Raw genomic sequence first — 115,343 nt, 5'->3', positions numbered from 1 at the left:
CGGCCTTTCCAAGCTCTACAAAGCTTTCATTAGAAATCGTCACCACTCCGGTTTGCGGTGGCTTAATTCTTAAGTTCGTATTCGCTGGCAAATGCAGGTATTGTTTCCCCTGTTTCACATTTGCTTTATTTTTTAGAAAATCCTCAATTTTAGGATCAGCCGAAAAAATCTCCACGTGAACTTGATAACTTCTCGAAACCCCACCATCTGGACCTGCCAATGTTTCATTTAAACCAAGAAAACCGATTGTGTCGCCTGCCTTAATTGCCGTATCCATCGGCACAATCTTATCAAACTCAGTCGGAACCAAGCCTTGCAATTGAACATAAGGTTTTTCAACACAAGCCCAAAAAGTGGCGGGCACAGGAGTGGAATGGCTTTTCAAACCGGTTGCGGCACCGGAAGTACTCGGTACAAAGGAGCATTCCGCCATTTTGAAAAGCTTAGAGCCAATCTTCAGGCTAAAAACTTTCCCGCTATCAAATTCTATTATGCTATTTGTACAAAGAACTAAGTCTTCGTTCTGTCCTATACTATTTACCTGCCTAATTGCAGCCCCAGCTAAAGCACCGTGACTTTGCGTTGAGGGAGCCGCTCGCAAAGTAAGCCCCGTTCCGGAAACTACAGCTCTAACTTTTCCCTTCCAATAGTCTGGCTTCTTTCGCTCTGGTGCAGTTATTGCGTTCCAGCTCGCGCTTCCATCACCTCTTGGATAGGCGATGCCGTTTTGTTTATAAGCGAACCAAAAATCTTGCCCTGGAGTGCGCCCTCCAACAGTGCCTTTAATCAGCTTACCCTTGGCGTGGACGTGATCAGAATGCTCTTCTAGTATTTCAATTTCAGTTCCAGCAGAAATCGAACCATATTCGACGCAGCCGGTTGCACCAAGAATATCGCTTCGCGCTTTAAACCCACTTGCAATCATTTTTATTTTTGGAGCACCTGGTTGCTCTGGGTCATCCGCATACCTGTCATATGGTAGCAGATGCATATACAGGCTATAAAATACGAGCTCATTCTTAGTGCTAGGCGTCACTTCCTTATTCGAAGGTGACTTATAGTCATGCCTAACAAGACAAAATGAATTTGAGTATTTCAATGCTTCTGTAGAATTTGATGCCTCAAATGCAGTCGCTAGATAATCTTCATTCAAACGGTAGGCTACGACGACACCGTCTCCAATACAACGAATAGGCTCGTCTCGCATACATTGCGGGGCAATCCTATGTGATATATGAATTCCGCCATGCCAAAAACCATGATTACCTAATAAAAAATTTCCCGAAGTCTCACCCTCAAGGGCCTTAAAAACCTCTTCAGAATCTTTGAACTGTGTTCCATCAGCCTTTCTAAATGGAAATTGAAAATTCATTATAGGAGCAGCGGCTGGCGCAGTCGGCGTTGTGGGAGTCGGCGCAGGGGTAGATGCAGGTTGGGAACCTGTCTTAAAAATCTCCTTAACTCGTAAGAACTTTATCGGCATTCGCCAATAATTTGAACCGTTCCCAAATTTAGCGGAAGCAGGACCAGTCGAATTTTGTGAACCGAAAAAGTTTCCACTTCTGTTTTCGACATCGATATCTTCGACAAATCCCGTATGGGTTGGCCAAAGCGCGATATCCCCTGGCAACACATCTTTCCACTCAATAACATCGTAATTGTCGACGTTAGTTTTGAGCAAAGCAGTATTATTGTACGGAACGTTATAGCCAGCCGCCTTTAGCATTTCCCACACTAAAGTTGAGCAATCAATCTCTTTTTTGCCGTCGCCATCAGTATCTTTTCCCTTGCCGCCACCATAAACATAATCGCCTTTGGTATAGAGCGGTCGCTGCTCAAGAACTCCAGTAGTCATCAGTTAGCTTCCTGCTTCAAGCAATTTGAGGATTCAGTTTTTACATTCTTGGCAATCAATCTCGCTGCATTTTCCTTGGATAACTCAAAACCTTGAGCAGCCGCAGCTTGGAAACACGCCAGTGCACGATTGATGTTTTTAGTACCGAGGGTCCCCCTTTCATATGAGAGTCCCAATTGATTCAACGCTTCCATAGAGCCCAGTTTTGAACCTGCCTCAAGGGCGTTCAAAGACTTTTGGGGATCTGCGCAGGGACGGACTTGGTCATAACGGCCTTCGTCGCAATAGAAGTTCGCTAGTGCCAGATTTGCTGCTCCAGAAGTGCTGGCCGCGCTGAGCAAAAGCTCAAGAATCCTGGAGTCATCCAAGCGCGGCGCTTGGCCTGACAGGCTCAGCAAGACTGCCTGATACCCCGCTTCTATGGAGCCCTTATCTGCGCCGTTCATATAGCTATCAAGTGCAGAAATATAAAGCTGACTTGATGCTGGAAACTCTGCTTCCATCGCCAAATCAGCATAGCTTTTCCCTCTCATCAAGCTGCGCTCCCCAGGAGGGAGACTTGATGCATCAACCTGAGAGTCCAACACGGTTTCTAACGACCAATTTTCAAGGCTACTCAAAGACCAGCAATCGGCTTTTTGGAATGTAAGGATTTTCAGCAACTCTCCTGCCCGATCACGTACGAAGATCTTATTCGGAGGTTGAACCTTTACCTCCAAACTCGACATTTCGACTACTTCGGGAGAGACCGCGCTCAGCTCTCCCCCCCCTAGTACCTCAATTTCTCGCTCAACCACTTTAGGTTGACTACCCTCGGCAACAACCTCCAAAAAGTGGATAGGAGAAGCGGTAAACGCGCGTTGTACCTCTGGCTTCGCCAAAAACTCTTTCACAAAACCATGAAAATTATCAGAAGGGCACTGAATGGCGAATACGTCTGAACTCAGGCCCAGTACCAGCAACACGATCCATCTCAAGCCGAATTTCCCGGCGTTCTTTTTAATTTTCATAACTAACTCATTACTCAGAAAACACAAAAAAAGCCTTCGGCTTAACCTTCTCAGGCGGCGCATTCAACAACGCCTGATCCATCAAACTCCCCGCCTTGTCCTTATCCGCCGCCCCCGGCAGCACCGGCGGTTTGATCCCGATGCCAGTGCCCGCTCCCGGCGAGCCGCCGGCGTTGATCTTCACCACCGGCCCAACCACGGTCACTCCGCCGCCATCGAGCTTGATGAAACTGCCGCCGCCGAGAATCGTCAGTTCGGAGCCGGCCTCGATGACGATCTTGTCCCCCGCCTTGATGTGTATCTCTTTGCCGACGCTGGTCAGTTGCGCCGTCCCGAGCTTCACATGCTGGCTCTCACCGATGGTCAGGTGGTCGTCCAGCCGTGCTTCGATCTTGCGGTCGCTGATGGTGGTGCGGTGTTCTTCGGCCTTGAGTTCGGTGTAGGTGTTCTTCACCACCGTGTCGTGGCGTTCGTTGCCGACGCGGATCTTCTGGTCGTGTTCGATGTTTTCGTCCCAGTCGCGCTGGGCGTGGATGAAGATTTGTTCGGCGCCTTTTTTGTCTTCGATGCGCAGTTCGTTGTAGCCACCGCCGCCCGGGGAGCTGAGGGTTTTGAAGACGCTGCGGGTTTTGTTCGCCGGCAAGGCGTAGGGCACCGGGTTTTCCTTGTGGTACAGGCAGCCGGTGACCAGTGGCTGGTCGGGGTCGCCTTCGAGGAAGGTGACGAGGACTTCCATGCCGATGCGCGGGATGGAGATGGCGCCGTAACGGTCGCCGGCCCAGGAGCTGGAGACGCGCAGCCAGCAGCTGGTCTTGTCGTCGGCCAGGCCTTCGCGGTCCCAGTGGAATTGCACCTTGATGCGGCCGTACTGGTCGCAGTGGATTTCTTCGCCTTTGGGGCCGGTGACCATGGCGGTCTGGCTGCCGAGCACGCGGGGTTTCGGGTGTTCGAGGGCCGGGCGGTAGAACACGTCCCACGGGGTGGCGAGGAAGCGGTTGCGGTAGCCCTGGTGGAAGTCGTCCTTGTTGTCGGTGGTGTCGCTGGTTACCGATTCTTCGAGGACTTGCGGCTGTTTGCCTTCGTGGAATATTTCGGTGAGCAGCCACAGGTCGTTCCACTCGCTGCGCGGGTGGTCGGACATTTCCATGAAGTGGCCGCTGACCAGTTTGGTCTGGTCGCTGCGGCCTTCGGCCTGACGGTAGTCGGCTCGGTGGCGTTCGAGGGCGCGCTGGCTGAGGAACTTGCCTCGCGCACGGTCGATGAAGCGGCCGGGGTAGTCGTAGTCTTCCAGATCCGGTTCAGTGCTCTCGCCGTCGGGCTTGTAGGCCGCTTCCATTTGCAGACGCGGCTTTTCGAAGTCGTAGTCGCGGCGGGTGGTGCGGCTGGTGCGGGTTTCCAGGCGCAGCTTGAAGCCTTTGATCACCGGTTCTTCGGCGACCATGCCGCTACCCTGCACATACGCGGTCGGCTGGCCGAGGTTGGGGAACACGGTCTGGTCATCGCCGAACACCAGCAGGTGGCCTTTCTTGCTGTGCTGGAAGTGGTAGTGAATGCCTTCTTCTTCGCACAGGCGCTGCACGAAGTGCAGGTCGGTTTCGTCGTACTGCACGCAGTAATCGCGATCCGGGCACGGCTGGCTCAGCTGGAAGCTGTAGGCGTTGCCCTTGATGCCGTGCTCGTCGAGGATCAGCGCGATGATTTTCGGCGCCGACATCTGCTGGTAGATGCGCTGGTTGGTGCGGTGATGCAAGTATTGCAGCTGCGGCACCAGCGAAACCTTGTAGCGGGTCAGGCGCTTGCCGGCATCGCCCTGGGCAACGCGGTAGATCTGGCCGTGGATGCCCGAGCCTTGCGGGTCGAGCGCCAGGAACGCCTGTTTGTGCAGGAGTTTTTCCAGGTCCAGATCCGGGTTTTCGCTGACCAGTTCGAGGTCGAAGCGAAACGGCTGGCTGATGCCCTCGGTGCCGGTGAACGACAGGACTTGCAGGTCGCCTACGTAGTCTTCGACCGTGAGGCTGAAGTGCGTTTCGTTAGCTGGGTTGAACATAGTGTGCTCCCTGTTCGAATGTCATCCGTTACGCCCTCAGCCGCAAACGCTGCAACCAGGACGAAGTGGCGCCCAAGGCGTCACGCAATTGGTCGGCAGAAATGTTGCGCTCTGCCGCGTCAAAGGCCAGCGCGGTGCGCAGCGCCGGCCAACAGTGGGTCGGCAGATTTGCCGGGGCTTGCAGTTCGCGATCCAGGTGTTCGTCACGGGCTTGGGTCGAGGGCAAGCGGCGGAACGGGTGTTTGCCGCCCGCCAGTTCATAGATCACGCAGGCTACGCCGTACACGTCTGCGCTGGCCGACAACGGTTGGCCCTCAAGCAGTTCGGGGGCGGCGTAGCCCGGGGTCCAGGCGTTGAAGCGCTCGCGGCTCAGGTGCGGCAGGCCGGACAGGATGCCCTCCTCGGCCTGCCCGAGACCGAAGTCGAACAGGCGCACGCCGTCTTCGCTGAGCATGACGTTGCTCGGTTTCATGTCACCGTGCAGCACGCCGCGACGGTGGGCGTAGGCCAGCGCGTCGAGCAGCGGCAGCGCGATGTCGCGCAGTTCTTTCCACGGCAGGCCCAGTGGCCGCTCGCAGAGCAGTTTGTCCAGGGTCAGGCCACGCATGAGTTCCATGGTGATGAAGGCCCGCTGGCAATCGGTGTCGACTTCGAACGTGTGCGGTCGCAGCACGTTGTCGTGGCGCAGGCGTCGGGTCAGGGCGAACTCGCTGTAGAGCAAGGCACTGGCGTCCGGCGACTCGGCAAATTCTTCGCTGAGGATTTTCAGCGCAATGTAAGGATCGGGATCGCCGAACTGTTCGTGCAGCAGATCCCGGGCCCGGTAAACCGCCCCCATGCCGCCGGCCCCGAGCAGGCGCTCGAGGTGATAGCGGCCTGCCAGAACGTCCGGCAGTTCGCCGACGCTGGCCTTGGTCGGCGCCAGCGCGGGTTCGGCGTTGTGCTGCTTCGCGAAAGCGAAATAGGTCAGGTTGTTGGCCTGCTCTTCGCTCATCAGCAAGTCGTCGACTGAGGATTCGATTTCAGTCATTGGCGGATCACCACGGCAGTCAGGTTGTCGCGAGCGGCGCCACGCAGGGCGCCGTCGAACAGACGTTCCAGCGCCACATGCGGCGCCGCCAGACTGAGAGCGTTGCCGAGGGCATCACTGCTCAGGCCTTGATACAAACCATCGCTGCACAGCAGGAACACATCGCCCGGATAAACCTCGAGTTCCAGCACATCCAGGGTCAACTGTTCCGCCGCGCCCACGGCCCGGGTCAGGGCTTGGGCGGCCGGGTGCGCCGCCGCCTGCTCGACGCTCATCTGTTGCTCGTCGATCAGCTGCTGCTGCAGCGAATGATCCTTCGACAGCTGATACAGACGCTGCCCGCGCCACAGGTAGCAGCGGCTGTCACCGGCCCAGATGCAAGCCGCGCGATTACCTTCCACCAACAGCGCCACAACGGTGCTGCCCATGATGCTGTCGTGACGCCCGGCAGTGACGGTCAACTCTTGCCCCAGGCGCCGGTTCAGCCAGTGCAGGCACTGGCGGATGGCTTTGAGGCGTTCGTCGAAGTCCTCGTGCTGCGGCAGTTCAGCCAGGCTGGCGACGATCAGCTGGCTGGCGATATCGCCACCCTGATGACCGCCCATGCCGTCCGCGACCACCCACAGCCCATGCTGCGGGGTGTCGAGGAAGGCATCTTCGTTGCGCGACCGCACCTTGCCCGGGTCGGTTCGCGCCGCGCTGCGCCAGGGACTGGCCACCAGCATCAGAGCTGCACCGGCATACGGAAGGTACGCATCACGCCCATGTCGAACGGATTCGGCGTGCGCTGGCTGGTCAGCAGGTAGTTGGCGCGCAGGCCACCTACGTCGGCTTTCAGCACCAGCACGTCGCGACCGGTCAGGTACTCGGTCTGCATCAGGTCGAACAGACGGAACAGCGACCACGGGCCGGAGTTCTTCTCGATGCCGATCGGGCGCCCTGCCATCTTGTCCATGACCAGGCTGGTGCGACCGTCTTCAGCATCGGTCGGCCACTTGAAGCTCATGGGCAGAATCGGACCGTGGCGGTATTCCATGGTCTTGTCGCCAAATTTGAACTCCGAACGGCTGACCGCCGGATCGAGGGTGTACGGCTCAAGCTTGAACTGCACAGTCGGTTCGGCCGGGTTGATCGAGAAGAAGCTCTGGCGAATGTTCAGTGCAGCCGCCATCTGGTCGAGGAAGACCTTGGACACCGGCAGGCTGCGACCGTCGATGCTGCGCATCCGGTAGTTGCCCGGATCACCGCTGACGAACGGACGCATGTAGTTGTCGAAGAAGCGGTCGATGGTGCCTTGCGCCCGGAAGAACTCGCGGAAATCGCTGATCGCCACATCGCTGGTGCTTGAGGCGCTGAACGGATAGCGCTTGCTGATGGTTTTGCCATACACGCTGTACAGCTCGTTCTGATAGCGGCCGTTCAGGTATTGGTAGGCATCGTTGAGCACCAGACGCCACGAGTCTTCGGCCAGCACGTTGAACCACACACTCAGCGGACGCGGCAGACGGCCGGACGCATTGCGCAGGTTGGTCAGCGCATCACGCTGGCCGCTCATGCGGGTCTTGGCCAGTTCGAACGCGGCCTGCTCCGGCGTGCTGGAACGGGCCAGGCCCGCCAGTTGCAGTTGCAGGTCGTTGAGCGCGGTGAAGGCCGGGGTCAGGTCAGCGGCCGGGCCGTTGTTGTCGTCGAGCAGTTTATGCAGCGGCTCAAAGCGTCGTTGCAGCGACTTCTTGGCAGTGTCCGGCAGATTCTTCGCCACGTTCATGGCCGAAGCCTTGTCGGCGACAGCGGAAGCGAGCTTGCCGACCTTGCCCAGTTTGCCCTTCTGGCCTGCCAGTGCATCGGCGGCGTCACCGGCTTCATCCACCGGTTCAGGAGCAGCCGGGAAACGAGTGTTCTCACGCACTTCGGTCAGCAGCGCCAGCACCGGCGAGTTGGCCGAGGTCAGGCCCGCCAGTTGCTCGGCGCCTTCACCGGCATCGCTGATTGGCGGCAGTGCCACCTGGCCAACCGCTTCGCTCCAATAGTTGGCGTAGTCGCGGAAGTACAGTTGCTCCAGCTCGACCATCAGGCGACGCAAGTCCATGTCGCTGATGCCCGCGCCTTCGCCCAGCACCCAGTTGTCACGCAGGATGTCGGTGACCAGCGATGCGCCCTGCACCGAGAAATACTGCTGATAGCCGGTCTGGGTGTAGAAGCCCGGAATCACGTATTCGGTGCCGATGAACAGCGAGCCCTGCGGCCCGAGGTGTTGGCTGAAGCGATAGTCCGGCAGGTTGCGTGCCTGCTCGCGGAGCATGCGGTAAACCACGTTTGCCAGCGATTCACTGCGCAGGACCTGACGCGCCTGAGTCACCAGTTGCTCGTTGAGCGGATAGATAAACGGCTGCTGCAACAGACGCTCGAGGTGCGTGTTCAGACCGTTCTGCACTGCGGTGTTGCCGGTGTAACGCTGCGACCAGTCCGCCGCGATCCAGTCCTTGAGCCATGCCGCGTCGCGACGATCCTTCATGTTCAACATCAGGTACGCGCGCAGGCTGTTGATCAGCTTTTCGCGGTCCTTCATGTTGGCGCGGATCTGGCCTTCAAGCATCGTTGCAACGCGCGGCAGCAGTTGCTTTTCGAGCTCGTGCTCGTAAGCCTCCTTGACCACCGGATTGACGTCCTGGCCCTGATACAGCCCCATCCGCTCGTGGTACGCAGCGTCGCCTTTCTTCGGGAACACTTGAGTCGCGGCGTAGCTGGTGTCGAGGGTTTTCAGCGTGCCCATGGCGTCATCGCGCGGCGACAGTGCCGTGCGTTGCTGGGTCCAGTTCTGCGCCAGATTGCGCAGGTTTTCCAGACGCTCCCAGTTGGCCGAGAAACCACCGGCCCAGAGCATGCCGAACAGCACCAGCGCACCCAGTGCGCCGACGTACAAAGCACGCTGGCCCCAGTGGATGCGGCTGCGCTCGCGCTTGTCCAGACCGGCGAGGTCGGACTCGGGGAAAATCACGCGGCTGAGCAAATGGTGGATGAAACGCGAACGACCGCTGCGCAATGTCGGCAGCACGCCGGCCCTCATGCCCAGACTCGCGCCGATACCGGCAGTGGTCGAATCCATTTCCTGAGTCAGATGCGGAGCGCTGGTCAGGTAGAAACCACGCAGCAGCGTCGCACGCTGGTAGCGGTTGCCGGTGAAGGCCATGTCGACGAACAGGCACAGGCGCTCGCCGATCTGGCCCATCTGGTGCGGGAAGTCGAGGATGCGGCCACGGCGCTGGGTGTCGCGCTCGGAGTGCATGCGCATGATCACCTGGCTGTTGAGGCGACGCAGCAGCTCTTCGAACTCGTTGCGCAACACGGCCACATCGGTGCCGACCTGATCCTTGCGGAAACTGGTCCCCAGCACCTGATCGCTTTCTTCGCGGGTCAGTTGGTCGAAGAACTCGTCGAAGCCCAGCAGCTTGTCAGCCTTGCTCAGCACCAGATACACCGGCACATCGACGTGCAGCTTCTGATAGACGTCTTGCAGACGCGCGCGCACCTGGCGGGCCAGGGTGTCGATGTCCTGCTCACTGCCACTGGTGAGGGTTTCCACCGGAATGGTCACCAGCACGCCGTTCAGCGGACGACCGCGACGACGCTTGCGCAACAGTTCCAGCAGCGTGGTCCAGGCGCTGCCGTCGACTTCCGAATCCGGCTGGGTCAGGTAGCGGCCGGCGGTGTCGATCAGCACGCCGTGATCGGCGAAGTACCAGTCGCAATGACGGGTGCCGTGGGTGTCGCGGGTCAGCTTGCGGTCGATCTTGTTGATCGGGAATTCCAGCCCGGAGAAGTCCAGCAGGCTGGTCTTGCCGCTGGCCTGCGGGCCGATCAGCAAATACCACGGCAAGTCACTGCGCCAGCGCTCGCTGCGGCCGCGATACAGGCTCGAAGTCTTGAGGGTTTTCAGGGCGTCCTTGAAACGCTCCTTCAACTCTTTCTGCTCTTCTTCGATCAGTTCGTCACGGCGGATACGGTCCTGGCCGTCTTCGGTTTCTTCGACGGCTTTCTTGCGGATGCCGGCGCGCCAGCTGACGAAGACCATGGTCAGGCCCCAGATCAGGAACAGCACGGCGATGGTCAGCAAGCGCGAGGTGGAACTCTCCCAGAACTTGTAATCATCCACTGCCAACAACGGGCCGACGAACCACACCAACAGTGCCACGAACAGCACCAGCAACAGCGTCCAGACCCAGGTCTGGCGCAGGAAGGCGCCGATTTTCTTGAAAAACTTTTTCATCACACGTCCCTGTTTACGGCTGCGACTGCGGCTGGGCCGCGGCCGGATCAAGCGGCTGATAAGGTTGCAGAACGGTGTCGCGCTGCTCGCCCAAGACCCAGGCGAAGCCCGAATACATCATCACCAGACAGACGAAGGTGAACAGCACCACCATCCACGCCGGCACGATGCGCACCAGGTTGCGGCGCTGATCGTTGAGGCCTTCCCACTGCGGCGACAATTCACGCGGCACATCGCCACGCAACTGGCGGATCTGCCGGTACAGGGCGTCGCGGATGCCTTCGAGTTCCAGCATGCCGCGTGCCTGCACGCGGTACTTGCCCTCGAAACCGAGGGACAGGCACAGGTACATCAGCTCCAGCATCGGCAGGTGCTTGACCGGGTTTTTCGACAGCCGATCGAGCAGCTGGAAGAACTTCTCACCACCGAAGGTTTCGTTGTGGAAACTACTGAGCAGGCTCATCTGCGACCACTCGCTTTCGTTGCCCCACGGCGTGGTCACGACGGCTTCGTCGACCACGGTGCAGAGCACGTAACGGGCGGCCATCACCTGGCTGCTTTCGGCGCCGTTGTGCAGGGCACGCACTTCAAACAGCTTGAGCCCGGCGGTCAGGCGCTCGTTGAGCGCGTAGAGGTCTTCGCGGGTGTCGCTGTGTTTGAGGCGCACCACTTCCGACAGCAATTCGGAAGAGGCGGCCACCAGCGAATTGAGGCTGATATTGAAGGCTTCCGCCGGGCGCAGGCGCGCGGCGTAGATCATCCGTTCTTCCAGTTGTTCAAAGCGCGGTGGCGCAGCGAAGTCGGTCAGCGGACTCGCCGCCGGGCCATGGCCCTGACGGTCGAGCAGGACGGTTTTGTCGTCCTGGTTGTGTTCCATGTCCTTGATCATGTCGGTCAGTTCCTGATGGCCCAGAATTTCAGTTCAAGCTCGGCGAATTCGCCGGACACGTGGAACGCGAAGCCGCCGGAGCGCTCGAGTTGCGCCAGGTCTTCGGAACTGAGTTCGAGGATGAAATAGGTTTTGTTCGAATGGAACGCGATCTGCCGCGGGGCCACCGGCAACGGTTTGACCTTGATCCCCGGCAGGTGCAGGTTGACCAGTTGGCGGATGCGTTCCACCGGGCCGACCTTGAGGTGCGCAGGCAAGCGGTTGCGCAGTTCTTCGGAGTCGCAGTTGGCACTGGCTGCCAGCACGAACGACGCCGAGCCCAGCAGTTTGTGGTCGTGCAGCGGCGACACGATGATCCCGTACTGACGCGCTTGCAGGATCAGTTCGATAGCGTGCTGTTCCAGCACCATCGACAGTACCTGACGGATCGACTCCATCAGTTTGCGGAAGCTCGCACCCTGGTCGGCGTGGGAGTAACGGCTGTCCAGGCGCGGGCGTTTGCTGTCGCTGGAGAAGGTCGCCAGATCACCGAGCATGGTCAGCAGCGTGCGGTACAACTCTTCCGGATGAACCTGCTCCAGACCCAGGTAGTGGCGCAGCAGCAGTTCGGTGCGGTTGATCAGTTGCAGCATCATGAAGTCGCCGATTTCCGCGCCACCGACCTTGCCGTTGGAACGGATGCGCTCGGCAATGGTGTCGCCCCGGTGACCGAGCATGCTGATCACTTCTTTCAGGCACGACAGCAGGTAGCTGGAAGCGTGGGCCTGAATGTAGGTCGGCACGAAATCCGGATCGAGGCTGATCACGCCGTCCGGCGTGGTGTCGAGCACGTCGCAGATTTTCAGCTTCACGTAGGCCTGGTCGCTCTGCTGCTCGCCGAGCAACAATTTGAAGTCCGGGCGACCGCAGCTGACCTGGCTGGCGGAATCATCACCGGCGTTGGAGTCGGCCACTTCGGCGTCATACGCGGTGTAGCGCGCCAGCACGTCCGACTGCTCCGGGCGACGGGCCTCGATGTGGTTACCGGTGACCAGCGGCAGCGCCAGGTAAACCGGCATGTTGCCGGTGTTCGGCGGAATGTCCAGGGCCAGCGGTTCGGTGTTGCCGCCGAGTTCGAACAGGCTGCCGTCCGGCAGGATCCCCGAGGCTTCACTGATCACCAGTTTGCCCATGTTGAGGAACTGCAAGTCGATCTCCAGATTCAGGAAACCCCAGGTGTAGCCGCCCAGCAACTGGGTGCGGGTCTTCATCTGGTGATCGTAGTAGCGGTCGTTGTGCTGGAAGTGCTGCGGACGCAGCAGCATGCCTTCCTGCCAGATGACTTTATGGGTATTCATGGTCAGTCATCCGCCTTGGCGAGCACTTCGTTGGTCTTGCGGATACCGGCCTGATCCAGAGTCAGATCGGCTTCGGTGACTTCCAGCGGCGTGATCGGGAACGTGTGGCGCCACTTGGTTTCCGGCAGGTCACGGTACGCGGCGAGGATGCCGATGAAGCGACTGCCCTCCTCCACGCTGAGTTTCAGTTCCACGGTTTCACCCGGGCGCAGTTCGAGTTCTTCGCTGGCCACCAGGTCCGGGTTGAGGGATTCCTTGGCGCGCTCGTAGAGGCTGAAGAAATCGGCGTTCTCGAACGTCACCGGGTGCTTGAGTTCGAACAGGCGCACCACGATCGGCGACGGACGACCGTTGAGGTCCGGGTTCAGCTGGTCGCTGCCGGTCAGCTTCAGGTTGATCTTGGTCACTTTCGAATACGGCGACAGCGACGAGCAACCGGCGAGCAGCACCAACAGGGTGAGCGCGGTCAGCGTCTTGAAAAAAGCGGTCGAGCGGCGAGACATGCGCATCATCCTTGGTGGTCGGTGTGGAGGGTGGAGATCAGGCGGATCTGTTCTTCGTAGGCCTGGGCGAAGTCGCGGGCCAGCAGACGCTCGCTCCAGTCGTCGTCCTGACGCAGCGCATGGTGATAACGGTTGAACGCTCTCCAGCGCCCGCCGGCGGTGGCGAGCAACGGCTTGTTGTCACGCTCGAAACGCAAGGTCAGTTGCTCTGGCGAGAAGTGCTCCAAAGTGCCGCGCACCGCCGCGCGGCTGGCGGTCAGCAGCGCTACCTGATGCGCCTGCAAGTCGCGGAACGCACGGGAGATCGCCTGCTCGGCCGGCAAGTGACCCGGCTTGTGCGGCTGCAACAGGATGTCCAGCGCTTCGCTCGGATCGACGGCGAATTTCAGCGGGTTCTTGTTGGTACCTTGCACGGTGGTCTGGGCCAGACGCAGTTCGTTCTTCAGCTCCGAACGGGTGCGCAGGCTCTGTTGCAGACCGCCGATGCTCTGGCGTAGCAGACGTGCAGCGTTCAGCGCGAGGGCTTCACGCTCGTCGTGGCTGAGGTTCTTCACGTTCACGCCGAGGGCTGCGCCGAATTTATCCCAGAAGGTTTCGCTCTGACGCTCGACCGCTTTCGGCGCCGGCGCAGGTTCTGGCGTGGGCTCGACGATCAGTTCCGGCACCATCAGGCTTTCCATGTCGATACGCGCATAGTCGGCGCGCTGACGGGAGTCTTCTGGGTCGGTCACCGGTGCGAGCATTTCCTCGAACTCCGAGTACACGCGCTCTTGCTGCTCCATCGATTTCAACGGGTCGAGGTCGAGGAACGCGTCGTCCGGAATGATGCTGCCGGCGGCGCGGGGCAGGCCGACTTCACCGTCGAAGGTCGCCGGGTCGCGCACCAGGCGCGCACGAATCTCGAAGTCGCCCAGCACGTAGGTGCTGCCGTGCTCGATACGCACCGGTTCGCCCTTGTGCAGGCGTGCGCCGCTGTCGCCGTCCTGAACACCGTTGCTGCTGGTGTCGGTCAGGAAAAACGTGCCCTCGCGATAGCTGACGATCGCGTGATGATTGGACAAGTGACGCTTGCGGTCAGGGATGATCCAGTCGCAGTCCTCGCCCCGCCCGATCACGCCGCCGGCCTGTTTGAAGGTCCGCTGGCACAGCTCGGTGGGCACGAACTGCTTGGTGTTCAGCATTTCGAAAACCAATTCCATGTTTGATGCTCCTTGCGGTCACTTGCCGCGATTGACCGCCTGCGGATCACCCAACGGGCGGTAATCGTTATCGTTGAATTTGTAATTGCCGCTGCAACCGCCGAGGCCGCATAGAACGACGAGGGTCAGCAGGACAGCGTGCCAGTGACGAACAGACATCAGAGGGTCTCCAGGTGTAGACAAAGCACAAAGCGCCGACCCTCGCGGGCGGCGCTGAAACAGGTTTTCGAGGTGAATCCGACGGACTTTCGCCTACCCATCGAAATCACCCAGATTGATGTTCAAGCGGCCGAGCCGGTACAGCAGCGTGCGGCGTGGCAAGCCCAGTTCGCGTGCGGCGAGCGTCTGGTTGCCGTCGTTCTTGCGCAGGCAATCGAGCAGCAGATTGCGTTCGACCGCTTCCAGTCGTTCGCGCAGATTCAGGCCGCAGTGGTCTTCCGGCGCCGGCGTCAATTCCAGGCGCAGCGAGAAATGCTCGGCCAGCAACTCGCCGCCCTCGCACAACAACACCGCGCGCTCGACCAGGCCTTTGAGTTCACGCACGTTGCCGGGGAAGGTGTAACCGGACAAATGTTCCAGGGCCGCGTCCGACCAGCGCACCGGATCACGTTGCAGGAAGGTGCAAGCCTTGTCGGCGAAGTGTCTGGCCAGGTCGAGGATGTCGCCTTCGCGCTGACGCAGGGCCGGCAACTCGATCGGGAACTGCGCGAGGCGGTAGTAAAGGTCCTCACGGAATTTGCCTTCGCTGACCAGCACAGACAGATCGCGGTGCGTCGCGGCGATGATGCGCACGTCGATCTTGTGGGTGTCGTTGGAACCCAGCGGACGGATCTCGCCTTCCTGCAGAACACGCAACAACTTGGCTTGCAGCGACAGCGGCATGTCGCCGATTTCATCGAGCAACAGGGTGCCGCCGTTGGCCGCGTCGAACAGCCCGGCGCGGTCGCGATCGGCACCGGTGAACGCACCTTTGCGATAGCCGAACAGCTCGCTTTCCAGCAGGTTTTCCGGGAATGCCGCGCAGTTCTGCACGATGAACGCCTGGGATCGGCGCGGGCCGCAATCGTGGATCGCCCGCGCGACCACTTCCTTGCCGGTGCCGGTCTCGCCACGCAACAGCACGGTGTACGGGCTGTGCAGGACTTTGCTGATCAGCGAATAGGTCTGGCGCATCGCCGCGCTTTTGCCAATCAGGCCGTAACCGCTGGCGCTCGGCAAACTGCGCACGACCGGCGCGGCCGCATCCACTGGCTGGCGCAGGCGTTGCAGCAGATGCAGCTGACCCAGCACGAACGAGCCGAGCTGGCCGAGGGAATCGGCGAAGCCTTGCAGGTCGACATGCCGACGGCTGGCGCACAGCAACAGACCCTCGACGGCCTTCTGCTGATTGACCAGCGGCACGCACAACAGTGATTGCCAAGGCGTGGACGACGCCGGCAGAAAACTGGTTTCGTGCAGGCTGCCGCCCAGGTCGTCGAGGCACACCACGCGGTTCTGGCACAGGGCGAACTGCAACAGTTGCTCGCCGTTGTAGTCCGCCGGCAGGCTCGCCGCGCTGCGCGGTTGCAGCACGCCGTCGAGGCATTCGGCATTCATCCCCAGCGACGTGTGCGTGGCGTCCAACAGGTACAGCTGCGTCAGTTCGCAACCGCTCAGCCCGGCCAGACCGCGCACGAAGTCACCCAGCAGCGCAGCACCGTCCGCCGCGCGCGACAGGCTGGCGAACTGCGCCAGCAAGGCTTCGGCATAGACCAGTGGCTGCGGCACTTGAGTGAACATCACACTCACCTCAGGCGAACTCGCAGGTCACACCGGCTTCGCCGTCAAGCGTCGCATGCACGCGCTTGAGGCTTTCACCTGTGGCCATGGCATCGAGCAAGCGGTCGGCCACCAGCGGCAGCACGTGCTGGTCGAGCAAATGGTCGATCAGGCGCGCACCGCTTTCGCTCTGCGTGCAGCGCTCGGACAGGTGATCGACGAGGTTCTGGCACCAGCTGAAATCCAGTTGGCGACGGCTCAGACGCTCGCCCAGACGACCGAGCTTGATCTCGATCAGCTCGCGCAATACCGGGCCGCCGACCGGGTAGTACGGCACCACTTTCATCCGCGCCAGCAGCGCCGGTTTGAAGTGTTTGCTGAGCACCGGGCGAATGGTTTCTTCCAGCACTTCGGCGGTCGGACGCGCGCCGTCTTCGCAGAGGTCGCTGATCTTGTCGCTGCCCAGGTTCGAGGTCATCAGGATCAGCGTGTTGCGGAAATCGATCTCGCGCCCTTCGCCGTCGTTGGCCACGCCCTTGTCGAAGATTTGGTAGAACAGGTTGAGCACGTCCGGGTCGGCCTTCTCGACTTCATCGAGCAACACCACCGAGTACGGTTTCTGGCGCACGGCTTCGGTGAGCATGCCGCCCTCGCCGTAACCGACGTAGCCTGGCGGTGCACCGATCAGGCGGGAAACGGTGTGTTTCTCCTGGAACTCGGACATGTTGATGGTGGTGATGAAACGGTCGCCGCCGTACAGCAGGTCGGCGAGCGCCAGGGCGGTTTCGGTCTTGCCGACGCCACTCGGGCCCACCAGCAGGAACACGCCAACCGGTGCGTCAGGCTTGTTCAGGCCGGCAGCGGTGGCGCGCATCGAGCGATCCAGCGCGTGCACGGCTTGTTCCTGACCCCGGATGCGGGTGCGCAGGTCGGTGGCGAAGCTTGCGACTTTGGCGTTGTGTTCGCGGGCCAGTTGCGCCAATGGCACGCCGGTCCAGGCGCTGATCACTTCGGCCACCAGACGCGGGCAGACTTCGAAGCTGACCAGACGCTCTTTGACCTGCGCAGCCGTCAGCTCGCTGTGAGTCTTGTTCAGCTCGGCCTCCAGCGCTTCGACGCTCTGGCCTTGCGCGACTTCGGCAGCGCGAGTTTCGATCACGGTGCCTTCGGCGTCCTCTTCAACACTGACGGTCGGCTCGACGGCGGCGGCTTCGCGAGCCTTGGCCAGTTGCTGACGCAGCTCCAGCAGGCGCTCGGCCAGTTGCTTCTGTTCGGTCCACAGGGTTTCCAGCGCGACCATTTCGGCTTCGGCTTCGTCCAGACGCGCTTCCAGTGCCTCCAGCGCTTCGTGGTCGATCAGCAGACCGGCTTCGGCATCGCGGCGCAGGGCCTGACGCTGACGGCCACCTTCAGCCAGCTCGCCACGCAGGCGCTCCAGGCTTTCCGGGGCAGCAGCGAGGCTGATGCGAACGCGGGCACACGCGGTGTCGAGGACGTCGACAGCCTTGTCCGGCAGTTGCCGACCGGCAAGGTAACGGGCGGACAGTTCCGCTGCCGAGACCACCGCGTCATCGCGCAAGTAGATGCCGTGGCTCTTCTCGTAAACCTGCGCCAGGCCACGCAGGATGGTGACGGCTTCGCTCACGGTCGGTTCGTGCAGTTGAACCGGCTGGAAACGACGGGCCAGCGCCGGGTCTTTCTCGAAGTATTTCTTGTACTCGGCCCAAGTGGTGGCGGCGATGGTGCGCAGCTCACCGCGAGCCAGCGCCGGTTTTAGCAGGTTGGCCGCGTCGGAACCGCCGGCATTGCCGCCCGCGCCGATCAAGGTGTGGGCTTCGTCGATGAACAGGATGATCGGCTTCGGCGAGGCCTTGACCTCGTCGATCACGCCTTTGAGACGACGCTCGAATTCACCTTTGACGCTGGCGCCAGCCTGCAACAGGCCCATGTCCAGCGACAGCAGTTCAACGCCCTTGAGCACTTGCGGCACTTCACCGGCCGCGATGCGCGAGGCCAGTCCTTCGACGATGGCGGTTTTACCGACACCGGCTTCACCGACCACGATCGGGTTGTTCTTGCGGCGACGGGCGAGGATGTCGACCATCTGGCGGATCGCGCCATCGCGGCACAGCACCGGGTCAAGTTTGCCGTCGCGGGCCTGTTGGGTCAGGTTGTGGGTGAAGCGCTCCAAAAGGGATTCGCCCTGGGCGGCCGGTTTGCCGTTGGCCGCGGCCTGAGGCTGTTGCGACAGGGCGAATTCTTTCAGCCGATCGATGTTCAGTCTGGCGAGCAACGGCTGGTAGCGGCTGCCGGCGTAGCGCATCGGATTACGCAGCAGCGCGAGGATCAGCGCCGCGTCTTCGACCGAGGTCTGGCCCAGTTCAAGGTTGGCCACCAGCAGCGCGTCCTGCAGCCACTGCACCAGCTCCGGGGCGAACACCGGGTTGCGCGAAGCACTGTGCTCGACCCGCGATTGCAGCGCGGCGCTCAGTTCGCCGGCATCAACGTCGGCATCCTGCAGCGCGCGGGAGAGCAGACCGTTCGGGCGCTCCAGCAGGCCGAGCAGCAAGTCTTCGACCAGAATCTTGCTGCCGCCACGGGCGACACAGCGCTCGGCCGAACGCTCCAGATCGCGACGGGTTTCGGCGTCCAGCGCCTGGATGAGTTGTTGCAGGTCTACGTTGATCATGGCTCACGTCCTTAATGAATTTTGCTGCCCAGAGTCACCACGCCGTCTGCTTTCTCGCAGCCCAGCCAACTGGTCCACCCCAGGCGACAGTCGTTCTTCTCGCCAATGCGCAGTTCGCGGATTTCTTCCGGACGCAGCACCAGGCGAATGTCGTAATCGAGCGGGTCACGCAAGGTGAACCGAACCAGCGCGCAGAGCGGCTGGTAACCGAAACCGATGGGCAGGAATTCGTGGAATCGCTCCCAGTCGAGTTCGGTGATGTGAATGCGGAATTTGCCGCTGCGATCGCGCACCTGTTCGCCCAGCACCAGGTCTTCACCCAGCACGCTGTTGGCGAAGCCGAGGCGGTTGCGCTGTTCTTCGAGAATTTCCACGCGGCGCTCGATGCACTGCTCGATGACCAGGTCTTCGTGTTTGAAGTAGTAACGCAGCACCGCTTCGATCAGCGCCGCCGAGTGCGCCCGCAGACTGAGCAGGCCGAGGTACGGCAGCAGGCGTTTCCAGTTCAGCTCCTTGGCCTTGCGGATCTCGTCGCCACCTAGGCCGATCAGGGCAAACAGGTGCGAGGAGAACGGGTCGACCGCGCCGCTCTGGAAGCTCGCGCGATAGCGATACTTGCGCCAGATCGGCAGCATCAGTCGTTGCAGGCGATGGTGGAACAGGTCGAGGAAATTGCGCGTCGGGTTGCCGTCTTCGCTGTCGCCCAGGGCTTGCTCGCCATAGAACGCCGGCAGCGGCGAGCCGGAACCGACCAAACCGATCAGGTTGAAGCGCAGACGCGCGCGCATCTGCCCGTGCTCTTCGAAAAACTCCACGCGATCGACATCGCTGCGCGGAAACCCGAGGCTCGGGTTGGCCTGGAATTCCAGCTGGTCGTACAGGTCGTCTTCGCTCAGGTACGGGTGCGCATCGCGCAGCCGGTCGATCACCAGCAGCACGGCCTGAAACAGCGAGTACTCGCGTATTACCTTCGTCAGCCCGCTTAAAGCAGGGGCTGCAGGCCCATACGTGGTGTCCATTGGTACACCTCTCCCTGTGTGCTTTTTACCCGCAGCTCGTGGAATGAATTGAGACTGGCGTAAAGCGCGAAAAACTCGTTGAGAACCGAGGCGAAGACGAACAGGTCGCCCTCACCGATATACCCTTCCGGGTCGATGGTCAGTTCGGTGCGCAGACCGCGCACCGGCAGACCACGGTGCAACCGGTCCACGTGGTGATGCTTGATGTGCTTGAGGCCGCCGAGCAGGCGCTTGCTGACCTTCTCCGCGTGCTGGTCGTAGTAGCGCGGCAGGTCGTAGGTTTCGAGAATCACCTTCAGTGCATTGACGTCGGCCAGCGACAGATAGTTGAGCGACATGTTGCTGATCAGCTTCCACAGGAAGTCACGGTTCAGCGGCGGCGCGAAACTGGAAGTGGCCGGGGTGATGTTGCGGAAACTCAGAAACTCCGGGGTCTCTTCGCAGGCCATGCAGATCTGCCCGAGCTTGAGTTTGCGCGGCAGGTTCTGGTTGGTGCAGACCAGCTCGATCGACAGGGTTTCGTGGGCTTCGGTGTGGCGGATGCCGAAGCTCAGGTAGGTGTCGAGACCGTCGTGCAGCAACGACGAACGCTGGCGGATGCTGTAATGCGGACGGCTGTTGGGCACGTCGAAACTCGGGTCATGCTCGAAGGATTCGAACGGCACGTACTCCTGATATCCGAGGCCGCCGGGCTTCCAGCCGGTCACGGTTTCCACCGAGAACACGCCGCAGTTTTCCAGATCGTATTCGGCCGGCAGCAGCAGGTATTCGTCCTGTTTGCCGTCGAGGCGGATCGGCAGTGCGTCGTGCTTGAACAGGTTGACGATCGGCGTGCAGAACAGCTTTACGTTATCCGTCGTCGGACGCATGCGCATGATCCCGCTCTTGCGGATGTCGAAGCGCAATTCCAGGCCGCGCATTTGCTTGAGGGTGTCTTCCGGCAGCGCCTTGAGGATGTCCAGACCGTGGACATCGACGAACAGGAACTTGTCCTGGAAAGCGAAGTATTCCTGCAGGTAGCGATAGCCGCGGAAGGTGTTCAGCGGATACGGGATCAACGCTTCTTCTTCGGCAAAACCCACTGGCTTGACCCGGTCACCCGGAATCTTGAACGCCATCGGCTTGCCGCTCACGCCATCGATGGGCTTGCCGGCGCCGTCGAGGGGGATCAGTTCGATGCCGTCGAGGTTGCGCAGCAGGCTCAGGTAGAGCATCTGGCTGATGTAGCGCTCGCCGGCAAAGTGCAGACGCAGCTTGCTCAGCTCCAGCTCGCCGAGGTGGCCGTCGGCGCTCATCTCCAGGCGCAGGCTGAGCAGCGAACCGTCGCCCTTCACCGAGTAGTTGAGCGCAGCCAGATCCAGCGCCATGACTTCGGTCGGATAGCAGGTGCGGAAACGGCAACGCACGTCTTCGATCGGCACGCTTTCAATCGGCGTATCGCGCTCGACCTTCAGCGCCGGCCCGGAACGCTTGAGCGGATCGAACTGCAGAATGCTGAACGCCGGCAGCGGGCGCATGTAGTTCGGCCACAGCAACTGCATCAGGGAATGGCTGAGCTCCGGCAACTCGTCATCGAGCTTCTGGCGCAGCCGCCCGGTCAAAAACGCAAAGCCTTCCAGCAACCGCTCCACATCCGGATCCCGCCCGGCCTGCCCCAGGAACGGCGCCAGTGCCGGACTACGCTCGGCGAAACGGCGGCCCAGTTGGCGCAGTGCGGTGAGTTCGCTTTGGTAGTAGTGGTTAAAGGACACGGGTTACCTGCCTGGTAGTGGAACTCATGGAATAACTGTCCTGCGGATTACTCTCGATACCTGACCTGATCATTGGATGGCACTCTCAGGCTGGTTCGGCTGGATGCGTCCAGCGATGTTTTTTGATACCCAGCGCAACTCAATGACTTGAGAAGCGAGGATTGCAAGCAAGGTGACGCAACCTTGAGCCACGCCATAAAACAAGGCTCTCAATGGGTTGTCGGGGAGCATCCAAAGCAGGATGAAGCTCACCATAAGGCTCAGAATCACCAGCTTGGCAACGAGGCTTGGAATCAGCGCAGCAATAAAATTGACACCGAGAAAAATGTAAAACATCGCGTAGCTGGCAATACCGATGGCGACCCCACGGGTGGTGAACCCACCGTTCAGATGCTTGTAGGCGTGCACTACTGCATTATTCAAAAATACGTAGGCCACACATCCGAAGGCATGGACAAACAGGCACATGGCGATACGGTAGTAGTTGCTCATGCTGGTCTCAGATTTCCGTACCACGATCCAAGGCCATGGATAGCTACAACAGCAGCCAAAACCGAGAGCGTTAGTGCGCGGTGAAGACGTGAATTTCGAGCCGCCCGATGTGAGGCAGTCAGGAGCAATAACAAGCTCAACATGGCCAGGCAGCCAAACAGATCACTGTCAGCAACACCGGCCAGATACCCCTGCAAACTCATTGCGTTCATGAATACCGCTCTCCAACTTTCTCAGGTAGCGAGGCCGCTTTTAAATCAGGCATCAACGACACTCTGAAACTATCCAACTTTCCCAGCCTTCAGAGTCTGGATAAACAATCATCTCTCCGCGAAACTCGGGTGTGACATCGGGGACAGTCCCCATTCTCCGCACAGCCTCATATTTTTCGAGTCAGTAAATAACATTGAACACCCAATAGTTAAATTCATAGAGGGCGATCGCACCTGTAAAAGCCGTAGCCAAAGGCATGACCCCATTTCGCAGATTTCTTGTTCTAACGATCACAACCAACGACCTTGTAAAAAAAAATAAGGCAGCGACCATCAATGGAACATAAACAACAATACAAAAAACGAAAAAATACCCATACAACTCAACGCCACCCACCGACCATTTACTCTGAGGCTCGGTGAGCGACATCAGCAGCAACAGAGCTGATATCAAAAAATAGAAAATTCGAAACATTTAACGAAGACCCTTTGAGTAAAGGAGCTTCGCAAGCTCACGCCGTCTGGCCTTCCCGTCAGCCGTGTCTCCGGAGTAGTAAAAGTGCCCCTCCGCCGTAGGCATCTGCTTACCCAGTTCCAATGCAGAGTCCACCAACTCCTTGTCAGTCATGCCGGCGTAAATAGGATCGCCCTTGTCCTGCAGGTTTATGATTATTGCCTTACCTATATTTTCGTGACTGCTCACTGCATCCTTCAGGCTTTTATTAATCGGAGCACCGATGAGGACAACGTGATCAACCTTTACGCCCGAGCGCGCGTAATACATTGCCGTTCGCGCTGCGATTACGGACCCCCAAGAGTATCCGACTATATTGAACTGCCCGACCTTGGGTAATGGTTTTGTAATTTCCATTGATTCGAGAGGAAATTCCGTTGCCTTTATTTTCGAAACATCGCGACTAATTTTCACGGCTAGAATATCGCTGGTGGGCGTACACTCCACAACGCTATTACTTTTGATCGTAATCAAGCCATAGAGATATTTCTTCTCTATGTACTCACCACCATAAGTGCACTTCTGCAGCTCGCCATATTCAAATATGACCGGATCACTTTCATCTTGATTATATAAAACGACAGAGGCCGCATCGCTGAGCATGTCCACCATGTCTGGGACATGTTTATCCAGCCCTGCCGTGAGAGATGAGTAGTTACCAAATACAGCATTGGGAATGCCGGCTTCCTTGAGTGCTGCAACCATATCCGCGTTGTAAGCACCGATCATTCCAGCCCCACCCAGGAATACCGTCAGACCTTGTTCAACAACGATAGGCTTAGGCGTGAGGTCCTTGGTTGGGGTACTGCTCATCGTTGCAACTTTCGAAAAAGTACCACTTGAAGTATTGATGACGTCAGCGCCCATCTATCAATCTCCCTTTGCGACATAGATTTCAACTGTCTCTGCACTTTCGTGGCGAGATAGCCGATGAGTGAATCCTTTTGCGTTGGTAACACCCTCTTCCTGCGATCCATCTTGCCGAACGATGAGATATCGGCGGTCAGCCATCGGGGCGCCAGACTCGTCGGTAAGGGCGAACTGCTCATCAAAACCAGGAAGAATCAACGGCAATGGCGGCACAAACGGCGCCGGCGAATGCGAATTGCCGATAATCACCGTCCCGGAGCCGGCAGTGACCTTGTTGCCATGAGAACCAACCGAACCAACGGTGGCAGCCGGCTTGCCGTTGATCAGAACCGTGGTCGCAAGGTCGCCGACCAACGCACCACCACACGCCGAGGCATCGCCCTGGCGAGCGGCCGGGAGGCCGTCGAAGAACACGTCGCCAGAACCGGCGGCGATCGGGTTGGTGCCGTGGCCGGGGAGCGGGCAAGCAGTGGGGTCGGATACGCGTGCTGCAGGTTTGCCAGACATCGGGATTCTCCTTAGTTGACCTTCACTTGACCGCTGCCATCCAGGCGCGCGGCGAAACTCACCTGACGCTTGAAACCCTCGACTTCCAGCAGGCCTTCGATGCTGAAGGCCAGGCGAAGCTGGTCGTGGTCACGCGGCAGGGAAATGACACGCACGTTGCTCAGGCGCGGTTCGTAGGCTTCGATGAAGCTTTCGATGGCCAGGCGGGCCTGACTCAGGGAGTCGTGCAGGCTCAGGCGCATGTCATTGAGATCGGGCAACCCGTAGTCGGACAGCGTTTGCACGCTGCCGGCCCGGGTGCTGAGCATTTTGGCCAGATGGGCAGCCACCGACGCCATGGCAGAAGCCTCGAGGCTCTTGCCCTTGCGTAGTTCCGCGTCGCCGTTGAGGCGTTCGAAAAGGCTGCCGTATCCGTCCATGAGTCGCTCTTACTCTTTGTCCAGCTTGCCAACCAGCGACAGGGTGAAATCGGCACCCATGTACTTGAAGTGCGGGCGCACGTTCAGGCTGACGCGGTACCAGCCCGGCTCGCCTTCAACGTCGCTGACGATCACTTGCGCAGCGCGCAGCGGACGACGGCCACGCACTTCGGCGCTCGGGTTTTCCTGGTCGGCCACGTACTGGCGGATCCACTTGTTCAGTTCCAGCTCGAGGTCGGTACGCTCTTTCCACGAACCGAGTTGCTCGCGCTGCAGCACTTTCAGGTAGTGAGCCAGGCGGTTGACGATCATCATGTACGGCAGCTGGGTGCCGAGCTTGTAGTTCAGCTCTGCCGCCTTGCCTTCTGCGCTGATGCCGAAGAACTTCGGCTTCTGCACCGAGCTTGCGGAGAAGAACGCCGCGTTGTCGGAGCCTTTACGCATGGTCAGGGAGATGAAGCCTTCCTCGGCCAGTTCGTATTCACGACGGTCGGAAACCAGAACTTCGGTAGGAATCTTGGTTTCGATTTCGCCCATGCTTTCGAAGTGGTGCAGAGGCAGGTCTTCGACCGCGCCGCCGCTCTGTGGGCCGATGATGTTCGGGCACCAGCGGAATTTGGCGAAGCTGTCGGTCAGCTTGGTACCGAAGGCGAAAGCGGTGTTGCCCCACAGGTAATGCTCGTGGCTGTTGGCAACGTTTTCCTTGTACACGAACGACTTGACCGGGTTTTCTTCCGGGTCGTACGGGTTACGCAGCAGGAAACGCGGAACGGTCAGGCCAACGTAGCGGGAGTCTTCCGAGGTACGGAAGCTCTGCCATTTGGTGAATTGCGGGCCTTCGAAGTGATCTTTCAGATCCTTCAGGTCCGGCAGACCGGTGAAGCTTTCCAGACCGAAGAATTTCGGGCCGGCAGCAGCGATGAACGGCGCGTGGGACATGCAGGCTACGCTGGACACGTACTGCATCAGCTTCACGTCCGGCGAGCTTGGGGACAGGTAGTAGTTGGCGATGATCGCGCCAACCGGCTGACCACCGAACTGGCCGTATTCAGCGGTGTAGATGTGCTTGTACAGGCCCGACTGCATCACTTCCGGCGAATCTTCGAAGTCGTCCAGCAGGTCGTCCTTGGAGACGTTGAGGATTTCGATCTTGATGTTTTCACGGAAGTTGGTGCGGTCGACCAGCAGTTGCAGGCCACGCCACGACGATTCCAGCGCCTGGAAGTCCGGGTGGTGCAGGATTTCGTCCATCTGACGGCTGAGCTTGGCATCGATCTCGGCGATCATGCGGTCAACCATGGCTTTCTTGACCGGCTCACCGTTGTTCTGCGGCTTGAGCAGCTCTTCGATGAACGCCGACACACCGCGCTTGGCGATGTCGTAGGCTTCGTCGTCCGGCGTCAGGCGGGTTTCGGCGATGATGCTGTCGAGGATGCTGTATTCGCCGTTTTCTGCGGCGTTCTGTTGTGCTGCGCTAGTGCTCATTGTGTTGGCTTCCTTGGCTGCTGGAGTCTCAAGCGTCCGGGGCTGCGGCGTTCAGGCCCAGCTCACCGAGTACGCGACCGCGGGATTCATCGTCGGCGAGCACGCCTTCGATGGCTTTACGGAACGCAGGTGCGTTACCCAGCGGGCCTTTGAGGGCCACCAGCGCGTCACGCAGTTCCATCAGTTTTTTCAGCTCAGGCACTTGCTCGACCAGGCTGGCCGGGTTGAAGTCCTTCATGGAGTTGACGCGCAGTTGCACAGCCAGCTCGTCGGCCTCGCCATCTTCCTGCAGACGGTTCGGCACGCTCAGCGTCAGACCCAGCTCTTGCTTGGCCAGCACTTCGTCGAAGGTCATCTTGTCGATGCTGATCGGCTTGCGATCCTCGATCTTGCGATCGTCCTTGCGGTGGGTGTAGTCACCGATTGCCAGCAGCTTCAGCGGCAGTTCAATCTCTTCCTGAGCACCGCCGGTGGCGGGTTTGAAGGTGACGTTGATGCGTTCCTTGGGGGCTACCGAGCCTTCTTTGGCCATGGCTTTTCTCCTTGCGGTTGTGGCCCTGGGGCCTATTCGAGTACCACTTCGAGATCGAGGTGGCACAGCCTGCGATAAATCTCTTCCTTGCGTTCACGTACGGCATGGTTCTGCGGCAGCAACTCGCAGCAACTGTGCAGCAGGTGCAGCACTTCCAATGCAAGATCGGGCTCCCAGGCGTGCAGGCCTGAGTCCTGTAATGTCTGATCGAGGGTTTCGAGCTGGTTCTTGGCGAGTTCGTATTTCTTGGCCAGGAAGCACAGCCGCGCGAGAGCGAACTGCCAGAAGAAGCGTTCGCGGCCGCCGTGCGCCGATTGCAGGCCCTGCTTGAGGATCTGCACCGCTGGCTTGAGGCCTTCCTTGCGCAGGATCGGCTGGACTTCTTCCAGCGCTTTTTCCCAGGCAGGCTGGGTTTCGACGTTTTCGGTCTCGACCTTGCGCGGCGCGCTGGCGCTTTGCAGGTGCGGCATGACGTTGCCGGCGATCCACGCCCGGGTGGACGGATCGGCGAACGGCGCGCCGTCATGGAAACGCAGCTCGATGATGCCGGGCAGGCGCTGAATCAAAAGCGCGAAGTGGATTTCCACTTCGCGCATGGCCAGCTCGGCGTTGAGGTTCTGGAGACATTCCCAGACCATTCGCTGGCCATCGAACCAGAACGGCGCCTTCGCCAGGCTCGCCTCCAGCTCCACCAGCAGGTCGGCGTATTTGCCCTGGTCGAAACGGTCCTGATACTGCTTGAGCTTGTCGACCGGCAACCCGCGCAGCACGGTGATCTGCTCGGCGTTGCGCTCGGGCACCGCGTCGATCGTCATCCACAGCAAGGTACGGTTGAGGCGCAGGGCGCGCAGGTCGGTGGCTTTCTGCTTGAGCCACCAGGCGCACAACGGGCGGGCACTTTCCTGCTGGGCTCGCAGGGCCTTGTGGGCTTCTTTCTCGTTGTCGATCGGCGCGCCGGGCGCCAGCAACTGGCTGGCGGCCTGTTTGACCTGTGCCACCGCCGCGCCCACCACGCCGGGAGCCGGCTGATTGTCGGCGGCGCGCTGGATCATGGTTTTCAGGCGGCGGGAAAGCGGCAGCAGCAGCGGCGCATCATCGCCCAGATGCTCAGTGCAGGCGGCGTCGAGACCGGACAGATGCTCGGATAACTGCCGGAACATCGGCAGCTGTTCCTTGATCGCGATGTTCTCGGTGATCACCTGCTCCAGACGCGGCACCAGCCAGCCAATGGCGGCGGCCCGGGTGCGGGGTTTGAGCGGGTGAACTTCGGCCCAGTTGTTTTCCGACAAGTGGTGCAGCATTCCGAGGCCGGCCAGCAGACCGGGGAAGGATTCACGCTGGTACAGCGACCAGGTCAGCCAGGCGCCGACACGCAAATCCTTGGATTGGGTACGCAGGAGGTTTTCGCTGTTTTCGCGAATTTTCAGCCAGTCGATCTGTCCGCTTTCGTGCATCGACGAGGCTTTGGCCAGCTCGCTTTCCAGCGCCTCGAACTCGCTCGAGAAACGAACGTCTTCGCCCGCAAAATTCTCTTTGGAAACAGAGACTTTAGCGAGTTCGAGGTAATGGGCGGAAAGTTTGCTTGAGTAGGACATCCATGGCCTTTATTTGGATTACGGTCGTGCGCCTATTGGAATTGCAGCGGCGCGGGACAGTATCGAAGAGCAGAGGGAAGACTCATCCAATTGAGTACGTGCTCTTTCAAGTGGGCGCATCGTAATCACTATGATGGCCACTAGCAAGCATCTGATTAAACAACAAGACGAAGTGTTCATTGGGGTGTGTAGGAGATCCCCTATATGTCGCAGGGGTTTCCCTGATATCGGTTTATATTTCACATTTTCGACCTGCTGCCCCGTAAGCATTGATCTAGAGCGCCCAGTGAAAGCCAGCAACAGTAGTAGCACGCCCGTTCCATAAATACGGATGAAAGCATGACAAAAACGGAAAAAATTTGAAGTAGGACGATTCCGAAAATACACGCTCATCTATTAACAAATGACTGGCGACAGCAGCAAACAATAAAAGTGCCATCAAATTGATGGCAATTCATATGTTGAATATTGTTGGAATACCTGCACAGACAGGACTATCGCAGGGTTTCCTTATCACCTTGAATCACTTTCCCACAGGCATTTCCCACAACCCTGGCGCTGTTTTACAACGCGGAATGTTCCGACTTAAACCAGGGACTCTTCTTACATAAATTTGTTTCACGCCTTGTTAGCGTGCCGGGCAATGTTCGCGTGCGCTGACCAGGGAGGGTTTCGACATCACGCCAAATTTCCCTCTCTGCTTAAGGACAAGCGTATGTCTGGAGCTGTCAGTTCTGCGCGCTTTACGCTGCAGATTCCCACCGTTCGCAACGACTTCAAGGTGTTGGCTTTCGAGGGTTCCGAGGCCGTCAGCACGCTTTACGCCATCAAGGTAGAACTCGTCTGCGAGGTTCATGATTTCGACATGGAACCTTTGCTTGGTCAGCCGGCGTTCCTGCGCTTCGGACTGGATGGCGAAGGTATTAACGGGTGCATCGAGGATGTACAGGCAGGCGAGTCTGGAAAGCGCCTGTCGCACTATGGCCTGACGCTGGTTCCAGTCCTCCACTATTTGCAGTTCAGTCACGATCAACAGATTTTCCAGAACCAGACTGTCCCGCAAATCATCACCCAAGTGCTCAAACGTCACGGCATCCTTGCCGATGCGTTCAGGTTCCATGTCCAGACCTTGCCACCACGCGCGTACTGCAGCCAGTACGGTGAAAGCGATTTCGAGTTCATCCAGCGCCTGTGCGCCGAAGACGGCATCACATGGCATCACCAGCATTCTGTGGAGAGGCATTTGCTGGTGTTCACCGATGACACGGTGTTCCTGCCGACATTGCACGCAACAACCTACCGGCACGACAGCGCGATGGTGGCGGAGCACCCGATGGTCCACCGGTTTTCCTGGCACGCCCGAACACGTACCAGCCGCGTCACCCGTCGGGACTACGACCTGAAGCGCCCGCACCTGTTGCTTGAAACCCGCTTTGTCGCCGATTTCACCCCCGAACTTGAGGACTATCGCTACCCGCTGGCGATCGAGAACGAAAAGCGCGGCAAACAACTTGCCCGTCAGGCCCTGGAACGCCATCGCTCCGATTATGAAACGGCCGAGGGTCAGAGCAACCAGCCAACCCTGCGCTGTGGCCACCTGTTCGAATTGACTGAACATCCCCGCAAGCAATGCAACGGGATGTGGCAATTACTCGAAGTCACGCACACCGGGCGACAACCTCAAGTTCTGGAGGAACACGCCACAAACGAAACCACTACTGCAGACGGTTTTACCCAGGGGTATCGCAACAGCTTCCGCGCCATACCTGCCGAAGTGGTTTTTCGCCCGCCTCTCTCTGCGCGCCGTCCTCCGTTGGTGAGCCAGACGGCTCGGGTAACCGGGCCAAAAGGTGAAGAGATCTACTGCGATGAGTTCGGTCGCGTAAAGATCGAATTCCACTGGGACCGGGCCGAGCTGAACTGCGAACGCAGCAGTTGTTGGGTACGAGTGTCGTCGAACTGGGCCGGAAACGGTTTTGGCGCAATGACCCTTCCCCGTGTCGGAATGGAAGTCGTGGTGACCTTTCTGGAGGGCGACCCCGATCAGCCACTGATTACCGGTTGTGTGATCAACAAACTCACGCCCGCGCCTTACAGATTGCCCGAGCACAAGACCCGCACCGTGCTGCGCAGTCGCAGCTCACCCGATACCGGCGGCTACAACGAACTGACGCTAGAAGACCGTGCCGGCCAGGAACTGGTTTACCTGCGCGCCCAGCGCGACATGGAGCGGCAGATCCTCCATGACAGTCGACTGGAGGTCGGACGCGATCGACAAGAAAGCATCCAGGGCAGCAGCCAGACATCTGTCGGCAAGGTCATTGCCGTCGAGGCAGGACAGCACGTGCAGATCAAGGCCGGTGCCAATGTGGTGCTGGATGCGGGCGCCAGCATCACGCTGAAAGCGGGCGGTCATCACATCGTGATCGACGAGGGCGGGATTTTCAGCAGTACCGAGATTGTGACGGGCGGCGAGGTATCCAGGGATGAATCTGCCAAGCGTTTTGTATCGCAGGGCACGGGCAATCCGGCAACGAGACAGGCGAACACCTCGCAACCGTCACCAGACGAAAGTGAGCTCGAAGAGGAGGAAGAAGAGGTCGAGCTGGAGGATGAAACGCCTGCCGGGATTACGTTGAGGATTGGCGTGTTTTTCGATGGGACGGGAAACAACAAGGCCAACAGCGAAACGGTCGCGGCTTGCTATGCGCCCGATGCCAATCTGGCGGAGGCGGCCGAAGAGATTCAGAAGCACTGCGCCACTTATGGCTATGACGGAAATGGCAACTCGCCGGATAACAGTTATGGCAATGATGTGAGCAACATTGTGCGTTTGCATGAGCTGTATACAGACCATGCCTTCGAGGTATTGCCGGAGAAAACGAAACAGGCGTCCTTGCGCGTATACATCGAAGGCATTGGTACGACAGCTGATGGAGGCGATTCACTTTACGCCCAGGCAACCGGACGAGGCGAAACGGGTGTCCTGGCTCGTGTGGAGCAGAGCCCTGAAAAAATCATGGAGCAAATTCGATCACTGATTGATAGCAACCCCAACGCGCTAATAGAAAAAATCGAGTTCGATATTTTCGGTTTCAGTCGCGGCGCCGCCGCTGCACGGCACTTCGCAAACGAAGTGCTCAAAGGCAAACGCAGCATTCTCGCAAAGGCGTTGCCAGCGGGCTCTCCTTTCTTAGTCAGTAGCTTTGACTGGGATTCACAATCCAGTATCGGCATCAATTTCATTGGTCTGTTTGATACCGTCGCGGCAATCGCCAATCCATGGTTGCTCGATTTCACAGGTGCAAACAGCAGAAATCCGGGGCTGAACTTAAAGTTGCCGGATGGTTGCGCCAGCAAAGTGGTGCACCTGGTGGCCCGTGATGAACATCGCGAGAACTTTGCCCTTAACAGCCTGGGTGAGATTGATCTGGTTTTGCCCGGCGTCCATTCGGATCTGGGAGGTGGTTATCTGCCCAGAGCCAGGGAGAAGCTTCTGTTGAGCAGCCCGGTCACCAGCACCATCAGCCGAAGCCACGAAGCGACTCGTAGCGCAGCCTATGTCGCTGCCGAAAAGGAGGCGTTTGCCTGGTATACGAAAGGCGTCATCGAAGATGACGCTCCAGGCAATCAACTGCGGGTTGCACTCTGGGAAACCCCTGTAATTCAACGATTGGAAAGGGGCCGATCCACACCGGATCCCCAGAAGCGGGTTTATGCTGCGGCCATGATTGAGCGCCCGGTACACGGTGAGTTGTCGTTGGTGTATTTACGCATCATGCGTGAGCTTGCGATAAGAGCCGGGGTGCCGCTCAAGCTGATTTCCGACAGGCCAGCGCTAAATTTGCCCGCAGAGTTAGTACCCATCCACAAAAAACTTCAGGCTTACGCCTTGGGTGAGTCATCTGTTGAAGGACTGACTATCAAAGAGCGGGCTTTGTTACGCAGTCGCTATATCCACCTATCTGCGCACTGGAACGCAGCCAAAGATTTCAACAACAGCGACTGGAGCGTTGTTTTTATCAACCGCCCAACAAAGAACAAACAACGAGTGGTGCACCCCCATGAATAAATTCACTCGGCCCGTCAAAAAACACACGGGGTTCGTCTTCGGATTGTTATTGGTGCTTTGCACTCAAAGTCATGCACAACCGATCACCAAACGGCCCTGGTATCTCGGCTTCGGAGCACCCGCCTACATGGAGGTCTGGATTGAAACGGCCGACGTGGTGGATATCCGTGAACGTGTGTTCAAACGCGCCGGAGCCGGGATTGCCTCGGTGAACACACCCGCCGACAACAAGGGCAAGCCCGCAGGCTGGCCTGACAGCCCCGGTAGTGGCGGCGGACGTGACGTCACTGGTGCCGATCTTCCCCGCTTGATCTATGTGCGATGGCAATCACTGGCTGAGCCTCAAACCTATGAGGCCTACATTGTGATTCCCGAATCTGCGCGGGAAATCATGCACAAACCGGAAAAGGCGTACTGCAGACTGGATGGCAAATGGATCACGGATTACCGCGATCGCGTAACTATTGGCTTGGCGCCCGGCGGCATTGCCAAGGTGTGGCAGCGTGGGCCTTGTCTCAAGCCTGTCGAGATTGCTCGGGTTGAAGGGAGCATCGTCAAGCAGGGGCCGTATCAAGGGAAAAATGGAGGGCGCTACGCGCTACCTCTTTCACCGGAGTCCAAAACCTACATCGAAAAATACGGCATCCCCTTCGGGAGCTGGTAAGGCATCACAAACACCCTCCAGTCACTTGTCATGTGCAATCGCTGCACGAAGGATTCCGTAATCAATAAAGGGAGCGTTAAAAGCATCATGAGCGGTAGACACAATAAACAATCAATATCGGGGATTGGATGCGCTCTGGTTGTCATGCTGACGCTCACAACCAGCACCTCTGTTCGAGCGGAAGGCTGCGTTGGTATTGGATGCCTGGTGAACGGTGGCCCCCTGGAGTTCTCAATGCTGACGGGTATCGGCTTGCTTCTCACAGTGGCGGGACCGTTCATTTCAACTTCGGAGGCCAGTGCAAACAAATCCTCGAAACATTACACCCAGGCCCTGATAGACGATGCAGCCACACATCTGGCGACGGAGGGCGAATACGAAAGCCCCATACTCGAGTCCGAGTGGCGTAAATACCTGAAATCTTATGGACACCAGCCAAGCAAGAACGAGTTCGCCAGAATGGTGCTGGCCACCTACGGGTAACCGGCCAAGACAAATGCCATTACGATCTGCCAAGTCCGGTTCGGCTGGTCAACAGCCAACAAAAATGGGCATCCGACCGCAATCGAGATGCCCATTTTTTATTCCGCTCCCCCGCTACGCGGGCTGTGGATTACGGATTGACGCTGTCTTTCAACGATTTGCCTGGCTTGAACGCAACGGTGTTGCTGGCCTTGATCTTTACCGGTTCACCGGTTTGCGGGTTTTTGCCGGTGCGGGCACCGCGGTGGCGTTGCAGGAAGGTGCCGAAGCCCACCAGCGTGACGCTGTCCTTGCGGTGCAGGGCGCCGGTGATTTCTTCGAGAACGGCGTTGAGAACGCGGTTGGCCTGCTCTTTGGTCAGATCTGCTTTTTCAGCGATTGCAGCGGCGAGTTCTGGTTTACGCATTAGTGAAGCCCCTTTGACGGTTTTTTGTTGTTATGTCCGTGCTGTTCTCGTTGGAACAGCGCCCAAGGCGCCGCAGGCTCTACTCTGCGGCAGACGGGAGTGAGGATGGCACGCGGTTAAGGGCGGCGCCAGTCTCCACGCGACCTTTGTGGGGGCAAAAGCGGGGTGATTCCGACAGAACGACCGGTATTTACGCCAGCAAGGCCGGAAGCTGTTTGTTCAGCGCGAGTTTTTCCATCACTGCCGCACCGGTCAGGGCATAACCGAGCAATTGCCCTTCGGCGTCGTGGCACAGCACCTTGATGTCGGCGCCCTGCCCTTCGACCGTCCAGACACCCTCGCGGCCCCGTGGTGGCGGCGAAACCACCAGCGGGCAAACCGGCGTTTTCACGGTGATCGGCATCGGCCCGTAGTTCACCACGGTCGGGTTGCCGGCCAGAGTCTGTGCCAGCGCTCGCGCACAACTCATGAGGGGCATGACGTACAGAAGATTCAGCCCGTCGACCTCGGCGCAGTCGCCCAGGGCGTAAATATTGGCGTGAGAGGTCTGCAAATGACGGTCGACCACCACGCCGCGATTGGTCTGGATACCGGCAGCCGCCGCCAGATCGATCCGTGGACGCAGGCCGATGGCCGAGACCACCACATCGCAAGGGATGACCTGGCCGTCGGACAGGTGCGCTTCCAGCCCATCAGCCACTTTTTGCAGACGGGTCAACACCGGGCCGAGGTGAAAACGCGCACCGAGACTTTCCAGCCCGGCCTGCACCGCAGCCGCCGCAGTGGGGTGCAGCAGGGTCGGCATCACCTGTTCGCACGGTGCAACCAGTTGCACCTCGTAGCCGCCCAGAATCAGGTCATTGGCGAACTCGCAGCCGATCAGCCCGGCGCCGAGCAGCAACACCCGACGCTTGCCTGCCGCCGCCTCGCGAAAACGTGCGTAGTCTTCGAGATCGTTGATCGGGAACACCAGATCCCCGCCATCGCCTTCGATCGGCACCCGCACGGTTTCGGCGCCCCAGGCGAGGATCAGGTCGCGATAGCTCACCGCTTCCTCGCCGATCCACAGCCGCTTGTGGCCAGGGTCGATGCCGCTGATGCGGGTGTGGGTGCGGATTTCGGCCTTCAGTTGCTCGGCCATGGCGCCCGGTTCGGCCATGCTCAGGCCATCGGCGTCCTTGTTCTTGCCAAAGCCGGTGGACAGCATTGGCTTGGAGTAGGAACGACCGTCATCGGCAGTAATCAGCAGCAACGGGGTTTCGCCATCGAGTTTGCGAAACTCGCGGGCCAGGTTGTAACCCGCAAGCCCGGTGCCAACGATTACGACAGGTGCGCTCATGCCCTACTCCTCAATGTTTTCTCAGTTGATTTCGATCATTTCGAAGTCCATCTTGCCGACGCCGCAGTCCGGGCACAGCCAGTCTTCCGGCACGTCCTGCCACAGGGTGCCCGGCGCAATACCGTCATCCGGCCAGCCTTTGGCTTCGTCATAGATCAGGCCGCAGACCACACATTGCCACTTTTTCATTCAGGTACTTCCTCAGGGTTCAGGCTTTAGCCGGCGCGGACGGTCGATGGTGCCGCGCTGCCGTCCGGCTCAGGGCGTTTTGTACTGATCGGGCCGGGCAGATGCAAGCCTGTTCGGCGCAGCGGCGACCCGGATCACTCAAACTCGCGGCTCGCCATGGTAAGCTCGCCGCCTCATTTGCTGCCAATAATGACTCATTGTGCAACACACAAACGACCCGCTGTGGCGCCCGCAAAGCGAACTGACACCCCTCCCCGACACATCCACGCTCGACTGGCTGTTCGACGAAGGTTCCCTGACCCGCCGGCTGACGCGCCTGTCCGATGACGGCTTCAGCATAACGCCGCTGTTCGAGGGCTGGCAGACCCTGCGTGACGACGAATGCGCGGCGCTGGATCTGGCCGAAGGCAGTGAAGGCTGGGTGCGCGAGGTTTATCTGCGCGGGCATGGCGAGGCCTGGGTGTTCGCCCGCAGCGTGGCGTCACGCAGCGCCTTGCAGGGCGACGGCTTGCACATGGATGAACTGGGCAGCCGTTCACTGGGCGAACTGCTGTTCTGCGACCACGCCTTCCAGCGCCGCGCCATCGAAGTCTGCCATTACCCGGAACACTGGCTGCCCGAAGGTTCCCGGGCTGCCGGCCTGTGGGGCCGCCGTTCGCGCTTCGACCGTGGCGCCTTGAGCGTACTGGTGGCGGAGATTTTCCTGCCTGCGCTGTGGGAAGCCGTCCGCGCCCGTCCGGAGAACTGCTGATGTACCAAAGCCTGCTCAAATCCCTGAATCGCTTGAACCCGCGCGCCTGGGACTTCATCCAGCTGACCCGGATGGACAAGCCGATCGGCATTTATCTGCTGCTGTGGCCGACGCTCTGGGCCCTGTGGATTGCCGGTAAAGGCTCGCCATCGCTGGCCAATATCGTGATTTTCGCCCTCGGCGTGGTATTGACCCGCGCCGGTGGCTGCGTGATCAACGACTGGGCCGACCGCAAGGTCGACGGCCACGTCAAACGCACTGCGCAGCGACCTATCGCTGCCGGCAAGATCAGCTCGAAAGAAGCGCTGGTGTTCTTCGCGCTGCTGATGGGCGTGAGTTTCCTGCTGGTGCTGTGCACCAACGCCGCGACAATCTGGCTGTCGCTGGGTGGTCTGGCGTTGGCGTTCACTTATCCGTTCATGAAGCGCTACACCTATTACCCGCAGGTGGTGCTGGGCGCGGCGTTCTCCTGGGGGATGCCGATGGCGTTCACCGCCGAGACCGGTGAGCTGCCGGCCACAGCCTGGCTGCTATGGATTGCCAACCTGCTGTGGACGGTGGGCTATGACACTTATTACGCGATGACCGACCGCGACGATGACCTGAAAATCGGCGTGAAATCCACGGCGATCCTGTTCGGCGATGCCGACCGGGTGATCATCCTGACCTTGCAGGCATTGTCACTGGGCTGTCTGCTGCTGGCGGGGTCGAAGTTCGAGCTGGGGATCTGGTTCCACCTCGGCCTGCTGGTGGCTGCCGGGTGCTACGCCTGGGAGTTCTGGTACACCCGCGACCGGGACCGGATGCGTTGCTTCAAGGCGTTCCTGCACAACCACTGGGCCGGGCTGGCGATTTTCGTCGGGATCGTGCTGGATTACGCGTTGCGCTGATCCACAGAACCTGTGGGAGCAAGCCCGCTCCCACAGGGGAGTTGCGTTTATTTGTGCTCGTGCACCACGTGCCACACGTCCTTCATGCCATCGCCCTTCATTTCTCCAGGCTTCTCATCCTTCACGAACGTATACAGCGGCTTGCCGTCGTAGGCGTACTGCATCATGCCGTCATCGCGCTTGATCACCGTCCATTTGCCTTCGGCCTTGACGCCTGCGGGAGCCATCATCGGTGGCCAGTTCTTGGCGCAATCGCCGTTACACATCGACTTGCCGCCACTGTCCTTGTCGAACGTGTAAAGCGTCATGCCCTTGTGGTCGACCATCATTCCGTCCTTCATCATGGCCGGCTCGGCCGCCATCGCCAGTACAGGCAGAGTCAGGGCGGCAGCCATCAGCAAAGCCTTAAAGGAAGCAGTCAATTGAGTCATGGAAACCTTCTTTTGTGGTTGTCAGGATTCGGACTTAGAGCTTAGTTCAGGATTTGCACAATCGCCGCCGGACTAAAATACTGTCACACGACTGCAATAATTCCGTTATCTAATGCGGCGCAAGACAGTTAAATGACAAGAGGATTAAGGCATGGTTGGCAGGAGCATTCTGATCGTCGACGACGAAGCGCCCATTCGCGAAATGATCGCCGTTGCGTTGGAAATGGCCGGCTATGACTGCCTCGAGGCAGAGAACTCGCAGCAGGCGCACGCCATCATCGTCGATCGCAAGCCGGACCTGATTCTGCTCGACTGGATGCTGCCGGGCACCTCCGGCATCGAACTGGCCCGCCGCCTCAAGCGTGACGAGCTGACCGGTGACATTCCGATCATCATGCTCACCGCCAAAGGTGAAGAGGACAACAAGATCCAGGGTCTGGAAGTCGGCGCCGACGACTACATCACCAAACCTTTTTCCCCACGCGAACTGGTGGCGCGCCTGAAGGCCGTGCTGCGTCGCGCCGGCCCGACCGATGGCGAAGCGCCAATCGAGGTCGGCGGCCTGCTGCTCGATCCGATCAGCCACCGCGTGACCATCGACGGCCGTCCGGCCGAGATGGGCCCGACCGAATACCGTCTGCTGCAATTCTTCATGACCCACCAGGAACGCGCCTACACCCGCGGCCAGTTGCTGGACCAGGTCTGGGGCGGCAACGTCTATGTTGAAGAGCGCACCGTCGACGTGCACATCCGGCGCCTGCGCAAGGCCCTCGGCGACGCCTACGAAAACCTGGTACAAACCGTGCGCGGCACCGGCTACCGGTTCTCCACCAAAGCCTGAGCCGAGCGCCAGCCCCGCAGACAAGGACCGCATTTTCCGTGAACCAAAACTGGCATGGCACCCTGATTCGCCACATGCTGTTGCTGGTCACCGGCTGCCTGGTAATCGGCCTGATCACCGGCTACTACGGCTGGAGTCTGGCAGCGGGCCTGGGCCTGTACCTGGCCTGGACGCTCAAACAACTGCTGCGCCTGCACGAATGGCTGCGCCTGCACCAACCCGATGAAGCACCGCCCGACGGTTACGGCCTCTGGGGCGAGGTGTTCGACAGCATCTACCATCTGCAACGCCGCGACCAACGGGTACGCGGACGCCTGCAAGCGGTGATCGACCGCGTTCAGGAGTCCACCGCCGCGCTGAAAGACGCGGTGATCATGCTCGACAGCGACGGCAATCTGGAATGGTGGAACCGCGCCGCCGAGACCTTGCTTGGCCTCAAGACCCCACAAGACAGCGGTCAACCCGTGACCAACCTGGTTCGTCATCCGCGCTTCAAGGAATACTTCGAGCAGGAAAGCTACGCCGAGCCGCTGGAAATCCCCTCGCCGACCAATGATCGCGTGCGCATTCAGATGTACCTCACGCGCTACGGCAACAACGAACACCTGATGCTGGTGCGCGACGTCACACGCATCCATCAGCTGGAACAGATGCGCAAGGACTTCATCGCCAACGTCTCCCATGAGCTGCGCACGCCGCTGACGGTGATCTGCGGCTACCTGGAAACCCTGCTCGACAACGTCGAGGAAGTGAATCCGCGCTGGAGCCGCGCGCTGCAGCAGATGCAACAACAGGGCGGCCGCATGCAAACCCTGCTCAACGACCTGCTGCTGCTGGCCAAGCTGGAAGCCACCGATTACCCGTCGGACAATCAGCCGGTGCACATCGACACTTTGCTGCAGTCGATCAAGAGCGACGCGCAGCAGTTGTCCGGCTCAAAGAATCAGCACATCACCCTGGAAGCCGACACCCGCATTCTGCTCAAGGGCAGCGAGGCGGAACTGCGCAGTGCGTTCTCCAACCTGGTGTTCAACGCCGTCAAATACACGCCGGCCGAAGGCAATATCCGCATTCGCTGGTGGGGCGACGATCAAGGCGCACACCTCAGCGTGCAGGATTCCGGGATCGGCATCGACAGCAAACACCTGCCGCGCCTGACCGAACGCTTTTACCGCGTCGACTCCAGCCGCAACTCCAACACCGGCGGCACGGGCCTGGGTCTGGCCATCGTCAAACACGTACTGCTGCGCCATCGCGCACGGATGGAGATCAGCAGTGTGCCCGGTCACGGGAGCACGTTTACCTGCCATTTCGCTCCGGCCCAGATCGCTCAGGCACGGGTCATCAGCGCCGCTGAGTAATGCCGGACTAGGCAATCGCCAGGTCAGCCGCTACATTGGCTGACTTGCGCCTGCCTTTTCAGGTGCGGATTTTTCTTTCTTCGAATCACACGGAACCCGCAAAACTCCATCATGGACCCTTCCCCTGGCTTGTCCCTCGCAACAATATTCGCCGATTTCGGCATGATTCTTTTCGCTCTGATCCTGGTTCTGCTCAACGGCTTCTTCGTTGCGGCGGAATTCGCCATGGTCAAACTGCGCTCGACCCGGGTCGAAGCGATCGCTGAGCAGCACGGCTGGCGCGGGCACATCCTGCGCACGGTGCACAGTCAGCTCGATGCTTACCTCTCGGCGTGCCAGCTCGGTATCACCCTCGCCTCCCTCGGCCTTGGCTGGGTCGGCGAGCCGGCATTCGCGCACATCCTCGAACCGCTGCTGAGCGCAATCGGCGTGCAGTCGGCCGAAGTCGTCAAAGGCATCTCGTTCTTCACCGCGTTCTTCATCATTTCCTACCTGCACATCGTGGTCGGCGAGCTCGCACCCAAATCCTGGGCGATCCGCAAACCCGAGCTGCTGTCGCTGTGGACTGCGGTGCCGCTGTACCTGTTCTACTGGGCCATGTACCCGGCGATCTACCTGCTCAACGCCAGCGCCAACACCATCCTGCGCATCGCGGGGCAAGGTGAGCCCGGCCCGCACCACGAGCACCATTACAGCCGTGAAGAACTGAAACTGATCCTGCACTCCAGCCGTGGCCAGGACCCGAGCGACCAGGGCATGCGCGTACTGGCCTCGGCGGTGGAAATGGGCGAACTGGAAGTGGTCGACTGGGCCAACTCCCGGGAAGACCTGATTACGCTCGAATTCAACGCGCCGCTGAAAGAAATCCTGGCGATGTTCCGTCGCCATAAGTTCAGTCGTTACCCGGTGTACGACAGCGAGCGCAAGGAATTCGTCGGCCTGCTGCACATCAAGGACCTGCTGCTGGAACTGGCGGCGCTGGATCACATTCCCGAGTCGTTCAACCTCGCCGAGCTGACCCGCCCGCTGGAGCGCGTGTCGCGGCACATGCCGCTGTCGCAGCTGCTGGAGCAGTTCCGCAAGGGCGGCTCGCACTTCGCCGTGGTGGAAGAAGCCGACGGCAACATCATCGGCTACCTGACCATGGAAGACGTGCTGGAAGTGCTGGTCGGCGACATTCAGGACGAACACCGCAAGGCCGAGCGCGGCATCCTCGCCTACCAGCCGGGCAAGTTGCTGGTACGAGGCGATACGCCGTTGTTCAAGGTCGAGCGCCTGCTGGGGATCGACCTGGACCACATCGAAGCCGAAACCCTCGCCGGGCTGATCTACGAAACCCTGAAACGGGTGCCGGAAGAGGAAGAAGTGCTGGAAGTCGAAGGCCTGCGGATCATCATCAAGAAGATGAAAGGTCCGAAGATCATTCTGGCCAAGGTACTGATGCTCGACTGACGGGGTTTACTGCTTGCCCAACGCAAAGTTGGGCAACGCCCCCAGCGGCTGGTTGAACTGATACGGAATCGACACCAGCCCCATCCCGGTATTGCGCTGCACCACAAAGTGCAGGTGCGGACCGCTGCTGTTGCCGGTGTTGCCGGACAGCGCCAGCGGACTGCCCACCGTCACCCGCTGACCTTCCCGCACACTCACCGATCCTTGCTTGAGATGCAGGTACACGCCCATCGTGCCGTCGTCGTGCAATATCCGCACGAAGTTGCCGGACGGATCGGTGCCGCGCCCGTTCTGGGAATTCTCGGTCTTCACCACCACCCCGGCTCGCGCGGCGATGATCGGCGTGCCGACCGGCATGGCGATGTCCATCGCGTATTTGTTCTTCGGCCCGAAATGGCTGTAGTCGCCATTGGCGCCCTGACTCAGACGGAACGGCCCGCCCCGCCACGGAAACGGATAGCGATAGCCCTGAGCCGCGCCAGCCGGGTCACCGAGGGAATACTGGAACATCGGCGTGTACACCAGCGGCTTGCCGCCGGACACCGCCGTCAGCAGCGCCAGCCGCGTATTGCTGCGCGCCGGCAACACCCGGCGGATCGTTTGCGCCGGCGCGCCACGCACGTTGCTCAACCCGGTAAACGCCAGCGCAACCTCGACCGGCGCATACAGGTCGTTGCGCACGAACACCACGTCCGCGCCCTTCTGCTTCTTGATGTCGAGATAGACCTGGCGCTCAAGACGCTCGACCATCCGGTCCTGAAACACGAACACCTGGGAGCCTTTGCTCGGACGGTCGCTGTACGAAACCACTCCGTTGGCATCGGTGGACTTGTAGATCGTCATGGCCACAGTCGAGGTGGAGGCCATGAACAGACCACAGAAAAACAGCAGGCGCAGGGGCATGGGCAAAAGTTCTGTCGATAAAGGCCTGGGAATGAGCCTAGCAGCTGAAGCAGACCAGGCTAGTCGACAGATGTTTCAAATTGGCGTGAATGATCGTCCCCACGCTTTGCGTGGGGGGACGCGGAGCGTCCCTTGAGGCATTCCCACGCGGAGCGTGGGAACGATCAACGATCATGGAAGAAGATTACGCGCCCGGAACGAAGTGCTTCTGCGCCGTGCCGCGGGCGATCAGGCGGGAGATGTAGTCGAGCTTCTGCGCGTCCTGGTCGACGAAGCGGAAGGTCAGTTGCAGCCAGTCGCTGTCGGGTTTCGGCTCGTGGGCGACGACGGCGTGCAGGTAGCCGTTGAGGCGGGCGATTTCGGCGTTGTCGCCCTGCTCCAGGTCCAGCACGGCGCTGTCGAGGACCTGTGGCAGGGTGTCGGTGCGTTTCACCACCAGCAGCGCTTCCTTGATGCTCAGGGCCTTGATCACGCATTGCTGGGTGCCGCTCGGCAGGCGCAGTTGGCCCTGACCGCGACCGCCGGACGGAGCGCTGGAGGCTGCCGGGGCTTTCACGGGCGGGCTGTTGAGCAGGCCGCGCTGTGGCGTAGCGGCAGGGGCCGGGGCCGCAGCGGCAGGCTTGGCAAACGGGTTGGCCGCAGCAGTCGGTGCGGAACCGGCTACGGCAGCCTTGCCGCCGGTCAACGCGCTCAGGGAGTCGTTGCCGAATGCCGAGTTCATCTTGGTCGGAGCGCTGTTCATCAGGGTGTCGAGCTTGCCGACCTTGTTCAGGGCCTGCTTGACCTTGGTCAGCAGTTGCTCGTTGGTGAACGGCTTGCTGACGTATCCGGTGACGCCGGCCTGGATCGCCTGCACGACGTTTTCCTTGTCGCCCCGGCTGGTGACCATGATGAATGGCATGGTCTTGAGGTTGTCCTGCTCACGGCACCAGGTCAGCAGTTCGAGGCCGGACATTTCCGGCATTTCCCAGTCGCACAGCACCAGGTCGAAGGCTTCCTTGGCCAGCATGGCCTGAGCCTTCTTGCCGTTGATGGCATCCTCGGCGCGGATCCCCGGGAAGTAATTACGCAGGCACTTTTTCACCAGGTCACGAATGAACGATGCATCGTCCACGACCAACACACTGATCTTGCTCATCCAACACCCCTATTAAAATCCCGGCAAGCATAACGCTGGCTGATGGCACATTGCCAAAACTCTTCAGTCACGCCGGGACTTTTCGTTCGCGGGTGCTGCTTTTTAATTCGCTCTTCAACTCGGATCCGCTTTCTGAAAGCAGAAACAAAAACGCCCGGCCAAAGGGCCGGGCGCTTTTCTCAGGCAATCTTACTTATCGTCAGCATCGTCCGGAACATTAGCGGTTTCGCCACTTGTCCCTTCAACTTCTTCCTTCATGCGCTTGAGGCCCATGTGGCGCACGTCGGTGCCGCGCACCAGGTAAATCACCAGCTCCGAGATGTTGCGCGCATGGTCGCCGATCCGCTCCAGCGAACGCAGTACCCAGATAATGCTCAAGACCCGCGAGATAGAGCGCGGGTCTTCCATCATGTAGGTCGCCAGTTCGCGCAGGGCGGTCTTGTATTCGCGGTCGATGATCTTGTCGTACTGCGCCACCGACAACGCCAAGTCGGCGTCGAAACGGGCAAAGGCGTCCAGCGCATCACGCACCATGTTGCGCACCTGGTCGCCGATGTGGCGCACTTCGACGTAACCGCGTGGCGCTTCACCCTCTTCGCACAGCTGAATCGCGCGGCGGGCGATCTTGGTCGCTTCGTCGCCGATGCGCTCCAGGTCGATCACCGACTTGGAGATGCTGATGATCAGACGCAGGTCGGACGCCGCCGGCTGACGACGGGCCAGGATGCGCAGGCATTCTTCGTCGATGTTGCGTTCCATCTGGTTGATCTGGTCGTCGATCTCGCGCACTTGCTGGGCCAGGCCCGAGTCGGCCTCGATCAGCGCGGTGACCGCGTCGTTGACCTGCTTCTCGACCAGCCCGCCCATGGCCAGCAGGTGGCTGCGCACTTCTTCCAGTTCGGCGTTGAACTGCGCGGAAATGTGATGGGTAAGGCCTTCTTTACTAATCATGTTGGCGTCCTTGGAGCGTCCGGTAAGGTGCGAGCGTCAATTCAGTGAGCGACAACCAGTGTCTGCTAGCCGTAACGACCGGTGATGTAGTCTTCGGTCTGCTTCTTGGCCGGATTGGTGAACAGGGTATCGGTGTCGCCGAATTCCACCAGTTTGCCCATGTACATGAACGCCGTGTAGTCGGACACCCGCGCTGCCTGTTGCATGTTGTGGGTCACGATGACGATGGTGAACTTGGATTTGAGCTCGTAGATCAGCTCTTCGACTTTCAGGGTCGAGATCGGGTCGAGTGCCGAGCACGGTTCGTCGAGCAGCAGCACTTCCGGTTCCACCGCGATGGTACGGGCGATCACCAGACGCTGTTGCTGACCACCGGACAGGCCGAGGGCCGAGTCATGCAGACGGTCTTTCACTTCGTCCCACAGGGCCGCGCCCTTGAGTGCCCACTCGACGGCTTCATCGAGGATGCGCTTCTTGTTGATGCCCTGGATGCGCAGGCCGTAGACCACGTTTTCGTAGATGGTCTTGGGGAACGGGTTCGGCTTCTGGAACACCATGCCGACCCGGCGACGCAACTCGGCCACGTCTTCGCCCTTGCGGTAAATGTTGTTGCCGTACAGGTTGATCGCGCCTTCGACGCGGCAGCCGTCCACCAGGTCGTTCATGCGGTTGAAGGTACGCAGCAGCGTGGACTTGCCGCAGCCGGACGGGCCGATGAAGGCGGTCACGCGCTGTTTCGGAATGTTCATGCTGACGTCGTACAGCGCTTGTTTATCGCCGTAGAACAGGCTCAGGCCCGGCACTTCGATGGCCACGGTTTCCTGCTCGAGGTTCAGGCTCTGCTTGTCGCGGCCCAGGGCAGACATGTTGATGCCGTGGGTATGTGTTTCGTGCTGCATGGGAGATCCCCTGTGCTAACAAATTCGGTTCGTTTTTTGTGGGAGCCAGCCTGCTGGCGATTCAGGCAACGCGGTGTCTCTGTGAATCCGCGGTGATGCCTTCGCGAGCAAGCTCGCTCCCACATAGAAATCAGTGCTGCAAATCAGCTGTCCAGCGCCTTGTACTTCTCGCGCAGGTGGTTACGAATCCACACTGCCGACAGGTTGAGCACGGCAATCACCAGCACCAGCAGCAACGCGGTGGCGTACACCAGCGGTCGTGCGGCTTCGACGTTCGGGCTCTGGAAGCCGACGTCGTAGATGTGGAAGCCCAGGTGCATGATCTTCTGGTCCAGGTGCAGGTACGGGTAGTTGCCGTCCACCGGCAGCGACGGCGCCAGTTTCACCACACCCACCAGCATCAGCGGCGCCACTTCACCCGCGGCACGGGCCACGGCGAGGATCATGCCGGTCATCATGGCCGGGCTGGCCATTGGCAGAACGATCTTCCACAGGGTTTCAGCCTTGGTCGCGCCGAGAGCCAGCGAGCCCTCGCGCACGGTCCGCGGGATCCGCGCCAGACCTTCTTCAGTGGCCACGATCACCACCGGCACCGCCAGCAGTGCCAGGGTCAGCGACGCCCAGAGCAGGCCCGGCGTACCGAAGGTCGGTGCCGGCAGCGCTTCCGGGAAGAACAGACGGTCGAGCGAACCGCCCAGCACGTAGACGAAGAAGCCCAGACCGAACACGCCGTAAACAATCGCCGGAACGCCCGCCAGGTTGTTCACCGCAATCCGGATAACCCGGGTCAGGGTGTTCTGCTTGGCGTATTCACGCAGGTAAACCGCCGCCAGCACGCCGAACGGGGTCACGATCATCGCCATGATCAAAGTCATCATCACGGTGCCGAAGATCGCCGGGAAAATCCCGCCTTCGGTATTCGCTTCACGGGGGTCGTCGGAGAGGAATTCCCAGACCTTGTTGAAGTAGAAACCGATCTTGGTCATCGTGCCCATGGCGTTCGGCTGGTAGGCGTGAACCACTTTGCCCAGGCCGATTTCGACTTCCTTGCCGTTGGCATCGCGAGCGGTCAAAGCGTCGCGGTTGAACTGTGCGTGCAGATCGGTCAGACGGGCTTCGACGTCCTGATAGCGGGCGTTCAGCTCGGCACGTTCGGCGTCCATGTCCGCTTGCGCGGTGGCGTCGAGTTTGCCTTCCAGTTCCAGTTTGCGACCGTGCAGACGGATGCGCTCGAGGCCGGCGTTGATCGCGCCGATGTCGGTTTTTTCCAGCGACTTGAGCTGCGCGGCGAGGCCATTCACGCGGTTGATCCGCGCTTGCAGCTCAGGCCAGGCCGCTTCACCTTCGGCGATCACCTTGCCGTCCTGCTTGACGTTGACCAGGTAGCCGTAGAAGTTGCCCCACTCACGGCGCTCCAGCGCCATCAGCTCCGGCGGGTTCGTCTGGTTGGTCAGCCACTCGCCGACGATCCAGGTGAAGTCGTTGCCGTTCAGATCACGGTTGCCGACCTTGATCAGCTCGCGGGTCATGAATTCCGGACCTTCGTCAGGCACCGGCAGGCCGGCGCTCTTCAGACGGGCGCGCGGCACTTCTTCTTTCTGCACCACTTCGCCCACGACCAGATGCTGGCCCTGGCCGGGTACGTCATAGCTGGCGTGGATCAGATCCGCCGGCCAGAAGTGACCCAGACCGCGCACGGCGATCACCGCCAGCAGGCCAATGGTCATGATGACCGCGATGGACACCGCGCCACCGCTGATCCAGACGCCGGGGGCGCCGCTCTTGAACCATCCTTTCAGGGAGTTCTGTTTCACAGACTTCTACCTTTCTTAAAGCGACGAGTATTTCTTGCGCAGACGCTGACGAATCAGTTCCGCGAGGGTGTTCATGATGAAGGTGAACAGCAGCAGCACCAGCGCCGAGAGGAACAGCACGCGGTAATGGCTGCCGCCGACTTCCGACTCCGGCATTTCCACCGCGACGTTGGCGGCCAGGGTGCGCAGGCCTTCGAACAGGTTCATTTCCATGACCGGGGTGTTGCCGGTGGCCATCAGCACGATCATGGTTTCGCCGACCGCACGGCCCATGCCGATCATCAGCGCCGAGAAGATGCCCGGGCTGGCGGTCAGGATCACCACGCGAGTCATGGTCTGCCACGGCGTGGCACCGAGGGCGAGCGAGCCCAGGGTCAAGCCGCGCGGGACGCTGAACACGGCGTCTTCGGCGATCGAGTAGATGTTCGGGATCACCGCGAAACCCATGGCCAGACCGACCACCAGTGCGTTGCGCTGGTCGTAGGTGATGCCCAGGTCGTGGGAGATCCACAGGCGCATGTCACCGCCGAAGAACCAGTTCTCCATGAACGGGCTCATGTACAGCGACAGCCAGCCCACGAACAGGATCACCGGGATCAGCAGCGCACTTTCCCAGCCGTCCGGGACTTTCAGGCGGATCGATTCAGGCAGGCGGCTGAAGGTGAACCCGGCGAGCAGAATGCCGATCGGCAGCAGCATCAGCAGGCTGAAGATACCCGGCAGGTGCCCTTCCACATACGGTGCGAGGAACAGACCGGCGAAGAAGCCGAGGATCACCGTCGGCATCGCTTCCATCAGCTCGATCACCGGCTTGACCTTGCGGCGCATGCCCGGGGCCATGAAGTACGCGGTGTAGATCGCAGCGGCGACGGCCAGCGGAGCAGCCAGCAGCATCGCGTAGAACGCGGCTTTCAGGGTGCCGAAAGTCAGTGGCGACAGGCTCAGTTTCGGCTCGAAATCGGTGTTGGCCGCAGTCGATTGCCAGACGTATTTAGGCTCGTCGTAGTTCTCGTACCAGACCTTGCTCCACAGCGCGCTCCACGACACTTCCGGGTGCGGGTTGTCGAGCAGCAGCGGTTGCAGCTTGCCGCCGGCTTCGACGATCACGCGGTTGGCCCGTGGCGACAGACCGAACAGGCCCTGGCCTTCGACCACCTGATCGACCAGCAGGGTGCGATGCGCGGTGCTGTGGAACACGCCGAGCTTGCCGCTGGCGTCCAGGGCCAGGAAGCCTTTGCGACGCTCCTCAGCGGTAATTTCAACGATCGGCGTGGTGCCCATCTGGAAGGTGCGGATCTGCTTCAGGCGCAGCTCGCCATCGGTGTCGCGAGCCATGAACCACTGGGCCAGGCCACCCTTGGAATCGCCGACGATCAGCGAGATGCCACCCACCAGTTGGGTGGCGGCGGTGACTTCGGCTTCGCCGTTTTCCAGCAATTTGTAGCGACCGTTGAGGCTCTTGTCGCGCAGGCTGAACACGTCGGCCTGGGCACGCCCGTTGACCACGTACAGCCACTGCTGGCGCGGGTCGACGAAGATGTTTTTCACAGGCTCGGTCATCTGCGGCAGATCGATACGCTTCTGCTCGTTGGTGACTTCGCCGGTCATCATGTTTTCTTCGCTGGTCAGCGACAGCACATTGAGTTGCGAACCGGTGGAGCCGACCAGCATCAGGGTCGAGTCGGTGGCGTTGAGGCTGACGTGCTCCAGTGCACCGCCGCTCTCGTTCAGCGCAATCGGCGCTTCGCCGTACGGGAACTCGATCGCCGGGGTGATGGTTTTCTTGCCTTCCGGGTAGCTGACTTTATAGGTGTGACGGAACACCAGCGCCTGACCGTTGGACAGGCCCACGGCCACCAGCGGATGGCCCGGCTGGTCTTCGCCGATGGAGGTCACACTGGTGCCTGCCGGCAAAGGCAGATCGACGCGCTTCAATTCAGCGCCACTGTCGATGTCGAAGAACAGCGCCTGGCCCTTGTCGGAAACGCGCATGGCCACCTGATTCTGCTCTTCGAGCGAAATCATCAGCGGCTTGCCGGCGTCCTGCATCCAGGCCGGGGTGATTGCATCTTTCGCGGTCAGGTCAGCACCTTTGAACAACGGCGCAACCACATAGGCGAGGAAGAAGAAGATCAGGGTGATGGCTGCCAGCACCGCCAGGCCGCCGACGAGGACGTACCAGCGGGTGAAGCGATCCTTGAGCGCGCGAATGCGGCGCTTGCGTTGCAACTCAGGCGTATTGAAGTCAATGCGCTTGGGAGGGTTCGTAGTCATTTTGGAATTGGCCAGATCATTCATGCGCACACCCTAGCGATCCTGTATGACAGAAAGATGACAATGCAGTGACGCACCAAATCCGCCGCCAGCAGGGCACTGGCAGTGGATAGAAGAATTCGGGAAGTGTGGGGGCCGGGCCGCTTGCGGGCCGGGCCCCACACATGAGTCAGGCGGGGTTCACCCCTGACTCAGTTTGTTACTTTTTTGCGACTTCAGCGCCGCCTTCCTTCAGACCCAGGTCAGCCAGTGCTTTTGCAGCAACCTTGGCTGGCAGTGGGATGTAGCCGTCTTTCACGACCACTTCCTGACCCTGTTTCGACAGAACCAGTTTCACGAACTCGGCTTCCAGCGGGGCCAGAGGCTTGTTCGGGGCTTTGTTGACGTATACGTACAGGAAACGCGACAGCGGGTACTTGCCGTTCAGGGCGTTTTCTTCGCTGTCTTCGATGAAGTCAGTGCTGCCTTTCTTCGACAGAGCAACGGTTTTCACGCTGGCGGTCTTGTAGCCGATGCCCGAGTAACCGATGCCGTTCAGCGAGGAGCTGATCGACTGCACAACCGAAGCCGAGCCTGGCTGTTCGTTGACGTTAGGCTTGTAGTCGCCTTTGCACAGGGCTTCTTCCTTGAAGTAGCCGTAAGTGCCGGATACCGAGTTACGACCGAACAGTTGAACCGGCTTGTTGGCCAGGTCGCCGGTCACGCCCAGGTCACCCCAGGTTTTCACGTCGGTCTTGGCGCCGCACAGACGGGTGGACGAGAAGATCGCGTCAACCTGTTCCATGGTCAGGTGCTGGATCGGGTTGTCCTTGTGCACGAATACAGCCAGGGCGTCCACGGCAACCGGGATAGCGGTTGGCTTGTAGCCGTATTTCTGCTCGAAGGCCGCCAGTTCGGTGTCCTTCATCTTGCGGCTCATCGGGCCCAGGTTGGAGGTGCCTTCAGTCAGCGCAGGTGGCGCAGTGGCGGAGCCTGCAGCCTGAATCTGGATGTTTACGTTCGGGTATTCTTTTTTGTAGTTCTCAGCCCAGAGGGTCATGAGGTTGGCCAGGGTATCGGAGCCGACGCTGGACAGGTTGCCCGACACACCAGTGGTCTTGGTGTAGCTCGGGATAGCAGGGTCAACAGCGGCAACCGCGTTGGCAGTCGCAACGCCAGCAGCGACAAAAGTCATTGCCGCCATCAAACGCTTCAGTTTCATGCCTTACTCCTAGCAGATAGGGTGTGTTAAGTCGGAGCCAAGTATCAGCAGGCCGTGTGAACACTCTATGGCTGAAATATGACAATTGGATGAAAGGCCAGCATGTCGTGACAGATCGTTCCCACGCTCTGCGTGGGAACGCCGCCATGGACGCTCCGCGTCCGCTTCAAGACGTGACGCGGAGCGTCACGGGATGCATTCCCACGCAGAGCGTGGGAACGATCAGCGTGAGGGGAATTTAGCGACCTTTGCTCCACAACCACGCGCCGACCAGGATCCCCATCCCGCACAGCACCGCTACATAGTAGGCAGGCCCCATCGCGCTTTCTTTCAGCAGCAGGCTGACGACCATCGGGGTCAGGCCGCCGAAGATTGCGTAAGCGACGTTATAAGAAAAGGACAAACCACTGAAGCGCACGACCGGCGGGAACGCTTTCACCATCACATACGGCACCGCGCCGATGGTGCCGACCAGCAGTCCGGTCAGCGCATACAGCGGGAACAGCCAGTCCGGGTGATCGGCGAGGCTGTGATAGAAGGTCCAGGAGCTGGCCAGCAGCGCCGTGCAACCGACCACGAATACGCGTCCGGCACCGAAGCGATCCGCCAGTGCGCCGGAAATGATGCAGCCAAAGCTCAAGAAGACGATGGCAAGGCTGTTGGATTGCAGCGCGGTGGTCGGCGAAAAGTGATAGACCGTTTGCAGCACGGTCGGGGTCATCAGGATCACCACGACGATCCCGGCGGACAGCAGCCAGGTCAGCAGCATCGACACGGCGATGGCCCCGCGATGGTCACGCAGCACTGCACGCAGCGGCACTTCTTCTGCCAGCGCCTTGCGCTGTTGCAGTTCGGCGAACACCGGAGTTTCATGCAGCCAGCGACGCAGGTAGACCGAGAACAGGCCGAACACGCCACCCAACAGGAACGGGATCCGCCAGGCGTAATCCGAAACTTCCGTTGGCGTATAGATGCTGTTGATCGCAGTGGCGACCAGCGAGCCGAGCAGGATGCCAGCGGTCAGGCCGCTGGTCAGAGTGCCGCAGGCATAGCCGATGTGCTTGCCGGGTACGTGTTCGGAAACGAAGACCCACGCCCCCGGAACCTCACCGCCAATCGCTGCGCCCTGGATCACCCGCATCAACAGCAACAGGATCGGCGCCCACAGGCCGATCTGCGCGTAGGTCGGCAGCAGGCCCATGATCAGGGTCGGCACGGCCATCATGAAAATGCTCAGGGTGAACATCTTCTTGCGCCCCAGCAGGTCGCCGAAGTGCGCCATCACGATCCCGCCCAGCGGCCGCGCGAGGTAACCGGCGGCGAAGATGCCGAAGGTCTGCATCAGGCGCAGCCACTCGGGCATGTCAGCCGGGAAGAACAATTTGCCGACCACGGTGGCAAAGAACACAAAGATGATGAAATCGTAAAACTCCAGCGCGCCCCCCAGGGCCGATAGCGACAGAGTCTTGTAGTCATTGCGGGTCAACGGTCGTGCGGGTTGGTCGGGCTGCGCGAGGCTCGAGGGCGCTGTGGTCATGGCAAGGTCTTCTCTTATAGTCGGATCTGCCGCCACAACAACGCTGGCTGTGGCTCGGGCAGGTTCGGCACCATAGCAAATTGTTCGAAAAAGCACATAGAGACGCGTATTTGCCGGTCGAAATGAGAACCGGACGGTCGTCGCGGAGTCTACCGACCGATATACTCGCAACCTTGCTCCGGTTTGTAAGGGGTTGCTGTGCGAAAACGCCGTTGGCCCGACCCTTGCTCGGGATTAGCCGGTTTCGCAGAGTTTCTCCTTAGGCGCCTGATGGAAAACGTGACGAACGTAGTATGTTCGGTGCTGAATCGTTTTTCCCGAAGACGGCTACCACCAGCAATACCCAACGAAGAGTCACGGGTCAGAGGCACCCCAGGCATGATAGAGCTCGAACAAGAAGATCCGATCCCGCAAGGCGACCTGGCCCTGCAAATCACCGCACTTCCCCGCGAAACCAACGGCTTCGGCGATATTTTCGGCGGCTGGCTGGTGGCGCAGATGGACCTGGCAGGCACTGCCATGGCCAGCCGCGTCGCCGGTGGCCGTGTCGCAACCGTCGCCATCGACCGCATGGCTTTTCTGGTGCCGGTGGCTGTCGGCGCGCAATTGTCCTTTTATACCCAGACCCTGGAAATCGGCCGCAGCTCGATCCAGATGATGGTCGAGGTGTGGAGCGACGACCCGCTGTCCAGCGAGTGGCGTAAAGTGACCGAAGCCGTGTTCGTGTTCGTTGCCATCGATGGCAGCGGTCGCACCCGTTCGGTTCCGCCGCGCGCCTGTTAAACCTCGCGGCCGTTTCACGGTCGATAGTCGTCCAAGTTGCTGATCGAGAGTTGCCCCATGAACACGCCCAACGTTGAAGCCGTGAAACTGGATGAACTGAACTGCTGGCGCATCCGCCACGGTCAGGCCGAAGTGCTGGTGGCCCAGCAAGGCGCGCACATCCTCAGTTATCAGGTAGACGGCCAGCCGCCACTGATCTGGCTGAACGACAAGGCCGTGTTCAAGACCGGCAAGAGCATCCGCGCCGGCGTGCCGGTGTGCTGGCCGTGGTTCGGCATCTTCGCCCGCAACCCGCAGAGCGTGCAGGCGATGCGCACGAGCGAAGAACCGGCCGGGGCCCACGGATTTGTCCGGGCGATGGATTGGGAACTGGGCGGCATCGAAGCCGAAGGCGAAAGCCTGAAAGTGGAATTCAAGCTGCCTTACCCCGAGGGCGGTTTTGCGGAATGGCCGCATCAGGTCGACCTGACCCTGACCCTGCGCCTCGACGATCAGTTGCACATCAGCCTGACCAGCCACAACCGTGGCACCGAAACCGTCAGCATCAGTCAGGCGCTGCACAGCTATTTTGCGGTCAGCGATGTGCGCAACGTGCGCGTCGAAGGCGTGGATGGCCTGGACTACATCGAGACCCTGGATGACTGGAAGACTCACACCCAGCAAGGCGATCTGCGTTTCGCCGCAGAAACCGACCGCATCTACCTCGACGCCCCACCGCAATTGAGCATCATCGACCCAGCCTGGGAACGACGCATCGTGCTGAACACCACCGGCTCACGCACGGCGGTGATCTGGAACCCGTGGATCGACCGCGCCGCCGCGCTCAGCGACATGGATAACGACGGCTGGCAACGCATGCTGTGCATCGAGACGGCGAACGTGATGAACGATGTGATGAACCTGGCGCCGGATGCCAGCCACACCCTGGGTGTGAGCGTCGGTAGCCAGCCCCTCTGAAAACAAAAATCGCAGCCCTGGGGCTGCGATTTTTTTTGCGGGTCGCAATTACAGATCCGATTCCTGCACCACCCGCACCTTGTCCGCGTCCAGCGCATACGCCGCATCGGCCAGGTCATTGCTGACCTTTTCGATCTTCAGCGTGCCGGTCACCCACAGCGGCGTGTAGATGTCATCCAACTTCAAGCCTTTTGGATAACGCACCAGCACCAGTTGATTCGGCGGCGGTGGCGGCACATGAATGCACGCGCCCGGATACGGCACGAGGAAGAACAACGTGCTGCGCCCCTTGGCGTCGGACTCCAGCGGCACCGGATAACCGCCGATACGGATGTGCTTGTCGTTCATCGACGCCACGGTCTTGGTCGAATACATCACCGCCGGCAAGCCCTTGGCCTGCTTCATCCCGCCTTTCTGGGTGAAGGTGCCGGTGGCTTCCGGGGAGTTGTGGTCGATTTCAGGCATGGCCTCAAGGGCTTTCTGATCCGACTTGGGCATCAGTTCCAGCCAGTCGGTTTCCGGCAGATCGCCGGCGTGAGCCAGACCGCTGCCCAGCAAAAGGAGAGTCAATAGAAGACGGCGCATGGAGGTGCTCGGTAAAGGATGCTCGAATAAGGAGGGAACGCTGAATCGCCGAGCATTCTAGCCCTCCCCGCCGGATTGGCAGAGAGGGCTTTGTCGCTTTGGATCAGTTCTTTTTGATCAGGCCGTAGATCACCAGCAGGATGATCGCGCCGACCAGCGCGCCGATGAAGCCTGCGCCCTGACCCGCCTGATAGATGCCCAGGGCCTGGCCGCCGTAAGTGGCTGCCAGCGAACCGCCGATACCGAGCAGGATGGTCATGATCCAGCCCATGCTGTCATCGCCCGGTTTCAGGAACCGCGCCAGCAGGCCGACGATGAGGCCGATAAAGATGGTTCCGATAATTCCCATGGCATTTCCCTCTGAATAGTAGATATGCCCAAGCCTAGTCAGACTTTGGCATCCTGCCATGAGAGAGCGGCGGCCCCTTAATGGTTCCGCCGCTGCCAGATGAAACTGTCGTTACTCGGCGATCAGCGCTTCGACCTTGAGGATCTGCTGCTCGAGAGTCGCCTTGTCCTTGCAGCGCAGATTGGCGTGACCGACCTTGCGCCCGGCCTTGAAGGCCTTGCCGTAGTGATGCAGATGGCAATCATCGATGGCGATGACTTTCTCCACCGGCGGCACGACGCCGATGAAGTTGAGCATCGCGCTCTCGCCGACCTTGGCAGTCGAACCCAGCGGCAGACCGGCAACGGCTCGCAGATGGTTTTCGAACTGGCTGCACTCGGCGCCTTCGGTGGTCCAGTGCCCGGAGTTGTGCACGCGCGGAGCGATTTCGTTGGCCTTGAGGCCACCGTCGACCTCAAAAAACTCGAACGCCATCACGCCGACATAATCCAGCTGCTTGAGCACGCGGCTGGAATAGTCTTCGGCCAGCGCCTGCAGCGGGTGATCGGAGCTGGCGACCGACAGCTTGAGGATGCCGCTGTCGTGAGTGTTGTGCACCAGCGGATAGAACCTGGTCTCGCCATCGCGGGCGCGCACGGCGATCAGCGACACTTCACCGGTGAATGGCACGAAGCCTTCCAGCAGGCAAGGCACGCTGCCCAGTTCGGCGAACGTACCGACCACGTCTTCCGGCTTGCGCAGGACTTTCTGGCCCTTGCCGTCATAACCCAGGGTGCGGGTTTTCAGCACGGCCGGCAGACCGATCGAAGCGACGGCGGCATCAAGGTCGGCTTGCGACTGGATGTCGGCGAATGCCGGGGTCGGAATCCCCAGGTCCTTGAACATGCTCTTTTCGAACCAGCGGTCGCGAGCGATGCGCAGGGCTTCGGCACTCGGGTAGACCGGTACGAATTGCGAAAGGAAGGCCACGGTTTCGGCCGGGACGCTTTCGAACTCGAAGGTCACCAGATCGACTTCATCGGCCAATTGGCGCAGATGATCCTGATCGCCGTAATCGGCCCGCAGGTGTTCGCCCAGCGCAGCGGCGCAAGCGTCCGGCGCAGGGTCGAGGAAAGCGAAGTTCATGCCCAGCGGGGTGCCCGCCAGGGCCAACATGCGACCCAACTGGCCGCCACCGATTACACCGATCTTCATCTCAACAACCTCAGGCAATACGTGGGTCTGGATTGTCCAGGACGCTGTCTGTCTGCTCGGCACGGAAGGTCTTCAGTACCGCGTGGAATTGTGGATGCTTGGCGCCCAGAATGCTCGCCGACAAAAGCGCGGCGTTGATCGCGCCCGCCTTGCCGATGGCCAGAGTGGCAACCGGAATACCGGCCGGCATCTGCACGATCGACAGCAGCGAGTCGACGCCCGAGAGCATGGCCGACTGCACCGGCACGCCCAGCACCGGCAGGTGGGTCTTGGCCGCACACATGCCTGGCAGGTGGGCTGCGCCACCGGCACCGGCGATGATCACCTCGATGCCGCGGCCTTCAGCCTCTTCGGCGTACTGGAACAGCAGATCCGGGGTGCGATGGGCGGAAACCACCTTGACCTCGTAAGGGATGCCGAGCTTTTCCAGCATATCGGCGGTGTGGCTAAGGGTGGACCAATCGGACTTGGAGCCCATGATCACGCCAACCAGTGCACTCATCGTCGCGCCTCTTCTCTCTGGGCGCCCGCAGGCGCGTCAAAAACAACAAGCCACGCAGGATGCGTGGCTTGTTGTAGGAAAAATGGCCGGACGAACCGGCCGAAGGCCGCGCAGTATACCGCAAAGAAAGCAATAAACAGCCCCCGTTGCGACCATCTGTCAAATGAGCCAAAGCCCCGGTTTTATTGACTCAAAGGTCAGCGCCAGCGCATTCAGGAAGATTGTGCGGCACCGCCTTCCAGCTTGCGCCACAACAACCGCACATTAGCCTTGCGCACCAGCGCACAGCGGTACAGGCGAATCTCCAGTGGCACATGCCATTGCGGACCGCCGCAGATCACCAGTTCGCCCCGGGCCAGTTCGTTCCGCACACTCAACTGCGGAACCCAGGCAATGCCGAGGCCTTCCAGGGCCATGCTTTTAAGGCTGTCAGCCATGGCGGTTTCATAGATGGTGGTGAAGCGCAGCTGACGCTGGCGCAGCAAACCGTTTACCGAACGCCCGAGAAACGCCCCGGCGCTGTACGCCAGCAACGGCACACTGCCCTCGCCTTCCAGATCGAACAGCGGTTTGCCGTTGGCATCCGCCGCACACACTGGAAGCATTTCGGTCTGGCCCAGGTGCAGCGACGGGAAGATTTCCGGGTCCATCTGCATGGCCGCGTCCGGGTCATAGAAGGCCAGCATCAGATCGCAGCCACCTTCACGCAGCGCGTGCACTGCGTCGCCGACGTTGGTCGCCACCAGCCGCGTGGCGATGTTCAGGCCTTCGTTGCGCAGTTGCGCGATCCAGCGCGGGAAAAAACCGAGGGCCAGCGAGTGCGCCGCCGCGACCTGGATCACTTCGCCCTGCCCGCCTTCCAGATGATGAAGATGGCGCAGCACTTCACCGAGCTGCTCGACCACGGTGCGCGCGGTCACCAGGAACAGTTGCCCCGCCGCTGTCAGCTCGACCGGCGTACGCGAGCGGTTGACCAGCGTCAGGCCCAGTGCTGCCTCCAGGCTGCGGATCCGCCGACTGAACGCCGGCTGGGTCACGAAGCGCCGTTCGGCCGCCTGCGAGAAGCTGCGGGTGGCGGCCAGAGCACTGAAGTCCTCGAGCCATTTGCTTTCCAGATTCATCACGTCCTCCCGGACACGCACCAAAACAGGTCACACGTCTGCCGCGCACGCGGCGTCACACGGGCATTATGCCGAATGTGCATAGGGCAGTGTTTAACAGCATTGGCCCAAAAACTCCCACAAGCCTAGCATTCGCAGCGTTCCGGCACAGACCGGGTCCATATCGAGATGATTTCTATCATGTCCTCCGCTGCATCATTCCGCACAGAAAACGACCTGCTTGGCGCCCTCGAAGTCCCTGCTCAAGCGTATTACGGCATCCAGACCCTGCGAGCGGTGAACAACTTCCGCCTCTCGGGCGTTCCGATTTCGCACTACCCGAAGCTGGTTGTCGGTCTGGCGATGGTCAAACAGGCCGCCGCTGACGCCAACCGTGAGCTGGGCCACCTGAGCGAAGCCAAGCACGCTGCCATCAGCGAAGCCTGTGCACGTCTGATCCGCGGTGATTTCCACGAAGAGTTCGTGGTCGACATGATTCAAGGTGGCGCCGGTACCTCCACCAACATGAACGCCAACGAAGTGATCGCCAACATCGCGCTGGAAGCGATGGGTCACCAGAAGGGCGAGTACCAGTACCTGCACCCGAACGACGACGTGAACATGGCGCAGTCGACCAACGACGCCTACCCGACCGCGATCCGTCTGGGTCTGCTGCTGGGTCACGACGCGCTGCTGGCCAGCCTCGACAGCCTGATTCAGGCATTCGCGGCCAAGGGTGAAGAGTTCAACCACGTCCTGAAGATGGGTCGTACCCAGCTGCAAGACGCCGTGCCGATGACTTTGGGTCAAGAGTTCCGCGCCTTCGCCACCACCATGAGCGAAGACCTGGCCCGTCTCAAAACACTGGCTCCGGAAGTCCTGACCGAAGTGAACCTGGGCGGCACCGCGATCGGCACCGGCATCAACGCCGACCCGCGCTATCAGGCCCTGGCCGTAAAGCGTCTGGCGCTGATCAGCGGTCAGCCGCTGGTTCCAGCCGCCGACCTGATCGAAGCCACCTCCGACATGGGCGCCTTCGTGCTGTTCTCCGGCATGCTCAAGCGCACCGCGGTCAAGCTGTCGAAGATCTGCAACGACCTGCGTCTGCTGTCCAGCGGCCCGCGCACCGGCATCAACGAAATCAACCTGCCGGCGCGTCAGCCAGGCAGCTCGATCATGCCAGGCAAGGTCAACCCGGTCATCCCGGAAGCCGTGAACCAGGTGGCCTTCCAGGTCATCGGTAACGATCTGGCGCTGACCATGGCAGCCGAAGGCGGCCAACTGCAACTGAACGTGATGGAGCCGCTGATCGCTTTCAAGATCCTCGACTCGATCCGTCTGCTGCAACGCGCCATGGACATGCTGCGCGAGCACTGCATCGTCGGCATCACCGCCAACGAAGCGCGCTGCCGTGAACTGGTCGAACACTCGATCGGTCTGGTCACCGCACTGAACCCGTACATCGGCTACAAAAACGCCACCCGCATCGCCCGTATCGCCCTTGAAAGCGGCCGCGGCGTGCTGGAACTGGTGCGCGAAGAAGGTCTGCTCGACGAAGCCATGCTCGCCGACATCCTGCGCCCGGAAAACATGATTGCTCCGCGTCTGGTGCCTCTGAAGGCCTGATCCGACGCGTTACTTGTAGCACCGCTCACCAGGTCGAGGGACTAGACACCTCTCACCTTTTGAGGGCTTGGGGAGCATTCCCCGAGCCCTTTTTTTTAACTGTTTGAACCTGAGAACCGTATGTATGGAAGCTGGCCGCAAACCGGCTCCCAGACAAGCCCGACGCCGGTAACGTCGGGTGTTTCAAAGCTTCGTTTCGTCGCTTGCACCACAACCGTGCAGACGGGCGCCGCACTGATCGGTATAGTGCCGCCCCTCTTCGCGTGAGCGGTCGTCGGTAACGAGGCCATAACCCATGCGAAACCCGAACTAATAACAAACCCGCGATATGGATCCGGGACGAAACCCTCGCCTCGCCCGTTGTGCCGCGCGCACACCGGTGTAACGCGATGTTTCCGACCATCCAGCATTTGCTTACACAATAAACAGCGAGGAAAAATCCATGCTCGAAGTCATCAACGACTTCCTCTCAGGGAAAGTACTGATCGTGCTCATTGTCGGGCTCGGTAGCTACTTCACGATTCGCTCGCGTTTCGTTCAATTGCGCCACTTCTTCCACATGTTCGCGGTGTTCCGCGACAGCCTCAAAGGCAACGCCGGGCAGCTCAGTTCGTTCCAGGCCCTGATGCTCAGCCTTGCCGGCCGCGTCGGTGCGGGCAACATCGCCGGTGTCGGCATCGCCGTGACCCTCGGTGGTCCGGGTGCGGTGTTCTGGATGTGGGTGACCGCTCTGGTCGGCATGTCCAGCAGCTTCTTCGAATGCACCCTGGCCCAGGTCTACAAGCGCGCCGACGGCGACGGCCTGTACCGTGGCGGTCCGGCTTACTACATCCAGCACGGCCTGAAACTCAAAGGCATGGCGGTGGTGTTCTCGATTCTGCTGCTGGTCACCTACGGCTTCGCCTTCATCGGCCTGCAGTCCTACACCGTGACCCACTCGCTGCAAAACGCCTTTGCCTTTGACCCGCAACACACCGGCATCGTCCTGGCTGTGCTGCTGGCCATTACCTTCATCGGTGGCATCAAGCGTATTGCCTCGGTGTCCGACCTGCTGGTACCGATCAAGACCCTGGCCTACATCGGCGTGACCCTGTACGTGATCGGCACCCAGATCGAACACGTGCCAGCCATGCTGGAAACCATCTTCAAGAGTGCCTTCGGCCTCGACCCGGCTTTCGGCGGCCTGCTTGGCAGCGCCATCGTCATGGGCGTGAAGCGTGGCGTATTCGCCAACGAAGCCGGTCTGGGCAGTGCGCCGAACGTCGCCGCCGTGGCCGCCGTGAAGCACCCTGGCGCTCAAGGCGTGGTTCAGGCGTTCAGCGTGTTCCTCGATACTTTCGTGATCTGCACCTGCACCGCGCTGCTGATCCTGCTGTCGGGCTTCTACACCCCGGGGTTCGAAGGTGACGGCATCGTCCTGACCCAGAACTCGCTGGCCGCCGTGGTCGGTGACTGGGGCCGCCTGTTCGTCAGCGTCGCGCTGTCGCTGTTCGTCTTTACTTGCATCCTCTACAACTACTATCTGGGCGAAAACAGCCTGCAATTCCTCACCCGCAACCGCGCTGTGCTGATGACGTTCCGCGGTCTGGTACTGGCCCTGGTGGTCTGGGGTTCGATGCAGGATCTGTCGACCGTGTTCGCCTTCGCCGACATCACCATGACCTGCCTGGCCTTCGTCAACCTGATGGCCCTGGCCATGCTGTTCAAGGTCGGCATGCGCGTGATGCGCGACTACGATGCGCAGCGCCGCGCCGGCGTCGACCAACCAGTGTTCGACTCCAGCAAGTTCAGCGACCTGGATCTGGACCTCAAAGCCTGGCCTGCCAATCCGTCGGCCGACACCCAGGCCAACACTCAGCCGCAAGGCATCCCGGCAGCGCAACGCTGATCGGGTAAAAACCGGGCGCAGCTCTTGCGCCCGGCGTGACACAGGCAGCGGTCGGCGTCATGCTCGACCGCCTGCTGTCCTCGCTCAGGAGAACTCCCCATGAATTCCTCGACCTACCCTGCCGCCCAGCACGTCATGGTGCTGTACACCGGTGGCACCATCGGCATGCAAGCCAGCGCCAATGGCCTGGCCCCGGCCTCCGGTTTCGAAGCGCGGATGCGCGACTACCTGCACAGCCAGCCTGAGCTGGTGGTACCGCAGTGGCGCTTTCGCGAGATGTCGCCGCTGATCGACAGCGCCAACATGACTCCAGCCTACTGGCAGCAACTGCGTGAAGCGGTGGTCGACGCCGTTGATGTGCAGGGCTGCGACAGCGTGCTGATCCTGCATGGCACCGACACCCTGGCCTACAGCGCCGCCGCCATGAGTTTCCAGTTGCTCGGCCTGCATGCCCGTGTGTGTTTCACCGGCTCGATGCTGCCGGCCGGGGTCACCGACAGCGACGCCTGGGAAAACCTCAGCGGCGCGCTGGTCGCCCTCGGCCAGGGCCTGGCACCGGGCGTGCATCTGTATTTCCACGGCGAACTGCTGGCCCCGACCCGTTGCGCAAAAGTGCGCAGCTTCGGCCGTCATCCGTTCAAACGTCTGGAGCGTCAGGGCGGTGGCGTGAAAGCCACTTCCCTGCCGGCCGCGCTGAACTACAACCAGCCGAAGCAACTGGCCAGGGTTGCCGTGCTGCCGCTGTTCCCGGGCATCGGCGCCGAGATCATCGACGGCCTGCTCGACAGCGGCATCCAGGGTCTGGTGCTGGAGTGCTACGGCAGCGGCACCGGGCCGAGCGATAACCCGGCGTTCCTGGCCAGCCTTGATCGGGCGCGCAATAACGGCGTGGTCGTGGTTGCGGTTACGCAGTGCCATGAGGGCGGTGTGGAGCTGGATGTCTACGAAGCCGGCAGCCGTCTGCGCGGGGTTGGCGTGTTGTCCGGCGGCGGGATGACCCGTGAGGCGGCATTCGGCAAGTTGAATGCATTGCTCGGCGCAGGACTGGATGTCGCGCAGGTTCGCCGGTTGATGGAACTGGACTTGTGCGGGGAACTGCTCTGAGTAACACAAACCTGCGATCTGATGCCTGAAACAAGCAGGCCCTCCCCAGGGAGAGCCTGCACCAACAATTACTCTTCAGCCAAATCAAAACTTCCCGCAAACTTCCTTTTTCCATTGTCGAAATCAACACTGACGATACCTTTGAACGCCATCCACGGAAACCCCGTTACACGCTCCAGCTTTACTGTCCCTACCCCATCGAGATACAAAACCTCGTCCGTCGTAATCTCGAAATGTGCGTGCTCCGGAATTTTAACTTCCGTGCCCAGGTATTCTTGTTTTACCAGCAGCGTGATTTTGTTCTTGAAACTTTGGCCGTCATAGTCAGCAAACACTAGAGCAACGCCTTCTTTATCGAGGCGCAATCCAGGTAGCGCAAAGTTCCCACCATCCAAAAGCCCTCTGATCATGCCCTTCGGCAGGGAAGCCGCTGAAGATCGGGTGTTGTTGACCTGCGAACCATTGTTATCCATAGCCGTTCTCCGAAATTTATTGGAACCTCAAAACAACAAGTGCACTTACAATCGAAACTAGCAACAGACCCACTGGCAGTCAAATATCAACACGACAAATAAAAAAATGTTTTCAATCAGCCAATATAACTGACGAACGGCAGCGTTTTCGCGAAAAACCTGTCAACTTTGACAGTTGTCGAATGATTGTTTTTATTTTAAGTTTCAAGTGCCAACAGCAATAACTTCAACTTAACCGAAAAATAAAACTTCAGTTATCAACATCGACAAGTTATTAACCGGGCCATCGCTTGATTAATGCAGGCATGCTGGCGGCACACAATTTGCTCATTATTCCGGTATCCCCAAGGCTGGAAGTCCTCGATGCTCCACTCCCACCTCACCACCCTCAACGCCGTCGCCCTGGTGCTCAACACCTTCAGGGATCAAGGCCTGTCCAGCGAAGCGCTGCTGGCCGGCAGCGGTATCAGCGCGGCGGATCTGAGCCGGGCCGACACCCGCATCACCACCAATCAGGAGATGCAGGTCTGCGCCAACGCGGTCGCGCTCAAGCACGACATTGGCCTGGAACTGGGCCGGCGCATGCATGTTTCCTGCTACGGCATCCTCGGTTACGCGCTGCTGACCTGTGCCACCTTCGGTGACGCTTTGCGGCTGGCGATCCGTTATCCGGCGCTGCTGGGAACACTTTTCGAACTGAGCCTGGAAGACGACGGCGAGCGCGTCTGGTTCGTCGCCGCCGATTACCGCGAGAGCCCGGCAATGGCGGTGTTCAATGCCGAGTTCTGTCTGGTGTCGCTGAAAGTCATCTGCGATGACTTGCTCGGTCATCCGCTACCGCTGCTCGCCACCCGCTTCGAGCACACCGCGCCAGATTATCGTGACAGCTACGCCGAACACTTCAAGGCACCTGTGCACTTCGGCGCCAAGGACAATGCTTTCGCCTTCGACCGGCGCTGGCTCGACCAGCCGCTGCCGCTGGCCGACATCATCACCCACCAGGCCATGGCCGAGCGCTGCCGCAAGCAGAACACCGAGTTCACCGGTCGTCAGGCGTGGCTGGGGCGGATTCGTCAGTTGCTCAGCGCGCAACTCAACGCCGCACCGGGGCTGGAAGGTCTGGCGCAGCAGATGAACTGCTCGCCGCGCACCTTGCGCCGGCACCTGAAGGACATGGGCTGCAGTTATCAGGAACTGCTCGACGAACTGCGTTTCGAGCGAGCCAAACAGATGCTGTGCGAGGACCAGTTGCCGATCTACCGCATCGCCGAAACCCTGGGTTTCAGCGAAACCGCGAGCTTCCGCCATGCGTTCGTGCGCTGGAGCGGCGTGGCGCCGAGTCAGTTCCGTCCACACGGTTAAACCGTCCAGGGGCGATATCAGGTCAGCATTTTTGGCCACATCGATCCCCTTTTGGCCTCTCTGGCCGTTCTCCGATTCGCTCCGCGCCGCAACACTGGGATCAACCGAATCAGCCCCTGCGGAGAACAACAAATGCTGACGATCTACTCTGACGATCACCACCTGCACCATGGCCGCTGCGAATTGATCGACGGGCAACTCAAGCCTTGCTTCGAGATGCCGTCGCGCGCCGACCACGTGCTGCAACGGGTAAAACATCAAAACCTCGGCCCGGTCGAGGCGCCGAAGGATTTCGGCCTCGGGCCGATCGAGCGCATCCACAGCCGCGACTACCTCGACTTCTTCAAAGGCGCCTGGGCGCGCTGGACCGAATTCAACACCGACGGCGACTTGCTGCCTTACACCTGGCCGGCGCGCACCTTGCGCCAGGTCAAACCGACCAGCCTGCACGGCCAGCTCGGCTATTACAGCTTCGACGGCGGCGCACCGATCACCGCCGGTACCTGGCAAGCCGCCTACAGCGCAGCCCAAGTGGCGCTGACCGCACAAGCGGAAATCCAGCGCGGCGCCCGTGGCGCCTTCGCCCTGTGCCGTCCGCCGGGACACCACGCCGCCGGCGATTTGATGGGCGGTTATTGCTACCTCAACAACGCCGCCATCGCCGCGCAGGCTTTCCTCGATCAGGGCCACAAGAAGGTCGCGATCCTCGACGTCGACTACCACCACGGCAACGGCACCCAATCGATTTTTTATGAGCGTAGCGACGTGCTGTTCACCTCGATCCACGGCCACCCGGAAGCGGAGTTCCCGTTCTTCCTCGGCTACGAAGACGAGCGCGGCGAAGGCGCCGGTGAAGGCTTCAACTTCAACTATCCGCTGCCGGCCGGTTCCGGCTGGGATGTCTGGAGCGCGGCGCTGGATCAGGCCTGCCAGGAGATCGACAACTACGGCGCCGACATCATCGTCGTGTCGCTGGGCGTCGACACCTTCAAGGACGACCCGATCTCGCAGTTCAAGCTCGACAGCCCCGATTACCTGGCGATGGGCAAGCGCATCGCGGCTCTCGGCAAACCGACCCTGTTCGTCATGGAAGGTGGCTACGCGGTGGAAGAAATCGGCATCAACGCGGTGAACGTGCTTGAAGGTTTCGAACAATGAGCAGACTCAAGCACCTCATCGCGCCGGCGTTGTGCGCAGCGCTGCTGAGCGGCGCGGCGCACGCGGAGGAACGCACCCTGCGCGTCTACAACTGGTTCGACTACATCACCCCCAAAGCACTGGAAGACTTCAAGGCGCAGAACAGCCAGACCAAACTGGTCTACGACATCTTCGACACCAACGAAGCACTGGAGGCCAAACTGCTGACCGGCAATTCGGGCTACGACGTGGTGGTGCCGTCCAACGTGTTCCTCGCCAAGCAGATCGAGGCCGGGGTATTCCAGCCGCTGGATCGTAGTCAGTTGCCGAACTGGAATCACCTCGACCCGAAACTGATGAAGCTGATCGAGGCCAACGATCCGGGCAACAAATTCGCCGTGCCTTACATGTACGGCACCATCCTGATCGGCTTCAACCCGGCCAAGGTCAAGGCAGCGCTGGGCGACAACGCGCCGGTGGACAGCTGGGACCTGATCTTCAAAGAGGAGAACATCAGCAAGCTCAAGCAGTGCGGCGTGGCCCTGCTCGACTCGCCGTCGGAAATCCTGCCGCTGGCCCTGCAACACCTCGGCCTGGATCCCAACAGCAAGAACCCGGCGGACTACGCCAAGGCTGAAGCGCTGCTGTTGAAGATCCGCCCGTACGTGACCTACTTCCATTCGTCCAAGTACATGGCCGATATCGCCAACGGTGACATCTGCGTCGCGGTCGGTTACTCGGGCAGCTTCTCGCAAGCCGCCAACCGCGCCAGGGAAGCGAAGAACGGCGTGGTGGTGGACATGCGCCTGCCGAAGGAAGGCGCGCCAATCTGGTTCGACATGCTCGCCATCCCCAAAGGCGCGAAGAACCCGCAGGACGCCTACACCTTCATCAACTACCTGCTGCAACCACAGGTGATTGCGCCGGTGAGTGACTTCGTCGGTTATCCGAACCCGAACAAGGACGCCACCGAACTTGTCGACCCGGCGATTCGCAACAACCCGAATCTGTACCCGACCGATGCGGCGATGAACACGCTCTACACCCTGCAACCGTTACCACGGGATGCAGAACGGGCGCGGACCCGGGCGTGGACCAGGATCAAGTCCGGCACTTGAAACCAGCCATTGAAAAAGACCCGCCTTCGCGGGTCTTTTTTTGCGCTATCCCTGTACCGCACCGTGTCGCCGGCGCCCTTATCTATCTACCACCGCATAGGCAAAAACCCGGCTTACCGTGGACCGGAATCGAAGTAGCAATCCCGCTACCTTCTTCACCCATGGAACAGGCCCGTGAATACACCTGCAGTGACACACGACGTGTCCCCTCCCTTGCTGAAACAGAGCCGACTGGTCGAAATGGCCAGTCAAGGCTATTCGCTGCATCAGATCGCCTCGACACTGTTGCGTACAGTATTGAGCGAACGCTACCCCGACCAACACCTCGATCCGGATAACACCCTGCTCGCCACACCGGTACGCAACATGGATGCGCCGCAGATGACCGTCGAAGCCTGCAACTTCGAAACGCTGACCCACGTCCTGATACAACAAAGCCTGCACAAGACCACCGCCGAGTTCATCGAAGGTGAACACTTCCTGACAGGCATGCCCCTCTCCAATCCACCGCTCCATCTGGCGGTGAGCATGGATGAGCTCACCTTATTGATGAACGAACATGCCCCTCTGCTGTTCGTCGCATTTCAGCAGCGCCAGCTGGATTACTGGAATGAAACCGAACAGGACCAGCCCCGTTGGCGAGCACTGTCCGACCAACTGCGCTCGGCTGTCGATGTTCAGACCGCCAGTGGCTGGGATAGCGACGCGTGCCTGCTGGCGCGCTTTGTCGCGCAGTACCCGGACAAAGCCGAACGCCCGACCGCCAGCGATCATTTCACCGGACTGCGAGCCTGCATCATGGACATCGACCAGGTCGATGGCAGCACCGTCACGCATGCGCTTGTCGCCGGCGCCCTGGTCATCACGGCAACCCTCGGCAAACGGCAGCGAATTCTGCTGCACACCATTGACGACGGCTATGAATCGTTCGATTCACTGGAACAACTGGGAGACTCCCTGCCGGAACGTATCGATCCCGAACACCCACAACCACCGCTGCAGTGGCGCCTGATCGAACCCGACGGCAATATCTTCGACGCTGTTGCCCAGGCACTCGTGGCCAATCAATTGGTCGCCATCGCGGCACTGGATCCCGCCAGTCAGCACCTCGACACCCGGGTCATGGCTGGCTCACAGAACACCAACCGACTCAGCCCGCCGGAACGAAACCGGATCAACCAGTTGGAAAAGGCCATTCCAGACTGGTTGAAAGCGGCGTCGGCGACGGACCTGCAAACCTACAGCCGCTACCTGGTCGACCTCGGCGCGTTGCGTCAGGAGGCTGCGGACGGCGCGTTCAAGGTCGATGACCTTCCTGCAATCAAACCCTACGCCGAGCAAAAAATGCAGGAGGCAATACTGGCCGATACCCGCGCGGAGGGGGCCGCCGACCTGCCGCTGGACCGCTTGCGAATCACCGTGACCGACAGCATGGAAACGGCTGGCTTCACCCTCGCCAATCCCTTGAGTCGGGTTCGCGAGACGCTGGGTGAATTCGCCTTGCAAAACACCCCGCCGTATCAGGCAAGCATCGACTTCGACGATGGCCGGGCCTTACCGGCGTGGCTGACGGTCGATTACCTGAGTGCCCTGGCAGAGCAGGTCGACATTGGCCTCCACTACCCGAAACTGATGAAACGCAACCTTATCGACGACCCGGTCCGTGCTGCCGAACAGAAGACTCGCTACACGCGCCAACTGCCCATACTCCTGCCGTTGCTGGCGCTGGAATGCAAACTCCGACATCTGGGTGGCGTCGATGAACGGGGTCACGCCTGCATCCGTCAGTTGATGGACGCCATCACAGGCGATCAACCGTCGCAGGAGCATCCGGTGACCATCCGCCCACTGGCGTTTACCCCCGTTCGCCGCCTGAGCGGTCAGTCAGACACCGTGACCAACATGTTCATCATTGCCCCCCGCGATCATCGCCAGGGGCCTTGCCTGTTGTATCGACCGATGACGGACATGCCACTGATGCAGTTCGCATCCCTGCAAAATCTGATGTACGCGCTGTACCAGCCCGGAGAATTGCGCAGTTCCGTACTGGCCTGGCTCGGCTCGCCTTCGTTGAGTTTCGAATACTCGCAGTATGTTTTTGCAACAGGGCTCCCTTCCCCGTGGACGGTGACCCAACTGGTGTTCGAACCCTTCATGCACCTGGACCTGACCGGCCCCATCAAACTGGCGAACCAGCCTCTGACGGGAGACATTCTGGGCACCTTGCATGCAGCCAATAGTCGGGCATTGATCGAACTCGCCGACCGCCAATCAGTGTCCAACAGCGAGCGGCGCTGGGCATTGCTGGCCGAAAGCGGCTGGGCGATCTTCAGTATCGCCTCCAATTTCATGAGCGGAGCGGCAGGTGCCGCCGTATGGGTCTGGCAGACCATCGAACAGATTCAGCAAGCCATCGATGCCCATGAACGCGGCGATGACCTGATGACCTGGCAATCGACTGCCGACATTCTGATGACACTCGGCATTCTGTTGACCCACCAGGTCGTCGCACGGCGCAATCGCTCGCTGAATCCGCAATTGAGCGCGACCCGGGAAACGCCGCAAACCTTGCGGGAAGCCGAAGAACCTTTCGAAAACCAGCCACCGGAGTTGTCACCTGCCCCGAAGGCTGTCACCCACGATCCTGTCACCCTCACCGGAGACATCCCCGCCGGCCATCTCACACTGCTGGAACCTGCGCTCCTCCCGCGACCGGACTCCAGCGACCGCTTCACTGCGATGCTCGACAGTTTCAAGGTCGAGGCCCCTGACCTGCACGACAAACAGGTGTCATCGACCAACCACCTCTATACGGTCGCGGACAAGACCTATGCCCAGGTCGGCAGCCGCTGGTTTCAAGTCAGTGCCCGCAAGGACGAGCCGGTGTACATCATTCATCCGCACGACCCGCTACGCACCGGCATGCCCCTGAAATATGACGACAAATCCGGACAATGGCACTGGGACCCGAAACTGCGCTTGCGTGGGGGCGGTCCGACCGGTCGCCTCGACGCGCTACGGCGCGCCAAGGAACAAGAGAAGGACGCCGCGTGGCAAGCCCTGCAACTGTTCTTCTCACGTGAACCGGCAAACAAGCGCGACATGCTGACCGAATTGCTCGCCTTGCCCAATGACAACAGCGAAGCCACCTATTCGCGCGCTGCGCCACGTTACCTGGACCTGGCCATGACGAATGGGACGGGCTACACCCAGGCGCTGGAACAGCTCGCGACCTGGCACCAGAACGGTGGCGGTGGTGTTTTCTACCAGGCACAACTGATGCGCATGACCGCCGAGCAGCATCGCTGCCTGGGTTCATGGCTGCGGGTGAAGATACGCCTGTATGCGATGACGTCCAAAAGGATCGCGGACAGCTTTGACAACAGTTCTCCCCTGTCACGCAGTGAACAGATCGACATCGCGACCCGAGCCACAGCACTCAGTGACGAAATGATCGCCACCCTTCAGACGCTGAATCGCTCTCTGCTTGTACTGGTCAAGCATTCCGGCAAAAGCGCAAAACTGGCCGCAGACTTGAAACGGTTGATGCCCGCTTACGGCGAACTTGATCTGAAGGCCAACGAAATCGGCATGTCCTTTGAACGCTGCGTCGTCGAACATCCCGGACCGGAAATGGACGCCGCCCGGCAGGACATCGGCATCATCACCGTCAAGGCTGCAGACGCCGCTCACGAGCTGCTCGGACTTTCACGCACAACCGCCACTGCGGACGGAAAAGCCGCGCGTATCGAGCAGTTTTCACACTGGAATGACCTTCTCTCCAGTCTCGACGATCAGATGGAACAGTTGCCCGCCAAACACCCTGCACAGTTCATCCAGGCCAGGATCGACAGGATTCGCGAACTGATCGGCGAGTTCCGCGAGCTGGCCCGCGAGCGCCTGATCGCCGAAGTCCCCGAGCCTCAAGTCGAGCCCATCGCGACACCCGCCAGACAGGATCCGCAGCCCTCGACTTCGCAACCGAAGGTCAAAGTCAGCAAAACCCGTCCGCGCCAGAATACCGCCGAACAGGCCCGCTTGCCCGGTACGACCCAGTCGGACGAAGAATCACCGTTCGTGAAAATTTCCGCTCGACCACCGAAACCGGCACAGTCAGTCGAGGACAGTGACCTGATCAACAAAGCGCAGGGGCTGAGCTATGACATCAACGACTTCATCACGAGGACTCGCGAAAGTGCCCGGCGTCCGGGGCGCATTCCCGCTGATATCAGAGACATGTTCGACCAGCAGGCCGCACGCCTGGAACAGGCGGCCAATGACGTGGACACGGTATTTGCCAAAAGGCGCGCAGCCAAACTGGATTCCTGGCCGGTTGCCGCTCTCAGTCCGGATCTGCGTGCCGGCGCGACCATCACACGCACCGAAGGCAACGCCGTCTACGGGGAGATGCTCAAGCAGCGCAAGCCCCGGGAAACCTATTTCCACTGGCTCTACGACAACGGTCAGGTCGACGTCGTCAAGGACGAACGCGGTCGCATCCGAACCCGACAGCGGGGTGATTACTTTCAGGAATACCGGATTCTCGACAAGGCCAAAGGAGGACGACCGATGTGGGTGGCGCATTTCCACTACGAACGAAAGAGTGACGCGGATGCCCAGTACACCATCGCCCACCTGAAATTCGCTGATGCCTATCTGCAGACCCTCGATGAAAAGACCCGTCAGACATTGAGCACCTTCGATGCCGTCGACAATGCAATGCGCCGCATCGTCGACCCGACGGTGCGTGACCTGTTCCTCAAGCCACAGCCGGCGGGCACCCGATAACTATTCACACCAGACAGAGCGCAGGCGGGCCAGAGCCGACTCGATTGCCGGCTCCGGCACCGCCGCAAAGCCCAGCACCAGACCGGCCCGCTGATCGAGCGGCGTCACCGAATCCGGCAGCCAATACTTGCTCAGGCCTTGGACTTCCACCTCCACACTGGCGGCTTGCTCTATCAACTGCTGCTCACGGGCCACGCTGTCGACTGCCACCGTGAGATGCAGTCCGGCCGACACAGCCGGCAATTCGCCGACGCCCGCCAGGCCTTGAGGCCAGCCGTTGATCAAGGCATTGCGCCGATTCACAGCCGCGCGACGCATCCGCCGGATGTGCCGCTGGAAGTGCCCGGCCGCCATGAACTCGGCCATCACCGCCTGGGTGCTGACTTCAGAATGCCGGACATCCACCGCACGTCGTTGCGCAAACGCTTTCACCAACCCCGGAGGCAGCACCAGATAACCCAGACGCAGCGCCGGGAACGCGACTTTGCCGAAGGTGCCGACGTACAACACACGACCCTGGCGGTCGAGCGCAGCCAGCGGGGCCAAGGGCGCGCCGGTGTAGCGATATTCGCCGTCGTAGTCGTCCTCGACGATCCAGCCCCCGGTGCGCTCGGCCCAGTCCAGCAGTTCCAGACGTCGCGCCAGGCTCATCACTACCCCGGGCGGGTACTGATGAGACGGCGTGACATACGCCACCCGGCAATCTTCGGCAGCCGCCAGTGCCGCGCAGTCGATGCCCTCTTCGTCCACGGCAATGCCATGCAGCCGACCACCGGCCAGCGCGAAGGCATGACCCGCTGCGCGATAGCCGGGATTCTCGATGCCCACCCCGGCGCCCGGTTCAACCAGCAACTGTGCACAAAGGCTGATTCCCTGTTGTGCGCCACTGGTGATCACAATTTGCTCAGCGGAACACTGCATGCCGCGCGAACTGCGCAAATAAGCGGCGATCAGACCGCGCAGACGCGCATCGCCCGCCGGGTCGCCGTAACACAGTTGCTGCAAGTCGGGTTTTCGCCAGAAGGCCGCGTTCAGCTTGGCCCAGACGTCGAACGGAAACAGATCGAAGGCCGGAACACCGACCCGGAATGCTCGTGGCGGACCACTGGGTGGCGTCGGCAAATGGTTGCGCTCAAGCCGTTGCAACGCACAGCTGTGGATAACTTCTCTGGATAAATCACCAGTGGAATTAAGCGAAATTGTGGATAAGGCTGTGGGTAAGGTTGTTGAAAACCCTGTGGATACTTTTGTGGATAATTTTCGTGCCGGTGTCACCGATTGCGGCAACTGCGCCACATAAGTGCCGTCCCCGACACGGCCTTCGATAAAACCTTCGGCATACAGCTGATCGTAAGCGCGCACCACGCTGTTTCGGGAAATCCCCAACGCTGTCGCCAGATCGCGGCTGGCAGGCAGGCGCGTGCCGCTGGCCAGGCGCCCGTCCAGCACCCGCATGCGCAAGGCCTGGTAGAGCTGACGGCTCAGGCCTTTGCGGCGGTCGAGTTCGATACCGGCGGGGTTGAACGGCAGCGACAGAGTGGGCGAATCGGGCATGAAAATGGACCTATGAAATTGGTCATCAATGGCTCTTACAACAGACCAATAGCCTGCCTACGATGCAGGCATTCGCCAAGGAAATTTTTCTCCATGTACACGCCCCGCGCCTTTGCCATCGATGACTTGTCCCAACTGCACGAATTGATCCTCGCCACCCGCCTCGCCATCCTGGTGACCCACGGCGAACAAGGCTTGCAGGCCAGTCATGTGCCGGTGCTGCTGCATCGCGAGCAAGGTCCGAACGGCACGCTGTACGGGCATCTGGCCAAGGCCAATCCGCAGTGGAAAGACCTGCGTGACGGCGCCGAGGCCATGCTGATTTTTCCCGGTGCCGATGCCTACGTCAGCCCGGGCTTTTACCCGAGCAAGGCCGAGCACGGCAAAGTCGTGCCGACCTGGAACTACGTCGCCGTGCACGCCTACGGTCACGCCGAAACCTTCAGCGATGGCGGTCGGCTGCTGGACATCGTCAGCACCCTCACCGATCGCCATGAAGCGGGCCGCACCCAACCGTGGTCGGTCGACGATGCCCCGCCCGATTACATCGACGGCATGCTCAAGGCCATCGTCGGGTTCGCCATTCCGATCGAGCGCCTCGAAGGCAAGCGCAAGCTCAGCCAGAACCGCAGCGCCGAAGATATCGCCGGCGTGCGCGAAGGCCTGGCTGCCAGCCCCGACATCAACGATCAAACCCTCGCTCACTTGATGCGTTAAGGAAATCACCATGAGTCAGATCGACATCCGTCCGGTCAGCGCCGCCGATCATGCGGCCTGGCTGCCGCTGTGGCAGGCCTACCTGCGCTTCTACAACACCGAGCTGCCGGATACCGTCAGCCAAAGCACCTGGCAGCGTTTTCTCGACCCGAACGAACCGACCCACGCCGCCCTTGCCTGGGCCGACGGCAAAGCGGTGGGCATGGTGCACTTCATCTACCATCGTTCGAACTGGAGCATCGAAAACTCCTGCTACCTGCAAGACCTGCTGGTGGAGCCGCAAACCCGTGGCACCGGCGTCGGCCGCCTGCTGATCGAACACGTCTACGCCACCGCCAGGGCCGACGGTTGCTGCAAGGTGCACTGGCTGACCCATGAAACCAACGCCACCGCAATCCAGCTCTACGAGCGCATCTCCGAGCGCCCGGGCTTCATCCAGTTTCGCAAAGCCATTTAAGGAGCCACGTGCATGACGATTTCTCTCGCTGACTGGAAAGGCGTGCCGCCGCCCTCCACTACCCTGATCGAAGGCCGCTTCATCCGCCTGGAAAAACTCGACCCGGCGCGCCACGGCGACGACCTGTTCAACGCTCTGCAAGGCCCCGGCGCCGATCCGAAACTCTGGGATTATTTGCCCTACGGCCCGTTTCCGGAGCGCAGCGCCTTCAACGACTGGCTGAACAATCACGCCGCCCACAGCGATCCGTATTTCTTCAGCGTCATCTACCGCGCCAGCGGCCAGGTGCAAGGCATCCTCAGCCTGATGTCGATCGTCCCGGCCCAGGGCCGCATCGAAATCGGCCACGTCACCTTCGGCGCCCCGATGCAGCGTTCGCCGAAAAGCACCGAGGCGGTCTACCTGCTGGCCAAGGAATCCTTCGCCCTCGGCTACCGTCGTCTTGAATGGAAATGCAACAACGGCAACGCCCGCTCCAAATACGCGGCCGAGCGCCTGGGCTTCAGCTTCGAAGGCGTGTTCCGCCAGCACATGGTGGTCAAGGGCCAGAACCGCGACACCGCGTGGTACTCGATTCTGGACTCGGAATGGCCGGCGATTGCGGCAGGGTTCGAGCGCTGGTTGAGCGATGAGAATCAGACGGCCGAGGGGCAGGTGAAGGGGTTGGTTGAGTGCCGCGGTTGAGCCAGTGAACGTAAAAGGGCGCAGCCTGCGGCATCTCATTCAAGCGATGTCCAAGGCTGCGATTTCGACTCTGCACCACCGTCGGATCTGCAATGAATTGCAGATGAACGTCCAAATCTGAGGCCTGAACTGCAAAAGAATGCACATAGGCCGTACATCATTCTGTAAAAACCCTCCGCTATACAGAACGCCCCCGCTTATAACAAAAAGGACGTTCTCCCCATGCCGCTCCCGCCTCAGCGTCTGTCGCTTGCCATCGCCCTGTTGATCGCCACCAGCGCCGCCCACGGCAAGACCGTGCAGATCGACACCGCCACCACCGCGTCGCAGACATTGGGCGGCAGCGACACGCTGACGATTTCGGCGCCGGGCAGCATCACCAACAGCGGCAAGGCCGTAAGCCTCAAGGACAGCACCAGCGGTGTCGGCGTGATCATCGATAACGCCGGCAAGATCATCTCCACCGGCGGCCGGGCCATCGACAGCAGCGGCGATCTGACCCAGGCACGCAATTACGCGATCCATAACCGCAGCGGCGGGCAGATTCTCGGCTCCAATGATGCGATTCGCATCGACAGCAACTTCATCAGCGGCAGCCTGTTGATCGACAACAGCGGCACCATTCGCTCAAGCACCGGCCAGGGCCTGGATCTTGATGCGTTGCGCAGTGACGGGGTGAAAACCACGATCATCAACCGTGCGGGCGGACTGATTCGTGGCGACGCCAGCGACGGCATGAAGACCGGCGCCAATGCCACCATCAGCAACTACGGCGAGATCTCGACCGGAGACTCGCGCAACGCCGACCAGAAGTTCGACGGCATCGATATCGACACCGCGACCGGCGTCAGCGTGATCAACTACGGCGTGATTTCCGGTGGCCGGCACGGCATCACCACTGACTTGGGGGCGACGCTGGTCAACTACGGGCAGATCACCGGGCGCAATGGCTCCGGTTTCGGCTCCGATGGCGACGGCACGGTGATCAACCACGGCACCATCACCGGCGCGTATTCCGGGTTGCAACCCAATGGCGACGGCGACGGCGTGGACATCGACAAGATCGCCCACATCGAAAACTACGGCACGATCCAGGGCGTCGGCGCCGGCGGTGTGGACAAGGGCGGTTTTGCCAATGGCAGTGAAGGCATCGCGCTGGGCGGCGGTTATATCCTCAACGCCAAGGGCGCCCTGATCAGCGGCGCCAACAGCGCCATTCTGGTGGACGACGGCAGCGGCGGTTCAGGGCTGGCGGCCACCACGCTGGAAAACTACGGCACCATTCAAGGCCTCGACGGTTTCGGCGTGAAGTTCGTCGGTGAGTTCGCCGACAACGTGATCAACGGCGGCACCTTCAGCGGCAGCAATGGCCTGGCACTGGACCTGGGTGGCGGTAACGACAATCTGACCCTGCGCAGCGGCAGCCGCTTTGTCGGCATGGTCGATGGTGGCAGCGGTTATGACCGCGTAGTGATGGAGGATGCGGCGGGCGGCAGCTTCGGTGCCAGCCGCAACTTTGAATGGCTGGAGGTCAAACAAGGCGTCTGGACACTCACCGGCAGCGGCGACTTCAGCGACGGCGGCGCCGTGCGCAACGGCGCCACACTGGTCAACCAGGGCGGTATCGCCGGCAATCTGACCGTGGACGCCGGTGGCGTGTATGCCGGCGGCGGGTCGCTGGGCAACCTCAACCTGAATGGCACGTTGCGCACCGACACCCGCCTCGGTACCGCGACCGTCGTGCACGACTTGAACATGGGCAGCGCCTCGACCCTCGCCTACGGCGTCAACGCCGATGGCAGCAGCGCACCGGTCCAGGTCGGCGGCACGGCCAACCTCAACGGCGCGACGCTGGCGGTCAATCCCGGCAGCGGCACCTATCCGTGGCAGAGCCACTACACGGTGCTGCAGGCTGCGCGGGTCAACGGCACGTTCGGCGCGGTCACCAGCGACTACGCCTTCCTCACGCCAATCCTCGCTTACACGCCGACTCAGGTCGATCTGACCTACACCCGCAATGACGTGGCGTTCAATGAATTCGCCGCCACCGGCAACGCCAGCAACGCCGCCAACAGCCTGGCCTCAATGAGCAAGAACAACGCGCTGTACAACGCCTTGCTCAACACCACCCAATCCACCGCGGGCGCGGCCATCGAGCAACTGGCCGGCGCCAGCAACGCCAATCTGACCAGCGCCACCCTCGGCGCCAGCAGCCAGATCGGCAGCAGCATGCTCTCGGCGATGCAGCAGATGGGCGGCAGTCCCGGCTTGATGGTCGGCCTCGATCAGCGCGACACCCCGATCCTTGCCGCCAACGGCGTACCGTCCGAAGCACGCAACCTGAATGATCCGAACGCCCGGGGCCGGCTCTGGCTGCAGGCCATCGGCGGCTACGGCAAGCTCGATGGCGAGCACGGCAGCAGCGGTCTGGAACAACGCACCAAGGGCAGCGTGCTCGGTGCCGACTGGGCATTGAATCCACAATGGCGACTGGGCGTGCTCGGCGGTTACTCGAAGACCGACCTGGATGCCACCGGTGTCGACGGCAATGTCGAGAGCTGGCACGCCGGCGTTTATGCGCTGCATCAAAACGGCCCGCTGGCCCTGCGCCTGGGCGCGGCATACAGCGGCCATCAGGGCGAAAGCAAACGCACCATCGCGTTCAATGGTTTCAGTGATCGTCCCAAAGGTGATTACGACGCCGACAGCCAGCAAGCCTTCGCCGAACTCGGCTACGCCATGGGCAGCGGCCGCCTCAGCGCCGAACCGTTCGCCAGCCTCGGCTACCAGCGCTATCACCGCGACCGCTATCAGGAAAAGGGCGGCGCGGCGGCCTTGCAGGTCGACAGCCAGACCCAGGACAACTTCAGCAGCACCTTCGGCGTTCGCCTGGCGCACCTCAGCTCGCTGGACAATGGCATGAGCCTGACCCCACGGATGGCCGCTGGCTGGAAGCACACCTACGGCGATGTCAGCAACTCGACCCGCCAGGCATTCGTCGTCGGCGGCACGGCGTTCAGCGTCGATGGCAGCTCTCTGGATCGGGACAGTCTGGTGCTGGAAGCGGGGCTGGATCTGGGCGTTTCGGCGCGGCATACGCTGGGGTTTGGTTACAGCGGCGAGATTGGCAACAACAGTCGCAATCACGGGTTGGTCGGGCAGTGGCAGATGAGTTTTTGAGATTTCGCCAATCCGGATTTCAGCGGGCGTTGTAGGTAAAGGCGTCTGGACAATTAGGTAATCATGGCGGGTTCACCACCCGCCCGCGACCGGGCTACAAAAGCAGACGCTATCACCTGCATGTGGCTCGGAATTGCCCGGCATCGGTGGACCGGTGTCGACTTTTACAGTTTGGCCTCATATTTACGAGGTTGAACTGAATGCCCATTCAACACACATCCAAGCTCAAACATCTTGTCCTGGCGGTTGCACTGGCAATCGGTTGCGTAGAATTTTCTCTGGCGGAGCAGTCGGAGCCCGACGCGCCGGTGGTGAAAGAGGCGAAACCCAAGGACAAGCGCAGGACCAGGGAAAAACCTGCTGCACTTGATCTCGCCAAAGAAAATGCGCGTGAGGAAAAGACCGCTCCGACACCGGAAACAAGCCCCGTCAGCACTGAGATTTTAGCGACACCCCTTCCTGCACCCGATGACGTTCCCCCCGATAAAGTCGCCACGACCGAGAGCGGCAGCGCGCTCGAAAAGAGCCTGGAAAAACCAGCGCCCTTACCGGAACCGGTACTGGCCGAAACGCCCGCGGCTCAACAAACCCAAGTGGTTGACCAGCCACCGTCAACGGACTCCCCTGTACCTGCGGGTAACGCAGCCATTGCAGCCCTGCTCGCTGCCGACGAATCCACGGCCGCACTCGCCTACGATCAACTGTACGGCGGCAGCATCGCCAACCTCGCCAAGGCAACCTTGAACAGCGTCACGCCGGTCAGCGCCAGCCTGCTGTCGGCCATGCATCAACTCGACAATGCCCACGACTCGACGGGAAACTCACCACGCCATGTGGCCGGCAACGCAGACACCGGCAGGGTGTGGCTGCAAGCCATCGGTCACAGCGGGAAACTCGATCGCGAATTTGAACCGATGCAGCACTCCACCAAAGGGCTGCTGCTCGGCGCCGACTGGCGCCTCGATGAAACATGGCACCTGGGCTTGATGGGCGGCACCTCCGACACGCGCATCGACAGCAAGGAGCTGGACGGCGATCTCGACAGTTGGCACCTCGGTGCCTACGCCTTGCGCCAGGCCGGCCCGCTATCACTTCGGCTCGGCGCAGCCTGGAGCAACCATGAAGGCAACACCCGTCGCGAAGTCGCGTTCGGCCGCTTCCATGACCGACTCAAAGGCAACTACCAGGCCAGTACCCAACAAGCGTTCATCGAGTCGGGATACAACCTGGGGAGGGCCAACGTCAGCATCGAACCGTTTGTCGGCCTCGGCTACCAACGCTACCAGCGTGACGGCTACACAGAGAAAGGCGGAGCGGCGGCGCTCAAGGTTCACGCTCAATCCCAAGGCAACTTCAACACCACCGTCGGCCTGCGCATGGCGAAAGTCAGCACGCTGGATAACGGCATGCGCCTCACGCCACGATTCAGCGCGGGGTGGAAACACGTGTACGGCGAGACCTATACCAGCACCCGGCAACGTCTGGTCACCGGCGGCCATGACTACACCGTTTACGGCGCAGAGCTGGATCGCAACAGCCTGACGCTCGACACCGGTCTTGATCTGGCCGTCTCGTCCAACCACACACTCGGTGTTGGCTTGTCGGGTGAGATCGGTACCGACAGCCGCAACCACGGTATTTCGGGCCAGTGGCGAATGGCGTTCTGAGTTCCGGTCAGGCGCTGCCGCACCTTGCGGCAGTGCCTGAAAAGCAAAAAAAAGGGGAGCACATGCCCCCCCGAGGTTTAAAGCGTTGTATCGAGGCCGTTATCTCAGCCTTCGATCTCGATCAGAATTTCGCCCGGATTCACCCGGTCGCCCTTGGCAACATGGATGGCGGTGACCTTGCCGGCAATCGCGGCCTGGACTTCGGTCTCCATCTTCATCGCTTCGGTGATCAGCACGGCCTGGCCCGCCTTGACGGTGTCGCCTTCCTTGACCAGCACATCGACGATATTGCCCGGCATGGTGGTGCTGACATGGCCCGGTGCCGAAGCCTGCTTGCGCTTGCTGCTGCCGCCGCCGACGAATTCATTGAGCGGTTCGAACACCACCTCTTCCGGCATGCCGTCGATGGACAGGTAGAAGTGACGCTTGCCTTCAGCCTTGACGCCGACACCGGTGATGTCCACGCGATAGGTTTCGCCGTGGACGTCGATGACGAACTCGGTCGGTACACCTTCGCCGCCGGCCGAAGCCACCTTGCCCGCTTCCGGGATCGGCAGCAGCACTTCCGGGGTGAGGGTGCCGGCGGCACGCTCTTCGAGGAACTTGCGGCCGATGTCCGGAAACATGGCGAAGGTCAGCACGTCTTCTTCGGATGTAGCCAGAGCGCCGATATCGGCGCGCAGCTTGGTCATCTCCGGCTTGAGCAGATCGGCCGGACGTACGTCGATCACCTCTTCGCTGCCGATGGCCTGGCGACGCAGCTTCTCGTTCACGGTGCCCGGCGCCTTGCCGTAGCCGCCTTGCAGGTAGAGCTTCACCTCGTTGGTGATGGTCTTGTAGCGCTCGCCGGCCAGCACGTTGAAGAACGCCTGGGTGCCGACGATCTGCGAAGTCGGGGTCACCAGCGGCGGGAAGCCGAGGTCTTCACGCACGCGCGGAATCTCTGCCAGCACTTCGCCCATGCGGTTCAGAGCGCCCTGCTCTTTCAACTGGTTGGCCAGGTTGGAAATCATCCCGCCCGGCACCTGATTGACTTGAACGCGGGTATCGACGGCAGTGAATTCGCTTTCGAACTGGTGGTACTTCTTGCGCACGGCATAGAAGTACAGGCCGATCTCTTGCAGCAGCTCCAGGTTCAGACCGGTATCGAACTCGGTTCCTTTGAGCGCAGCAACCATCGATTCAGTCCCAGGGTGGCTGGTGCCCGAAGCGAAGCTGGAGATCGCGGTGTCGATGTGGTCGGCACCGTTTTCAATGGCCTTGAGTTGGCACATTGCGGCCAGGCCGGCGGTGTCGTGGGAGTGGATGAACACTGGCAGCGACTGTTCGGCTTTCAGTGCACGCACCAGTTCACCGGTCGCATACGGGGTCAGCAGACCGGCCATGTCCTTGATCGCCACCGAGTCGCAACCCATGGCTTCCATTTGCTTGGCCTGAGCGACGAACGCGTCGATGGTGTGCACCGGGCTGGTGGTGTAGGCGATGGTGCCCTGAGCGTGCTTGCCGGCAGCTTTCACCGCTTCGATCGCCACGCGCAGGTTACGCACGTCGTTCATCGCGTCGAAGATGCGGAACACGTCGATGCCGTTGACCGCGGCCTTGGCAACGAACGCCTTGACCACGTCATCGCTGTAGTGGCGGTAGCCCAGCAGGTTCTGCCCGCGCAGAAGCATCTGAAGACGAGTGTTGGGCAGCGCCGCACGCAGCTGGCGCAGACGCTCCCACGGGTCTTCTTTCAGGAAGCGCACGCAGGCGTCGAAGGTCGCGCCGCCCCAGCATTCCAGCGACCAGTAGCCGACCTTGTCGAGCTTGTCGCAGATCGGCAGCATGTCTTCGGTGCGCATGCGGGTGGCGAGCAGCGATTGGTGAGCGTCGCGCAGGATGGTATCGGTGACAAAGATTTTCTTGCTCATTCTTGTATTCCTCACAGGCCTGCGTGGGCGGCGATGGCGGCGGCGATGGCCAGGGCCAGCTCTTCGGGTTTGCGCTTGATCGAGTAGTTGGTCAGTTCAGGGTGGCTTTCGACGAAGCTGGTATTGAACTGGCCGCTACGGAATTCCGGGTTGCGCAGGATTTCCTGGTAGTACGCGGCGGTGGTCTTCACGCCTTGCAGACGCATGTCGTCGAGGGCGCGCAGGCCACGATCCATCGCCTCTTCCCAGGTCAGTGCCCAGACCACCAGTTTCAGGCACATCGAGTCGTAGAACGGCGGGATGGTGTAGCCGGTGTAGATTGCCGTGTCGGTGCGCACGCCAGGGCCGCCGGGGGCGTAGTAGCGCGTGATCTTGCCGAAGCTCGGCAGGAAGTTGTTTTTCGGGTCCTCGGCGTTGATCCGGAACTGCAGGGCAAAACCGCGATGCTGAATGTCTTCCTGCTTCACCGAAAGCGGCAGGCCGGAGGCGATGCGGATTTGTTCGCGAACGATGTCGATCCCGGTGATTTCTTCGGTAATGGTGTGTTCCACCTGCACCCGGGTGTTCATCTCCATGAAGTACACCTCGCCCTCGGCGAGCAGGAACTCCACGGTGCCGGCGTTCTCGTAACCCACGGCCTTGGCTGCGCGCACCGACAGGTCGCCGATGTAGGCGCGCTGTTCCGGGGTCAGCTGCGGGCTCGGGGCGATTTCGATCAGCTTCTGGTTGCGGCGCTGGATCGAGCAGTCACGTTCGAACAGATGCACGACGTTGCCGAAGCTGTCGCCGAGGATCTGCGCTTCGATGTGCTTGGGATTGACGATGCACTTTTCCAGGAACACTTCCGCCGAACCGAAGGCCTTGGTGGCTTCGGAAATGACGCGAGGGAAGTTCTGTTCGAGTTCTTCTCGGCTGTTGCAGCGACGGATACCGCGCCCGCCACCACCGGAAGTGGCCTTGAGCATCACCGGGTAACCAATGCGGTCGCCCTCGCTCAACGCTTCCTCGATGCCCGAGACGTTGCCTTCGGTGCCCGGCGTGACCGGCACGCCAGCCTTGATCATGCTGCGGCGCGCTTCGGTCTTGTCGCCCATGCGGCGGATGACTTCCGCCGCCGGACCGATGAATTTGATGCCGCGTTCGGCGCAGATGTCTGCCAGCTCAGCGTTTTCCGAGAGGAAACCGTAGCCGGGGTGCAACGCATCGCAGCCGGTTTCCACGGCCAGGTTCACCAGCTTGCGCGGGTTCAGGTAACCGGCCAGCGGCTCGGCACCAATGCTGTGGGCCTCGTCCGCACGCTTCACATGCAAGGCGTGCCGGTCGGCGTCGGAATAGATCGCGACCGAGCGGATGCCCATCTCGGCGCAGGCACGCACGATTCGTACGGCAATCTCACCACGGTTGGCGATCAGGATCTTTGTTATCACTTGGAGGTTCCCTTGAGCCGGTGGCACCACGACCTGCTAGACCCAGGTCGGCACGTGACCAAATGTTTCAATCTGGTCTCGGCTCCACACTAGCGCTGACAAGGGATTAACAAAAATGAATAAAAATTGGGTCAGGCATAAGTAAAGACTTATAGTCAGCGCATCAGCCAACGGCCAGAGTCGGTAGAAAATGCGTAAGTCCTTGATGCGTATGACATTGCGTCAATTGCAGATCTTCAACGAAGTGTGTGATTTACGCTCCTACAGCCGCGCAGCCGACGAAATGTCGCTCACACAACCGGCCGTCAGCCTACAGATTCGTCAGCTTGAAGAGCTGATCGGCCAACCATTGTTCGATTACGTCGGCAAAAAACTCTACATGACCGAAGCGGCCGAAGCACTCCAGCGTGCCAGCCGGGACATCTTCGGCCGACTGGAAAACCTCGACATGCAGCTGTCGGACATGCAGGGCTCACTGCAGGGCCAGTTGAAACTGGCGGTGGAATCGAGCGCCAAATACTTCGTGCCGCACCTGTTCGCAGCGTTCAAGCGCCAGCATCCGGAAGTGAACCTGCAACTGACGGTGGTCAACCGTGGCCAGGTGATCCGCCGCCTCTCCGACAACCGCGACGATCTGGTGATCATGTCGATGGTGCCGCAGGACATGGGCCTGGAATTTCTGCCGTTCCTCAACAACCCGATCGTCGCCGTGGCACGCCCGGATCATCCGCTGGCGCACATGGGCCCGCTGCGCTTGCAGGATCTGGAACCTTACACCTTGCTGATCCGCGAACCCGGCTCGGGTACGCGACTGGCCTGCGAAGAGTATTTCAAGGAGAAGCGCGTGCACTTCACCCAGACCCAGGAAGTGGCGTCGGCCGAAGCCCAGCGTGAATGCGTAGTCGCAGGTCTGGGCCTGGCGCTGTTGACGCGCCACGCCCTGAACCTGGAGCTGGCGACCGGCGGCCTGGTGGAGCTTCCGGTCGAAGAATTGCCGCTGTTTCGCAGTTGGTGCCTGGTGCAAGCCAAAGCCAAACGGCTGTCACCGGTGGCTCACGCCTTCCAGGCGTTTATCCGCAGCGAACGGGTGCAAATCAGCGCGCTGGTTGAGCGCTTCGACGGGAAGCTGCTGGCGCTGCCTGCCAGTAGTTGAGTTCGATGTCCTCGGGAAAATCGCTGATTTCGCTCTGAAGCTGGCGAAGTTCGAAGCGATCTTCGATGGCGCGGCGAAATTCCATGCGGCGCTGGTCTTCCTGCTGACGACGGGTTTTCGCGGCGCTGTTGCGTTCTTCGTAGGGCTGAGCCATTTCGAGTCTCCCAAGGCGAGTACGGGAGTTTCACGATAGGCGCGGTGGATGACGATTTGGCTGCGGGGGGATGACAGTGCGATGAACTTGCAAATGGCGATGGCGTTTTTGAGGCCGCCATCGCGAGCAAGCTCGCTCCCACAAGGGATGTTTTACGTACACAAATTCTGTGTCATATCGAAATCAAATGTGGGAGCGAGCTTGCTCGCGATCAAGGTCGGAACGACCTTGCGATGACGTCAGTCATCCAGTGCTTTCACCGACTTTGGCGACAGCCGCAGGCTGCGCAGACTGCGCTTGACGCTCTTGAGGTGGTTGACCAGGCTCGGCCCGCGCGCCATGGCCACGCCCATCGCCAGTACGTCGATCACCACCAGATGAGCGATACGCGAGGTCAGCGGGGTATAGATTTCGGTGTCTTCGTGAACATCGATCGCCAGGTTGACGGTCGACAGCTCAGCCAGCGGTGTCTGGCTCGGGCACAAGGTGATCAGCGACGCACCACTCTCGCGAACGAGGTTGGCGGTGATCAGCAGGTCTTTGGAACGACCGGACTGGGAAATGCAGATCGCCACGTCGGTGGGCTTCAGTGTCACCGCCGACATTGCCTGCATGTGCGGGTCGGAATACGCCGCCGCCGTCAGCAGCAGACGGAAGAACTTGTGCTGCGCATCCGCCGCCACCGCGCCTGACGCACCAAAGCCGTAGAACTCGACACGCTGGGCCTGGGACATCAGCGTCACCGCCCGTTGCAGCTCCAGAGGATCGAGCTTCTCGCGAACCTCCATCAGCGTGTGCAACGTGGTGTCGAAAATCTTCAGGCTGTAGTCGGCGACAGAGTCGTCTTCATGGATCGCGAACTGACCGAAGCTGGCGCCGGCCGCGAGGCTTTGCGCGAGCTTGAGTTTCAGATCCTGGAAACCGGAACAGCCGATGGCCCGGCAGAAGCGCACGATGGTCGGCTCGCTGATGCCGACGCTGTGGGCCAGGTCGGCCATGGAACTGTGCATCACTGCCGCAGGGTCAAGCAGCACGTGGTCGGCGACCTTGAGCTCCGACTTGCGTAACAGGTGACGTGACTGGGCGATGTGTTGCAGCAGATTCAAGGGGCTGGACTCTTGTTATGGAAAGATGTGCTGTGGCCAGATGCCAGGGATGTAGCAAGCTTGTAGTTATACTACATGAATCGGCTTTTTGCCTGCTCAATGCGTAACTCGATACCCCCGGATCAGGCGACATGCGCTGTATGTAGCCCTTACAGCGGTTTTTCCTGTTCACGCAGCAACGCGGCAAGGCCGACCGCCTCCACCGGACGGCTGATCAGATAACCCTGCACTTCGTCGCAACCTTCAGCTTTCAGATATGCCAACTGCTCGGATCGCTCGACACCTTCGGCGACAACTTTCAGTGACAACCCATGAGCCATCGCAATGATCGCCCGGGTGATCGCTGCGTCTTCGCTGCCCTCGCCCAACCCGCGAATAAAGGCCTGATCGATCTTCACGTAGTCCACCGGAATCCGTTTCAGATAGCTCAGCGATGAATAGCCGGTGCCAAAATCGTCGATGGCCAGTTTCACTCCCAGATCCCGCAACTGCTGGAACGCGGCGATGATGTATTCGACGCTGTCGAGCAACTGACTTTCGGTCAGCTCCAGTTCGAGGTAGTGCGGCGCCAGGCCGGTTTCCTCCAGCACCTGACGCACCAGACTGACCAGTTTGCCCTGACGCAGCTGATGCACCGACAGGTTCACCGATACCCGGATCGGCGCCAGTCCCTGACGCTGCCATTCGCACGCCTGCCAGCAGGCCTGACGCAGTACAAACTCGCCGATCGGCCCGATCAGCCCTGTCTCTTCGGCCAGACCGATGAAGTCCCCCGGCGGCACCCGGCCCATGGTCGGGTGGTCCCAGCGCACCAGCGCCTCTGCCGCATTGAGACGACCGGTCGCCAGGCACAGTTTCGGTTGATAGAAGACGTTGAGCTGCTTGTCTTCGATGGCTTTGCGCAGCTGGTTTTCCAGCTGCAAACGCTCCAGCGTGCTGGCCTGCAGACTGTCGGTGTAGAACTGAAAATTGTTGCCGCCCAGGTGCTTGGCATGCTGCATGGCCATGTTCGACTGGCTGACCAGCGCGGAAATCTCCCGCGCATTGTCCGGCAGCATGCTGATGCCCATCGAGGCGCTGACCACCAGTTCATGTCCTTCCACAGTCAACGGCAAACGCAGCTTGGTCGACAGCCGCGTGGCGACCCGCGCCAGGCTCGACAGGTTGCCGTAGGCGTCGAACAGTACCGCAAACTCATCACCGGACAACCGGGCAATGGTGTCGGCCTCCGGCAGAGCACTGACCAGACGACGGGACATCTTTTGCAGCAATTGGTCAGCAATCTCATGGCCGAGACTGTCGTTGAGCAGCTTGAAGCGATCCAGATTGATGTGCAGCAACGCCAGACTCCGGCGCCCGCCCTGCCGCACGCGCTGATGGGCTTCGTGCAGGCGTTCGCGGAACAGCGAGCGGTTGGCCAGACCGGTGAGTTCGTCGTAGTGGGTCAGGTAGCGCATGCGCTCCTCGGATTCGCGGCGCGCCGACAGATCGGCGAAGAAGCCGACGATATGGCTCACACTTCCCCGACTGTCGCGCACGGCATTCAATTGCAGCCACTGCGGATAGAGCTCGCCGTTCTTGCGGGTTTCCACCAGTTCACCCTGCCAGCTGCCGTTCTGCTCCAGCGCGTGGCGGATCGCGACGTAATGCCTGCGGGCATCGCGACTGCACGGCAACTCAACGACATTGCGCCCGAGCATGTCGTCGATGTCGTAACCGGTGACCCGGCTGAAAGCCTGATTGACGGCGATCAGCGAATAATTCGGGTCGAGGATCACGATGCCTTCGCTGGCGGCCTCGAACACCGTCGCCGCCAGTTGCTGCTGGGCTTCCAGGCTTTTGCTTACGCTGATGTCGCGGCGGGTGCCGACCATGCGGATGACCCGGCCGTCCTCGTCGCGCTCCACTGCCCGGCCACGGTCTTCGATCCAGACCCAGTGACCGTCGCCATGGCGCACGCGGTATTCGATCTGATAATCCTCGGTGCGGCCCTTCAAGTGCTCGATCAACGCCCGCTTGAGTGGTGGCACATCCTCCGGATGCAGGCGCGGCCGCAGATGCCTGAGCAGTCCGGTGACGTATTCCGGATCCAGACCGAACAGTTCCTGGATTTGCGTGTGGTGAACTTCGTCGGTCTGCAGGTTCCAGTCCCACAGTCCCAGCTCACTGGCCTTCAACGCCAGCGCCAGGCGCGCCTCGCTCTTGCTCAGCGCCTGGTTGGCGACGTCCAGTTCCCGGCTGCGCTGAGCGACCCGGTCTTCCAGCTCGACCTGAGCTTCACGCAGCTTGCCCTCGGCGCAACGCCGGTGTTCGATTTCCTTCGCCAGTTCCAGATTGAGCTGTTCGCTGCGGGTTTGCGCTTGTTGCAGGTGCTCGATCAGGTGCTGGTTCTGGAAACGCCGCAGCAAACCACGATCGATCAGCCGGTTGACCTGCCACGCCACCACGCTCAGCGACCCGAGCAGGATCAGCCCGAGCCAGCCCCAGCCGCGCGCCAGTTCGTCACCGCCCCAAAACAGGTAGCCGATGGCCGGCAACAGGCACGGCAAGGTAAAGGAAAGAAACGCCGGAATGCTCACGGCGTAGGCCACGCTCGCCGACAGGGTCGCGGCGCCGATCAGGCCGAATACCCAGGCCTGCTGCATGAAATTGTCGGCGGGCACCAGGGCGATGCCGGCGCCGGCCAGGGTCAGGCCGGTCATGGTCGAGCCGAGCAGGAACATCCGCCCCCAGATCGGCTGGGCCTGACGATCAGGGATCGCCGAGTCGAACGCGGCGACCTGAATCACTCGCAGGGCCACCAGCGACAACAGCCACACCAGCCAGACGCTGACCACGAAATAACGCTGCGGACTCCAGAGCAGACCGGCGCAGACCAGACCATTGATCAACATGAACAGGGTGGGCAACAGCGAACCCTGATAAAGAAGGCGCGTGCGCTCGACCGCCATCTGGGTGGCGTAAAGCTTGCGGATCGCCCGAGGCTCCACGGAGGGGCCCGACAGGTCGAAGCTGAGGGTCATAGGCAACGTTCTTGTTCTTATAAGTGTGAGCATGCGCCCGGAAACGTGGACGGAGCATACACAAGCCGAACCACTTGCCAAACTGCCCCAGATCATAATTTCACCGAAACTTTTACACCGCTCGTCCCCCTCCAAAGCCCCGACGCCAGGCGGGTCAACGCCTGTAGCCGGTGACCGACCGGTCGTCATCGACAGCACTTTCATCGGCTAATGCAAAGCTCGGTTTGCCCGGGCCTGCGGCGCACCCTAGAATGCCCCGATGCGCGATGATCTCTCTCTTCTGCTGAACTCCCTCAACGATGCCCAACGCCAGGCCGTAGCGGCTCCCGTTGGTCGTCAATTGGTCCTGGCCGGTGCCGGCTCCGGCAAAACCCGAGTGCTGGTGCACCGTATCGCCTGGTTGATCCAGGTCGAAAACGCCTCGCCGCACTCGATTCTGTCGGTGACCTTCACCAACAAAGCCGCTGCCGAGATGCGTCACCGCATCGAGCAATTGCTGGGCATCAACCCGGCCGGCATGTGGGTCGGCACCTTTCACGGCCTGGCGCACCGCTTGCTGCGGGCGCACTGGCAGGAAGCCGGGCTGAGCGAGACTTTCCAGATTCTCGACAGCGACGACCAGCAACGACTGGTCAAGCGGGTAATCCGCGAGCTGGGGCTGGACGAGCAACGCTGGCCGGCCCGTCAGGCCCAGTGGTTCATCAACGGGCAGAAAGACGAAGGTCTGCGTCCGCAACACATTCAGGCCAGCGGCGATCTGTTCCTGGCGACCATGCGCGGCATTTATGAAGCGTACGAGGCAGCGTGCCAGCGTGCCGGTGTCATCGATTTCTCCGAACTGCTGCTTCGCGCCCTCGACCTGTGGCGCGATCACCCGGGCCTGCTGGCGCACTACCAGAAGCGTTTCCGACACATTCTGGTGGACGAATTCCAGGACACCAACGCCGTGCAGTACGCCTGGTTGCGTCTGCTGGGCAAGGGTGGCGACAGCCTGATGGTGGTCGGCGACGACGATCAGTCGATCTACGGCTGGCGCGGCGCGAAAATCGAGAACATACACCAGTACTCTTCGGACTTCCCGGACTCGGTGACCATCCGTCTGGAGCAGAACTACCGCTCTACGGCCGGCATCCTCAAGGCCGCCAACGCCCTGATCGCCAACAACACCGGACGTCTCGGCAAAGAGCTGTGGACAGACGGCGGCGATGGCGAAGCGATCAACCTCTACGCCGCGTTCAACGAACACGATGAAGCGCGCTACGTTGTCGAAACCATCGAAAGCGCGCTGAAAACCGGCCTGGCGCGCAGCGATATCGCGATTCTCTACCGCTCAAACGCCCAATCGCGCGTTCTGGAAGAGGCGTTGCTGCGTGAACGCATTCCGTACCGCATCTATGGCGGCCAGCGCTTCTTCGAACGGGCGGAAATCAAGAACGCCATGGCTTACCTGCGCTTGCTGGAAGGTCGTGGCAACGATGCGGCTCTGGAGCGGGTGATAAACGTCCCGGCTCGTGGCATCGGCGAGAAAACCGTCGAGGCGATCCGTGACCATGCACGCCACAGCGATGTGTCGATGTGGGAAGCCATGCGCCAGCTGGTGGCCAACAAAGGCCTGACCGGTCGCGCTGCCGGTGCGCTGGGCGCGTTTATCGAGCTGATCGAAAACCTCGCCGCCAAGTGCGCCGAGATGCCGTTGCACCTGATGACCCAGACCGTCATCGAGCAGTCCGGTTTGATCGCCTACCACGAAGCGGAAAAAGGCGAGAAAGGCCAGGCCCGGGTAGAAAACCTTGAGGAACTGGTCAGCGCCGCGCGCAACTTCGAGAACACTGAAGAAGACGAAGAGCTGACGCCACTGGCCGCGTTCCTCGGCCACGCTTCGCTGGAAGCCGGCGACACTCAGGCCGACGAACACGAAGACAGCATTCAGTTGATGACCCTGCACAGCGCCAAGGGCCTGGAATTCCCTTACGTATTCCTGGTAGGCATGGAAGAAGGCCTGTTCCCGCACAAGATGAGCCTGGAAGAACCTGGACGCCTTGAGGAAGAGCGGCGTCTGGCCTATGTCGGCATTACCCGGGCGATGCAAAACCTGGTGATGACCTATGCTGAAACCCGACGCCTGTACGGCAGCGAAACCTACAACAAGGTGTCGCGTTTCGTACGGGAAGTACCGAAAGGCCTGATTCAGGAAGTACGCCTTTCGAACAGCGTCAGCCGACCGTTCGGCGGCAACCCGTCGATGGGCGGCAGCAACCTGTTCAGCGGTAGCGAGATTCCGGAAACCGGCCTGAGCCTTGGCCAGGCTGTGCGTCACTCGATCTTCGGCGACGGCGTGATCCTCAACTTCGAAGGCGCCGGCGCCCAGGCCCGGGTGCAGGTTAACTTCGCCGAAGGCAGCAAGTGGCTGATGCTCGGGTACGCGAAGCTGGAAGCCATATAAGTCAACGTCCGTTCCCGCGCTGAGCACGGGAACGGACACTGGAGGCAACATCCATGGGCTCGGGATTTTTTTCCTCCTGGACATTCTGGGCCCTGCTCTCGGCCACTTTTGCCGCGCTGACAGCCATCTTCGCCAAGATCGGCATCGAAAACGTCAACTCCGACTTTGCCACCCTCCTGCGCACAATCGTCGTATTGATCAGCCTGGCCTTGATTTTGTACGCCACGGGCCAATATCAGTCCTTGGGATCGATCTCCGCCAAGAGCTACCTGTTTCTGTTGTTGTCGGGCCTGGGCACCGGTGCTTCGTGGCTGTGCTACTTCCGGGCGTTGAAAGTCGGCCCGGCGTCGCTGGTCGCGCCGGTGGACAAGCTCAGCGTAGTCTTCGTGGCGGTGCTCGGTGTGATCCTGCTGGGTGAGAAACTCGACCTGCGACAATGGAGCGGCATCGGCCTGATCACCGCCGGAGTGGTGATGCTGGCCTTGCGGCGTTGATCCATTTCCTGCCGAACCTATCTCCTTTTCCTACAGACAAAAGTACATGGCCTTATTGCCCCGACCGAGCTGAACGTAACCTGTCAGGCAAAAGCCCGAAACACTCTCTCGCTAGCCAGTAACACTTCAGCTGTGCAACATGGCGCGCGTGTCTCCACAAACGGGAATTCCCTTTATGAAACGTTTTCTTAGCATCGCCATGGCGTTGTGCATCGGCCTGACGATGAGCCTCGACGCCAACGCCAAGCGCTTTGGTGGTGGCAAAAGCGCCGGCGCTGCGCCGACGCACCAGACCAGCCAGATGGCTCCTTCTTCTCCAGGCATGGGCGGCGCTGCGGCGACCGCGGGTGCTGCCGGTGCCGCGGGCGCTGCGGCCAAGGCCGGCGGTGCTTCGAAATGGCTCGGCCCTCTGGCGGGCATCGCGGCCGGTGGCCTGCTCGCTTCCATGTTCATGGGCGGCGGCTTCGAAGGCATGCAGTTCTTCGACATCCTGATCATGGCCGTGATCGCGTTCGTGATCTTCCGCTTCATCGCCGCCCGTCGCCGCAAGCAGCAGGAGCAGTTCGCTCCGGCCGGCGCGCCGATGCAGCGTGAAGTATTTGAACAGAAGCCAGCAGCCATGGGTTCGATCTTCGGTGGTTCGGCCGCGCCTGCTGCCGCCCGTCCGGTGATCAACGCACCGGCCTGGTTCAACGAACAGCGCTTCCTTGAAGCCGCCCGCAGCCACTTCCAGGCGCTGCAGCAGCACTGGGACGCCAACGAGATGGACAAGATCGCCGAGTTCGTGACCCCGCAAATGCTCGAGTTCCTCAAGCGCGAGCGCGCGGAGCTGGGCGACGCGTTCCAGTCCACCTACATCGACAACCTCCAGGTACAACTGGATGGCGTGGATGACCGTGCGGACAAGACCATCGCTACCCTGACCTTCAACGGCGTGTCGAAGACCTCGCGTTTCGATCAGCAGGGCGAAGTGTTCAGCGAAAGCTGGAACATGGAACGTCCACAGGGCGACAACCAGCCTTGGCTGGTCGTCGGTATCCGCCAGAACGGCTGATCACCTCCGACGTTTACGCGCAGTAATGAAAACCCCGGCCTCGGCCGGGGTTTTCTATTTCGCGGTTGCATCTGTAGCGAGCTACTGTATAAACCGGCCCATATGAACCGCGCCATTCAAGCAAGAGGATCCCGGACGTGGAAGAAATCATCGAACAACTGCGCGAAGCCAACGAACCCGTACCGGTTCCCCTGGAGCTGCCTGACGAAGACCAGTTGGTGGAAATCGAAGAAGAGCTCTTCATCAACATCCCGTTCGTCTTCAAAGAGTTTCTGCTGACCGTCAGCGACGTGGTTTACGGCAGCCTGGAGCCGGTGACCGTCACTGACCCGCAATCCCACACCTACCTGCCGGACGTAGCCGCCAATGCCTGGGATGCCGGCGTGCCGCGTGACCTGATCCCGATCTGCCAGGACGGTGACGACTACTACTGCGTCGAAGAAGACGGCACCGTGGTGCTGTGGTCCGGCGAAGAAGAACTGATTACCGAAGAGTCCTGGGAATCGGTCTGGCACTGGGCGCGGGACGTCTGGCTGGAAAGCTGAAACGCCCCTCACCCTGGGAGGTCAATGCCCCGACGACTCCTTGTGGTTGTCGAGGGTTTCCAGCAAGGCCACCTGCATCCGCGTGTGCACCCGGATGAACCAGCGCCAGAGCAGCGCCGCCACGGCGGCCGCGACCACGGCGACCAAGACCAGCAACTTGTTGGTCGGCAAGATACTGGCCGACAAGGCTGCCAGCAGCAGGAAAATCACCAGCAGCGAGATGATCGGGATCACTTCGGCGATTACCCGGCGCACTCGCTGTGTGTGACGCCCGGCCATTTCCGGCTTCACGCCCATCTCCGCCAGTAGCATCGACAGCGCCTTGAGCTTGCGATAGGCCGCGATCAGGAACGGCAACGACACCAGCAATGCCCCGCCCCAGATCAACGCCTTTTGCCAACTCGGATCGCTGATCCAGTCCTGCATCCAGATCGAGAGGCGCCCGGCAAAGAAAGCGCCGGCAAAGAAGATCGCGATCACCAGCGCCAGATTGACCCCGACCTGCAGCAGGATTCGCCGGATCATCGAGGCCAGCATCGCGCCCTCACCCTGCGGCTGAATACTGCGCAGCCATTCGCCATACATCCCGAACACCCGCCCAAGACGCTGCGGCATGGCGGCGGACAGCTTTATCGACAGCGGATCGGCAGCCCGGATCAGGTACGGCGTCAGCAACGTGGTAATCACCGAAACCGCCACGGCCACCGGATAAAGGAAGTTGCTGGTGACCTGCAGCGTCATCCCCAGCGCCGCGATGATGAAGGAGAATTCGCCAATCTGCGAAAGCCCCATCCCGACGCGCAGTGAGGTGCGTCCGTCATTACCGGCGATAAAGGCACCGAGGCCGCAGGACAGCATCTTGCCCAGCACCACGGCTACCGTGATGACCGCGATCGGCCACGCATATTGCAGAAGAATCATCGGGTCGAGCATCAGGCCGATGGCGACGAAGAAGATCGCACTGAACAGGTCGCGAACCGGCTCGATCAGGCGCTCGATTTTCAGCAGTTGCCGCGACTCGGCCATGATTGCGCCGATCAGGAACGCCCCGAGCACCATGCTGTACTCGAGCTTGACCACCAGCAGGCAGAAGCCGAAACACAGCCCCAGCACGGTGATCAGCAGCATCTCGTTGCTTTCGAACTTCGCCACGTAGGCCAACAGTCGTGGCACCAACAGGATGCCGACGACCAACGCGACGATCATGAACAGCGAGAGCTTGCCCACTGTGGAAAACACTTCACCGGAACTTACCGTGCCGCTGACCGCAATGCTCGACAGCAAGGCGATGATGCCGATGCCGAGAATGTCCTCGACGATCAGCACGCCGAAGATCAGCTGCGCGAAGCGCTCGTTTTTCATCTTCAGGTCATTGAGTGCCTTGACGATGATGGTGGTCGAGGAAATCGCCAGGATTGCGCCGAGGAACAGCGAATCCATGGTGTTCCAGTCGAACCAGCGGCCGATTTCGTAGCCGATCCAGATCATCAGGACAATTTCCAGGAACGCCGCGATGAATGCCGTGGCGCCGACCTTGAACAGCTTGCGCAGGCTGAACTCCAGGCCCAGGCAGAACATCAGGAAAATCACCCCGAGCTCGGCAAGGGTCTTGATGGTTTCCTCGTCGTGGATCAGGCCGAACGGCGGCGTGTGCGGGCCGATGATGAAGCCGGCGACGATGTAGCCGAGCACTACCGGCTGCTTGAAGCGGTGAAACAGAACGGTCACCACACCTGCGACCAACATGATCACCGCCAGATCCTGAATAAAGCTGATGGCATGCATGGTGTGGGCTCCTTGAATGACGAGGCTCACGCAGGCATGGGAAATGTCTGGGCGAGCTGAGTAAAAATCCGCTTTTGGTGTAGGAATCGCCCTTGGAGAGGCGCTTTTGCAGGGTAACACCGCGACTTCCGGCTGAAAGGCGGTGCAATATATGGAAACAGATCGATTCGGGCGTGACGGCGGCCAGTTGCCTGGCGTCCCGATAACGGTGCTTTTGAAAAGCGACCAGGCACCCGCAGAGGTGTTTCTATCAGCAACCCTGCCTTGACCCGTGAGAACGTTATGGAACCCGGAAACGCCCAGCTGTCGATGACGGTACTGATGACCCCCGACATGGCCAACTTCTCTGGCAATGTGCACGGCGGCACCCTGCTCAAATACCTCGACGAAGTGGCCTACGCCTGCGCCAGCCGCTATGCCGGCCGCTACGTGGTGACCCTGTCGGTGGATCAGGTGATTTTCCGCGAGCCGATCCACGTCGGCGAACTGGTGACCTTCCTGGCGTCGGTGAACTACACCGGCAATACCTCGATGGAAGTCGGCATCAAAGTGGTGACCGAAAACATCCGCGAGCGCTCGGTGCGCCACACCAACAGCTGCTTCTTCACCATGGTTGCGGTGGACGATCAGCGCAAACCCGCCGCCGTACCGCCGCTGCAACCTCAGAACAGCGAAGACAAACGCCGCTACATGCAGGCGCAGCAACGCCGGCAGATCCGTCAGGAGCTGGAAAAGCGCTATCAGGAAATCAAGGGCGACGCCTGATTGAAAGCGCGCTCGCGGACCCCGTCCGCGAGCGCGGCAATGATCAGAGACTGATCGGCGTAGCCTCGAATTTCACCCGAGGATGCGCAATCCGGTCCTGCGCCCGCACCAATTGCAACTCGTAACTGGCGCAAGCCTGAGTTTCCAGAAGCACCTCATGCACCGCCGCTGCGGTGAATTCGAACGCCGCCACCAGACTGTCGCCGAGCAGCACGCGCGCCAGGAACAGGCCGGACGTGAGATCGCCCACTCCCACCGGCTGACGCGGAAACGCCAGCAGCGGACGCCGCAGATGCCAGCTGCCCTCGGCCGTCACCAGCAGCATCTCAAAGCCATCCGCCGGCTTGCCCGGATAATCCAGATGTTTGACCAGCACCGCTTTCGGCCCACGTGCCAGCAGCGCCCGCGCCATCGCCAGGCAATCGAACAGCGACTGCGGCTTGCGCCCGGCGAAGCTGTCCAGCTCCAACTGGTTCGGACACATGAAATCCGCAACGGCGGCGGCCTCTTCCAGCAAAAACTCACTGACTTCGGCGGGAACGCTGCAACCCTTTTCCGGATGCCCCATCACCGGGTCGCACAGGTAAAGGGCTTTCGGGTTAACCGCTTTGATCCGCTCGATGCCACTGAGAATCGCCCGGCCCTGCGCCGCACTGCCGAGATAGCCGGACAGCACCGCGTCGCAATTACCCAACTCACCGATGGCGGCGATGCCTTCGACCAGCTCGGGGATCCGCTGCGGCACGAGCACTTCTCCGGCCCACTGGCCGTACTGGGTGTGGTTGGAGAACTGCACGGTATTGAGCGGCCAGACATTCACCCCGACCCGCTGCATCGGAAAAACCGCAGCGCTATTGCCGGCGTGGCCGAACACCACATGGGACTGGATGGCGAGCAGATGAGGCGTACGTTTCATTCGGGTTTTTCCGTAAAACGATTGAAATTCAAGCCGCGCAGTATGCGACGAAACGCAGCCTGTACGACAGACCGGCGACGCAGTTAAGCTGACGCCATCATTTGGAGTTTCGTGTTGATGCTCACCCTGGAAAACATTTTCGTGCTGATGCTGTTCGCCGTCGCCGGTGCGTGGCTTTGGCACAACCACGGCTTGCGCGAGCGGGCGCTGGAGCGGGTCAAACAGCATTGCGTGAATGTCGGCGTCGAGTTGCTCGACGGTAACGTGGCGCTGAAGAAGATCGGCCTGATCAAGGACGCCAGTGGCCGGCGACGCCTGGCCCGGGTCTACAATTTCGAATTTACCGTGACCGGCGAAACCCGGCACAACGGCACCATCACCCAGTTCGGAGCACACAGCGCCCAGATCGAGCTGGCGCCCTACCCGGCGCCATTCGATGACTCACCGCCCGTGGTGGAAGTGACCAAGCCGCGTGGTGAAGTGATCGAGCTGAGCCAATGGCGTCAGGAACACACCAAGTGGAAGCCTTGAATCAGCTCGTCTGAAGCCGGCACTGAGCCAGCGCAGCCTGTAATTCACCGACCGCTTGTGGCTCGGCGAAAATCAGCTCGATCCGGGAGTCCTTGCGCCATTCACTGGGCAGCCAGCTGAGCTCGGCATTGTCCAGCGCATTGGCTGACTGCCAGCCGTCCGGGCTGTGAATCACCAGTTTGGCCCGGCGCCAGTTCAGACTTTTCAGCCATTGGGTAATCCCCGATACATCGAATACCTGGCTCGGATGCCAGCGCCAACCGATACTCCAGCCACCTTCCTGCGCCTGACTCAGACAGATCGGCAACGCCGGATCGCTCCAGATGGCCGGCATCTGCGCCAGCCCTTGGGGCACGATCAACTTATCCACACCTGCTTGCGCCTGTACCGCCAGACCCGGCAACTCGCTGAGCGGCAACATTGCCTGCTGCGTCCAGATCAGTCGGGCAGGCGGCAACTGTCGGCTGATTCGCTCGCGCGTGGTCTCGTCGAGGTTTTCCGCTTTGTTCAACAGCAGCAGGCCTGCACTGGCCAAAGCCTCTTGCTGCGCGTCCGGCAACGGTTTGCCTGCGGCGAGAGCCTTGGCGTCCAGTACCAGCACGCAAGGCTGTACGGCGAGTACGCCTTGCCACGGCGCCTCGTTCAGCTGGTTCAGCAACTGCGCCGGATGCCCGAGCCCCGAGGGCTCGATGAACAACCGATCCGGCCGCGCCTTGCGCAACAAACGCCCCAGACCAATCTGGAACGGCGCCCCGTTCACGCAACACAAACAGCCCCCGGCCACTTCACCCAGTGCGATACCATCGGCGTCGCGGGTCAACAGCGCAGCGTCGAGCCCGATCTGGCCGAACTCATTGATCAGCACCGCCCAGCGCTCGCCCGCCGGTCGCTGAGCCATGAGCTGGCGGATCAGGCTGGTCTTGCCCGCGCCCAAGGGGCCGGCGATGACGTGGGTGGGAATGTTCTGCAACATGATCAAGGTTTTCTGGAGGTCGAAGATGCGGTGGATGGGGTGGTCGTTGCTGTTGATGCTGATGTCCGGCGAGGCTTTGGCACAGGCCTGTGTGGTGCACAGCCAGGCGGAGCGGCTTGACGTGAAAGTCTGCCAGCAAAATCGCAACATCCCGGAAAAACTGTTCAACGACGGCTTCTGCCAGCCGACCCTGGCCGGGCAGAAAGTCGAGGTTCAATACGTCGACCATTGCCCCGTCGGCGCATTCGGCGTGTGCAGCAGCGCGCAAGTCGCCAATATGCCTTATCGCCAGGATATCCACTATTACGGCGTTGCCACCGATGCGGCGTATTTGCAGCCCTATTGCGAGGCTCAGAGCCAGGGGGAATGGCTCAAGCCCTGAGGTGCTAGCCGAGCCAGTCGAGGGTCAGCATCAGCCGCCGCTCACCCGGCGCCGGCTGCGGCGAGCGATGGATCAGCCCGAAACCTTCATTGCCGTGCCATTTTTCGCCTTTGAGCAATGCCACCTCGCCCCGATTCAATTGCTGAATACGTGACGTTTCCTGCAGCTCGGCTTGCGGTTGGCCAAGTTGCCGACGGTCCATCTGCCCTTCCCTTAGCCATTCACTGCCGACACCTGCATACGTCGTGATCAATCGCACCGGCACATGATCGACGTGAAAACGCGGACACATGGCCTTGTCCAATACCCGCAGACGCAAACCGATCCGCCGTGCACCCAACAGGCAGGCGAAGGCACTGATCAACCATTTCAGGTCGGCGATAAACCCTTCGTAACCCTGCAGATCACGAAAACCGCTGGCCAGTCCCGTGAGATCCGGCTCTGCGTCATCGTCCGGCAATTCCAGGCACAGCGCCTCTGCGTAAGGTTCGTTCAGAGAAAGTAACAGGTCCGCAAATTCGGAAATGTGCAGCGGAAGCTGGCGTTGCCAGACCGCGAGGTTGGTCTCGTCGTCAAGAATGTCCGCCAGCGTCTGCGGGGTCTGGCCGAACGATTGATGACGCGTGCTGCCGGGCAGCGGTTTCAGGGCGAGCATCAGGCCACCTCGTCGTGCCAGGAGCCAAAGGGATCGTGCAGTTGTCGCCAGCCTTGAGTACCGAGCGCCATTTCGGCATCGGTCAGCAGGCAATCATCCAGTTCCGACGACAGCTGTGCGAAATCTATGTTCTGCCCGATAAACACCAGCTCCTGGCGACAATCGCCTACGCTGGCGTTCCAGTTTTCCATGATCGCGGCGGTACTTTCCTGATCCTGTGGCCATTGTTCTTTTGGCACGAAGCGCCACCAGCGCCCGGCGAAACCGTGGCGCATCAGGCCTCCGGCCTGGGACCAGCTGCCAGCGTCGGTGGGTTTGCTGGCCAGCCAGAAGAAGCCTTTGGAGCGCAGCAGTTTGCCGTTTACCCAAGGGCGATCGATGAAGTCAAAAAAGCGCTGTGGATGAAAGGGCCGACGCGCCCGATAGGCTGTGGATGCGATGCCGTACTCCTCGGTTTCCGGCACATGTTTCCCACGCAGTTCCTGCAACCAGCCTGGGGCCTGGGCAGCTTTTTCGAAGTCGAAACGACCGGTGTTGAGAATTTTCTCCAGCGGTACTTCACCCATGACCATCGGGATGATCTCGGCCTGAGCGTTGAGACGTCTGAGAATGGCCATCAGCTCCTCCCGCTCGCGACTGCTGATCAGGTCGATCTTGCTGATCAACAGAACGTCGGCGAACTCGATCTGTTCGATCAGCAGATCGGTGATCGAACGCTCATCCTCTTCACCGAGAAATTCGCCACGGGAAGCGAGATTTTCAGCAGCCTGGTAGTCCGGCAGGAAATTCATGCCGTCGACTACAGTGACCATAGTGTCGAGGCGAGCGATGTCGGCAAGGCTTTGCCCCTGCTCATCGCGGAAGGTGAACGTCTCGGCCACTGGCAATGGCTCGGAGATTCCCGTGGATTCGATCAGCAGGTAATCGAAACGGCCTTCACGAGCCAGCTGGCTGACCTCTTCAAGCAGGTCTTCGCGTAACGTACAGCAGATACAGCCGTTGCTCATTTCCACGAGCTTCTCTTCGGCACGATTCAGGCTGACATCACGCTGGACTTCGCTGCCATCGATATTGATCTCGCTCATATCGTTGACAATAACGGCAACGCGCAGATCGTCTCTGTTACGTAGTACGTAATTCAAAAGTGTACTTTTTCCGGCGCCGAGAAAGCCGGACAAAACGGTCACGGGAAGTCGGGAAGACATTGGATAAACCTCATCAGACGTTCGCTAAACAGCGCTGGAAGCTCTCGGGGCTAGCGTTCTTGGGCTTCGATGAGATCACCTGGGAAGCGGACGCTTGAAAAAGAAGCCACGAAAAGCCTTGTCTGAATAATGTTATAGTATAACAACGAATTCAATCTACTCTCTTCTTGCCCAAAGTGACAAAGAGCCGGAAGCTGCAATCAGTTTGTCGCCGAGTGACGTCATGGAAACCGTGCTGAAGTACTCGCTTATCTGCCTGGCAATGCTGACGCTGAGTGCCGAAGCACAAGTGCCGGGGCTCGCCAACTGCACACGCAGCGCAAACCTGTTGGCGTGCATTGATGCCAACGGCAACGCCTATAGCGTAAACACCGTCGGCAGCACAATTTACGTGCGCGGATTCGAGAAAGCGGGCAACCGCTACTGGGCACAAACCAATAGCCGTTATGGGCAACTCACGTTCTTCACCGGCATCGCTTCTGATGGAGAAGCCTGGGTTGGCTACAACCGGCGCGTAGGCTGGACGACGATCAATCGGTTCTCCAGCTCCGGCGGCAGCAGTGCGAAGTTCACCTGCAGCCGGATCATCGGGTGTTAAACCCGTGATCCTTTCTGCTCTTGTTGCCAGGCCATGTAGCTGTCGATGGGTGGATTTTTCTGGAAATAGCGCTGCAAGCCGTCAAACAAACCATCAGCCACGGCCTGTTGATGACGCGCCGTCACCAGGCGCTGACTGTCCCGCGCGTTGGAAATGAACCCGGTTTCCACAAGAATTGACGGCACGTCCGGTGATTTCAGAACAGCAAATCCAGCCTGTTCCACGCGCTTTTGGTGCAGCGTGGTGATGCCGGCCAGACTGCTCAGCACTGTGCTTCCGAGTTGCAAACTGGCAGCGAGGGTCGCGTTCATCGACATGTCGAGAATCACGCCAGCAAGCATCGGATCCTTGTCCTTGAGATTGAGCAGGCTGGTTGCACCGAGCAGATCCACGCCGTTCTCACGCTGCGCCATGAACCGTGCTGTGGCGGACGTAGCACCGCCTTCGGACAAGCAATACACCGACGCCCCGGAAGCCGTCAGACGTGGCGCAGCATCGGCGTGTACCGAAATGAACATGTCGGCCTTGTGCTGACGGGCTATCTCTACACGTTTGCGCAACGGGACGAAGAAATCGTCGTTACGGACCAGCTTCACATCAAAGCCTTTCTCTCGCTTGAGTCTTCGTGCGAGCAGTCGCGCAATGGACAGAACTACATCCTTTTCCCGCTCGCCTTTGGCGCCGATTGCACCTGGATCTTTCCCGCCATGACCCGGGTCGACTACCACCATGATGTCGCGCTTGGGATGGGATTTTTCTTGTGGTGTTTCACGTGGAACGCTTGCCGGAAGCTCTGCCGGAGCTCCCATCAAGTCCAAAACCAAGCGGTGACCTTGTCCATCCTGAGGCGCCAGCAAGAAAGAATTAAGCTGAACCGGACTGCTTAAATCCAGCACGATCCGGGTGTTTCCTTGGCCAAAATGGCCGGAGCGAATCGAGCGAATCGGGGTGCCGGATAACGCTAATTGGCTGAAATCGCCATCCAGGCTCGCCCCGCTCAAATCGATAATCAAGCGTTCAGGCGTACTCAAAGTGAATGTCTTGTAGCTCACAGGCCCGCTTAGATCGAATACCAGCCGAAGCTTTTCATCCGAACGCCAAAGCCGAGCATTCCGTATCTGCGCGGCGGGCACTGAAAAAGGCAAAACAAAGGCCGCGCTGGCCAGCATCAAGTTGAGCAAGTGGCGTCTGTGCATATGAAAGCCTGTTCATGAAAAAGGCATCGTGGTTTGAATTGTTATAATGTAACATCAAATCCAATAACCATCATGGAACTGCTCATGAACGCGCTGACTTTGCCGGATGTCGCGGCTCAAGCCGCTCGCCAGGCCCTGCCTCTCGAATGGGTGGGGATGTGCGGCATCGCTTTACCTGTGTTTATCGAAGGCCAGCGCCTGGCCGCAAAAGCGGATGCAGGCGTCAGTCTTGACGATGGAGACGCACGCGGCATTCATATGTCGCGACTGTATCTGGGGCTGGAAACGCTGGAGCAGCAGAATCTTTCGCCGGCCCTTCTGCGACAAGTTCTGCAACGCTTCCTCGACAGCCACGAAGAGCTCTCCGACGCCGCCTATCTCAATATCCACGCTGATTTACTGCTCAGAAGGCCGGCATTGGTCAGCCCGTTGGCAGGATGGAAAACCTATCCGGTCACTGTTTCAGCCCGGCTGAAAAACAAAGTGTTCCACGTGGAACTGAAAATCGACGTCGCGTATTCCTCGACTTGCCCCTGTTCCGCGGCATTGGCGAGGCAGTTGATCCAGCAACAATTCGTCGACGACTTCGCCAACAAACCGCTGCAACACGCCGATGTGTTGGCGTGGTTGGGCTCGACCCAAGGCATTGTCGCCACACCTCACAGTCAACGCAGTACTGCGCAATTGCATCTACATCTGGATGAATTCATTGATGAACTGCCTCTGACATCCATCATCAACGACGCCGAAGCAGCCCTCGGCACCGCTGTACAAACCGCTGTAAAACGCGCCGACGAACAAGCCTTCGCCCTCGCCAACGGCCAGAACCTGATGTTCTGCGAAGACGCTGCCCGCCGCCTGAACCAGGCACTGCGCCGCTCACCGGGTGTCAGCGAATTCCATGTTCGAGTTATCCACGCCGAAAGCCTTCACGCTCACGACGCCGTCGCCGAGAGTCATTGGAGCCGGGAGCAGCCATGATTCGTTGCCAGAATCTGAGCTGGGGAGCACCCGGCCAACCGCTTACCGCGCCGCTTGACCTAAAGCTGGAAAGCGGCAGCCTGACGGCAATCATCGGCGTCAACGGCAGCGGCAAAAGCAGCCTGCTCAAAGTCATCGCCGGGTTACAGCGACCATTGGCCGGCAAGGTCGAACTGGGTGTTCCACGCCAAAGCGGTTTGTCCTTCCTGCCTCAACAGCAGCATCTGGATCGACAGTTCCCGATCAGCCTCCAGGAATTGGTGGCTGCAGGTTTTTGGGGACGCCGACTGTCATCGCAACTCAGGGCTCAACGTCTTGAATCCGCACTCGAAGATTGGCACCTCAGCGGGCTGGAACATCGTCCCCTGATGGCCCTCTCCGGCGGAGAACTGCAACGCGCCCTGCTCGCCCGATTGAGCCTGGCCGACACACCGTTGCTGCTGCTCGACGAACCTCATGCCGCACTCGACGAACTGGGCCAGACATTGCTGTGGCAACACCTGCACGCCTGGCATGAGCAGGGACGAACCCTGGTCGTGGTTTGCCATGACCTTGCCGCCGTACGCCAACACATTCCACAAACCTTGCTGATCAAACCGAGCGGCTGCGCATTCGGCAGCAGCGTCGACCTCATCCAGCAAACGCCTCACACGCAGGTGGCCTGATGCTCACGCTCAGTCATTTATGGCAGCCGTTCCACGAGTTCGTCTTCATGCGTCGGGCCTTGCTGGGCGGTCTGGTATTGGCGTGCAGCACTGCACCACTGGGCGTTTTCCTGATCCTGCGGCGGATGAGCCTGATCGGTGATGCCGTCGCCCACGGCATTCTCCCCGGCGCCGCATTGGGGTTCTGGTTCGCCGGGCTGAGTCTTCCCGCGCTGACCCTCGGCGGACTCGGTGCCGGGCTGAGCATGGCCGGACTCGCCGCGTGGATCACTCGACGCACCGGCCTGCGCGAAGACGCCAGCCTCGCGGCCATCTATCCCATCTCGCTGGCGAGCGGCGTGCTGATTCTCGGCATCGCCGGCAAGCGACTGGATTTGCTGCACCTGCTGTTCGGCTCTGCACTGGCGGTCGACGGGCCAACCCTTAACGGCATGTTGTGGGTATCAGCGCTTAGCCTGATGGCCATGGCATTAATCTACAAACCCTTGCTCCTCGACACGCTCGATCCGTTTTTCCTGCGCACGGTCAGCCGACTCGGCCCCGTCGCCCATGGCGTGTTCCTGACGCTGGTGGTGCTCAACCTGGTGATCGGTTTCCAGGCCATCGGCGCCCTGATGGTGGTCGGTCTGATGATGCTGCCAGCCGCCGCCTCACGCTTCTGGAGTCGACGCCTGCCGATCCTGATCGCCATCGCCGCGCTCATTGGCTGCGCATCGGTATGGCTCGGTCTGTTGCTGTCGTTCTACTACTCGCTGCCCAGCGGCCCGGCCATCGTGCTGGTCGCCGGTGGCGGCTATGTGTTTTCCGTGGTGTTCGGACCGGTTCACGGTCTGTTGCGCCGCCCGCCTTTGCTCACATCCCAATGAGGTGTTTCCCGATGCGCGCTCTACTCGTGCTGTTCAGCCTGATGCTGTCGATGTCGTTATCGGCGGCGGAAAAACTGCCGGTGGTCACCAGTTTCAGCATCCTTGCCGACATGGTGCATCAGGTCGGCGGTGAGCATATCCAGATCACCGACATGGTCGGCCCTGACGCTGATGCCCACACTTACGAACCCACTCCGGATGACGCCAAGGCCCTGCTCAAGGCGAAACTGATCGTCAAGAACGGGCTGGGTTTCGAGCCTTGGCTGGATCGGCTGGTCGCCAGCACCAACACAAGAGCCCCAGTGATCAGTGCCAGTCGCGGCGTGATTCCGCGCTCGCTGGATGAGGACGGCGAAACCGTCCCCGACCCTCACGCCTGGCACAACCTGGCAAACGCCGAGCTGTACGTTGCCAACATTACCAAGGCGCTGATCGCTGCTGATCCGGCCAACAAAGCCGACTACGAGCGCAACAGCCAGGCCTATCTGAAACAGATCTACGCCCTCCTCGCCCAAGCAAAAACCAAGCTCGGTTCGCTGCCGCCGGGCAACCGCAAGATCGTCACCAGCCATGACGCCTTCGGTTATCTCGGTCAGGCCTACGGCATCGACTTCATGGCGCCACAAGGACTGTCCACCGAACGCGAACCTTCTGCTGCCGAAGTCGCCGCGCTGATCACCCAGATCCGCCAGGCCAAGGTCAAAGCGGTGTTCATGGAAAACATCAAGGACGCGCGCCTGCTGAAACAGATCGCCGACGAAAGCGGCGCACACATCGGCGGCACGCTGTACTCCGATGCCCTCGCCGCAAACGGTCCGGCCAGCACCTTCACCGGGCTGTTCGAATACAACCTCAACTCTCTCTACCAAGCCCTGAGCCAGCCATGATCCGAAAAAATCCTTCCGGTGATTTGCCGCAGATTGCCGAGTCTGCCTACGTCGATAAAACCGCGATCATCTGCGGCAAAGTGGTGATCGGCGAAAACGTTTTCGTCGGCCCGTACGCGGTGATCCGCGCTGATGAAGTGGACGCCACGGGCGAGATGGAACCGATCACCATCGGCGCCAATTCGAACATCCAGGACGGCGTGGTGATCCACTCCAAATCCGGCGCAGCGGTGACCATCGGCGAATTCAGCTCCATCGCCCACCGTTCGATCGTGCATGGCCCGTGCACGGTCGGCGACCGCGTTTTCATCGGCTTCAACAGCGTGCTGTTCAACTGCGTGGTCGGTAACGGTTGCGTGGTGCGGCACAACTCGGTGGTCGACGGCCGGGACCTGCCGGACGCGTTCTACGTGCCCTCCACCACCCGCATCGGTCCGGGTACCGACCTCTCGCAATTCCCGCCGGTGAGCGTCAGCGCCTCCGAGTTTTCCGAAGACGTGGCGCGTACCAACGTCGACCTGGTGCGCGGCTACAAAGCCCTGCAGAACGAGTTCTGAATCATGAGCAGTGTGTTGATTCGCAATGCGCGGCTGGTGAACGAAGGTCGTCAGTTCGACGCCGATCTGTTGGTCAGCAACGGGCGCATCATCAAGATCGCCGGCAGCATCGAAGGTGAAAACGCGACCCGTGAAATCGACGCCAACGGCCAATGGTTGCTGCCGGGCATGATTGACGACCAGGTGCATTTTCGCGAGCCGGGTGCACCGGCCAAGGGCAGCATCCACACCGAATCCCGTGCTGCCGTGGTTGGGGGCATCACCAGTTTCATGGACATGCCCAACACCAACCCTGCCACGCTGACCCTTGAAGCGCTGGCCGACAAAAAGCGCCGGGCAGCGATCACCTCGGTGGCCAACTACGGTTTTCACTTCGGTGTCAGTCACGACAATCTGGACACCGTCGCGGCGCTCAATCCCTGTGAAGTGGCCGGTGTGAAAGTGTTCATGGGCGCATCCACCGGCAACATGCTGGTGGACGACCCGAACACCCTCGAGCGCCTGTTCGCGCAAGTGCCGACGATTCTGCTGGCCCACTGTGAACACACGCCGAGCATCAAAGTGAATGCCGGTAATCTGCGTGAGCGCTACGGCAATCATTTGCCAGCCGATGCCCACGCGCTGATCCGCAATGCGGATACCTGCTTTCGTTCGTCGTCTCTGGCAGTGGATCTGGCGAAACGTCACGGCACTCGTCTGCACGTCCTGCACCTGACCACGGCCCGCGAACTGGCGTTGTTCGAAGACAAGCCGCTGTCGCAAAAACGCATCACCGCCGAAGTCTGCCTGCACCATCTACTGTTCGATGACCGTGACTATCCGAACCTCGGCAACCTGATCAAATGCAATCCGGCGATCAAGTCCCAAAGCGATCGCGACGCCCTGCGCCAGGCACTGCTAAGCAATCGGCTGGACGTGATCGGCAGCGATCATGCGCCGCACACCTGGGCGGAAAAACAGCAAGCGTATGAACAGGCGCCGTCCGGGCTGCCACTGGTGCAACACGCGCTGCCGGCGTTGTTGGAACTGGTGGCGGATGGCGTGCTGCCGATCACCACACTGGTGGCCAAGACCAGTCACCGGGTGGCGGATCTGTTTGCCATTCCGGATCGCGGCTATTTGCGTGAGGGGTATTGGGCGGATCTGGTGTTGGTGCAACCGGAGCCCAAGGGTGTCGCGGTGTCACGCCAGCCGGTTCTGTCGCAATGCGGCTGGACGCCGTTCGCTCAGCGCAGCTTTCGGCATCGGGTCAGCACGACGGTGGTATCGGGGCAGATTGCGTGGCATGACCATCGGATCCATGACAACTGTCAGGGATTGCCGCTGCGGTTCATGCGCTGAAAAAAACCGCCTCCACTCGATGTGGAGGCGGTTTCGACAGTGACGTTACGCTCTCGGTTTGACCGTACCGCAATCCTGACCCAGCCAGACTGCCCGGGTTTCCAGACTGCCCTTCTGGTTGATCCCGATGGCGTTGAAAGTACCGTTGGCGACGGTGGTGAACTCGCGGTCACTGAGGAACGTCGCGACACCGGTGCCTTGGGCTTTCGGGCAACTGAAGCGGAATTTCCACTGGTTGCCGACACGCTCGGTGATCTGCTGCTTGCAGCCCGACTGTGGATCCGCCAGTGGAATATCGTTGGTCGCCACCTGCTGCGGCGTCAGACAGGCGCGAATGCCCTTGCCGCCGATGTTGATCCCCTGCTTCTCCAGTTCAGCCCGTTGTTGCGGAGTGATCTGGCCCTGAATCTGGCCGAGGATCGACTGCACATCCATCACCTGATCATCGACCTTCACATTGCTCGACGTCATTTCCCACAACCCCGGCTGCAGCATTTGCGCCTGAGCAACCACCGGCAAGGCCAAACCCAGGCCCAGCGCCAAACCCAGCAGACGAACGTTCATTGAAAAACTCCTGATCAGTAGTGGCCTTTAGACGCCGGCCGCCTGTTTCGGTTCATGGCGGACGCTGGCGACTTGAAAACAAATAGCGACAATCGCCCTGGAACATGGTCTGTTAAGCATTGAATCTTCAGGAGCAAGGTTGCCCCATGGATTATTTCGGACCGCACATCTTCGGTTACCTGATCGCCCTGATACACACCCTCGGCTCGATCGCTGCGATCCATGCCGTATTGACCGTACGCACGGCACAAGGCTCGATTGCCTGGGCGCTGTCGCTGATCTTCATTCCCTACCTCACCCTCATCCCGTATCTGGTGTTCGGCCGCAGCACCTTCGATGGCTACATCAAGGCCCGCCGCCAGGCCAACGAACAGATGCGCCAGGCGATTTCCGAACTCAACTGGCGGCCGTGGGTGGAAGAAGCCCTGACCGCCCGCGCCTCGAATGCGTATGACTCGTTGCGGGCGATGCCGAAACTGGGGCGCATGCCGTGCCTGGCCAACAATGAAGTGCGATTGCTGATCAACGGTGCCGCCACCTTCGAGGCGATTTTCCACGCAATCGACCAGGCGCGGGAAGCCGTGCTGATCCAGTTTTTTATCATTCACGACGATCGACTCGGTCAGCGCCTGCGTGACCTGTTGCTGAAAAAAGCGGCCGAAGGCGTGGTGATCCATTTGCTCTATGACCGCATCGGCAGCCACGCCCTGCCCCACAGCTACGTGCAGGCGCTGCGCGATGGCGGCGTCGAGGTCAAAGCATTCGCCACCCGCGGCGGCTGGCTCAATCGTTTCCAGGTGAATTTCCGCAACCACCGCAAGATCGTGGTGGTCGACGGGCTGATCGGGTTTGTCGGCGGCCACAACGTCGGCGACGAGTACATGGGTGAAAAACCACCGCTGGCACCGTGGCGCGATACCCACGTCCAGGTGCGCGGCCCGGTGGTCGCGTGCATGCAGGAGTCATTTGCCGAAGACTGGTTCTGGGCCGCGCGGTCATTGCCGCCGCTGATCCTGCCGGACGCCTACCCGGAGGACGGCGTACTTTGCCAATTACTCGCCAGTGGCCCGGCGGATGCCTACGAAACCTGCTCGCTGTTCTTCGTCGAAGCCATCCACGCCGCCACCGAGCGCGTGTGGATCACCAGCCCCTACTTCATTCCCGACGAAGCCGTGTTCGCCGCATTACGCCTCGCGGTATTGCGCGGGGTCGATGTGCGTCTGCTGCTGCCTTCGCGTCCCGACCACCGCATCGTCTACGCCGCATCCAGCCTGTACGCGTTCGAAGCGGTGCGCGCCGGCGTGCGGGTATTCCGCTATGAACCGGGATTCCTGCATCAAAAAGTGGTGTTGATCGACAGCGAAATCAGCGCCATCGGCAGCGCCAATCTGGACAACCGCTCGTTCCGGCTGAATTTCGAAGTGATGCTGCTGACCGTCGACAGCGAATTCGCCGCCAGCGTGGAACAGATGCTCAATGACGACTTCGCCCAAGCCTACGAGGTCGCCAAAGAAGAAAGCCGGGAGATCCATCGCCTGCAACAGGTCGGCATGCGGATCGCCCGGCTGATTTCACCGATTCTCTAGGTTCAAGGGTTGTAGATGTCGTCCCTGGTCCACGGCAGTTCATGGCCGCCGTCGGCATGGGCTTTCACGGCGAGAATCTGGTGCAGGTTGATCCAGCCGCGAGCGAATGCGTAAGCGCAGCCCGCCAGGTACAGACGCCAGATACGCAGCGCCTGCTCCGGCACCAGTTTCGCGGCGGCTTCAAGATTGTCCTCCAGCCGTTCGCTCCAGTGGTCCAGGGTGCGCGCGTAATGCAGACGCAGACTTTCGACGTCGACAATCTCCAGACCCGCTTCGCTGATCTCGGCCGAGATCATCGCCAGGTGCGGCAGCTCGCCGTTGGGGAACACGTACTTCTCGATGAAATCCCCGGCACCGCGCCCCACCGGACGGCCATCGGTGTGCTTGGCGGTGATGCCGTGGTTCATCACCAGACCGCCCTCTTTCACCGCGCCGAACAGGGTTTTGCAGTATTCGGCGAGGTTGGCGTGGCCGACGTGTTCGAACATGCCGACGCTGACCACTTTGTCGAAACGACCATCCTGAGGCAGGTCGCGGTAGTCAAGCAGCTGCAGTTCGATCTGGTCTTCCAGGCCTTCAGCCTTGACCCGCTCACGAGCCAGCGCCAGTTGTTCCTTGCTCAGGGTGATACCGAAGACCTTGGCGCCGAACTCACGGGCGGCGTAACGCGCCAGACCGCCCCAGCCGCAACCGACGTCCAGCAGGTAATCACCCGGCTGCAAACGCAGCTTGCGACACAGGTGCCGGAACTTGGCCTGTTGCGCCTGCTCAAGGGTTTCGCTGCCGGTTTCGAAATACGCGCAGGAATACGCCATGTCGCTGTCCAGCCACAGCTGGTAGAACGCGTTGGACAGATCGTAGTGATAGGAGATGGCCTTGGCGTCGGTTTCCTTGTCGTGGAGCGTGCGCACCGGGTGACTGTCTTCGTCTTCATCGAGCAGCGCGGAGCTCAACTCATCGCACACCCGGATGACCTCGCTGATCGACCCCTCCAGTTCGAGCTTGCCCTCGACGAACGCCGCCCCCAGCGCGTCGAGGCTTGGATGGGTCAACTGGGACACCATCAACGGGTCCTTGACCACGATGGTGACGCTGGGCGTCGGGCCCAGATTGAATTCATGGCCGTCCCAGAGTCGCAGGCGAAGCGGAAGCTGCAGATTCTGTAAGGCCGGTGGAAGTTGCGCGAGCATGGAATATCCCCCTGGTTTCAGACGTCTGATCTGAGGGTAGACCATCCTTGAAAATTAGCAGGCTATCGATCTGATAGTCGCCGACTATCAGCCACAGCGGCTGTCACCGCGCGGTCATCCGTGTTTCAGTGCGCCTGCTCAAATGACTGCGAGAGCGGCGCACAGTTCGAAAAATGATCAGTCCGACGCCTTCAATTTCAGCAGCGGCTCCTGAAAACGCAGCAGCCGGCCAGCATTGCCCAGCACCAGCAGCGTGCTCAGGTTGTGCAGCAATGCAGCGATCATCGCGCCCGCCGCACCGAGCCAGCCGAAGGCCGCGAATACCACGATGGCCAGCGTCCAGCCCAGACCGATGATCACGTTCACCTGCAAGGTTTTCCGGCACTGACGACTCAGGCGCACACAGGTGCCGAGCCGACGCAGGTCACTGCCGATCAGCACGATGTCGGCTGACGCCAACGCAATGTCCGCGCCGCCCGCGCCCATCGCCACCCCGACGACACCTGCCTTGAGCGCCAGCGAATCGTTGATCCCGTCGCCGACCACCATCGGCCGGAAGCCGTTATCGATTTCCTTGAGCACTCGGTTGAGTTTGTCTTCGGGCAACGCCTGGGCTTCTACTTCGTGCAGGCCGACGTCCTTGGCCAGGGTTTGCGCAACGCTCTGCCGGTCACCGGTTAACAACAGTTGCCTCCCCAGCCCGAGGTCACGCAGCTCGCTCAACGCAAATCGCGCTTCCGGTTTGACGGTGTCGGCCAGCAACAGCCAGGCGAGAAATTCGCCATTCAATGCCAATCCGGCAATCGGGCCATCGTGTTCGGGGATCGCGGTGGTCGGGATGCCCAACTGCGCAAACAGCTCCGGGCGCCCGAGTGCGGCCTCGCCTTGCGCGGTTTGGGCCACTACGCCCAACCCCTGCCGCTCATGAATATCGGTCAGCACCAACACCTCTTCCGCCCTGACCAGTCCGGCCAGCGCGCGGCTGACAGGATGGCTGCTCGCCGCGCCCAGGCTCGCGGCCAGTGCCATTACCGATCCGTGATCCGCTCGCGGGCTGCTGATCGACTGCAAGCGCAGCGTGCCGTAAGTCAGGGTGCCGGTCTTGTCGACGACCAGCGAAGTGAGATCAGCCAATTCCTCCAGGAACGCCGAACTGCGGATCAGAATCCCGTGCCGAGCGGCTACCGCCACTCCGGCAATCGCCGTGGCCGGCGCCGACAACACCAGCGCGCAAGGGCATGCCGCCACCAGCACCGCGAGCATCGCCTGTGCATCGTTGGTGATGAACCAGGTGACTGCCGCAAGCAACAACACCAGCACCATGTAACTGCCGGCATAGCGTTCGAGCAAACGGGTGATCGGCGGCTTGGAGCGTTCGGCGTTTTGCATCAGCGCGATGACCTTGCCGAGAGTCGACTCATCCCCGGTACGGGTCACTTCAATTCGCAGCAACCCGTCGAGGTTGATCGCGCCGCCGAACACTGCCATGCCGACAACCGCCTCCACCGGCACCGACTCACCGGTGATCGACGCCGTATCGAGGCTGGCCTGACCGGACACCACCCGACCGTCCGCCGGCACGCGATCGCCGGCGCGCACTTCAACTTTGTCGCCGGCCTTGAGCGCACCATTGTCGACTTCGATGACCGAGCCGTCCGCCTGCACCTTGCGCGCATGGCTGCGCGTCAGTTGGCCGAGGGCATGAATCGCTTCCTGGGAGCCGATCACACTGCGCTCTTCCAGCACATGGCCGAAGATCATGATGATCGGCAACAGCGCAGCGGTGAGCAGATCGCCCGTGGCCCAGGCCCCGATCATCGCCAGGGCGATCAATTGATCAGTGATGCCGTGCAGGCTCGGATAACGCAGGCTGAACCACGCAGAACGCATCACCGGCACCGCGACCAATAAAGAAGCAAATCCGAGCAACAACTGACTGACGCCGGTCTGTTCCGGCATCAACCAGCGCCAGATCAGTCCAAGACCAAGCAAGCCGAGGGCGAGCATCGCCAGGGTCAACTGGCGCGCGGCGCGGCGTTGTTCGGCCGAAGACAACAGGCTCGGAGCGGAGGTGGTGGCAGTCATTGGCTGGCTCCCTGAATGATCAGGCGTGAATCGTCTTTCGGATCGACCGTGGTCACCGAACCGGCCTGGCCGAGAATCTTCGGCATCCGCTCGCGGTACAAACGCAACAGCATTTGTGGGTCAGTGCCCTGCTGTTGCGCCTTGGCCAGACTCAGCACCGTCGCCGTGTCGGCGGAGGCTTTGGCCAGGCGCTCACCGGCCTGGGCGTGGGCGACTTGCAGCGTGCGGTCGGCCTGTTCGTTGGCGGACTGGGTCAGCTTTTCAGCGTCCGTGCGGGCATTGGCGACCGCCTTGTCGGCTTGCTGGCTGGCGGTGAGGACGGCGTTGAAAGCACTCACCGCCGGCTCCGGCAGGCTCGATTGCACATCGACCCGCGCCACTTCGATGCCGATGCCCTGACCGCTCGCCTTCAACTCGGCGAGACGTCGGTTGATGCCTTGCACCAGATCACCGCGCAACCGTTCGCGACGTTCGGCGGCCTGATTGTCAGCGCCGATCAACTCGGGCCGCGCCACCAGAATGGTGTCCAGATCCCGCGCAGCCGTCAGCGCAACCGCGCTTCGCGTCACCACTCGATCCAGTGCCGGCAAAACATGTTCGCCTTGCAGCACAAAGTCATAGGGATCGGTGACCTTGTAGAACACCCGCACATCCAGCTGCACAACGCCGGCATCACCGGTGAGCAGATAACCGGAACCGGCCAGCGCGTCACTCAGCGGTGTGGCGAAGGTCGCGACGCGATCCGCCCGCACGGCCTGATCACTGCGCAGCAGATTTTCCACCCGTCGTTCAATGACCCGATCCGCCGCCGGCAACAAAATTACCTGTTCAAACGGCTGCGGCCACGCCAATAGCAACCCGGCATTCTGAATGCGATCCAACGCTCCGAAATGCAAAACCATCGCGCGATTTTGCGGGTCAATCTGCCGCACATTGGAAAATGCCCAGGCCAACGCCGCGAGCACGGTTACCGCGTACAGGGCGAAAAACGCCAGACGTCCCGCTTGAATCCAGGGACTGTTCAGCGAATGTGTTCCACGTGGAACTTCATTCATGGCTGCGTTCCGCTTTTGCTGTCGAGATTGGGCGGACCGTCGACCAACACCCGGAATGGCGCGGCGTCGGTGCGCAGGATCAGCTTGGTGTCTGGCGAAACGATGGTGCCCAGGGTGTCCAGCGAACGCAGCAAGTTGTACAGCTGCGGCGAACCGGCGTAAGCACGTCCGTAAATCTGCGCCGCTTCCACCCGCGATTGGGCTTCGATATCGGCGGCTTTCACCGTGGCATCGGCTTGCACGATTCGCGCATCGCGTTCAGCGGCGGAGCGGATTTGCGCCGCTTCACGCTTGCCGACAGCGGTGCGTTCGGTGGCGATGGTTTCACGCTCGGCACGCATCCGGTCAACCGTTGCAGTCAAGGTCACCGATGGCAATGTCAGCCGTTCGATGCCCACCTGCACCACGCGCACCCCGTAAGTGGCGAGCAGTTGCTGATCGATTTGCTGACGCAGCTGCGCTTCAAAATCGGCGATGCGAACCTGACTGGCATCGGTGTTCACCAGATTGGCCAGATCGAAACTGCTGGCCGTGGTTTCCAGCGCCGAGCCGACAAACGTCCGAATCTGCCGCGCCGCTTCGTCCGGCTGGTTTTGCACGGCGCGCATGAAGCGCTGCACGTTGTCGGGGTCGCCTTGTACCTGCCAGGCGACGTACGCCTGAACGATGATGCGCAAACCATCGCGGGTGCCGACGTCCTGCAAGCCACTGGAGGTCGTGCGCAAACGCAGGTCTACCGGAATCGCCGCTTCGAACGGTGCCGGCCAGCGCCAGCTCAGACCCGGTTCCAGCAACACGCGGGACGGGTTGCCAAACCGCGTGATGACCGTGGCTTCACCGGAGCGCACTTGCACCAGGCTTGCCGCCGCGATGGCAAAGGCCACCAGTAACGCTGCCCAACCCATGCGTTTCCAGGGAAAAGGCCCCGCCTCTTCCGGCGCGCCGTGGTGATGGTGATGATGCCCGTGATGGTGATGACCGCCGCCATGAGCATGATCGTGGCCGCTGTGGTCATGGTGATCGTGAGTGTGCGACTGGCTCAATGGGTGGCTCCTGGCTGAGCGGTGGTGCGCGCCGGGTCTGCCGGCAGCGTGAACGTACGCAGGTCGATGGTCGGTGCGTTACTGCTGCCGCCCAGGCGATGGTCGAGTACCAACAGTTTGGCTTTGCTCAAACCCTGGCTGAGTTGGCTGAGGTATTGCTCCAGCACGAAGGCTTGGCCGGCGCTGGCGTAGGCCTTTTGTTCGGCGCTGAATTTCAGGTCCGCCGCCTGGGCCGTGGCATTGATTTCGTGGGCGTTGGCACTGGCCTGATCCCGAGCGAGACTGGCCTGCAACTGCGCCTGGTTACTCGCTTCGGCAGCAGCGCCGCGCTCGCGGGAGATCAATGCCTGAGCGCCGATCTGTGCCGCTTGCACACTGTGATAGGCATTGGCCGCCCCTGCCGGCGGGTGGATCGCTTCGACCACCGTGGCGAGAATTTCCACGCCGCTGTCGAGTTTCTGCAGATCGCTTTGCACGGCGCGGCCGATTTCTTCGGCGAGCCCGGTCCTGTCCTCGCCAAGCAATCCGTCGAGAGTACGCGAGGCAAAGTCATGCACCAGAATCCGGCTGGCGGTGCTGCGGATCAGCATCGGCACATCGGCGCTGTTGTAGGTGGCGGCCAGCGCGGCTTGATCGCTCAGGCCGATGCGGTAGACGAAGCGCACATCCATGTTGACGATCTGAAAGCTCTGCTGATCGCCACGGCTGCTGGCGATAACCTGAGACTTGTCGTTGACGTGGCTGGCGTCCCACAAACGATTCGCGGTGAGAGGCGCCGGCCCTTCTGCCGGGTCCAACTGCGCGGGCGTCGGGTTCTCGCCGACGCTGGTCGCCAGTTCGTGCACAACACCATTTTCAACATTCAGCACGCGCCCCAGCGGCCAGGGTAAACCGGTGTGCAAACCCGGACCGAAAACCTGCACCGGTTTGCCGAAGCGCTCGTAGATGCCACGGCTTTGCAGCGGAATTTCGTGAAGGCCGGTGAGCAGCCAGCCCACCGCTGCCACCAGTAGCAACACCGGCAAGAAGGCGCGACGCATGTAACTGAAGGCCCAGATCTGACGCAGATCGATGCCGAAACGGTTGTGCAATTCGTGCTGCAATGCGAGCAACGGTTGTGGCGGCCAGCGCAGCAAATCGGCGACGAAACTGCGCGCCAGCAACGCCGGTTCGAGTTGATCGCGGCGCGGGCTGAACAGCGACAGCAGCGCACGCAGCAGTAATTCCAGGGCAACCAGTCCCGGCAGAATGCCGATAAACACTGCCAGACGCACCGGCCAGATTGCACTCTCACTGGCGAAAAGCAGGCACAACGCGCCCAACACCAGACTGATGATCGCCACTCGCGTCAGTTGCGCCAGCGCTCCGGCCTCGGGCCATTGCGCCGGGTTTTCCTGCGCCAGTTGC

Annotated in this window: 96 protein-coding genes (2 of these 96 running past the window's edge); 38 read left to right on the top strand and 58 right to left on the bottom strand. The window is 60.6% G+C overall.

What is annotated here, in order from left to right; genetic code table 11:
- From CAF79_RS04290 to tssA, 22 genes are all read right to left on the bottom strand, one after another.
- Positions 1–1,855: the 5' portion of a hypothetical protein gene (locus CAF79_RS04290; RefSeq protein WP_256579230.1), read on the bottom strand. 1,253 nt of this gene lie to the left of the window's left edge; 1,855 of the gene's 3,108 nt are visible here — the first part of the coding sequence; its start codon is at positions 1,853–1,855; its stop codon lies off the left edge, out of view.
- Positions 1,855–2,865, bottom strand: coding sequence for a hypothetical protein (locus CAF79_RS04285; protein WP_085606155.1), 1,011 nt, complete (start codon positions 2,863–2,865; stop codon positions 1,855–1,857). Before CAF79_RS04285 ends, CAF79_RS04290 begins: the two co-directional genes overlap by 1 nt.
- A gap of 10 nt (positions 2,866–2,875) precedes the next feature.
- Positions 2,876–4,912, bottom strand: a complete 2,037-nt coding sequence (locus CAF79_RS04280; RefSeq protein ID WP_085696805.1) for a type VI secretion system tip protein VgrG — start codon at positions 4,910–4,912, stop codon at positions 2,876–2,878.
- A 28-nt stretch (positions 4,913–4,940) separates the two neighbouring features.
- Complete coding sequence (locus CAF79_RS04275; RefSeq protein WP_085696804.1) at positions 4,941–5,942, bottom strand: serine/threonine-protein kinase; 1,002 nt, start codon at positions 5,940–5,942, stop codon at positions 4,941–4,943.
- Entirely contained in the window at positions 5,939–6,667 is a 729-nt protein-coding gene (locus CAF79_RS04270) for a PP2C family serine/threonine-protein phosphatase (RefSeq protein ID WP_085696803.1), read from the bottom strand. The genes CAF79_RS04275 and CAF79_RS04270 overlap by 4 nt, the downstream gene beginning before the upstream one ends.
- Positions 6,667–10,206 (bottom strand): type VI secretion system membrane subunit TssM, encoded by a 3,540-nt coding sequence (gene tssM / locus CAF79_RS04265; protein ID WP_085696802.1) that lies wholly within the window; start codon positions 10,204–10,206, stop codon positions 6,667–6,669. The genes CAF79_RS04270 and tssM overlap by 1 nt, the downstream gene beginning before the upstream one ends.
- Positions 10,207–10,219: 13 nt before the next feature.
- The gene (icmH, locus tag CAF79_RS04260; protein WP_085696801.1) at positions 10,220–11,095 is read right to left on the bottom strand and encodes a type IVB secretion system protein IcmH/DotU; all 876 of its coding nucleotides are present in this window, start codon (positions 11,093–11,095) and stop codon (positions 10,220–10,222) included.
- Between the two features lie 5 nt (positions 11,096–11,100).
- A complete protein-coding gene (gene tssK, locus CAF79_RS04255; protein ID WP_085696800.1) occupies positions 11,101–12,432 on the bottom strand; it encodes a type VI secretion system baseplate subunit TssK in 1,332 nt (443 codons plus the stop codon).
- Between the two features lie 2 nt (positions 12,433–12,434).
- Entirely contained in the window at positions 12,435–12,935 is a 501-nt protein-coding gene (tssJ, locus tag CAF79_RS04250) for a type VI secretion system lipoprotein TssJ (protein WP_011336587.1), read from the bottom strand.
- Positions 12,936–12,940: 5 nt separating this feature from the next.
- Entirely contained in the window at positions 12,941–14,134 is a 1,194-nt protein-coding gene (tagH, locus tag CAF79_RS04245; protein WP_085696799.1) for a type VI secretion system-associated FHA domain protein TagH, read from the bottom strand.
- An 18-nt stretch (positions 14,135–14,152) separates the two neighbouring features.
- Positions 14,153–14,293, bottom strand: coding sequence for a hypothetical protein (locus CAF79_RS04240; protein ID WP_003229566.1), 141 nt, complete (start codon positions 14,291–14,293; stop codon positions 14,153–14,155).
- A gap of 93 nt (positions 14,294–14,386) precedes the next feature.
- On the bottom strand, positions 14,387–15,913 hold the full coding sequence (locus tag CAF79_RS04235) for a sigma-54-dependent Fis family transcriptional regulator (RefSeq protein ID WP_085696798.1): 1,527 nt from the start codon (positions 15,911–15,913) through the stop codon (positions 14,387–14,389).
- A gap of 10 nt (positions 15,914–15,923) precedes the next feature.
- Positions 15,924–18,581 (bottom strand): type VI secretion system ATPase TssH, encoded by a 2,658-nt coding sequence (tssH, locus tag CAF79_RS04230; protein ID WP_085696796.1) that lies wholly within the window; start codon positions 18,579–18,581, stop codon positions 15,924–15,926.
- A gap of 11 nt (positions 18,582–18,592) precedes the next feature.
- Complete coding sequence (gene tssG / locus CAF79_RS04225) at positions 18,593–19,600, bottom strand: type VI secretion system baseplate subunit TssG (protein ID WP_085696794.1); 1,008 nt, start codon at positions 19,598–19,600, stop codon at positions 18,593–18,595.
- Positions 19,564–21,351 carry a type VI secretion system baseplate subunit TssF gene (tssF, locus tag CAF79_RS04220; protein ID WP_085685957.1) on the bottom strand — a complete coding sequence of 596 codons (1,788 nt, stop codon included), beginning with the start codon at positions 21,349–21,351 and terminating at the stop codon, positions 19,564–19,566. The genes tssG and tssF overlap by 37 nt, the downstream gene beginning before the upstream one ends.
- A gap of 69 nt (positions 21,352–21,420) precedes the next feature.
- Positions 21,421–21,843, bottom strand: coding sequence for a hypothetical protein (locus CAF79_RS04215; RefSeq protein WP_085696792.1), 423 nt, complete (start codon positions 21,841–21,843; stop codon positions 21,421–21,423).
- A 687-nt stretch (positions 21,844–22,530) separates the two neighbouring features.
- The gene (locus CAF79_RS04200; RefSeq protein WP_085696786.1) at positions 22,531–23,436 is read right to left on the bottom strand and encodes a hypothetical protein; all 906 of its coding nucleotides are present in this window, start codon (positions 23,434–23,436) and stop codon (positions 22,531–22,533) included.
- Between the two features lie 3 nt (positions 23,437–23,439).
- Positions 23,440–23,946 carry a PAAR domain-containing protein gene (locus CAF79_RS04195; RefSeq protein WP_085696784.1) on the bottom strand — a complete coding sequence of 169 codons (507 nt, stop codon included), beginning with the start codon at positions 23,944–23,946 and terminating at the stop codon, positions 23,440–23,442.
- Between the two features lie 11 nt (positions 23,947–23,957).
- The gene (tssE, locus tag CAF79_RS04190) at positions 23,958–24,365 is read right to left on the bottom strand and encodes a type VI secretion system baseplate subunit TssE (protein ID WP_065258216.1); all 408 of its coding nucleotides are present in this window, start codon (positions 24,363–24,365) and stop codon (positions 23,958–23,960) included.
- A 9-nt stretch (positions 24,366–24,374) separates the two neighbouring features.
- Positions 24,375–25,850 carry a type VI secretion system contractile sheath large subunit gene (tssC, locus tag CAF79_RS04185; RefSeq protein WP_065258217.1) on the bottom strand — a complete coding sequence of 492 codons (1,476 nt, stop codon included), beginning with the start codon at positions 25,848–25,850 and terminating at the stop codon, positions 24,375–24,377.
- Between the two features lie 28 nt (positions 25,851–25,878).
- Positions 25,879–26,382, bottom strand: a complete 504-nt coding sequence (gene tssB, locus CAF79_RS04180) for a type VI secretion system contractile sheath small subunit (protein WP_003229587.1) — start codon at positions 26,380–26,382, stop codon at positions 25,879–25,881.
- Positions 26,383–26,414: 32 nt separating this feature from the next.
- Positions 26,415–27,977 carry a type VI secretion system protein TssA gene (gene tssA, locus CAF79_RS04175; RefSeq protein ID WP_085696782.1) on the bottom strand — a complete coding sequence of 521 codons (1,563 nt, stop codon included), beginning with the start codon at positions 27,975–27,977 and terminating at the stop codon, positions 26,415–26,417.
- 715 nt (positions 27,978–28,692) lie between these two features.
- Between tssA and tssI the strand changes: the two genes are divergently transcribed.
- From tssI to CAF79_RS29405, 3 genes are all read left to right on the top strand, one after another.
- Positions 28,693–32,049 (top strand): type VI secretion system tip protein TssI/VgrG, encoded by a 3,357-nt coding sequence (gene tssI, locus CAF79_RS04170; RefSeq protein WP_085696780.1) that lies wholly within the window; start codon positions 28,693–28,695, stop codon positions 32,047–32,049.
- On the top strand, positions 32,042–32,713 hold the full coding sequence (locus CAF79_RS04165) for a DUF2931 family protein (protein ID WP_011336603.1): 672 nt from the start codon (positions 32,042–32,044) through the stop codon (positions 32,711–32,713). Before tssI ends, CAF79_RS04165 begins: the two co-directional genes overlap by 8 nt.
- A gap of 234 nt (positions 32,714–32,947) precedes the next feature.
- Positions 32,948–33,196: a hypothetical protein gene (locus CAF79_RS29405; RefSeq protein ID WP_227233940.1), complete on the top strand. Its 249-nt coding sequence runs from the start codon at positions 32,948–32,950 to the stop codon at positions 33,194–33,196.
- A gap of 130 nt (positions 33,197–33,326) precedes the next feature.
- Here the strand turns inward: CAF79_RS29405 and CAF79_RS04155 are convergent, their stop codons facing one another.
- The 3 genes from CAF79_RS04155 to CAF79_RS04145 all read right to left on the bottom strand — a co-directional run bounded on the left by CAF79_RS04155 (position 33,327) and on the right by CAF79_RS04145 (position 35,130).
- The gene (locus CAF79_RS04155; protein ID WP_003213368.1) at positions 33,327–33,602 is read right to left on the bottom strand and encodes an HU family DNA-binding protein; all 276 of its coding nucleotides are present in this window, start codon (positions 33,600–33,602) and stop codon (positions 33,327–33,329) included.
- Positions 33,603–33,792: 190 nt separating this feature from the next.
- Positions 33,793–34,941: an NAD(P)/FAD-dependent oxidoreductase gene (locus CAF79_RS04150; RefSeq protein WP_085696777.1), complete on the bottom strand. Its 1,149-nt coding sequence runs from the start codon at positions 34,939–34,941 to the stop codon at positions 33,793–33,795.
- Positions 34,942–34,962: 21 nt separating this feature from the next.
- Positions 34,963–35,130, bottom strand: a complete 168-nt coding sequence (locus CAF79_RS04145; protein WP_085696775.1) for a rubredoxin — start codon at positions 35,128–35,130, stop codon at positions 34,963–34,965.
- A gap of 199 nt (positions 35,131–35,329) precedes the next feature.
- Here CAF79_RS04145 and CAF79_RS04140 point away from each other — a divergent pair, with 199 nt between their 5' ends.
- Both CAF79_RS04140 and ubiA read left to right on the top strand, forming a co-directional pair.
- Positions 35,330–35,881, top strand: coding sequence for a chorismate lyase (locus tag CAF79_RS04140; protein ID WP_085696773.1), 552 nt, complete (start codon positions 35,330–35,332; stop codon positions 35,879–35,881).
- Entirely contained in the window at positions 35,881–36,771 is an 891-nt protein-coding gene (ubiA, locus tag CAF79_RS04135; protein ID WP_085696771.1) for a 4-hydroxybenzoate octaprenyltransferase, read from the top strand. The genes CAF79_RS04140 and ubiA overlap by 1 nt, the downstream gene beginning before the upstream one ends.
- Before the next feature lie 47 nt (positions 36,772–36,818).
- On the opposite strand, the gene CAF79_RS04130 is transcribed toward ubiA, so the two are convergent.
- Positions 36,819–37,202 carry a hypothetical protein gene (locus CAF79_RS04130; RefSeq protein WP_085696769.1) on the bottom strand — a complete coding sequence of 128 codons (384 nt, stop codon included), beginning with the start codon at positions 37,200–37,202 and terminating at the stop codon, positions 36,819–36,821.
- A 151-nt stretch (positions 37,203–37,353) separates the two neighbouring features.
- On the opposite strand from CAF79_RS04130, the gene phoB reads away from it, so the two are divergent.
- From phoB to CAF79_RS04115, 3 genes are all read left to right on the top strand, one after another.
- Positions 37,354–38,043: a phosphate regulon transcriptional regulator PhoB gene (phoB, locus tag CAF79_RS04125; RefSeq protein ID WP_003229608.1), complete on the top strand. Its 690-nt coding sequence runs from the start codon at positions 37,354–37,356 to the stop codon at positions 38,041–38,043.
- Between the two features lie 74 nt (positions 38,044–38,117).
- Positions 38,118–39,404, top strand: a complete 1,287-nt coding sequence (gene phoR / locus CAF79_RS04120; RefSeq protein WP_234206561.1) for a phosphate regulon sensor histidine kinase PhoR — start codon at positions 38,118–38,120, stop codon at positions 39,402–39,404.
- A gap of 111 nt (positions 39,405–39,515) precedes the next feature.
- Positions 39,516–40,856: a hemolysin family protein gene (locus CAF79_RS04115; protein WP_085696765.1), complete on the top strand. Its 1,341-nt coding sequence runs from the start codon at positions 39,516–39,518 to the stop codon at positions 40,854–40,856.
- Between the two features lie 6 nt (positions 40,857–40,862).
- On the opposite strand, the gene CAF79_RS04110 is transcribed toward CAF79_RS04115, so the two are convergent.
- The 8 genes from CAF79_RS04110 to CAF79_RS04075 all read right to left on the bottom strand — a co-directional run bounded on the left by CAF79_RS04110 (position 40,863) and on the right by CAF79_RS04075 (position 51,573).
- Entirely contained in the window at positions 40,863–41,759 is an 897-nt protein-coding gene (locus tag CAF79_RS04110) for a M23 family metallopeptidase (RefSeq protein WP_085696763.1), read from the bottom strand.
- A gap of 184 nt (positions 41,760–41,943) precedes the next feature.
- A complete protein-coding gene (locus tag CAF79_RS04105; RefSeq protein WP_085696761.1) occupies positions 41,944–42,897 on the bottom strand; it encodes a response regulator in 954 nt (317 codons plus the stop codon).
- Positions 42,898–43,086: 189 nt separating this feature from the next.
- On the bottom strand, positions 43,087–43,848 hold the full coding sequence (phoU, locus tag CAF79_RS04100) for a phosphate signaling complex protein PhoU (protein WP_085696759.1): 762 nt from the start codon (positions 43,846–43,848) through the stop codon (positions 43,087–43,089).
- Positions 43,849–43,913: 65 nt separating this feature from the next.
- On the bottom strand, positions 43,914–44,747 hold the full coding sequence (gene pstB, locus CAF79_RS04095; RefSeq protein WP_085696757.1) for a phosphate ABC transporter ATP-binding protein PstB: 834 nt from the start codon (positions 44,745–44,747) through the stop codon (positions 43,914–43,916).
- Between the two features lie 143 nt (positions 44,748–44,890).
- On the bottom strand, positions 44,891–46,561 hold the full coding sequence (pstA, locus tag CAF79_RS04090) for a phosphate ABC transporter permease PstA (RefSeq protein WP_085696755.1): 1,671 nt from the start codon (positions 46,559–46,561) through the stop codon (positions 44,891–44,893).
- A gap of 15 nt (positions 46,562–46,576) precedes the next feature.
- Positions 46,577–48,610, bottom strand: a complete 2,034-nt coding sequence (locus CAF79_RS04085; RefSeq protein ID WP_170929696.1) for an ABC transporter permease subunit — start codon at positions 48,608–48,610, stop codon at positions 46,577–46,579.
- A 424-nt stretch (positions 48,611–49,034) separates the two neighbouring features.
- Positions 49,035–50,036, bottom strand: coding sequence for a phosphate ABC transporter substrate-binding protein PstS (locus tag CAF79_RS04080; protein WP_085696751.1), 1,002 nt, complete (start codon positions 50,034–50,036; stop codon positions 49,035–49,037).
- 238 nt (positions 50,037–50,274) lie between these two features.
- On the bottom strand, positions 50,275–51,573 hold the full coding sequence (locus CAF79_RS04075; protein WP_085696749.1) for an MFS transporter: 1,299 nt from the start codon (positions 51,571–51,573) through the stop codon (positions 50,275–50,277).
- 378 nt (positions 51,574–51,951) lie between these two features.
- Between CAF79_RS04075 and CAF79_RS04070 the strand changes: the two genes are divergently transcribed.
- The gene (locus tag CAF79_RS04070; RefSeq protein ID WP_085696748.1) at positions 51,952–52,356 is read left to right on the top strand and encodes an acyl-CoA thioesterase; all 405 of its coding nucleotides are present in this window, start codon (positions 51,952–51,954) and stop codon (positions 52,354–52,356) included.
- 57 nt (positions 52,357–52,413) lie between these two features.
- Positions 52,414–53,313, top strand: coding sequence for a D-hexose-6-phosphate mutarotase (locus tag CAF79_RS04065; protein ID WP_085696746.1), 900 nt, complete (start codon positions 52,414–52,416; stop codon positions 53,311–53,313).
- 48 nt (positions 53,314–53,361) lie between these two features.
- Here the strand turns inward: CAF79_RS04065 and CAF79_RS04060 are convergent, their stop codons facing one another.
- From CAF79_RS04060 to CAF79_RS04040, 5 genes are all read right to left on the bottom strand, one after another.
- Complete coding sequence (locus tag CAF79_RS04060; RefSeq protein ID WP_085696744.1) at positions 53,362–53,898, bottom strand: DUF3299 domain-containing protein; 537 nt, start codon at positions 53,896–53,898, stop codon at positions 53,362–53,364.
- Between the two features lie 103 nt (positions 53,899–54,001).
- Complete coding sequence (locus CAF79_RS04055) at positions 54,002–54,247, bottom strand: GlsB/YeaQ/YmgE family stress response membrane protein (protein ID WP_085696742.1); 246 nt, start codon at positions 54,245–54,247, stop codon at positions 54,002–54,004.
- A 111-nt stretch (positions 54,248–54,358) separates the two neighbouring features.
- Complete coding sequence (locus CAF79_RS04050) at positions 54,359–55,441, bottom strand: 5-(carboxyamino)imidazole ribonucleotide synthase (protein WP_085696741.1); 1,083 nt, start codon at positions 55,439–55,441, stop codon at positions 54,359–54,361.
- Positions 55,442–55,451: 10 nt separating this feature from the next.
- On the bottom strand, positions 55,452–55,943 hold the full coding sequence (gene purE, locus CAF79_RS04045; RefSeq protein ID WP_007954291.1) for a 5-(carboxyamino)imidazole ribonucleotide mutase: 492 nt from the start codon (positions 55,941–55,943) through the stop codon (positions 55,452–55,454).
- Positions 55,944–56,155: 212 nt separating this feature from the next.
- Positions 56,156–57,064, bottom strand: a complete 909-nt coding sequence (locus CAF79_RS04040; RefSeq protein WP_085696739.1) for a LysR substrate-binding domain-containing protein — start codon at positions 57,062–57,064, stop codon at positions 56,156–56,158.
- 180 nt (positions 57,065–57,244) lie between these two features.
- Here CAF79_RS04040 and aspA point away from each other — a divergent pair, with 180 nt between their 5' ends.
- The 3 genes from aspA to CAF79_RS04025 all read left to right on the top strand — a co-directional run bounded on the left by aspA (position 57,245) and on the right by CAF79_RS04025 (position 61,661).
- A complete protein-coding gene (aspA, locus tag CAF79_RS04035; RefSeq protein ID WP_085696738.1) occupies positions 57,245–58,669 on the top strand; it encodes an aspartate ammonia-lyase in 1,425 nt (474 codons plus the stop codon).
- 442 nt (positions 58,670–59,111) lie between these two features.
- Complete coding sequence (locus CAF79_RS04030) at positions 59,112–60,557, top strand: sodium:alanine symporter family protein (protein WP_085696737.1); 1,446 nt, start codon at positions 59,112–59,114, stop codon at positions 60,555–60,557.
- A gap of 99 nt (positions 60,558–60,656) precedes the next feature.
- Positions 60,657–61,661, top strand: coding sequence for an asparaginase (locus CAF79_RS04025; protein ID WP_085696736.1), 1,005 nt, complete (start codon positions 60,657–60,659; stop codon positions 61,659–61,661).
- Positions 61,662–61,729: 68 nt separating this feature from the next.
- Here CAF79_RS04025 and CAF79_RS04020 read toward each other — a convergent pair whose 3' ends face one another.
- The gene (locus CAF79_RS04020; protein WP_085696735.1) at positions 61,730–62,134 is read right to left on the bottom strand and encodes a hypothetical protein; all 405 of its coding nucleotides are present in this window, start codon (positions 62,132–62,134) and stop codon (positions 61,730–61,732) included.
- 363 nt (positions 62,135–62,497) lie between these two features.
- Between CAF79_RS04020 and CAF79_RS04015 the strand changes: the two genes are divergently transcribed.
- The 4 genes from CAF79_RS04015 to CAF79_RS04000 all read left to right on the top strand — a co-directional run bounded on the left by CAF79_RS04015 (position 62,498) and on the right by CAF79_RS04000 (position 70,539).
- Positions 62,498–63,496 (top strand): AraC family transcriptional regulator, encoded by a 999-nt coding sequence (locus CAF79_RS04015; protein ID WP_085696734.1) that lies wholly within the window; start codon positions 62,498–62,500, stop codon positions 63,494–63,496.
- 132 nt (positions 63,497–63,628) lie between these two features.
- Positions 63,629–64,654, top strand: a complete 1,026-nt coding sequence (locus tag CAF79_RS04010; protein ID WP_085696733.1) for a histone deacetylase family protein — start codon at positions 63,629–63,631, stop codon at positions 64,652–64,654.
- A complete protein-coding gene (locus CAF79_RS04005) occupies positions 64,651–65,751 on the top strand; it encodes a polyamine ABC transporter substrate-binding protein (RefSeq protein ID WP_085696732.1) in 1,101 nt (366 codons plus the stop codon). The genes CAF79_RS04010 and CAF79_RS04005 overlap by 4 nt, the downstream gene beginning before the upstream one ends.
- Positions 65,752–65,925: 174 nt before the next feature.
- A complete protein-coding gene (locus CAF79_RS04000) occupies positions 65,926–70,539 on the top strand; it encodes a dermonecrotic toxin domain-containing protein (RefSeq protein ID WP_256579228.1) in 4,614 nt (1,537 codons plus the stop codon).
- Here CAF79_RS04000 and CAF79_RS03995 read toward each other — a convergent pair whose 3' ends face one another.
- On the bottom strand, positions 70,540–72,093 hold the full coding sequence (locus CAF79_RS03995) for a PLP-dependent aminotransferase family protein (protein ID WP_085696730.1): 1,554 nt from the start codon (positions 72,091–72,093) through the stop codon (positions 70,540–70,542).
- Between the two features lie 93 nt (positions 72,094–72,186).
- On the opposite strand from CAF79_RS03995, the gene CAF79_RS03990 reads away from it, so the two are divergent.
- The 5 genes from CAF79_RS03990 (at position 72,187) to CAF79_RS03970 (ending at position 78,798) form a co-directional block, all read left to right on the top strand.
- Positions 72,187–72,810: an FMN-binding negative transcriptional regulator gene (locus CAF79_RS03990; protein WP_085696729.1), complete on the top strand. Its 624-nt coding sequence runs from the start codon at positions 72,187–72,189 to the stop codon at positions 72,808–72,810.
- A 10-nt stretch (positions 72,811–72,820) separates the two neighbouring features.
- Positions 72,821–73,267 (top strand): GNAT family N-acetyltransferase, encoded by a 447-nt coding sequence (locus CAF79_RS03985; protein WP_085696728.1) that lies wholly within the window; start codon positions 72,821–72,823, stop codon positions 73,265–73,267.
- A gap of 12 nt (positions 73,268–73,279) precedes the next feature.
- Positions 73,280–73,951 carry a GNAT family N-acetyltransferase gene (locus CAF79_RS03980; RefSeq protein ID WP_085696727.1) on the top strand — a complete coding sequence of 224 codons (672 nt, stop codon included), beginning with the start codon at positions 73,280–73,282 and terminating at the stop codon, positions 73,949–73,951.
- Positions 73,952–74,173: 222 nt separating this feature from the next.
- Positions 74,174–77,131: an autotransporter domain-containing protein gene (locus CAF79_RS03975; protein ID WP_085696726.1), complete on the top strand. Its 2,958-nt coding sequence runs from the start codon at positions 74,174–74,176 to the stop codon at positions 77,129–77,131.
- Between the two features lie 200 nt (positions 77,132–77,331).
- Complete coding sequence (locus CAF79_RS03970) at positions 77,332–78,798, top strand: autotransporter outer membrane beta-barrel domain-containing protein (protein WP_085696725.1); 1,467 nt, start codon at positions 77,332–77,334, stop codon at positions 78,796–78,798.
- Positions 78,799–78,902: 104 nt separating this feature from the next.
- On the opposite strand, the gene oadA is transcribed toward CAF79_RS03970, so the two are convergent.
- The gene (gene oadA, locus CAF79_RS03965) at positions 78,903–80,711 is read right to left on the bottom strand and encodes a sodium-extruding oxaloacetate decarboxylase subunit alpha (protein WP_085696724.1); all 1,809 of its coding nucleotides are present in this window, start codon (positions 80,709–80,711) and stop codon (positions 78,903–78,905) included.
- A gap of 11 nt (positions 80,712–80,722) precedes the next feature.
- Entirely contained in the window at positions 80,723–82,138 is a 1,416-nt protein-coding gene (locus tag CAF79_RS03960) for an acetyl-CoA carboxylase biotin carboxylase subunit (protein WP_085696723.1), read from the bottom strand.
- Positions 82,139–82,328: 190 nt separating this feature from the next.
- Between CAF79_RS03960 and CAF79_RS03955 the strand changes: the two genes are divergently transcribed.
- Positions 82,329–83,291 carry a LysR family transcriptional regulator gene (locus tag CAF79_RS03955; protein ID WP_085696722.1) on the top strand — a complete coding sequence of 321 codons (963 nt, stop codon included), beginning with the start codon at positions 82,329–82,331 and terminating at the stop codon, positions 83,289–83,291.
- On the opposite strand, the gene CAF79_RS03950 is transcribed toward CAF79_RS03955, so the two are convergent.
- From CAF79_RS03950 to CAF79_RS03935, 3 genes are all read right to left on the bottom strand, one after another.
- On the bottom strand, positions 83,233–83,445 hold the full coding sequence (locus CAF79_RS03950; RefSeq protein WP_007962241.1) for a PA3496 family putative envelope integrity protein: 213 nt from the start codon (positions 83,443–83,445) through the stop codon (positions 83,233–83,235). The two genes, CAF79_RS03955 and CAF79_RS03950, sit on opposite strands and share 59 nt — an antisense overlap.
- A 239-nt stretch (positions 83,446–83,684) precedes the next feature.
- Complete coding sequence (hexR, locus tag CAF79_RS03940) at positions 83,685–84,551, bottom strand: transcriptional regulator HexR (RefSeq protein ID WP_007954250.1); 867 nt, start codon at positions 84,549–84,551, stop codon at positions 83,685–83,687.
- Positions 84,552–84,700: 149 nt separating this feature from the next.
- Positions 84,701–87,574 (bottom strand): bifunctional diguanylate cyclase/phosphodiesterase, encoded by a 2,874-nt coding sequence (locus CAF79_RS03935; RefSeq protein WP_085696720.1) that lies wholly within the window; start codon positions 87,572–87,574, stop codon positions 84,701–84,703.
- A gap of 259 nt (positions 87,575–87,833) precedes the next feature.
- Here CAF79_RS03935 and uvrD point away from each other — a divergent pair, with 259 nt between their 5' ends.
- The 4 genes from uvrD (at position 87,834) to CAF79_RS03915 (ending at position 92,110) form a co-directional block, all read left to right on the top strand.
- Positions 87,834–90,017 (top strand): DNA helicase II, encoded by a 2,184-nt coding sequence (gene uvrD, locus CAF79_RS03930; RefSeq protein WP_085696719.1) that lies wholly within the window; start codon positions 87,834–87,836, stop codon positions 90,015–90,017.
- 53 nt (positions 90,018–90,070) lie between these two features.
- Positions 90,071–90,511 carry an EamA family transporter gene (locus CAF79_RS03925; protein ID WP_085696717.1) on the top strand — a complete coding sequence of 147 codons (441 nt, stop codon included), beginning with the start codon at positions 90,071–90,073 and terminating at the stop codon, positions 90,509–90,511.
- A gap of 175 nt (positions 90,512–90,686) precedes the next feature.
- Positions 90,687–91,565 (top strand): Tim44 domain-containing protein, encoded by an 879-nt coding sequence (locus tag CAF79_RS03920; RefSeq protein WP_085696715.1) that lies wholly within the window; start codon positions 90,687–90,689, stop codon positions 91,563–91,565.
- Between the two features lie 137 nt (positions 91,566–91,702).
- On the top strand, positions 91,703–92,110 hold the full coding sequence (locus tag CAF79_RS03915; protein WP_007954245.1) for an SMI1/KNR4 family protein: 408 nt from the start codon (positions 91,703–91,705) through the stop codon (positions 92,108–92,110).
- Positions 92,111–92,131: 21 nt separating this feature from the next.
- On the opposite strand, the gene CAF79_RS03910 is transcribed toward CAF79_RS03915, so the two are convergent.
- On the bottom strand, positions 92,132–93,895 hold the full coding sequence (locus CAF79_RS03910; RefSeq protein WP_085696713.1) for a cation:proton antiporter: 1,764 nt from the start codon (positions 93,893–93,895) through the stop codon (positions 92,132–92,134).
- Between the two features lie 282 nt (positions 93,896–94,177).
- Here CAF79_RS03910 and CAF79_RS03905 point away from each other — a divergent pair, with 282 nt between their 5' ends.
- Positions 94,178–94,660 carry an acyl-CoA thioesterase gene (locus CAF79_RS03905; protein WP_003229693.1) on the top strand — a complete coding sequence of 161 codons (483 nt, stop codon included), beginning with the start codon at positions 94,178–94,180 and terminating at the stop codon, positions 94,658–94,660.
- Positions 94,661–94,703: 43 nt separating this feature from the next.
- Here the strand turns inward: CAF79_RS03905 and pdxY are convergent, their stop codons facing one another.
- Positions 94,704–95,576, bottom strand: coding sequence for a pyridoxal kinase PdxY (gene pdxY, locus CAF79_RS03900; protein ID WP_085696711.1), 873 nt, complete (start codon positions 95,574–95,576; stop codon positions 94,704–94,706).
- A 117-nt stretch (positions 95,577–95,693) separates the two neighbouring features.
- On the opposite strand from pdxY, the gene CAF79_RS03895 reads away from it, so the two are divergent.
- The gene (locus CAF79_RS03895) at positions 95,694–96,107 is read left to right on the top strand and encodes a DUF3301 domain-containing protein (protein ID WP_085696709.1); all 414 of its coding nucleotides are present in this window, start codon (positions 95,694–95,696) and stop codon (positions 96,105–96,107) included.
- Between the two features lies 1 nt (position 96,108).
- Here the strand turns inward: CAF79_RS03895 and CAF79_RS03890 are convergent, their stop codons facing one another.
- Complete coding sequence (locus CAF79_RS03890; protein WP_085696707.1) at positions 96,109–97,080, bottom strand: GTP-binding protein; 972 nt, start codon at positions 97,078–97,080, stop codon at positions 96,109–96,111.
- Positions 97,081–97,105: 25 nt separating this feature from the next.
- Here CAF79_RS03890 and CAF79_RS03885 point away from each other — a divergent pair, with 25 nt between their 5' ends.
- A complete protein-coding gene (locus CAF79_RS03885; protein WP_085696705.1) occupies positions 97,106–97,462 on the top strand; it encodes an NADH:ubiquinone oxidoreductase in 357 nt (118 codons plus the stop codon).
- Positions 97,463–97,466: 4 nt separating this feature from the next.
- Here the strand turns inward: CAF79_RS03885 and CAF79_RS03880 are convergent, their stop codons facing one another.
- Entirely contained in the window at positions 97,467–98,117 is a 651-nt protein-coding gene (locus CAF79_RS03880; RefSeq protein WP_085696702.1) for a DUF1826 domain-containing protein, read from the bottom strand.
- Positions 98,117–99,322 (bottom strand): zinc metallochaperone GTPase ZigA, encoded by a 1,206-nt coding sequence (zigA, locus tag CAF79_RS03875; RefSeq protein ID WP_085696700.1) that lies wholly within the window; start codon positions 99,320–99,322, stop codon positions 98,117–98,119. Before zigA ends, CAF79_RS03880 begins: the two co-directional genes overlap by 1 nt.
- Before the next feature lie 223 nt (positions 99,323–99,545).
- On the opposite strand from zigA, the gene CAF79_RS03870 reads away from it, so the two are divergent.
- Positions 99,546–99,920 carry a glutamine synthetase gene (locus tag CAF79_RS03870; RefSeq protein ID WP_085696698.1) on the top strand — a complete coding sequence of 125 codons (375 nt, stop codon included), beginning with the start codon at positions 99,546–99,548 and terminating at the stop codon, positions 99,918–99,920.
- On the opposite strand, the gene CAF79_RS03865 is transcribed toward CAF79_RS03870, so the two are convergent.
- Positions 99,917–101,116 carry an N-acetylmuramoyl-L-alanine amidase gene (locus CAF79_RS03865; protein WP_085696696.1) on the bottom strand — a complete coding sequence of 400 codons (1,200 nt, stop codon included), beginning with the start codon at positions 101,114–101,116 and terminating at the stop codon, positions 99,917–99,919. The genes CAF79_RS03870 and CAF79_RS03865 overlap by 4 nt on opposite strands.
- An 84-nt stretch (positions 101,117–101,200) precedes the next feature.
- On the opposite strand from CAF79_RS03865, the gene folE2 reads away from it, so the two are divergent.
- From folE2 to CAF79_RS03835, 6 genes are read left to right on the top strand one after another with little or no spacing between them, the layout of a single operon-like run.
- A complete protein-coding gene (folE2, locus tag CAF79_RS03860; RefSeq protein ID WP_085696694.1) occupies positions 101,201–102,097 on the top strand; it encodes a GTP cyclohydrolase FolE2 in 897 nt (298 codons plus the stop codon).
- The gene (locus tag CAF79_RS03855) at positions 102,094–102,762 is read left to right on the top strand and encodes a metal ABC transporter ATP-binding protein (RefSeq protein ID WP_085696692.1); all 669 of its coding nucleotides are present in this window, start codon (positions 102,094–102,096) and stop codon (positions 102,760–102,762) included. The genes folE2 and CAF79_RS03855 overlap by 4 nt, the downstream gene beginning before the upstream one ends.
- The gene (locus CAF79_RS03850; RefSeq protein WP_085696690.1) at positions 102,762–103,628 is read left to right on the top strand and encodes a metal ABC transporter permease; all 867 of its coding nucleotides are present in this window, start codon (positions 102,762–102,764) and stop codon (positions 103,626–103,628) included. The genes CAF79_RS03855 and CAF79_RS03850 overlap by 1 nt, the downstream gene beginning before the upstream one ends.
- 11 nt (positions 103,629–103,639) lie before the next feature.
- Complete coding sequence (locus tag CAF79_RS03845; RefSeq protein WP_085696688.1) at positions 103,640–104,515, top strand: metal ABC transporter substrate-binding protein; 876 nt, start codon at positions 103,640–103,642, stop codon at positions 104,513–104,515.
- A complete protein-coding gene (locus CAF79_RS03840; protein WP_011336655.1) occupies positions 104,512–105,072 on the top strand; it encodes a carbonate dehydratase in 561 nt (186 codons plus the stop codon). The genes CAF79_RS03845 and CAF79_RS03840 overlap by 4 nt, the downstream gene beginning before the upstream one ends.
- 3 nt (positions 105,073–105,075) lie before the next feature.
- A complete protein-coding gene (locus tag CAF79_RS03835; protein ID WP_085696686.1) occupies positions 105,076–106,413 on the top strand; it encodes a dihydroorotase in 1,338 nt (445 codons plus the stop codon).
- A 45-nt stretch (positions 106,414–106,458) separates the two neighbouring features.
- Here CAF79_RS03835 and CAF79_RS03830 read toward each other — a convergent pair whose 3' ends face one another.
- A complete protein-coding gene (locus CAF79_RS03830) occupies positions 106,459–106,977 on the bottom strand; it encodes a DUF3617 domain-containing protein (protein ID WP_007954220.1) in 519 nt (172 codons plus the stop codon).
- A gap of 146 nt (positions 106,978–107,123) precedes the next feature.
- Here CAF79_RS03830 and cls point away from each other — a divergent pair, with 146 nt between their 5' ends.
- Positions 107,124–108,563 (top strand): cardiolipin synthase, encoded by a 1,440-nt coding sequence (gene cls, locus CAF79_RS03825; RefSeq protein WP_085696684.1) that lies wholly within the window; start codon positions 107,124–107,126, stop codon positions 108,561–108,563.
- A gap of 2 nt (positions 108,564–108,565) precedes the next feature.
- Here the strand turns inward: cls and cfaB are convergent, their stop codons facing one another.
- From cfaB to hflK (CAF79_RS03800), 5 genes are all read right to left on the bottom strand, one after another.
- Complete coding sequence (gene cfaB / locus CAF79_RS03820) at positions 108,566–109,753, bottom strand: C17 cyclopropane fatty acid synthase CfaB (RefSeq protein ID WP_085696682.1); 1,188 nt, start codon at positions 109,751–109,753, stop codon at positions 108,566–108,568.
- A 177-nt stretch (positions 109,754–109,930) separates the two neighbouring features.
- Entirely contained in the window at positions 109,931–111,838 is a 1,908-nt protein-coding gene (locus CAF79_RS03815; protein ID WP_085696680.1) for a heavy metal translocating P-type ATPase, read from the bottom strand.
- Positions 111,835–112,893: a protease modulator HflK gene (hflK, locus tag CAF79_RS03810; protein WP_085696678.1), complete on the bottom strand. Its 1,059-nt coding sequence runs from the start codon at positions 112,891–112,893 to the stop codon at positions 111,835–111,837. The genes CAF79_RS03815 and hflK (CAF79_RS03810) overlap by 4 nt, the downstream gene beginning before the upstream one ends.
- Positions 112,890–113,936, bottom strand: coding sequence for a protease modulator HflC (gene hflC / locus CAF79_RS03805; RefSeq protein ID WP_085696676.1), 1,047 nt, complete (start codon positions 113,934–113,936; stop codon positions 112,890–112,892). The genes hflK (CAF79_RS03810) and hflC overlap by 4 nt, the downstream gene beginning before the upstream one ends.
- Positions 113,933–115,343, bottom strand: the 3' portion of a protein-coding gene (gene hflK, locus CAF79_RS03800; protein ID WP_085696674.1) for a protease modulator HflK. The gene runs 536 nt beyond the window's last position; the window shows 1,411 of its 1,947 coding nt (coding positions 537–1,947); its start codon lies off the right edge, out of view — the gene reads right to left on this strand; it ends in the stop codon at positions 113,933–113,935. The genes hflC and hflK (CAF79_RS03800) overlap by 4 nt, the downstream gene beginning before the upstream one ends.

The organism is Pseudomonas sp. B26(2017), from assembly GCF_002113045.1.
GTDB lineage: Bacteria > Pseudomonadota > Gammaproteobacteria > Pseudomonadales > Pseudomonadaceae > Aquipseudomonas.
This window is presented reverse-complemented; position numbering and strand designations above follow the sequence as displayed.

Coding starts and splice junctions, on each gene's coding strand:
- icmH (WP_085696801.1), bottom strand. CDS start 11,095: ATGATCAAGGACATGGAACACAACCAGGACGACAAAACCGTCCTGCTC.
- CAF79_RS03815 (WP_085696680.1), bottom strand. CDS start 111,838: ATGACTGCCACCACCTCCGCTCCGAGCCTGTTGTCTTCGGCCGAACAA.
- CAF79_RS04020 (WP_085696735.1), bottom strand. CDS start 62,134: ATGGATAACAATGGTTCGCAGGTCAACAACACCCGATCTTCAGCGGCT.
- CAF79_RS03845 (WP_085696688.1), top strand. CDS start 103,640: ATGCGCGCTCTACTCGTGCTGTTCAGCCTGATGCTGTCGATGTCGTTA.
- CAF79_RS04165 (WP_011336603.1), top strand. CDS start 32,042: ATGAATAAATTCACTCGGCCCGTCAAAAAACACACGGGGTTCGTCTTC.
- CAF79_RS03840 (WP_011336655.1), top strand. CDS start 104,512: ATGATCCGAAAAAATCCTTCCGGTGATTTGCCGCAGATTGCCGAGTCT.
- tssC (WP_065258217.1), bottom strand. CDS start 25,850: ATGAGCACTAGCGCAGCACAACAGAACGCCGCAGAAAACGGCGAATAC.
- CAF79_RS03830 (WP_007954220.1), bottom strand. CDS start 106,977: ATGAACGTTCGTCTGCTGGGTTTGGCGCTGGGCCTGGGTTTGGCCTTG.
- CAF79_RS03855 (WP_085696692.1), top strand. CDS start 102,094: ATGATTCGTTGCCAGAATCTGAGCTGGGGAGCACCCGGCCAACCGCTT.
- hflK (WP_085696678.1), bottom strand. CDS start 112,893: ATGAATGAAGTTCCACGTGGAACACATTCGCTGAACAGTCCCTGGATT.
- CAF79_RS03925 (WP_085696717.1), top strand. CDS start 90,071: ATGGGCTCGGGATTTTTTTCCTCCTGGACATTCTGGGCCCTGCTCTCG.
- pstB (WP_085696757.1), bottom strand. CDS start 44,747: ATGCAGCACGAAACACATACCCACGGCATCAACATGTCTGCCCTGGGC.
- CAF79_RS03920 (WP_085696715.1), top strand. CDS start 90,687: ATGAAACGTTTTCTTAGCATCGCCATGGCGTTGTGCATCGGCCTGACG.
- CAF79_RS04200 (WP_085696786.1), bottom strand. CDS start 23,436: ATGGGCGCTGACGTCATCAATACTTCAAGTGGTACTTTTTCGAAAGTT.
- CAF79_RS03935 (WP_085696720.1), bottom strand. CDS start 87,574: ATGACCCTCAGCTTCGACCTGTCGGGCCCCTCCGTGGAGCCTCGGGCG.
- CAF79_RS03910 (WP_085696713.1), bottom strand. CDS start 93,895: ATGCATGCCATCAGCTTTATTCAGGATCTGGCGGTGATCATGTTGGTC.
- CAF79_RS04030 (WP_085696737.1), top strand. CDS start 59,112: ATGCTCGAAGTCATCAACGACTTCCTCTCAGGGAAAGTACTGATCGTG.
- CAF79_RS03905 (WP_003229693.1), top strand. CDS start 94,178: ATGGAACCCGGAAACGCCCAGCTGTCGATGACGGTACTGATGACCCCC.
- oadA (WP_085696724.1), bottom strand. CDS start 80,711: ATGAGCAAGAAAATCTTTGTCACCGATACCATCCTGCGCGACGCTCAC.
- CAF79_RS04285 (WP_085606155.1), bottom strand. CDS start 2,865: ATGAAAATTAAAAAGAACGCCGGGAAATTCGGCTTGAGATGGATCGTG.
- CAF79_RS03850 (WP_085696690.1), top strand. CDS start 102,762: ATGCTCACGCTCAGTCATTTATGGCAGCCGTTCCACGAGTTCGTCTTC.
- CAF79_RS04275 (WP_085696804.1), bottom strand. CDS start 5,942: ATGACTGAAATCGAATCCTCAGTCGACGACTTGCTGATGAGCGAAGAG.
- tssE (WP_065258216.1), bottom strand. CDS start 24,365: ATGGACGGATACGGCAGCCTTTTCGAACGCCTCAACGGCGACGCGGAA.
- CAF79_RS03880 (WP_085696702.1), bottom strand. CDS start 98,117: ATGCTCGCCCTGAAACCGCTGCCCGGCAGCACGCGTCATCAATCGTTC.
- CAF79_RS04015 (WP_085696734.1), top strand. CDS start 62,498: ATGCTCCACTCCCACCTCACCACCCTCAACGCCGTCGCCCTGGTGCTC.
- phoB (WP_003229608.1), top strand. CDS start 37,354: ATGGTTGGCAGGAGCATTCTGATCGTCGACGACGAAGCGCCCATTCGC.
- CAF79_RS04110 (WP_085696763.1), bottom strand. CDS start 41,759: ATGCCCCTGCGCCTGCTGTTTTTCTGTGGTCTGTTCATGGCCTCCACC.
- CAF79_RS29405 (WP_227233940.1), top strand. CDS start 32,948: ATGCTGACGGGTATCGGCTTGCTTCTCACAGTGGCGGGACCGTTCATT.
- tagH (WP_085696799.1), bottom strand. CDS start 14,134: ATGGAATTGGTTTTCGAAATGCTGAACACCAAGCAGTTCGTGCCCACC.
- CAF79_RS03890 (WP_085696707.1), bottom strand. CDS start 97,080: ATGTTGCAGAACATTCCCACCCACGTCATCGCCGGCCCCTTGGGCGCG.
- phoU (WP_085696759.1), bottom strand. CDS start 43,848: ATGATTAGTAAAGAAGGCCTTACCCATCACATTTCCGCGCAGTTCAAC.
- ubiA (WP_085696771.1), top strand. CDS start 35,881: ATGTACCAAAGCCTGCTCAAATCCCTGAATCGCTTGAACCCGCGCGCC.
- cfaB (WP_085696682.1), bottom strand. CDS start 109,753: ATGCTCGCGCAACTTCCACCGGCCTTACAGAATCTGCAGCTTCCGCTT.
- CAF79_RS04055 (WP_085696742.1), bottom strand. CDS start 54,247: ATGGGAATTATCGGAACCATCTTTATCGGCCTCATCGTCGGCCTGCTG.
- uvrD (WP_085696719.1), top strand. CDS start 87,834: ATGCGCGATGATCTCTCTCTTCTGCTGAACTCCCTCAACGATGCCCAA.
- tssG (WP_085696794.1), bottom strand. CDS start 19,600: ATGGACACCACGTATGGGCCTGCAGCCCCTGCTTTAAGCGGGCTGACG.
- CAF79_RS04270 (WP_085696803.1), bottom strand. CDS start 6,667: ATGCTGGTGGCCAGTCCCTGGCGCAGCGCGGCGCGAACCGACCCGGGC.
- aspA (WP_085696738.1), top strand. CDS start 57,245: ATGTCCTCCGCTGCATCATTCCGCACAGAAAACGACCTGCTTGGCGCC.
- CAF79_RS03950 (WP_007962241.1), bottom strand. CDS start 83,445: ATGGCTCAGCCCTACGAAGAACGCAACAGCGCCGCGAAAACCCGTCGT.
- CAF79_RS03835 (WP_085696686.1), top strand. CDS start 105,076: ATGAGCAGTGTGTTGATTCGCAATGCGCGGCTGGTGAACGAAGGTCGT.
- folE2 (WP_085696694.1), top strand. CDS start 101,201: ATGAACGCGCTGACTTTGCCGGATGTCGCGGCTCAAGCCGCTCGCCAG.
- pdxY (WP_085696711.1), bottom strand. CDS start 95,576: ATGAAACGTACGCCTCATCTGCTCGCCATCCAGTCCCATGTGGTGTTC.
- tssB (WP_003229587.1), bottom strand. CDS start 26,382: ATGGCCAAAGAAGGCTCGGTAGCCCCCAAGGAACGCATCAACGTCACC.
- CAF79_RS04280 (WP_085696805.1), bottom strand. CDS start 4,912: ATGTTCAACCCAGCTAACGAAACGCACTTCAGCCTCACGGTCGAAGAC.
- CAF79_RS03885 (WP_085696705.1), top strand. CDS start 97,106: ATGCGGTGGATGGGGTGGTCGTTGCTGTTGATGCTGATGTCCGGCGAG.
- CAF79_RS03990 (WP_085696729.1), top strand. CDS start 72,187: ATGTACACGCCCCGCGCCTTTGCCATCGATGACTTGTCCCAACTGCAC.
- CAF79_RS04005 (WP_085696732.1), top strand. CDS start 64,651: ATGAGCAGACTCAAGCACCTCATCGCGCCGGCGTTGTGCGCAGCGCTG.
- CAF79_RS04080 (WP_085696751.1), bottom strand. CDS start 50,036: ATGAAACTGAAGCGTTTGATGGCGGCAATGACTTTTGTCGCTGCTGGC.
- CAF79_RS03995 (WP_085696730.1), bottom strand. CDS start 72,093: ATGCCCGATTCGCCCACTCTGTCGCTGCCGTTCAACCCCGCCGGTATC.
- phoR (WP_234206561.1), top strand. CDS start 38,118: ATGCTGTTGCTGGTCACCGGCTGCCTGGTAATCGGCCTGATCACCGGC.
- CAF79_RS04240 (WP_003229566.1), bottom strand. CDS start 14,293: ATGTCTGTTCGTCACTGGCACGCTGTCCTGCTGACCCTCGTCGTTCTA.
- CAF79_RS03985 (WP_085696728.1), top strand. CDS start 72,821: ATGAGTCAGATCGACATCCGTCCGGTCAGCGCCGCCGATCATGCGGCC.
- CAF79_RS04215 (WP_085696792.1), bottom strand. CDS start 21,843: ATGAGCAACTACTACCGTATCGCCATGTGCCTGTTTGTCCATGCCTTC.
- CAF79_RS03980 (WP_085696727.1), top strand. CDS start 73,280: ATGACGATTTCTCTCGCTGACTGGAAAGGCGTGCCGCCGCCCTCCACT.
- CAF79_RS04050 (WP_085696741.1), bottom strand. CDS start 55,441: ATGAAGATCGGTGTAATCGGTGGCGGCCAGTTGGGTCGCATGTTGGCC.
- tssI (WP_085696780.1), top strand. CDS start 28,693: ATGTCTGGAGCTGTCAGTTCTGCGCGCTTTACGCTGCAGATTCCCACC.
- CAF79_RS04150 (WP_085696777.1), bottom strand. CDS start 34,941: ATGAGCGCACCTGTCGTAATCGTTGGCACCGGGCTTGCGGGTTACAAC.
- tssH (WP_085696796.1), bottom strand. CDS start 18,581: ATGATCAACGTAGACCTGCAACAACTCATCCAGGCGCTGGACGCCGAA.
- CAF79_RS04065 (WP_085696746.1), top strand. CDS start 52,414: ATGAACACGCCCAACGTTGAAGCCGTGAAACTGGATGAACTGAACTGC.
- CAF79_RS04145 (WP_085696775.1), bottom strand. CDS start 35,130: ATGAAAAAGTGGCAATGTGTGGTCTGCGGCCTGATCTATGACGAAGCC.
- CAF79_RS03895 (WP_085696709.1), top strand. CDS start 95,694: ATGCTCACCCTGGAAAACATTTTCGTGCTGATGCTGTTCGCCGTCGCC.
- CAF79_RS04195 (WP_085696784.1), bottom strand. CDS start 23,946: ATGTCTGGCAAACCTGCAGCACGCGTATCCGACCCCACTGCTTGCCCG.
- cls (WP_085696684.1), top strand. CDS start 107,124: ATGGATTATTTCGGACCGCACATCTTCGGTTACCTGATCGCCCTGATA.
- CAF79_RS04040 (WP_085696739.1), bottom strand. CDS start 57,064: ATGAATCTGGAAAGCAAATGGCTCGAGGACTTCAGTGCTCTGGCCGCC.
- CAF79_RS04025 (WP_085696736.1), top strand. CDS start 60,657: ATGAATTCCTCGACCTACCCTGCCGCCCAGCACGTCATGGTGCTGTAC.
- CAF79_RS03870 (WP_085696698.1), top strand. CDS start 99,546: ATGGAAACCGTGCTGAAGTACTCGCTTATCTGCCTGGCAATGCTGACG.
- CAF79_RS04060 (WP_085696744.1), bottom strand. CDS start 53,898: ATGCGCCGTCTTCTATTGACTCTCCTTTTGCTGGGCAGCGGTCTGGCT.
- CAF79_RS04130 (WP_085696769.1), bottom strand. CDS start 37,202: ATGACTCAATTGACTGCTTCCTTTAAGGCTTTGCTGATGGCTGCCGCC.
- tssM (WP_085696802.1), bottom strand. CDS start 10,206: ATGAAAAAGTTTTTCAAGAAAATCGGCGCCTTCCTGCGCCAGACCTGG.
- CAF79_RS04115 (WP_085696765.1), top strand. CDS start 39,516: ATGGACCCTTCCCCTGGCTTGTCCCTCGCAACAATATTCGCCGATTTC.
- CAF79_RS03955 (WP_085696722.1), top strand. CDS start 82,329: ATGCGTAAGTCCTTGATGCGTATGACATTGCGTCAATTGCAGATCTTC.
- CAF79_RS03975 (WP_085696726.1), top strand. CDS start 74,174: ATGCCGCTCCCGCCTCAGCGTCTGTCGCTTGCCATCGCCCTGTTGATC.
- CAF79_RS04085 (WP_170929696.1), bottom strand. CDS start 48,610: ATGCAGGACGCCGGCAAGCCGCTGATGATTTCGCTCGAAGAGCAGAAT.
- tssJ (WP_011336587.1), bottom strand. CDS start 12,935: ATGTCTCGCCGCTCGACCGCTTTTTTCAAGACGCTGACCGCGCTCACC.
- CAF79_RS04075 (WP_085696749.1), bottom strand. CDS start 51,573: ATGACCACAGCGCCCTCGAGCCTCGCGCAGCCCGACCAACCCGCACGA.
- CAF79_RS04155 (WP_003213368.1), bottom strand. CDS start 33,602: ATGCGTAAACCAGAACTCGCCGCTGCAATCGCTGAAAAAGCAGATCTG.
- CAF79_RS04070 (WP_085696748.1), top strand. CDS start 51,952: ATGATAGAGCTCGAACAAGAAGATCCGATCCCGCAAGGCGACCTGGCC.
- tssA (WP_085696782.1), bottom strand. CDS start 27,977: ATGTCCTACTCAAGCAAACTTTCCGCCCATTACCTCGAACTCGCTAAA.
- CAF79_RS03865 (WP_085696696.1), bottom strand. CDS start 101,116: ATGCACAGACGCCACTTGCTCAACTTGATGCTGGCCAGCGCGGCCTTT.
- CAF79_RS04235 (WP_085696798.1), bottom strand. CDS start 15,913: ATGTTCACTCAAGTGCCGCAGCCACTGGTCTATGCCGAAGCCTTGCTG.
- CAF79_RS03970 (WP_085696725.1), top strand. CDS start 77,332: ATGCCCATTCAACACACATCCAAGCTCAAACATCTTGTCCTGGCGGTT.
- CAF79_RS04105 (WP_085696761.1), bottom strand. CDS start 42,897: ATGAGCAAGATCAGTGTGTTGGTCGTGGACGATGCATCGTTCATTCGT.
- purE (WP_007954291.1), bottom strand. CDS start 55,943: ATGAGTGCACTGGTTGGCGTGATCATGGGCTCCAAGTCCGATTGGTCC.
- tssK (WP_085696800.1), bottom strand. CDS start 12,432: ATGAATACCCATAAAGTCATCTGGCAGGAAGGCATGCTGCTGCGTCCG.
- zigA (WP_085696700.1), bottom strand. CDS start 99,322: ATGTCTTCCCGACTTCCCGTGACCGTTTTGTCCGGCTTTCTCGGCGCC.
- CAF79_RS04010 (WP_085696733.1), top strand. CDS start 63,629: ATGCTGACGATCTACTCTGACGATCACCACCTGCACCATGGCCGCTGC.